Genomic DNA, 113687 nt, shown 5'->3' on the forward strand with positions numbered 1-113687 from the left:
GCTGGTCCGTCGGTCCGGGCCGGTCTTACGTGACAGCGCCCGGCCGAGCGAACGTATCCGCTGCTGCGCCGCTACCAGGTGACGCGGGTTGTCGACCAGTTCGCCGGTCGACAGCACTGCAAGGTGTTTGATCCCGACGTCGACACCGACCACGCTGCCCGGTCGGGCGGGTGCCCGTTCGGTCCGCTCGACCTCGACGGTGAACGACACGTGCCAGCGTCCGCCGTCGCGGCGCACGGTGGCGGACATGATCCGCGCGGTGCCGTTGTCGAGACGGCGAGCGAGCTTGCGGGCGGATTCGTGCAGCTTCAACCGGCCCAGCCGGGGCAGCACCACGTGTATCCGGTCGGGCTCGACCCGGATCGCCCCGGTTGTGAACCGCACGCTGGGTGTGGTGCGGCGGCGGGACTTGAACCGCGGGAACCCGACCGGCCGCCCCGCACGTTTGCCGGTGCGGGAGTCGGTCCAGTTCTTCAGCCCGCGTGCGAGGGCGTCCAGGCCGGTGTTGAACGCCTCCTTGGATACCTCAGCCCACCATGGCGCAACCTCGGGTTTCGCCTGGTTCCACGCCTTGCGCAGACCGGCCAGAGACCAGGGCAGCGACGGCGTCAGCAGCTCGTGCGGCACACCGTAGGAACGCTCGGCGGTCCGCTGGTCCATGACGGCTTTGACCTTGGCGAGCGCCCAGTTGTGAGCGACCCGGGCCGCCCCGGCGTGCGCCAGCACGTCGCGTTCCTGGCCGGGCGTGAGGTCGAGCGCGAACCGGTACGCCTGGATCGTCTTCACGCGGGGTCGCCTTCGGTGGCGGCCTCGACCGCGCGGCGTGCGCGGTTCGTGGCGGCCCGGCGACCGTAGAGCCGAGCGCACAGTGAGGTCAGGATTTCGGTGACGTCGCGGACCAGGTCGTCGTCAACCTCGGCCGGGTCGACCACCAGCAGGCGTCGGCCTTGCGCGGTCAGGGCGGCCTCAACGTACTCGGCGCCGAAGCGGGCGAACCGGTCCCGGTGCTCGACCACGATCGTCGTCACGGCCGGGTCACGCAGCAGGGCAAGGAACTTCTTCCGGTGCCCGTTCAACGCGGAGCCGACCTCGGTCACCACACGGTCCACGCCGAGCTTCTGACCGGTGGCCCACACCGTCACCCGTGCGACCTGCCGATCCAGGTCGGCCATCTGGTCGGCCGACGACACCCGGGCGTACACCACGGTCTGCCCGGCGTCAGCGGTCACGCCGGTGACCGGTTCCCCGACCATGATCAGGCGCCCGATCCGGTAGGTGGGAACGGGCAGCGTTCCGGCCGCGTACTGCCGCCGAGCGGTGATGTACGCGATGCCGGTCGACGCCGCCCATTCCTTCAGGTTCACCTGAGCATTATAGCTGCTTTAAGAGCGCCAAAGATGCACGACATGTCAACAGCTACCAACCCCCGATAGCGGTCCCTGAGGCTCATGCCAGACCCCCGGCGGGGCGCAGCCCGCGGATCGCCAGCCGGGCGGTGGCTGCCTCCACGTGGCGCCGCATGCGCTCGGTCTCCGCGCGCAGGGCGGCGTCGCCGGCGTCGGTCAGCCGGTAGTACTTGCGGGCGCGGCCGTCCACGACCTCCTCGTGGTCGAGCTCGACCAGGCCGTCGTCGGCGAGGCGGTCCAGGGCTCCATACAGCGTGCCGGGGCGCAGCTCGACGCGGCCGCCGGACAGCTCGGCAACCTCGGTGATCAGGCCATAGCCGTGCATGGGCGCCCGGGCCAGCGCGGTCAGGATGAGGAAGGTCGGCTCCCGCAAAGGCATGCGCCCAATATATCGGTCACGAAGGTATCGTCGCAACGATGCGGTGCTGACGTACACATTGTGCGACGAGACGGTTGCTCCCGTGGAACACTGCGATCTTCTGGTGACAACGTGGAGGCAGCAGTGGACACGATGGCCAGCACACACTTGCCGGGGACCGCGGGCGAGCACCTGCTGCAGTCGAGGTTCGGGACCATCGAGCGGGCGGAGCGGTTCTACCAGCAGCAGGTGCTGCCGGAGCTGAACTCCGACATGGTGGCGTTCGTCGCCCGGCAGGAGATGATGTTCGTCGCGACGGCGAGCGCGCTCGGGCACTGCGACTGCACGTTCCGGGCGGGGCCGCCGGGGTTCGTGCAGGTGCTCGGGCCAGGGCGGGTCGCGTGGCCGGAGTACCGCGGCAACGGGGTGATGGCGAGCCTCGGCAACATCGTGGAGAACCCCCATGTCGGGCTCATCTTCGTCGACTTCCTGCGCGACGTGATCGGCCTGCACATCAACGGGCGGGCCACGATCATGCCCGACGCGGAGATGCGTCGGGCGTTCCCCGGCCTGCCCGGCGACACGGTGCCGGGGCGCAGGGCGGAGCGGTGGGTCAACCTGCACGTCGACGAGGCGTACATCCACTGCGCGAAACACATCCCGCGGCTGCGGAAGGTCACCGCCGAGGATCGCGCGTGGGGCACCGACGACACGCGCCGCAAGGGCGGCGACTTCTTCCATGTCGCGGCGGAGCGCGCCGGCGCCCAAAGCGGCGCCTGAGGTCCGCAGACCGCGCCAGCGCGCCCGATCCGCCCGCTCGCCCAGTGGTAAGCGTCAAAGCAGGACAGTCGTAAGGCGTCACAGCAGGACGGTGGCGACGCTCGACGGAGGCAGCGTGACCGTGTCGGTGCCCAGCTCCACCGTCACCGCCGTGTCGAGCGGGTTGCCGGTGACGACGACCCGGCCGCCGCCGGGGTTCTCGAAGGCGACGCTTCGCGCCGACCACGGTCCGCGCAGCTCCAGCCGCCGCGCGCCCGGCCGCACGAAGTGCGCGTAGTGCTTCGTCACCCAGAACTCGGGCTGGACGGTGAAGGTGCCTCCGGCGACGGTGACGAGCGAGTTCTGCGCCCAGCCCCAGGTGCTCAGCCCGCCCTCCGCCAGGACCATGTTCCAGCTCAGGTACGTGCCGACGCCGTTGGACAGGTAGTGGCGGAAGAGCTCGTTGACGTACATCGCGTACTGCCACGTGTTCGTGCCGTCGCCGCACTCGCTCTCCGACTGCGTCAGCGGCAGGTCGGGGAACGCGCGGTGCAGCGCCGCGATGTTGGCGCGGCCGGCCCACTGCATCGACACGCCGCGCACGAACGGGGCGGCCCGCGGGTCGACGAGGCACGCGAACGCGTGGTCGCGCCAGTCCGTCGCGGTCGTGGCGATCGCGTCGTCGTTGATCGTGCCGACCCAGATCTCGGTGTCCACGCCCCGTTCCCTGAACGCCGGCCCGAGATGACCGCCGACGAAGTCGGCCATGGCACGCGCCGTCCACACGCACGACGGGAACTTCTGGTCCGCGCCGGGCTCGTTCTGTACGTGCAGCTCCCCCACCGGCACGCCCTCCCCCGCGTACGCCTCGGTGAAGCGGGCCAGGTAGAGCGCGTACGCGTCGCGGTGCCGCGCGTCGGCGACCAGCGTCCCGTGGTTGTACACGGGCGGCGTCTTCAGCCAGGTCGGCGGGCTCCACGGCGACGCCACGACGCGCAGTCCCGGCACCCGCCGCCGCGCCGACAAGAGGTACGGCAGCAGCGCCGACCGGTCCCGTTCGATGCCGAACGCCCGCATCTCGAAGTCGCCAGGGGTCTCGTTGTGGCTGTACCAGGACGTCGCATAGTCGCTGGCGCCGACCGGCACCCGCGCCACCGTGAACCGCAGCCCGTCGGCCTCGGGCCCGAACAGCAGGTCCAGCACCGTCTCCCGGTCTGCCGCGGACAGCTGCGCCAGCGCGCGGTGCCCGAGCTCGTTGACGCAGCCACCGAAGCCGCGTATGACCTGGTCGGCCGTGCCGTCGAACTCGAGCGCCACTCGTACACCACCTGAAACCGCGGCCGGATCCCGCTGCCACGGCCGGTCGGCGGTGCTCAACACCAGGTCAGTAATGGTCACGCTGCCAATCTATCCACGCCTTAGGATCGGCGGATGAGCAACCCGAGCCTGACGCAGGCCGAAGCCGAGCAAAGGGCCGCGCTGCTGGCCGTCGAGCACTACGCGATCGACATCGATCTCACCGAGCTGCCGACGGGGCCGCGGGTGCGGTGCGTGTCGCAGGTGCGGTTCACGTGCCGCGAGCCGGGTGCCACCACGTTCGTCGACTGCGCCGCCGAGGTCGTCAGCGCGGTGCTCAACGGCGTCCCGCTGCCGCCCGCCGAGAACGGCCGGATCCCGCTCCCGGACCTGGCGGCGACCAACCACCTGCGGGTCGAGACCGTGCAGGCGGAGACCAAGGACGGCGAGGGCGTGCACAAGGCCGTCGACCCCGCCGACGGCGAGGTCTACGTGTGGACGTCGTTCGAGCCCGACGAGGCGCACTACGTGTGGGCGTGCTTCGACCAGCCGGACCTGAAGGCGCCGCACCAGTTCACGGTGCTCGTCCCACCACAGTGGACGGTCGTGAGCAACAGCGGCGACCCGGTCGTCACCACGGCGGGTGCCGCGCGCCGGTGGGAGTTCCCCGCGACGCCGCCGCTGTCGGTGTACAACACGGTCGTCAACGCCGGGCCGTTCCACGAGGTGCGCCGCGAGGTCGACGGGCACGACCTGGGGCTGCTCACCCGCCGGTCCCTCGCCGCCGTGCTCGACCGCGACGCCGACGAGCTGTTCGCGCTGACCCGGCAGGGGCTCGCCTTCTACGGCGAGGTGTTCCGGATGCCGTTCCCGCAGCGCCGATACGACCAGGTCTTCGTCCCCGAGTTCGGTGGCGCGATGGAGAACTACGGCTGCGTCACGTGGTCCGACTCGTACATGTACCGGTCGGCGCCCACGCCGGCGGAGCGGGAGCTGCGCGCGAAGGTCCTGCTGCACGAGATGGCGCACATGTGGTTCGGCAACATCGTCACGATGCGCTGGTGGGACGACCTGTGGCTCAACGAGGCGTTCGCCGAGTTCGCCTGCAACTGGGCGGCGGAGCGGGCGACCGAGTTCACCGACGCGTGGGCCGGCCACCTCGCCGAGGGCAAGCTCCTGGCGTACCTCGCCGACCAGGGCCCGGCGACGCACCCGATCCGCCAGCCGATCCGCGACGTCGCGCAGGCCATGTCCATCTTCGACGCGATCACCTACCCGAAGGGCGCGTCGGTGCTGCACCAGCTGATGCGCTACGTCGGCGAGGCGGACTTCGCCACCGGCATGGCCACCTACTTCGCGCGGTACGCCTGGGGCAACACCACCCTGCAGGACCTCATCGACACGCTCGGCGCGGCGAGCGGCCGGGACCTGAACGCGTGGCGGACCGGCTGGCTGGAGACCGCCGGCACCGACCGGATCACGCTGCGCCGCACCGGCGACGGCTTCTTCCTGGACGCCCAGGGCCCCGACGGTGCGCCGCGCCCGCAGGTCCTGGCGGTCGGCGCGTACCGCGGCGACGGCGGCGAACGGCTGGAGCGGACCGGTCTCGTCCAGGTGGAGATCGCCGGCCCGACGACCCCGGTCGACCTGCCCTCGGACGCCGACCTGTACCTGGTCAACGACGAGGACCTGACCTTCGCCACGACCCGCCCGTCGCCCTTCCCCGCCGCGACGGCGCTGCCGAGCGCCATCTCCCGCGGGGTCGCCGTCGCCACCGTCTGGGACATGCTGCTCACCGGCGAGGCCTCCGCGGCGGAGGCGGTCCGCTGCCTCACCGGTGTGCTGCTCGCCGAGACGTCGGGTTCGGTCGTCGAGCCGTACCTGACGCTCGCCGCCGACGTCGCGGAGCGGTGGTCGCCGGACGCCGACCGTCCAGCGCTCATCGAGGCGGTGGCCGCGACCTGCCGCAAGCTCGCCGAAGACCCCGGCCACGCGCAGGGGGCGCTGCGGACGCTCGCCCGCACCGCCGCCGACCTCGACGAGGTCGCGTGGCTGCGCTCCCGGGCCGGCGACGACGTGGACCTGCGGTGGCGTGCCCTCACCCGGGCCGCCGAGCTGGGCGGCGCCGTCGACGCCGACATCGACGCGCTGCTCGGCGTGGACCCCGACCCCGACGCGTGGGTCCGGGCCACCGGGGTGCGGGCGGCGTCGCCCGACCCGGCGGTGAAGGAGGCCGTCTGGCAGACCGTGGTCGTCGACCGTTCGGTGCCGATCAACGAGGTCAGGCTGGTCATGGCGACCTTCTGGCGGCCGGGGCAGGACGCGACGCTCGCGCCGTTCGCCGACCGGTTCCTGGAGCTCGCGCCGCAGCTGCACCGCGGCGGGATGACCCCGGCGATGGTGTTCGCGAACCGGCTCTTCCCGCTGCACGGCGTCGACGAGACCTACCTGCGCCGCGCCGAGGCGGTCACCGCCGACACGGCACCGGTGGTCGCCAAGTACATGACCGAACGCATCGACGTCGTCCGCCGCATGCTCCGCACCCGCTCCACCTGACGACGGCCCGCCGCGGAGACCGGCGCGTGGGGCGTACAGGGGGATGCAACGTTCCGGTCGGTGGCTGTGCACCTCAATAGTGAGGAGGTGCGATGGCCACCGATGCGGTTGACGAGCGTCAGTTCAGCGAGTACGCGTGGCCTCCGGTACGCGATGTCGGCCTGAGGCGGCTCAGTCCTTGCGCTTGCGGTCCTTACGGTCCTTGCGGCGGACCGTCACGCCTCCCCAGAAGGCGAAGCCGGTAACGACGACGCGGGGCGCGCCGTGGCGGCCGGCGGTGGCGGCGCCGTGGTCGAAGCCGCCCATCACGCCCATGCCGGTGACCTCGACCTCGGCGTCGTCGGGGACGATCACGTCGACGCCGCCCATGACGGCGAACGCGCGGATCTTCAGGTCGCCGTACAGGAACCGGGCGTCGCGCAGGTCGATGGTGCCGCCGCCCCAGAACGCCAGGCAGGTGAAGAGGCGCGGCGGGATCCAGGCGCCCCGGCGGTGGAACCCGCTCATGACCGCGATCGCGCCGCCGCGCTCGGCCACGTCACCGGGGCGCGGCTGGACACCGTCGAGGCTGGCCTTGGCCGATGAGTGGACCGGCAGGTCGGCGAGGGCCGGCTCGAGGTCGGCGTACGTGCGGGAGGCGTACACGGCCCGAAGCCGCTCGTCGAGCTCGTCCAGGTCCAGCCGGCCCTCGGCGGCGCTGGTGCGCAGGACCTCGGCGACCCGCTCCCGGTCGGCGTCGGACGCGCGCAGCTGCCGGTGCTCCACCCGCTCCGGAAGGTCGCTCATGGCGCCAGCCTAGTGGATTTGCCGCCGCCGGTACCGTCGACAGTGGACCGGCCGGAGGGCACCGTGGCGCATGCCGACCTGATGGAGCGCGGGTACCACTTCCGGCAGTGGAAGTCGTGGGCGATCCCCGGCGCCGGCATCACCATGAGCGGCTACTCCCGCTCCAACGACAAGACGTTGTTCCTGCTGCCGGAGCTGAAGGCGGGCGTCGACTGCGGACTCGTCGAGGGCTGGCAGCCCGACACGGTGCTGCTCACCCACACGCACATGGACCACAGCTCGAGGCGCTGAAGACCGACGGCCGGCTCCTCGCCGCGAAGCGCCGCGCGGGCGTCGAGATCGACCACGAGGTGACGACGCCGCTCGTCGCGTTCCTGGGCGACACGCGGCCCGACGTCTTCACCCGCTCGCCATGGCTGCTGGACTACCCGGTCGTCGTCACCGGGTGCACGTTCCTCGGCGACGACCAGCTGGACCGGGCCCGCCGCATCGGCCACGCCGTGTGGAGCGAGCTGCGCCCGATCGTCGAGGCCAACCCGGCGACGACCTTCGTGCTGACCCACTTCAGCCTGCGCCACCCCGACCCGGAGATCGTCGCGTTCTTCGACCGGCAGACCCTGCCCAACGTCGTCGCATCGGCCCACCCGGCGAGCAAGCTGCCGGAGTCGTACCAGTAGGGGCGTGCCCTTCAGCGAGCGCGCGGGAGCGGTGGAAGCTCCCCGAACACCTCGGCCGGCATCCCGTCGGGCCACCGGTCATCGTCGAAGCTCCAGAAGATCCGCCGCCAAGCCTCCGGACTCGCACCGATCAGCTGTCCGGAGGCGGCGTCGAAGACGGCCGCCTGGTCTTCGGCGAAACCGTAGACGACGAATCGAGCCGCTCGACCACTTCTCGCATCCCAGATCCGAAGAGCGCCGTCATCGCCGCCGGTGGCCAGGTGAGTGCCGTCCGGAGACCACGCCACCGAATGTGCCGAACTCGTATGGCCGGACAGCTGGCGGCTTTCGGCACCGGTCGCCGCATCCCACACCCGCACGCTGCTGTCGTCGCTGCCGGTGGCCACATGGGTGCCATCCGGAGACCACACAACCGACCGAACCCAGCCAGTGTGGCCGGAAAGCCGCGGCTCCTCGGCCCCGGTCACCGCATCCCACACCCGCACATGGCTGTCGCGGCCGCCGGTGGCCAGACGGGTGCCGTCCGGAGACCACGCCACCGCACTCACCCAGCTGTCGTGGCCGGAAAACCGCAGCTCCTCAGCACCGGTCACCGCATCCCACACCCGCACACCGCGGTCATCGCCAGCCGAAGCCAGACGCGTGCCATCCGGAGACCACGCAACCGCATTCACCGGGCTGTCGTGGCCGGAAAACCGCAGCTCCTCAGCACCGGTCACCGCATCCCACACCCGCACACTGCAGTCATCGCTGCCGGTAGCCACACGGGTGCCATCCGGAGACCACACCACCGACCGAACCCAATCGGCATGACCGACAAGCCGCAACTCCTCAGCACCGGTCACCGCATCCCACACCCGCACACTTTGGTCGTCGCTGCCGGTGGCAAGACGCGTGTTGTCCGGAGACCACGCCACCGACCTCACCCAATCGGCATGACCGACGAGCCGCAGTTCCTCAGCACCGGTCACCGCATCCCACACCCGCACACCGCGGTCATCGCCGGCCGAAGCCAGACGCGTGCCATCCGGAGACCACGCCACCGCAAGCACCGAGGTGATGTGGCCGGAAAACCGCAGCTCCTCAGCACCACTCACCGCATCCCACACCCGCACACTGCGGTCGCCGCCGCCAGTAGCCAGACGCGTGCCGTCCGGAGACCACGCCACCGCACTCACCCAGCTGTCGTGGCCGGAAAACCGCAGCTCCTCAGCACCACTCACCGCATCCCACACCCGCACACCGCGGTCATCGCTGCCGGTAGCCACACGGGTGCCATCCGGAGACCACACCACCGCATTCACCGGGCTGTCGTGGCCGGAAAACCGCAGCTCCTCAGCACCGGTCACCGCATCCCACACCCGCACACTGCTGTCGTCGCTACCGGTGGCCAGACGGGTGCCATCCGGAGACCACGCCACCGACCTCACCCAATCGGCATGACCGACGAGCCGCAGTTCCTCAGCACCGGTCACCGCATCCCACACCTGCACACTGCGGTCATCGCCAGCCGAAGCCAGGCGCAGGCCGTCCGGAGACCACGCCACCGCATTCACCCAGCTGCCGTGGTCGGAAAACCGCCGCTCCTCAGCACCGCTCACCGCATCCCACACCCGCACACTGCGGTCGCCGCTGCCAGTAGCCAGACGCGTGCCGTCCGGAGACCACGCCACCGCATTCACCCAGCTGTCGTGGCCGGAAAGCCGCAGCTCCTCAGCACCGCTCATCGCATCCCACACGCGCACACTGCGGTCATCGCTGCCGGTAGCCACACGGGTGCCATCCGGAGACCACACCACCGACCGAACCCAATCGGTATGACCGGCAAGCTGAACCTGCTGGATGCCCGTCACCGCATCCCACACCCGCACACTGCGGTCGCCGCTGCCAGTAGCCAGACGCGTGCCGTCCGGAGACCACGCAACCGCATTCACGGAGCCCGTGTGGCCGGTTGCAACTCGCGGCGTTGTGATGCCCGACAGTCGACTTTGTTCGCTGGGCAGCAACGGGGCGAGGAGAAGGTCTTCGATCGGCTCGGGCGGCGGAGTGCACCACAAGAGCGTTGTCCGGTGACGGACTGCCTGCCTGAAGTCGACACCGTCGATGCCACAACGGCGCAGAAGGGTCGCGACGATCAACGTGCGATCGAGCCGGGCCTGGTTCAGGCGGCTGTCGTGCAGTTCGGCGGAGTCGAGGCGAGCATCGGTGAGGTCCGCGCCCGCGAGGTCGGTGTGGTGGATCCGCGCGCGGCGGAGGTCGGCACCGCGAAGGTTGGCACCGGTGAGGCTCAGTGTGTACCCATCGGCGTCGGGGCTGCCGATGGCCCATTCGGCGAGATCCGCACCCGGAAGCTGGACACGTGCCAGAGACTGGTGCGGGTGCCCTGAGTCAGCGGCGTGCAGCGCGTATGCGAAGGCGAGCTCCGACGCCTGCGGCGTGTAGTGGTCCCGGATCGCCGCGAGCCCGGCAACGACGGCAGCGAGGGCGGACGGGGTGGCAGTCGCGAGGCACTGGCCGAGGAAGCCGAGCGTCTCCGGGCTTGGCACAGGCATGGCCACCGGGCCTGGGCCGGCTGCGGGGACTTCGCACAGCACGCGGAAGAGGTGGCGAGCTAGGAAGTACTCGAATAGGGAGCGGTGAGCGAAGGCGAACTCATCGCCGTCGCGGCTGAGGAACGTGGCGGTGCGGAAGTCGGTCTTCCACAGGTCGGGGACGTTGTCGCGGTAGTGGCGGCGGAGGTCCGGGCGCTGGTCGAGCAGGTCGAGCAGCCAGTCGTCCACGTCGGCGGCGGTCCAGGAGTTGCGGCCCGAGCGCCAGATCTCCGCCGCGATCGCCTCCATCAGCAGGTGCTTGTGGTCGGGCAGCAGGGTGTGCTTGCCGCTGTCGCGGGCCAGCCACCGCTCGACCACCTCGCCGTACAGATCGACGGCGCGCACCTCGCGGCCCTGGAGCTTCGCCGTCTCGATGAGCTCGACCTGGTCGGAGATGAGCTTCAGCGTCATCGGGCGGCGGGCCAGATCGGTCAGGTCGTGCACGGTGCCGATGAGGGTCAGGAACGCCTCGACCTTGTCGGGCGGTGCGCTGAGGTTGGCGGCGAGGTAGTCGCGGATCTGCCGCTCGCCGAAGGGCAGCATCAGCAGCGCCAGGTAGTCCTTGCCCTGCGGGCCCTGCCGGCCGTCGCCGGTGAAGAAGTTGACCTCGTCGCGGATCGTGCGGAAGTACTGCGTCCGGCAGGTCAGCAGCATGCGGGTGCTCGTCGTGCCCTCGACGGCGCGCCACAGCTGGCGGATGAACAGCCGCTGGTCGTGCGGCGCGAGGTGCACCAGCGCCTCGTCGAGCCCGTCGAAGATGACGACGGCGTCGCCCTGGGTCAGGCGGCGGCGCACGGTGTCGGCGGAGAGGCGTTCCCGCGGGACGGCGGCGGGGCGGCTCGCCTCCAGCATGCTGTCGAGGATCGCGTCGAGCGTGATCGCCCGGGTCAGGTCGGTGGCGCGGACGTCGCGGAGGTCGAACAGCAGCGGCAGCGGCGCGCCATTGGCGCGCTGGTCGAGCAGTGCCCGCGCGAAGAGCTTCGCCGTCGTGGTCTTGCCCAGGCCGACATCGCCCAGCAGCGCGCACAGCTGCGGGCCGTCCTTCGCCGTTGCCCACTCCAGCAGCCGGTTGACCGCCGCCAGCGCGGGGCCCCTGTCCGGCGCTTCGAGGTGGGACTCCCGGAACGTGGTCTCGCTGACCTCGGCGTCCACCAGCACGGTGCTGTCGTTGCCGCCGCGGCGGTCCGTGAGCCGTTTGGTGTGTTCCGCGAGTTCGCTGGTACCGTCCGGAGCCGGCTTCTCCGACGCCGACAGCTCGGCGTGGAGCGCGTCGACGAGGTTGTCAACGTACTGCTTGCGCTGCTGGTCCCCCCGCAGCCCGGCCCACGGCTGGTCGCGGCGGTAGACGTCGCGGCGCCGCAGCGGCCCGAGCGTAGGGGTCCCGTCGGGCAGGCCGGTGAGCGCGAAGACGACCCGGCGGCCGGGCAGGTCCAGGACGCGCCCCCGCTCGGCCGCGTTCGCCGCATCGGTCAGGTACGACGGGCTGAGCAGCACCACGCGGACGTCGGCCTGCGCGCACAGCCGGTCCCGGGTGTCCCGCACGTCCTCACCGAGACCGACGGAGTCCGGGTCGGCGATCTCCCACCGCCGATCGCCGTCGAGCTGGAGGTGCTGGCCGAGCATGGACACCAGCTGGCGCGTCGATCGGGAGGCGGCCTGGTCCGCGGCGACGCTGACGTACACCCGGGTGCGTCGCGACTCGCCCAGCTCGGTGACCTCGGGCGCGATCGGGTGCGCGATCCCGGTGTCGTCGGCCGCCCTCTCCGTGAACGCCGCGATGCCCTCGTTGATCAGGTCCCCGCCGGCGAACCAGCCGTGGCGACGCTCCGGGGCGCTCTTGCGGGCTTCCAGCTCCAGCCGCAGGTCGACCCCGGACCGCTCCGCCGCGTCGTTGACCCGCTTCCGGAAGTCCTGGAACGCGTCCTGGCCGCGCGCCGGGTCGCCGGGGAACTCCGCGGCGTCCAGGGCCGCGCGCAGCACGAACCGCCCGTTGTCGTCGAGGAGCCGCACGATCGCGCTCAGCCGGGCCGCCTGCAGCTCGGTCAGCGCGGTGCCGGCGCGCAGCGCGTCCACGCGGGCGGTGGCCTCGGCCGGAGGGAGGGCGGTCACAGCGTCGTGAACCCGTTCAGGCCGAGCACCCGGGCACGGATCGCGTCGGCCAGCGCGTTGGCGAAGATCGTTCGTTTGACTCCAGACAGTTCGGCAAAGCTGCCCCGCTCCTGCCCGAAGATCAGTTGCCGCTCGATCCCGCCGAGGTCACGGTGCGAGCTGAGCGGGGGCAATGGGCCCAGGGCCACCGGTAACGAGCCCTTGTCGGCACCCGGCCCGGCGAACCTCGGCAGCTCGTGCTGCCGGATGAACGGCCGCGAGAAATAGGCGCTGGTCAGCAGCAGCAGCCCGAAGTCGGCCTCGCCGAAGCGGTCGACGATGCCTGGGGTGAACTCTTCACCGCAGGTCAGGTGGCTGTCCTCCCACCACTGGACCTCCAGGTCCCGGAAGAGCCCGAGCGCCGGCAGCAACTCCCGCAACAGCAGTTCCTTGAGCCGCCGGTCCTGATGGCACCAACTCAAGACGATGCGCACCGATCGCATCGGCCCTCCTGGAAGGCCCGGATCAAACCCCGGATAGAATCACGCTAGCACATCCGAATTGGCGACAGTGGATCTAGCGAGGTGCCGGCGGCGAGCGAGGAGCTGCGTGCCACCCTCGCCGGCAGCAGCACCCCGTGCCGCACGTACGGGACCGAGATGATGCACGTCTGGACGCAGGTGCCCGGCGACATCATCCGGGGCTGAGCCGGAAACCAGGCCGGCGGCGCCCACACCGGGATGCGGGCGCCGCCGGGCTGGACGGGTCAGTTGTTGAAGATGTCGTACACGTCGGCCGGGGCCTCGACGACGGCGCTGCCGGTGGGCTTGGCCGGCACGGTGGCGGTGTACCCGGTCACCGTCAGCTTGAGCTGGTGCGCCTTCTTGTCGCCGGCGGCGGGGACGTCGATGAGCAGCTCCTTGAGCTGGCCGTCGGCGCCGGTGGTCGCGGTGAACGGCACGGTGGCCGCCTTGTCGCCGAGGGCCTTGACGACGTCCTCGTCGGTCATCGGGGAGTCGTCGCCCTTGGCGAGGTCGAGCGTGCCGGTGAACTTGCCGGCGCCGTCGGACTTCACCGACTGGGCGCTCTTGAGCAGGTCCTTGAGGTCGAGCAGGTCGGTCATGTCGGAGGAGAAGCCCAGGCTCCCGGTGTCCTTGACCTTGGTGCGGTCGACGTGCATCCACGTCTTGCCGTCGAGGTTCTTCATGCCCATGACCGCGGCCAGCTCGCCCATGTTCATCTTCACGTAGGCGTCCGGCTCGACGAGCAGGAACTCCATCGTGAACTTCGCCTCGGCGTCGGTGGACTCCATCTTGACGTAGGCCTGCTTCTTGGGCCCGTCGATCGCGGCCTGCCCGCCGCCGTCGAGCGCGGTGAAGTCGACCGAGTACGCGCCCTTGTCGTACTGCGACAGCGAGGCCAGCAGCGCGTCCTTCGGCTCGGCCGCCTTGGAGGTGGCCGGCGCCGCGCCGGTCGTGCCGCTGTCCGTGCTGCTGCCGCAAGCGCTCGCCCCGACCATGACGGAAGCCGCGACGATCAACGCCGCGGCCCGTTTCCATGCAAGCTTCATTGAATTCTTCCTCAGAGGGGACTTGGAGACGGCAGATCGTACCTGCTGTCAGATCCAGCCGCGGCCCCGTGCGATGCGGACCGCCTCGTGACGGTTGGCGGCGCCGGTCTTGGTGACGGCCGAGGACAGGTAGTTGCGGACGGTCCCCGGCGAAAGGGCCGCGCGGCGGGCGATCTCGTCGACGGGGGCGCCGTCACCGGCCAGCCGCAGCACGTCGGCCTCGCGGGCGGTGAGCGGGCTGTCGCCGGCGCTGATGGCCTCGGCGGCGAGCTGCGGGTCGACGTACCGGCCGCCGGCGTGCACGGCGCGGACCACGGTGGCGAGGACCTCCGCGGCGACGGTCTTGGCGAGGAATCCGCGCACGCCGCCGGTGAGGGCGCGTTTCAGGTGGCCGGGCAGGCCGTGGCTGGTGACGATCATCGTCCGGCAGGCAGGCACCTCGGCGTGCAGGGTGGTGGCGACCGTCACGCCGTCGAGGTCGGGAAGCTGGAGATCCAGGACGGCGACGTCCGGACGCAGGGCGCGGGCGAGGCTGATCGCCTCGGCACCGGTGGCGGCCTGCGCCACGACCTCCATGTCGTCCTCGAGGCTGAGCAGCGCCGCGATCGCGCCCCGGATCAGGTGCTCGTCATCGGCGAGCAGCACCCGGATCACGCGGCCACCGCCGGAGCGTCCGACAGGAGCGGCAACGCGACCAGCAGCTGGAAGCCGTCCGGTGGGGTGCGGGCCGCGGTCACCGTGCCGCCGAGGGCCGTGATCCGCTCCGTGAGCCCGATCAGCCCGCCGCCGAACACGACCTTGCCCGAGGCCGGGACGCCGTTGTTCGTCATCGTGAGCGTGACCGCGTCGGCGCCGGTGCGCAGGGTGACGACGCAGGAGCGGGCCTCGCTGTGGCGCAGGAGGTTGGTGGTGCCCTCGCGGACGACCCACCCGAGCGTGCCCTGCAGCGCCGGCGGGAGGGCGCCGCCGTCGCCGATGACGCGGCACTCGATGCCGGCGGAGGCGAGCAGCGCCCGGGCGCCGGCCAGCTCCACGTCGAGGTCCGCGGCACGGTACCCGCCGACGACGGCGCGCAGCTCGGTGAGCGAGTCCTGGGCGATGCGCCGCACCTCCAGCATCTCCGCCACCGCCTCCTCGCGGCCGCGGCGGGCGAGCTGCGCGGCCAGCTCCGACTTCAACGCCACGACCGACAGCGTCCGGCCGACCACGTCGTGCAGGTCGCGGGCGAATCGCAGGCGCTCCTCGGCGACGGCGAGACCGGCCTGTACGTGCCGGGCGCGGTCCAGCTCACGGACCACGCCCAGCATCCACAGCGACACCCGGTACACACCGATGATGGGGACGAGCAGGCCGCCGAGCGCGATCGCCGCCCCGCCGCCGCTGGTGACGCTGGTGAAGAGACAGCTGCCGACCACGACGGCGAGCACGACCCGGGGCCGGACGGCGGCGCACAGCGCGGTCACGTACGTGACGACGAGCACGATCAGGATGGCGGTGGCGGGACCGTCCGGCCGGCCCGGAGTCGGGTGCGGGTAGGCGAGGAAGCCGAGCGCCATGCCGGCGGCGGTCAGCGCGCCGCCGGCGAGGATCAGGGCGGTCGGGCGGGGCCGCAGCCCCAGGTACGAGCCGATGCCCGCGTGCACGACCAGCAGGCACACGACGGTGTGCACGACGAACCCCGTGACGACGACCCCGAGCGCGGCGCGGCCCACCTCCAGCTGGACCAGGAAGGCGATGAGCACCGGCGACAACGTGAGCTGGCCGTAGAAGGAGCCCCGCACATACCACTCCAGCCGCGTCGCCTGGCTGCGCCGCCGCCACCACCCGATCAAGACCCGAACCCCCTATGCCGACTAGCGTCGCGGAGACCAGCGGAACCAGCGTCGCACGGCCACCCAGCCGAGCAGGGTCCACGCCGCCAGCAGCCCCGCCGGCGCGGCCGCCGCCCCGAGGACGCCGAGGACGCCCGCCCCGGGCCTGCCGAGCCAGCCGAGCCGGACCAGCTCCAGCGTCGGTGACAGTGGCAGCCACCGTAGCGCCTCCGCGACCGGCCCCGGCAGCGCGTCCAGCGGGATCGCGAAGCCGGCGCCGGCGAAGCAGACCAGCAGGACCGGCAGCGTCGTCACCTGCGCCAGCTCGACGGTGCGGGTGAAGGTCGTGCTCACCGCGGCGAGCAGCGCGAACACCACCGTCCCGAGCAGCACCCCGAGGAGCAGCACGGGGGCGTTGACCGGTGCGGGCAGCCCGAAGGCGACCGCGCCGACGGCGACGAAGAGCACCATCTGCCCGAGCGCGACGGCGACCGCGGGGCCGGCGGTCCCGGCGAGGATCTCCAGGTCGGTGAGCACGCCGACCCGCAGCCGCTGGAGCACCAGGTCCTCGCGGCGGGCGACGTAGGTGCTGACCAGCGTGTAGTACAGCACTCCGACGAGGACGAACCCGAGCGCCCCGGTGACGGGCGCCGTGTCGCCGCCGGCATCACCGCCGGCCGCGAGCAGGCCGATGATCATCACCGGCACGAGGACCGAGTTGAACACGGCCATCCGGTTGCGGGCGAGGAGGAGCAGTTCGGACCGGACCAGATGCGTCATGACGCACCCGCGATCGACAGGAACGCCTCGTCCAGCGTCGCGGACCGCGCGTCGAGCCCGGTGAGCGCGATGCCGTGCGTGGCGGCCCAGCCGAGCAGGGTCGTGAGCGCCGTCTGCAGCTGTTGCGTGTGGACGAAGACCCGCCCACCGGTCAGGTCGTAGGCGCCGACCACGTCCGGCAGCGCGTCGAGGGTGAGGCCGGGCGGCAGGTCGAAGGTGATCCGGGCCGGGAACGCGGCGACGACCTCGGCGACGGAGCCGGACGCGACCACGGTCCCGGCGCGCAGGATCGCCACCCGGTCGGCGAGCTCCTGCGCCTCCTGCAGGTAGTGGGTGCTGAGCAGGATCGTGACGCCGTCGGCGAGCAGCCCGCGCAGCAGCCGCCACGTGCCGTGCCGGGACTCGGGGTCCAGGCCCGTGGTGGGCTCGTCGAGGATGAGCAGGTCGGGCCGGCCGACGACGGCGACGGCGAGGTCGAGGCGGCGCCGCTCGCCGCCGGACAGCTGCCGGATCCGCACGTCCGCGCGGTGGGCCAGGCCGACGAGGTCCAGCGTCTCCGCGACGGGCCGGGCCCGCGTGCCGAGCGTGCCGGCCCACATGCGCAGCGCCTCCGCCGGGGTCAGGTCGGGCGGGAAGCCGCCCTCCTGCAGCATCACTCCGGTGCGGGCCCGTACTGCGCGCCGGTCGCGGACCGGGTCACGGCCGAGCACCCGCACCGTGCCCGCGGCCGGCCGGTCGAGGCCCTCGACGAGCTCGAGCGTCGAGGTCTTCCCGGCGCCGTTCGTGCCGAGCAGCGCGAACAGCTCGCCGCGGGCCACGTCGAAGGTCACGCCCCGCACCGCTTCGAACGATCCGTAGCGGCGGCGCAGCTCGTACACCTGGACCGCCGCCGTCATGGGAGGAACCGCATCTCGGGGAACGCCGCGCACGGGCCGTCGAGCAGGGTGCCCCTGCGCCCGGACAGCCGGCGGTCGGCCCAGGCGAGCAGGTAGGCGCGCTGCACCCGCACGGACCGGTCGCCGTCGATCGTGCCCAGCGGCTCGACCAGGTCCTCCGCCGGGATCCCGGCCTGCGGGAGCAGCACCTGGTAGTCGGTGAACGACATGTGCCCGGAGTCGCGCAGCTGCAGCTCCAGCCGCGGCCCGCGCAGCACCGCCCAGAACGCGGCCCACGTCTCGTCGCCGGCGCGGCCGTGCCCCTCCGACCCGACGAGGAGGAACGGCCGGTCCAGGCCCTCGGTCATCACCCGGCCCGACATGGCGCCGTCGAGGTTGCATCCGGCCTTGACGCGACCGTCCTCCAGCATGGTTTCCGCGGCGGTGGTACCGCCCAGCGAGTGCCCGATCATCCCGATGGCGCGCTGGTCCATGGCGTACCAGAGACCGCTCGGCAACGCCCGTTGGGGACGGGCGAGCCAGTCGAGGACGAAACGGGTGTCGGCGACCCGGGCGGCGAGGGCCTTCGCGATGAGCCGGTCCTCCTCGCCGGGTTCACCGGTCGGCGGCGGCACCGCGCTCCTGGCCACGCGCCCGTCGGGGAACTCGACGAGCGGCGAGTCGTGCGTGTGGTCGATGGTGACGACGATGTACCCGTGGCTCGCGAGCTCCTCCGCGACCGCGGTGCTCGCCGTCCGCTCGACGCCGAAGCCGGGCGAGTACAGCACGACGGGCCGCCGCCCCGGCAGCGCGGGCGCGCCGAGCCGGGCGTGCGTGAGGGGCAGCTCGTAGCCGGAGCCGGGCGGGTTGACGAGCGCGGCGAACGCCGGCGACACCCACGGCGCCAGCGGCAGCCGCCGCGCGTCGGGTGCGGGGTACCACAGCTGCACCATCAGCTCGCGGACCCGCTCCGCCGGCACCCACGGGTCGGGGCGGGACCGGTCGGCGAGGTGCAGCGCGACGGTGCCGAGGTGGTGGCGCCCGGTCGGCGCCGGCAGGACCAGCCGCTTCGCGGCCCCGCCGGTCCGCTTCCCCGGCGCGGGCAGGTCCGCGGCGGACGCCGGGGCGGGAACGGCCGCCACGGCGGCGGATGCCGCCGCCATCAGAACGACTCTGCGTCTCATATGGACAGTCTTCGTGGCCTGCCGCGGCGCTCGTAGTGCCGTGGCGCACCGGTTCGGGTGCACGGTGCACGCCCGGCCGATGACAAATGTCAGACGGCAGACCTCCCCGTTCGCTCCCGTTCCGCACCCCCGGCGGGCTCGGATCGGCTCAGGAACCCCCGGCCCGCACCGATCAACGGACCATGTCGGTGAACGCGCTGGACCAGCACGAAGGTGACTACCGCGCCCGCCAGATCAGGCTGGGCACCTGGGTCGCCGTCGCGGTGATCGCCATCGGCGCGGTCCGGGTGCGCCTGGACTGGCAGGGCGGGCCGCTGCTCGTCGCCGCGATCGGGCTCGCGGGCGTCGCGCAGGGCTCGATGGCGTTCCTGCCGTGGCGCCGGCTGGTGGACCGGCCGTGGCTGCCGCACGCGCTGATCGCCTGGTGGCTGGTGAACCTGGCGGTGCTGCTGGGGTTCACCGCGTACGACGTCGCCGCCCTCGCCATCTACCCCGCCGGCGTGACCCTGATCCTGGCCTCCACCGCGGCGCTCGCCTCCGAACAGGCCGTCATCGGCATCGGCACGGTGGCTCTGGTGGGGTACGTGACATTGGTCCTCACCCGCGACCGCCCCGTCGCCGGCACCCTCGCCGCGCTGAGCCTCGCATTGATGGCCGGCGTCATGTGGTTCTGCACGCGGACCGCCAGCAACCGCAGGCGCCTCGACACGGCCCGGCTCAGCGCCGAACGGCGGATCGAGGCGCTGCTGGAGAACTCCTCCGACGCGGTCATCGCCGTGCTGCCCAGCGGCGGCGTCACCTACTGCAGCCCGTCGATGCGCACCGTGCTCGGCTACGAGCAGGGGTTCGTCACCAGCGACCTGCTCATGGACATCACCCACCCCGACTTCCTGCCGGTGGTGATGGAGTGGTGGTTGAGCGTCGCCAACGGCGCTCCCGGCTCCTCCGCGCGGGTCGAGTCGCGGATCCGGCGCGCCGACGGCGCCTGGATCTACGCCGACGTGATCGGCACCAACCGGCTGGACGACCCGTCGCTGGAGGCCGCGGTCATCAGCATCAGGGACATCACCGAACGCAAGGAGCTCGAGGAGGAGCTGACCCGGCAGGCGTTCGCGGACTCGCTGACCGGCATGCCGAACCGGGCCCTGTTCCGTGACCGGCTCGAGCACGCCATCGCCCGCAACCGGCGCGGCGGCGGCCGGATCACGCTGCTGCTGGTCGATCTCGACGACTTCAAGCTCGTCAACGACAGCCTCGGCCACACCGCCGGCGACCAGCTCATCGCGTCGACGGCGCTGCGCCTGCACCAGCAGCTGCGGTCGGCGGACACCCTCGCCCGGCTCGGCGGCGACGAGTTCGCGATCCTCGTCGAGGACATCAACGAGGTCGAGGCGATGGACCTCGGCGAACGGCTCCTCGCCGCGATCCGCCGGCCGCTGCGCCTCGGCAACCGCGAGGTCGTCTGCTCGGCGAGCATCGGCGTCGCGACCGCGAAGGCGAGCGAGGGCGAGGACGGGCCCGACCCGGGTGAGCTGCTGCGCAACGCGGACCTCGCGATGTACGCGGCGAAGGCCGCCGGCCGGGACCGCTATGCGCTGTTCGATCCCGCCATGTACGCCGACATCCTCCGCGAGGCCGACGACCGCGCGGAGCTGGAGCGGGCGCTCGCCGGCGAGGAGTTCATCGTCTACTACCAGCCGATCGTGGACCTGCCGACGAGCCGCCTCATCGGCGTCGAGGCCCTGGTGCGCTGGGAGCACCCGACGCGCGGGCTGGTCGGGCCGAACGCGTTCATCCCGCTCGCCGAGTCGACCGGGCTGATCGTGCCGCTGGGCCGGTGGGTGCTGCGGCAGGCGTGCCAGCAGCTCGCGCAGTGGTGCGTGGAGTTCCCGGAGGCCGCCGGACGGATCCGCATGAACGTGAACCTGTCGGCGCGGCAGTTCCAGTACGAGGGGCTCGTCGAGGAGGTCGGGCAGATCCTCGCCGAGACCGGCGTCGACCCGCACCAGGTGGTCCTGGAGATCACCGAGTCGCTGCTGATGCAGGACACCGACTCGACGATCCAGACCCTCGGCCGGCTCAAGTCGCTGGGTGTACGACTGGCGATCGACGACTTCGGCACGGGCTACTCGTCGCTGTCGTACCTGAAGCGCTTCCCCGTCGACATCCTGAAGATCGACCGGTCGTTCGTCGACGGCATCGACACCGAGCACGGCGACGCGACGCTGGCGGAGGCGGTCGTGCAGCTCGGCCGGGCGCTGCAGCTGCAGACGGTCGCCGAGGGCATCGAGACGCAGGAGCAGTGGTCGACGCTGCAGGAGCTCGGCTGCGAGTTCGGGCAGGGCTACCTGTTCGCGAAGCCGGGCGCCGCCGAGGCGATCTCGTCGATCCTCGGCGGCGGCCGGCAGTGACTCGCTGCCCCACTGCTGCGCGGCGGGTCCCGCCGGGGGATTCTCACCCCGGGCGGGACCCCGATGCGCCGCGAGCGACGCACTCGAGCTCTGTGCGAGTTACGCGGGGATGTTGAACGGGTCCCCGTACACCTTCCAGCTCAGCGGCGGATTGAGGTCGAAGTTGCGGTTGTTGAGGAACACCCGCTGCTCCGTGTCGACCCGGCTGGTGTCGCTGTGCGCCTCTTCGGTCTTCATCGCCGCGACCCGCGCGTCGAGGAAGGCGTTGAGGTAGGTGAACTCGTCGCCGCCCTGTGCGGGGGTCCGGGCCTTGGCCATCGCGGCCCGGCGGATGCCGCCGAAGCTGACGGCGCTGTCGCCGGGGCCGTGCATGACGATCGCGTCGTAGTAGGCGAACTGGCCCAGGGCCCGCAGGCCGTCGGCCTTCGCCTGCTGCACCGAGGGGTTGAAGTAGACGCGGTCGCGCTCGTCGTTCTGCGCGGTCTGGAACGCGGGGTCGGCCGCGGCGGTCTTCCAGTCCCTGGTGAAGTTCGGGTCGAGCCCGGCGTGCGAGGCGGTGCCGTCGACGTTGCGCAGCGCCGGCAGGTACTTGGCCAGGACGTTGCCCGGGACGCGTTGCGTGTAGAGCTCGACCAGCTCCAGCATGTCACCGGTGCCGGAGCAGAAGCCGATGATCCCGGCGGTGTACCCGCGGCCGTCGCCGATGTCCTCGATGTACTTGTACTGGGCCTTCCAGTCCAGCGAGGAGTTCTCCGCGCTGGACACCAGCTGCATGGCGATGTCCTTCTTGCGCGGGTCGGTGAGGTCCTTGCCGGCGCTGGGGCTGCTGCTCGGGGTCTTCGACGGGGTCGGGCTGGTGCTCGGGGTCTTCGACGGGGTCGCCGAAGCACTCGGCTGGGTGCCGGGCGTCGTGCCGTACACCTTGAACTCCCACAGCGAGTAGCCGTAGGTCGTGCCGCGGGCGGTGCCCAGGACGCGGACGTAGCGTCCGGTGCCGTTCAGGCCGGTGAGGTCGTCCGTGGCCCCGTTGCCGGTGGTGGTGCTGAAGATGGTGGTCCAGGCGCCGCCGTCCGGCGAGGTCTGGATCTGGTACGCCTTGGCGTACGCCGCCTCCCAGTTCAGGTTGACGTGCGTGATCGTCTTGGTGGCACCGAGGTCGACGCGGATCCACTGCGGGTCGACGCCCTCCGCGCTGGCCCAGCGGGTGCCCGTGTTGCCGTCGACGGCGTTGCCCGGGCCGAGCGACGACAGCTCGTCGGACGACGACGTGGCCGGCCTGCCCTGCGAGAGCAGGGTCTCCGTGGCCGCCTCCGCGCCGTAGGTCGTCACGGCGACCGTCACCCCGCCGATCAGCGCGACCGCGGCGCCGATGCCGGCCAGCCTGCCGGGAATCTTCACGAGGCCTCCCTCTCGTTTAGATAGGTAACTTACCTGACAGATAATCAGATCCGAATCCTTCGATGTCAAGCCGCCTAAGCCAGACTTCAGACTTCGTTAGGCCATGGATCGTGTAACCCATGGGTTACACTTCCGTCGTGGACGACGTGGCGGAGGCGATCGCGGACCCGGTGCGCCGGGCGATCCTCGAGCTGCTGCACACCGGCGGTCCCGTGCCGGCGGGCCAGGTGGCCTCGGCCGTCGGCGCCCGGTTCGAGATCAGCCGCCCCGCCGTGAGCCGCCACCTGCGCGTGCTGCGCGAGTGCGGCCTGGTCCGCGACACCCTTGAGGGCCGGCGCCGCCTGTATGCCCTGGACCCCACCCGGCTCGGCGAGCTGACCGCCTGGCTCGCCCAGTTCGCGGCGCCGCCGATCTGGCAGCAGCGGATGGACGCGCTGGAGACCGAGGTGTACCGCGCCCGCCGCGACCGCCGCGACCGCCTTCGCACCGCACCCATCATCGGAGAGGAACGCACCGCTTGACAGTCCTCCCCGCCTCAAAGGTCGGGGATTCCCTGGGTCACCCCAGGGGGTTCCTGCTTCACCGACGACTGCCCCGTCCGAGAGGACTCTCGTTGAGGTCTTACACCGCCTCCACAGGCGATCACGGAGAGCCCCTCCGCGAGGATGTTGCGGGCCGCGTTGACGTCGCGGTCGTGGACGGTGCCGCACCGGCAGGTCCACGACCGTACGTGCAGCGGCATCCGTTCAGCGAGCGCACCACAGGTCGAGCACAGTTTGGACGACGGGTACCAGCGGTCCACGGCGACCAGGGTGCGGCCGTGCCATTGGGTCTTGTATTCGAGCATGGTGCGCAACTGCCGCCAGGCCGCGTCGCTGACGGCGCGGGCGAGGCGGTGGTTTTTGACCATGTTGCGCACCGTCAGGTCCTCGATCACGATCGTTTGGTTCTCACGAACGAGCCGAGTACTCAGTTTGTGCAGGTGATCCCTGCGCCGGTCGCTGATCCGGGCGTGGACGCGGGCGACCTTGCACCGGGCCTTGGCCCGGTTCGCGGAGCCCTTCTCCTTGCGGGCCAGGTTGCGTTGGGCTCGGGCGAGCGCGGCCCGGTCCCGGCGCTCATGCTTCGGGTTGGTGACCTTCTCCCCGGTGGACAGGGTGAGCAGGCTGTTGAGCCCGGCGTCGACACCGACCGCACCCGTGGCCGGGACCGGCTCGACCCGGTCGTCGCACAGCAGCGACACGAACCAGCGGCCGGCGGTGTCCTGGGACACGGTCACCGTGGACGGCGAGGCTCCCTCGGGCAGCGGCCGGGACCACACGATGTCCAGGGGCTCAGTCATCTTCGCCAGGGTGAGCCGGCCGTCGCGGTACCGGAACGCGCTGGTCGTGTACTCCGCGGAGCGGCGCGACCGCTTCCTGGACTTGAACGTCGGATACCTGGCACGCTTGGCCCAGAAGTTCGTGAACGCCACCTGCAGGTGGCGCAGTGCCTGCTGCAACGGCACGCAGGAGACCTCGTTGAGGAACGCCAGTTCCCCGGTCTTCTTCCACGCGGTCAGCAGCGCGCTGGTGGCGTGGTAGTCGACCCGTTCCTGGCGCAGTGTCCACGCCTCGGTCCGGGCCTGCAACGCCAGGTTGTAGACCAGTCGGACACACCCGAACGTCCGGGCAAGCTCGGCGGCCTGCCCGGGGGGACGGGTAGAAGCGGTACTTGAACGCCCGCTTCACCGTCCTGGACACGGCTCGCACGATAACAGCCTGGATGGTGAACCTTGCGGTCACACCCGGGCAAACGCCGATCCGCCTTGGCGGCGGATCGGCGTTCCCTGCCCTGCTGGGCAGGAGTTCCGTTTCCTCCCCGGCCCGAAGGCCGGAGTATCCACGGAAGGAATCCGATGACCCCGACCCCCACCGGCCGTTGGACCCCCACCGCCACCGGCGGCGAGCTGGTGATCAGCCGCACCTTCCGCGCGCCCATCGAAGACGTCTGGGCCAGCGTCACCGAGTCCGACCGCACGGCCCGCTGGTTCGGCCCCTGGAAGGGCGACGGGCGTCCGGGCGGCACCGTCCAGTACCAGATGATCCAGGAGGAAGGAGCGCCCTGGTCCGAAGCGCGGATCGAGGCCTGCGAGCCCCCGCGCCGGCTCGTCCTGACCGACTCGGTGGCCCACCTGGAGCTGCGCCTGTCGACCGTGGACGCCGGCACGCTGCTGGAGCTGGTCCACCACATGACCGGACCCGACGGCATCGCCGACTTCGGCGCCGGCTGGGAGTTCTACCTCGACGCCCTCGTGGCCTCCCGCGACGACACCCCCATGCCCGACTTCAACGACTACTACCCGTCCATGAAGCCCTACTTCGAGTCCCTGCTGCGGTGATGCCTCGGCCTTCACCTCCGCCTTCACCTGCACCGCCACCTTCGCCGATCGGGGCAGCGCGGCTTCGGTGCGCCTGATCCGCTCAGGTCGGCGTGCCCGCTGCCGATCGGGTGCTACGGGGCTGGAGCAGGGAGATGGCCGTGAAGCACAGGCTCGTGACGCGCAGCGACTTCGACGGCTTGGTGTGTGCCACGCTGCTGAAGCACCTGGACATGATCGACGAGATCGTCTTCGTGCATCCGAAGGACATGCAGGACGGCAAGGTCAAGATCACCGGGAACGACATCATCACGAATCTGCCGTACGTGCCCGGGGCGCACATGGTGTTCGACCACCACCACTCCGAGACGGTGCGCGTCGGGCCGCAGCCCAACCACATCATCGACGCGTCGGCGCCGTCGGCGGCACGGGTCATCTACAACGAGTTCGGCGGCGCCGACTTCTTCACCGACGTGCCGGCGGACCTCATGGAGGCGGTCGACAAGGCCGACTCCGCGCAGTACACCGTGGAGGAGATCCTCGACCCGACCGGCTGGACCCTGCTGAACTTCCTGATGGACAGCCGCACCGGCCTGGGCCGCTTCCGCGACTTCACCATCTCCAACTTCGAGCTGATGATGAAGCTCATCCACGCCTGCCACCAGCTGGAGAGCGTCGACGAGATCCTGGCGATGAAGGACGTGCGCGAGCGCGCCGACCTCTTCCACGCGCACACGGAGCCCTTCATCGACCAGCTGCGCCGGGTGAGCACCGTCCACGACGACGTCGTCGTGGTGGACCTGCGGGACGAGGACGTCATCTACGCGGGCAACCGCTTCATGGTGTACGCGCTCTACCCCGACACCCGCATCTCGATCCATGCCCTCTGGGGCCGCGACCAGCAGAACACCGTCTTCGCGGTCGGCAAGTCCATCGTGGACCGCACGTCACCGGTCGACATCGGCTCCATCATGCTCGAACACGGCGGCGGCGGCCACGTCGCCGCCGGCACCTGCCAGGTCGACAACGCCACCGCCGAACAGGTCCTCGCCGAACTCATCCAGACCCTGTCCACCCCCCGCGTCGCCGCCTGACCAGCACCACGTCCACACCTGCTCAAAGTGCTCCGGCGTCGGCATACGGCAGTGTCGCGAGGGGCGCTATCTGAAATGGCGAACCGTCGCGCGGGGCGGCGGTCCGAGTGAATTCCGGGACAATTGATGCATGGGGCAGCTGCAATTGTTCAGCAGGACCGAATTGGCTGCCATGCGTGACCGTAGCAGGGCACGAAACCACTCCCCCACCGGCGATCGGTTCCGCCGGGAACATGCCCGGCACCGGGTCTGGGGACTGGCCATGCGGCACGCCGAGAAGCTACGCCGCGCACACGACGACACTCCGCCCGGAACCGCCGCCACCGACCGCCGGAGCGACGCATCGGCCGAACCGGTCACGCCCTGCAGCGCGACCGGAATCCCTGAAGGAACGGCGGCACACGGCTCCGCCGGCACCGACCACGACGCCCCGGCCCACCAGTCGCCCGCCGCCGGTCGAGGCCACCCCACCCACACACCGGCCGCCCACCGACCCGCTGCCGCGCCGCAACGTTCATCCGGCAATTGCCCGCCGCCGCCCGCCAAAAAGATTCCCGCCGGAACCATTCCACGGAAACACTTCTCCGATGCTCGTCGAAAACAACGGGATCCGCATGCTCGAAGCAGTGCAGGACGCCCCGCTGGCTCAGGTAGAGGCATCGCCCCTGCGCGACGGTGGTCGTGCCCCAGCAGTCCTCGACGCGCTGCTCCCACATCAGCGCCTCGGTCGCCGGGTCGAGCCCGACCAGGCGAGAGTACCGCTCCGCCACGACGAGAACATTGGACGCCGCGACCGTCCTCGCGCTCGACCGCATGCACAGCGACCGCGACCACACGATCTCCACGGGCTGGTCCACCGTCAGAAGGCTATCGCCGCGCCGTACATCGGCGGGAACGGCGGTCAGGAGGCGTTGACGTCGCTGGGGCGCATGAGGCGTTCCCAGCCGGCGTCGGCGGATGGGCCGTAGGTGCGCAGGGCGGCGATGGGGTCGGGTTCGGTGGTGCGGCTGGCCGTCGGGAGGGAGACGCAGAACCTGGTGCCGCCGCCAGGGTTGTCCTCGACGGCGATCGAGCCGCCGTGGCGTTCGACGATCCGGCGGCAGATCGCCAGGCCGAGGCCGGTGCCGCCGTAGTCGGCGGGGCGGGCGCGGTAGAAGGACTCGAAGACGCGGGCCTTGTGGCCGTCGGGGATGCCGATGCCGCGGTCGGCGACGACGAGGATGACGCAGTCGGGGTCGGACAGGGCGGTGACCTCGATGTTCGGGGTCTGGCCGGCGGGGGTGTACTTGATGGCGTTGCCGATCAGGTTGTCCACGACCAGGCGCAGCAGGCCCGGGTCGGCCTTGATGTGCGGCAGGTCGCCGATGTGGATGCGTGGCGTGGGCGGGAGGGCGACCGTGGACGCCTTCGCCAGTTGCATGGGCGGGGCGAGGGCGGTGCGGTCGGCGACGACGGACTCGACGACGGCGCGCAGGTCGACGTCGGTGAGGTTGAGGGGCGCGTCGCGGGCGGTGGTGTACGCGAGCAGGTCGTCGATGATCGACCGCATCCGGATCGCGCCCTGGCGGACCCGCTCGACCGCGACCTTCGCCGTGTCGGGGCGGCGCGGGGCGACCTGGGCCGCGTCCGCCGACAGCGCGTCGGCGGCGACGGCGGCGAAGCCGTGCACCGCCGTCAGTGGGCTCTTCAGGTCGTGCGCGACGACCGCGGCGAACTGGGCCAGCTCCGTCTCGTACCGGCGCAGGGCCGTGATGTCGTGCAGCACCGCGACCGCGCCGCGCGGCCCGCCGCCGGAGCGGTCCAGTGGGCGGGCACTGACGCTGACGAGGATCCCGTCGGGGTGGGTGGGGTTGCGGATCACCATCTCGACCCGGTCGACGGAGACGCCCCGCAGCGCCTTCACCATCGGCAGCTCGGCGGCGGGAAACGGGGTCGCGCGGTCCGGCAGGTAGGCGCCGTAGTGCGCCGGCCAGTCCTCGAGCGTGTCGGGGTCGCCGGCGGTGCCGAGCAGCTGGCGGGCCGCGGGGTTGTGCAGCAGCACCCTGCCGTCCGCGCCGACGACGGTGACGCCCTCGCCGAGGCTGGTGAGGATCGCCTGCTGCAGCGCGGCCTGGTCGCGGGCCTCGCGCTCGGCGGCGCGCAGCTCGCGGGTCGCCTCGTGCACCAGGGTCATCGCCTTCGAGCGGCGGGTCGACAGCAGGTACACCAGCAGCGTGACCAGCACGGTCAGCGCCGCGCCGGCGGCCGTCGCGACGAGCGGGCGGTCGGTGTAGGCGCCCGGCAGGTCGCGCGGGTCGGCGGTGACCTCAAGGTGCCACACGCGCTGCGCGATGCCGATGTCCTTCGAGCGGCGCAGGGCGTCGCCGGGCACGGCGAGGCGGTGCACGGTCGCGATGGGCAGGAGGCCGCCGCCGGTCTGGGTCGCGGCCAGGGTCGCGGTGACCCGGCGGTGCAGCACCTCACCGAGCGCCCCGTCGAAGAAGCCCTCGCCGCGCAGGCCGAGCACGACCCAGCCGCGCAGCGCGCCGTCCGCGCCGGTGACCGGGGTGGCGAGGCTGAGCGTGCGGCGCTGGCCGCCCGCGATCAGCGCCGCGTTGGACACCGCCGCGTGCCCGGACAGCCGCGCCTGCCGCATGACGTCGGCGAGGTCCGGGTTGTCGCCGAGGTCGCTGCCGCCGTCGAGCGGGGCGTCTCCGTCGAGCTGCCGCGCGTACACGCCGAAGTAGTGCTCCTGGATCCCCTCCGCGGGCTTGAACGTGAGCCCGGCGGCACCGGCGGCGCGCCACGCGGCCTGCGCCGCGGTCACGCCCGGCCCATCGGCGGGGACGACGAACACGAGCGCGGTGGCGCCGGCGAGCGCCGGGATGCGCGACGTGGCCCGTTCGAACGCCTGCGGGCTCAGCGTGTCGTGCGAGCCGAGCGCGGCCGCCACGTTGTCGATGGTGTCGACGTACCGGCGGACCTCCCCCGCGACCGCCGCCGCCGCGAGATCGGACTGGCGCTGGATCGCCAGCTGTGCCGAGCGCCGCTCCTTGCCGGTGATGACGCTCGAGACGCCGAGCGTGACGAGCGCCCCGAGGACCAGGACCGCGGCGGCGAGCGCCATCGAGCCGTACCACCTCATCGGGGCCGCCGCATCGGCCGCACCACGACCCGCTCGCCGGGGCGTGCCGTCCGCGGCAACACCACCCGGAGCTCGCTGTCGCCGGCGGCCACGCTGCCGCCGTGCTGCTCGGCGATCGCCCGCACCACGGCCGGCCCGAGCCCCACGATGTCGGCCGGCTCGCCGGCGTCGCCGCTGACGGTGACCCACGCGCCGGTGCCGTCGCCGCCGGTGCCGACCCGCAGCTCGGCGCACCCGGCGAAGCATCCGGCGGCATAGTTGAGCAGCGCCACCAGCAGGTGCTCGAGTTGCCTCGGATCCGCCTGTACGACGCAGCTTCCGTCGCCGTCCGCGCACCGCACCGCGGGCTCGCCTGGTCGCACGTGCGCCATGTGCGCCCGCACCACGTGCTCGGCCAGGCGCGCGAGGTCGACGTCCTCGACCACCAGCCCGTACGCGCCGGCGTCGACGGACGCGAGCAGCAGCAGGTCGTCGATGAGGCTGTCGAGGCGGTGGACGCAGGAGTTGAGCATGGTGAGCATGTGCCGCTGCCGCTCGGTGAGCGGCCCGGCCTGCTCCAGCACCTCGGTGTAGCCGCGGATGCCGGTGAGCGGCGTGCGCAGCTCGTGCGACAGCTGCCGCAGGTACTGCGGCTGCACCGCTGCGGTCATCCTCGCGGCCTCCAGACTTGAACCATCCGGAACCACCATAGTTGAGCTGATTTGTCCATATACTCGGATCGGAAGCTTCGCATCGGGGAATGAAAGGTCGGTGCACGTGTCGACGGTGCTCGTGGCCGAGGACGACCTCGCGATCCGGGAACTGCTGACGTTCCTGCTCGACACGTCGGGCCATCAGGTGATCGCCTGCGCCGACGGCGGCACGGCCCTGGACACCGCCCGCCGCGAGCACCCGGACCTGGCGATCCTGGACGTCAGCATGCCCGGCATCAACGGCATCGAGGTCTGCCGCGCCCTGCGCCAGACCGCCGACACCGAGCTGATGCCCGTCCTGATCCTGACCTCCCACGGCCAGTGGCTGGACGTGAGCACCGGCTTCGACGCCGGCGCCGACGACTATCTCGTGAAGCCGTTCGAGCCGAGCGTCCTGCTGGAGCGCATCGAGACCCTGCTCTCCGAGGCCCCTGACTAAGCTCCCCGCATGGGGAAATGGACGGGCCGCGCGGCGGCGTTCGCCGACAGCTACGCCCACCTGTGCGCGTACACGGCACCGGCGCTGCTCTCGGCGGCCGGGCTCGCGCCGGGTGTCAGGCTGCTCGACGTCGGCACGGGCACCGGGACGGTCGCGGCGCTCGCCGTCGCGGGCGGTGCCACGGTGACCGCGGTGGACGCCGAGCCGGGCATGGTCGAGCTCGCCCGCGCGGTCGTGCCCGACGTGCTCCACGCCGGCCTGCCCGACCTGCCGTTGCCGGACGACGCCTTCGACGCGGTGGTCGCGAACTTCGTCGTCAACCACGTCACCGACCCGGCCCGCGCGGTCGCCGAACTGGTGCGCCTGACCGCGCCGGGCGGGCGGGTGGCGGTCACCGTGTGGCCGCACCCGTCGCCGCCGCTGCAACAGCTGTGGAACGACGTGATGGCCGCCGTCGGCCTCACGCCGGCGCCGTCGATCATCCCACCGTCGCTGAACTTCGCCCGGACCCCCGAGGGCGTCACCGGCCTGCTCGGCGGCGCCGGCCTGCGGGACGTCACCTGCGAGACGATCAGCTGGACGCACCACACCGACGTCGACGCCTGGTGGATCGGGCCCGCCAACGGCATGGGCGCCCTCGGCGAGGCGCTCGCCGGCCGGGACCCGGCGACGGTCGCCGCCGCCCGCAACGCGTACGAACGCCTCGCCGCCGGGTTCCTCGACGACGACGGCACCCTCACCCTGCCGACGGCTGCGCTCCTCGCTTCGGGAAGCGCCCCGTCAGTCGCGCGCTGACGCGAACCCGAGCGTCACGGCGGCCGCGCACGCCGCGGCGGACGGCCGGAAAAGGGGTCAGCGGACGGCAGGGCCGTGGGCTATCGTCCGACGCGTTGATCAGACCGGAAGGAACCGCCCGGTGTCCCACACATTCCATGTCGACCTGCGCGGCATCGTCGATCTTCTCAGCCATCACCTGTACGCCAGTCCGCGCGTGTACGTGCGGGAGCTGCTGCAGAACGCGGTCGACGCCGTCACCGCCGCGCGGGCGCAGGACCCCGGGCGGCCCGCGACGATCACCATCGAGACGGGCGACGTCCTGCGCATCGCCGACAGCGGCATCGGGCTGACCGAGGCGCAGGTCCACGAGCTGCTCGCCACCATCGGGCGCAGCTCGAAGCGCGACGAGCTCGGCTTCTCCCGGCACGAGTTCCTCGGGCAGTTCGGCATCGGGCTGCTGTCGTGCTTTCTCGTCGCGGACACGATCGAGGTGCGCACCCGGTGCGGGGACGCGCCGACGGTGGAGTGGCTGGGCTCGTCCGACGGCAGCTACCAGGTGCGCGTCGCCGAAGGGCCGGAGGCGCTGCCGGCGCCGGGCACCGTGGTGACGTTGCGGCCGCGGGCCGGCGCCGAGGAGTGGCTGGAGCCGCGGACGGTGCGGGAGCTGGCGGCGCTGTACGGCTCGATGCTGCCGTTCCCGGTGCTGGTCGACGACGAGCCGGTCACCGTCGCCGCGGCGCCGTGGGAGACCGCCCCCGGCGAGACGCCGCTCGGACGCCGGGCCCGCCTGCTGTCGTACGCGGAGGAGGTCTTCGGTTTCACCCCCTTCGACGTCATCGACCTGGCGGAGCCGCAGGCCGGGCTGCGCGGTGTGGCGTTCGTGCTGCCGATGCCGTCCAACCCGGCGGGACGGGTCGCGCACCGGGTCTACCTCAAGCGGATGCTGCTCGGCGAGGGCATCGAGGGGCTGCTGCCGGAGTGGGCGTTCTTCGTGCGCTGTGTCGTCGACACCGGCGAGCTGCGGCCCACGGCGAGCCGCGAGGCGCTCTACGACGACCCGCTGCTGACCCAGGTCCGCGACCGCCTCGGCGAGCAGCTGCGCCGCTGGATGACCCAGCTCGGCAACGGCGACCAGCTACGGCTGGCCGAGTTCCTGCGCATCCACCACCTGGGGGTGAAGGCGCTCGCCGTCCACGACGACGAGATGCTGCGGCTGGTGGCGCAGTGGTGGCCGTTCGAGACGACGGTCGGGCCGATGACGCTCGCGCAGTTCCACGACAGCTACGGCGTGGTGCGCTATGCGCCGTCGCTGGACGAGTTCCGGCAGATCGCGGCCGTCGCTTCCGCGCAGGGGCTGGCGATCGTCAACGCGGGCTACGTGTACGACGCCGAGCTCGTCGCGCGCCTGCCGCTCGCCGAACGGGCGATGACCGTGGAGCCGCTGACCGCGAGCGACCTCGCCACCCGGCTCGAGGAGCTGGCGCCCGGCGACGAGCTGGCGTTGCGCGGGTTCCTGGTGTCGGCGCAGGCGGCCCTGGACCGCTTCGGCGTCGAGGTGCTCGTGCGGTCGTTCCACCCGGCGGGGCTGCCGGCGCTGTACCTGCTCGACGGCGACACCGCGCTGCGTGAGGATCTGCTCCGGGGCCGGGACGCGGCCGACGACCTGTGGTCCTCGGTCCTCGGCGCGTTCACCGTCTCGGGCGGCACCCGCCGGCCGCAGCTCGTGTTCAACCGCCGCAACCCGCTGATCGAGCAGGCCGCCGCCGTGACCGACCCGGCGCTCGCGGCCCTGGTCGTGGAGGGACTGTACGTGCAGGCACTGCTGCTCGGGCACCAGCCGCTGCGGCCGGTCGACACCGCCGCGCTCAACCAGTCGTTCCTGGGCCTGATCGGCCGCGCGATGGGAGGCCCGCGATGACCACACCGCTGCCCGATCGGCCCGGCCGTGCCCTGGGAGGCCCGCGATGACCATGTCCGCCACCGAGGTGCACCGGCTGTGGCACGAGGCGCAGCACCTGCCGCGCGGCCGGGCGAAGTTCGAGGCGATCGACGCGGTGCTGCGCCACGCCGACGCGGCGGGGCTGGCCCAGGAGGCGTTCAACTTCCGGCTGTCCGCGCTGTCGGAGTTCCACCACGGCGGCGACCCGACGCGGTTGTTCCTGGCGTTCACCCACTGCCTGCGCACCTGGGACGCCGACCCGTCGGTCGGGCACGGGCACGCGGAGCACACGCTGCTGTGGACCTTCAAGTGGATCGCGTGGTCGCTGCCGCAGTTCCCGGAGATCCCGCTCGACCGGACCGCCGCCGTCCTCGACGACATGGAGCAGCGGTACCGCCGGGCCGGGCACAGCCTGCACGCCGTGTACCAGCACCGGTGGCTGGTCGCGCACCACACCGGGGACCCGGCCGCCGACGACTGGTACGCGAAGCTCGTCACCACCGCGCGCGACCGGATGTCCGACTGCGCCGCCTGTGTCCCCTCAGGGCAGGTGCGGCACCTCGTCTCGCGGCACCGCGACGAGGAGGCGATCGAGATCGGCAGCCCGTACTCCCGCGGCGGCTGCACCGAGCAGCCGCACTGGATGCTGTCGGAGCTGCTGCTGCCGTACCTGCGCACCGGCCGGATCGCCGAGGCGACCGACGCGCACCGGGTCGGGTACCCGCCGATGCGCTCCGACCGGCATCACCTGGACAACATCGCCCAGCACGTGTGGTTCTGCGGGCTGTCCGGCAACGAGCCGCGCGGCCTGGAGCTCGTCGACCGGCACCGCGCCTGGCTCGCGCAGCCGCCGTCGCCGTACGCGGCGATGATGTTCGCCGCCTCGGGCGCGCAGGTCCTCGGCCGGCTCGCCGCGGCGGGCCACGGCGACGCCCCGGTCGTGCCGGTGCCCGGCTCCCCCGCGACGACCGTCGCCGAGACCCACGCCGAGCTGGCGGCCATGGCGCGCGAGATCGCCGCCCGGTTCGACGCACGCAACGGCAACGGTCACGTCAGCGGCCTGATCGAGGCGCGGATGGCCGCCGAGCCGCTCGCCGACCGTGCCGACCTGTCCGTCGCCGCCCGGCCGCGGGAGACGATGACCAGGCAGGTCGCCGCGCACATGGACGACGCGCTGGCCGCCCGCGCCGCCGGTGACCCCGCCGCGGCCGGTGAGGCGCTGATCGCCGCCGCCGACGAGCTGGAGCGCACCGGGGGCTGGCAGACCGTGATCGAGACCGTCGAGGAGGCGGTCGCCCTGTTCGATCGGGCGTCGGCCACCGGCCCGGCGCAACTCGGCCGGGCCCGCCTGGCCCGGCTGTACGAGCGGATGGGCCGCCACGACGAGGCCGCCGCGACGGTCGACGGGCTGCTGCGGGAGCCGGCGCTGCCGCCGGGCGCACCCAGCCGCGGCGAGCTGCTCGCGGCCGCGGCCCGCCTCCACGCCGACCGGGACCAGGCGGCGCCGCTGCACCGCGACGCGGCCGAAGCGCTGGTCGCCGAGGGCAATCCCGGCGCCGCGCTGGACACCCTGTTGATCCCGTTGCAGCAGGGTGCCGCCGACGACGCGATGCTGGCGCTGGCGCAGCGACTCGCGGAGCAGGGCGACGCCGACGACCCCGCCTGGCATCCGCGGCTGGCCGTGCTCGACCTCGCCGCGGCCTGGCACTGGCTGTCCGCCGGGCAGCTGGACGCCGCGCTGGGCCACTCGCGCCGGGGCCTGGACCTCGGCGCGACCGGCTGCGTCCTCCCGCTCGCCGGTGCGCTGCTGCGTCTCGGGCAGCCCGACGAGGCGTTGCGGGTCGCTCGCACGACGCACGACGCCGAGGAGGACGACTACGAGGCGGTGCTTGCCCTCGGCGCCGTGCTGCACGCGACGGGGCAGCCGCTGCCCGGCGTGCTGGACGAGTGGGGAGTCGACCCCGAGCAGCTCGACGACCTGCTGCGGAGCCTGGGCGTCGAACGCCACTCCTAGCCGTGGTGACGCGGGTCGTGCTGCCGTACGGCGCTGGCAAGCCCCGCCGCTGGATCGCGCCGCGTCGATGGCGGCCGCCCGCGGCCTCGGACCGCGGGCCGACCGGCACGTTCGTCGTCGCCCGTCGGCTGGCGACGGGCGGCCACGGCCCTGAGGACGTCATGTTCGACGCGTCCGGCGCCGCCGTCACCGGCACCGGCGACGGCCGCCTCCTGCGGCTCGGCCCCGCCGGCTCGCACACGGTCGTCGCCGACACCGGCGGCCGCCCCCTCGGCGTGCAGCCGTGCCCCGACGGCAGCGTCCTGGTCTGCGACCACGACCGGGGGCTGCTACGGGTCGCGGCGGACGGCACGGTCGAAGTGCTCGTCGACACCGTGGACGGCTCGCCGCTGACGTTCGCCAGCAACGTCGTGCAAGGTCGTGACGGCACGATCTGGTTCACCACGTCGACGACCCGCTGGGACCTCGAACACCACCTCGGCGACATGTTCGAGCACACGTCCACCGGCCGCCTGATCCGCCGCGACGTGGACGGCGCCGTCACCACCCTGCTGCGCGACCTGAAGTTCGCCAACGGCCTGGTCCTCGCCCCCGAGGGCTCCCACCTGCTGTTCGCCGAGACCGCCGGTTACCGCATCAGCCGGTACTGGCCCGACGGCCGGGTCGAGCCCTTCGTGGAGAACCTGCCGGGGTTCCCCGACAACATGAGCCTCGGCAGCGACGGCCTGCTGTGGGTCGCCATCGCCGCCCCCGCGACCCGCTGCTCGACCGCCTCCTGCCCCTGCCGGGCTTCCTGCGCCTCCTGGCCTGGAACCTGCCCGCGGCGCTGCGGCCCAAGGCGACCCCGGTCGCGTGGGTCATGGCCTTCACGCTCGACGGCCGCCTCGTCCACGACCTGCGCACCACCGACGGCTCCTACCGCTTCATCACATCCGTCGCCGAACACGCCGGCACCGTCATCGCCGGCAGCCTCACCGCCACCGACGTCGCCGTCCTCGACGTCCCGCCCGCCCGGGTCGTGACAGGGGTCGGCGAGGTGGCCTAGGCTCCGGCCGTGCGGGTGAAGATCCAGGACGAGACGGCGGCGGGCCGTGTGGTCGGGGCGCTGGAGCTGGACGTTGCCGGGCCGGTCAGGTTGCGGGAGCTGATCCGGCTGCGGGTGCGGGAGGAGGTCGCGCGGCACAACGCGCGGCCGGTCGAGCGCTTCCACGGGCTGGTCCGGCCGACGGCCGCCGAGGCGGACCTCAACGGATACCTCATGCCCACGGCCGCCCGCATCGACTGGGAGCGGCAGGCGGACGCGGCGGTGGCCGCCTTCGAGCGGAACGGGTTCTTCGTGCTCGTCGGTGACCGGCAGGTGGAGGACCTCGACGAGGAGATCACGCTCGACGAGGCGTCCCGTGTGGTGTTCATCCGCCTGGTGCAGCTGGTCGGCGGATGACCGCCGCCGACACGCTCGCCGCGCACCGCGACCGGGCCGCGCGGCTGCTCCCGGACGAGGCCGGGATGAACGCCGACGCCGTCGAGCACTTCCACCACCACGTGCTGCCGGGGCTCGACGACGCGCAGGTCCGCTCGGTCATCGTTGTGCTCGCCGAGCTGGCGTCGCACTCCCGCGGCTGGGCGTGGCAGGCGGGCCGCCTCCTCCCCTCGCTCGAGGGCCGCCGGCCGGCGTGGACCGGCAGCGACGTCGAGCTGCTGTTCGACCTCGCCCTCCAGACGCCGGAAGACGGGCCGACGAGGGTGCTGCGGGTCGCCGTCGGGGCCGCCGAAGTGCTGGAGCCGACCGGCCGGGGCATGCTCGCGGATCGGTTCCGGGCGGCACAGAAGCTGGTCGAGCCGTCTACGTCAGCCGCGGCGGGCGAGCGGGCGCAGCTGCTCCGGCGGCTGGTGCTGCTCGCCGACACCGCGGGCGGCGACACGCCCGCCTGGGCGGGGCGGATCCGGGTCGGGGACGGCTGGAGCCGGGCCACGGTCGAGCACCTGCGATCGGCACCGGCCGGCGCGGACGAGCTCGGCCCGCTGCTCGATCACGCACTCGCCCTGGCGTCCGGCCCGCGGCCGACGAAGGCCTGGGCCCGTCGCGCGGCCGAGCTGCTGGACGGCCGGCCCCAGCTGGTCGCCCTGCTGCACGACCTGCTCGAGCTTGCCTACACCTGCCGGCCGGCGCAGGTCGAGCACTGGTACGGGGACCACGACATGCGGGTCAGCATGGACAACGCCGACCTGGTGCGAGGGCTCTTGTGGGCGGCGCAGGTGTCTGGCGAGGCGTGGCTGGTCCCGCTCGTGCTGGCGCTGGAGCCGACGCTGCACGAGCCGAAGCCGCTCAACGCCTGCTACGCGGTGCTGGGCCGGCGCGCCGACGACGCCGCGCTCGCCGCGCTCGTCCGGCTGCAGCGCGCCACCCGGCACCGCGGGCAGCTCAAGCAGATCGCGGCCGCCCTCGACGAGGCCGCCACCGCCGCCGGCGTCAGCCGCTCGGAGCTCACCGAGCTGACCGTCCCCGACTGCGGCCTGGACCGGCGCCGGCAGCGGCGCATCGGCGCGGCGCTGATCGAGATCGACGACCGGGCGCGGGTCCGCGTGACCTGGGACGACGGTGTGAGCAAGGCCGATCCAGAGGTGCGCCGCGCCACCACCGACCTGAAGAAGGCCCTCGCCGACGAGCGGGCCCGCCTTGAGGACCTGCTCGTCGAGGACCGCGACTGGCCCTTTCCGGTGTGGCGGCAGCGGTACGCCGAGCACCCCGTCACGGGCAGCCTCGCCACCCGGCTGCTGTGGACGGTCAGCGACGGCGACCGCCGGTACACCGGCCTGCCGGACACGGACGGTGGCTTCACGCTGCCCGACGGGGAGCCGGGCGCCGCGGCCCGCGTGCGGCTGTGGCACCCGGTGGACGCCGACCCGGAGGAGGTCCGGGCCTGGCGCGCGCACATCCTCGACCACGAGCTGGCGCAGCCGTTCAAGCAGGCGTTCCGGGAGGTGTACCTGCTGACCCCGGCCGAGGAGGAGACCCACGTCTACTCCAATCGGTTCGCGGCGCACATCCTGCGGTACCGGCAGGCCTACGCGCTCATGAAGGAGCGCGGCTGGGGCAGCAACTACCTCGGCGGCTGGAGCGACGGCTACGACGGCGAGGCGAGGCGGGAGTTCCCGGCCGCCGGGCTGACGGCCGTCTTCCACCACCAGCAGGCCACCGACGGCGGCGACCGCGACGCCGTGCAGTTCTGCTCGACCGACCGGGTCCGGTTCGAGCGGGGCCGCGGCCGGGCGCGGCAGGACGTCCCGCTGGCGGGCGTCCCGAGACGGGTCTTCAGCGAGGCGATGCGCGACGTCGACCTGTTCGTCGGGGTGACCTCCATCGCCGCCGACCCGACCTGGGCCGACCGCGGCACCGACGACGCCCGCTTCGGCTACTGGCAGACGGTCGCGTTCGGCGACCTGACCGCCAACGGCCAGGTCCGCCGGCAGGTCCTGGAGCACCTGCTGCCGCGGCTGAAGATCCGCGACCGGGCCAGGATCGACGGCCACTACCTCGTCGTCGACGGCAGCCGCCACACGTACCGCATCCACATCGGCAGCGGCAACATCCTCATGTCCCCGAACGACCGCTACCTGTGCATCGTGCCCGCCGGCGCCGCGAAGACGCCGGGGGTGCGCTTCATCCCCTTCGAGGGCGACGCCATGCTGTCGATCGTGCTGTCCAAGGCCATGCTGCTCGCCGACGACCACAAGATCACCGACCCGGCGATCCTCCGCCAGCTCGGCTAGTACGGCAGCCGCCGTTCGGGATCATGGCCGAAGTTCGAGGCCGAGTCGTCGTGCGTAGTGAGCAGGGCTTTTCCGAAACGGCACCCAAACGACCCACCCGGCGGGGCAGGTGTCAGCGTGTGCCTTCGGGGAGGTGTGATGGCGACACAGGACTCGTTCCACGCGTACGTGTCGGGCCGGCTCGCGGCGCTGTCGCGGCTGGCGTATCTGTTGTGCGGCGACCGGCACGCTGCCGAGGATCTTGTGCAGGTGACGCTCATCAAGGTCGCCCGGCACTGGGAACGGGTGAGCGCCGGCGGTGACCCGGATCCGTACGTGCGGCGCACCATGGTCAGCCAGCACGTGTCGTTGTGGCGCCGGCGACGGCGCCTCGTGCGGCTTACCGAGCGGCCGCCGGAGCGCCCCGTGCCCGACGCTGCGGACACCGTGACCACCGCGCTCGCGGTCCAGGCCGCGCTGGCGAAGCTGGCCCCCGGCAGCGGGCGGTGCTGGTGCTGCGGTACTTCGAGGACCTGACCGAGACGGCCACCGCCGAGGTGATGCGCTGCTCGGTGTCGACGGTGAAGAGCCAGACCCGCGACGCGCTGGCCGCGTTACGCGTCAGCGCGCCCGAGCTGGCCGACCTGGCCCAATCGGCGGAGGTGCCGTCATGACCGTACCGTTGCGTGACACGATGCGTGAGCTGGGCGAACACATGTCGCCTGCGCGGCTGCCCGAGGATCTGTGGCGGCGGGGGAGACGGCAGCGGTACCGGGGCAGGATCGTCGCCGTCGTCGCCGCGGCGCTGCTCTGTGCGGCCGTGGCGATGGCGCCCGGTCTGCATGCCGAGCCCCAGCCGGCCGGGGGCGGCTCGGTCGTCCCCCGCAGCGTCGGGCTTCCGTACTTCTGGCAGGCGACGGTCGGCATGGCGCCGCCGGGCCCGGCCTCGGTGCTGTTCGGCGGCGACAGTCTGGGGTTGACCAGCGACCCGTTCGAGGAGGAGGGCGGCAAGCTCGCCGTGCTCGGCCGTAACGGCGACTACCGCATGCTGCGCTACCCGAGCGACGGAGTGCGCGCCGGGCAGGGCGTGCGACTGTCCCCGGATGGCAGCCTGGTCGCGCACAGCGATCTGACCGGCGGGCCGGCCGGGTGGCTGGTGGTCACCGATCTGCGTACCGGTCGTAGCCGTGGCTACAGCGGCGGCGAGACGACCTGCTGCGCGGACGTCGTGGCCTGGCGGCCGGACAGCGGCGCCGTCCTGGCACTGCAGGCCGCCCGCGACGGCTACCCGATCGACGGCCCGGCGGCGCGGTACGTCCTGGTCGACCTGGCCAGCGGCGCGGTGACTCCGGTCGAAGACCGGCTTCTGTGGGACGGCAACGCCTCGGCATGGGGGGCGGCGTTCGCTCCCGACGGCCGTGGGTTCGTCGCGGCGCGGCCGGCCGCCCACGGCACCGAGCTGCGCGGCTACGACGCCACCGGCCGCCGGCTGTGGGCCCGCGACCTCGGCAGCCGGCGACTGGCGGGCTCGGGCGCCTACACATCGGACAGTTCGACTCTGGCGCTGCTGACCGTCGACGAATGCCCGTTCCAGTGCGACCACGACCAGCGCGACGCCCGACGGTGGCGGGTCTCGTACATCGACGCCGCCACGGGCACCGACCGCGAAGGGCCGGCGGTGCCCGAGGTGACCGGCGCGGCGGTGCGGGCGCTCGGCTGGCACGGCGATGCCCTCGTCGTCGTGCAGTACGAGTCGGAGGACCACGTCACCGCAGCCGAGAGCGAGACGCAGGAGATCCGGCATGTCCGCGTGCTGGCGCTTCGCCCCGGAGCCGTGGACGTGGTGCTGGACCCGCCGGCCGACGTCACCTCCATCGACATCCCGCAGGACCTGGTCCGCAACGGGCAGTTCGACGGTCCGGTGCCGGCACCGGCGATGCTGCCCGCCCGCTGGTCGGTCGTCGCGCAGGGCGCGCTGTGCCTGCTGTGCCTGCTGGCACCGGTGGCGGCAGCCGTCGTCGTCTCCGTGAGGGTATGGGCGGCTCGCCGGCGTCGCGCCGCCGCACGATGACGGCAGAACGCCGGCCACAACGGCGGCGCCGCCACCAGGCCCGAGCCCGCCGAACCCACGACGCACGACGATTCAGCCTCGAACTTCAGCCATAATCCCGAGTGGCGGCTGCCGTACTAGACGAGTGATGCGGGGACGGGGCTGCGGAGATAGGCAAGGGCCTCCATGATCGACGGTGCTGAGCAACGATGACCATGGAGGCCACGTGCACGTCGATCTGGAGACCCTTGCCATCGCACTGTACGTCAAGATCGACGATGAGATGCGCGCCAGTCCCGAGCTGGCCATCCCACGCCCGCCCGGCGGCATCCCTGCGAAACTGACCGACCCGGAACTGCTCACCATGTCGGTCATGCAGGCCCTGCTCGGCTACCGCTCAGAACGCCGCTGGCTGCGTCACCTCGACAAACACCTGCGCCACCTGTTCCCCTACCAACCCACCCAGTCCGGCTACACCCGCCGGCTCCGGGCCGCCCTGCCGCTGGTCAAGCACTTCATCCGCGCCCTGGCCATCGACACCGCCGTCGCGGGATTCACCGCGGGCGCGGTCACCGTGGGGTGAGCGGCGGCACCGCCGCGCAGCCTCCCGGCGCCGGGCCGCCGTATCAGGTCGCCGCGACAGCCGCTATCCGGGACCGGTCGCTGAACCGTCACGGTCCGCGACGAAGGTGTGTGTCAGAGTGCGGGCGAGCAATTGACCGGCTTCGTCCGCGGTTCTGCGTCCGACCAGCACTTCCTCGTTGGCCGCGCGGCCGAGCCCATGGATCATCGCGTACATCCACTCGGGCGTGAGATCGGTGTGGAGCTCGCCCCGCTCGGCGGCCTTGGTCAGCCACATGAGCAGCGGCTCATCGGCGGCGGGGTGGCGCAGCGGCGCGTCGGTGACGCTGCCGGAACGGTTGTCCAGGAACCGGTAGCGTTCTCCGACCCGGATGATCCCCGGGCCGAGCCGGCCGAAGACTTCGGTCGCCGTGGCGTCCGGCGTGATCGCGGTCGTGACGACGGCCCGTTCCTCCTCCACGACGAGGTCGATGAGCGCCCGGATGAGGTGTTCACGCGTCGGAAAGTGCCGATAGACGGTGATCCGCGCCACGCCGGACTCCGCGGCGATCTGCCGCATACTCGCCTCCGGGTCGGCCGCGAGTATCCGAATCGCCGCGGCGATCACCGCATCCCGGTTGCGCCGGGCGTCCTGCCGCAGTGCCTGTTCGGTCGCATCGAGATGACTGGCGTCGCCCACGAGTAAATGATACAACGTGTCACAACTGATACAGCATGTTTCATTTGGAGGGCGCGTGGGCGCGATCGAAGCAACGGGCATCAACCGCACCCGCCCGTCGAGGCGGAAGCAAAGGATGACCCTCGTCGCGGTGGCTTTGGGCGTGGTGATGGTCAGCCTGGACGGAACCGTCGTCCACATCGCCAACCCGACGATCGCCCGCAGCCTCGGCTCGTCGATGACCGGTCTGCAGTGGGTGACCAACGGCTACCTTCTCGCCCTAGCGGTGACGTTGATCGTCGGCGGCAAGCTCGGCGACAGGTTCGGCCGGCGCAGGATCTTCGTGATCGGCGTCGCCGGTTTCGCGCTCGCGTCCCTCGGGTGCGCTCTGTCCCCGTCGACCGCGGCACTGATCGCCTTCCGCGTGCTGCAGGGACTCGCCGGAGCGATGCTGGTACCGAACACCCTCGCGATCCTGAAGTCGACGTTCCCAGCGTCGGAGTTGCACCGTGCCATCGGGATGTGGGGTGCCGCGTCGGCGTTCGCCGCCGCCGCTGGACCGATCATCGGCGGACTGCTGGTGGAGTACCTGTCCTGGCCGGCGATCTTCGTGTTGAACGTCCCGATCGGGTTGGCCGCCGCCGCGTCGGCGCTGCGGTGGGCCGGCGAGAGTCGCGCCCCGGGCCGTGCCGACCGGTTCGACATCGTCGGCGCCGGTGTGCTGGCCGGGGCGATGTTCGTCCTGGTATGGTCGTTGACCGGCGCAACCGGCCGCGAATGGTGGTACTGGGCCGCGGGCGTGCTCGCGGCGCTGGTCCTCCTCGCCGGGTTCGTGATCCGGCAGCGACGGTTCCCCGCGCCGATTCTCCCGCTGTCGCTGTTTCGTTCCCGGGCGTTGTCGGTGGGTGTCGTCCTGCTCGTGACCGGAAACATTGCGTTGTACGGAGTGCTGTTCTCCATCGGTCTGTACATGCAGAACGTGAACGGCTGCACGCCGCTGGAGACCGGCGTTCGCCTGCTGCCGCTGATGGGGATGTTCATGGTCGGCTCGCCGCTGGGCGGACGCTTGACCGGGCGGCTGGGTTCGCGTTGGCCGCTCGCCCTCGGAATGGCGCTGCTCGCGGCGAGCTTCGTCGGGCTGGTCGGCCTGGCCGCGGGCTCCCCCTACGGCCGGCAGTGGCCGTGGCTGGTCCTGCTGGGCCTCGGCATGGGAATGGTCGTGGTCGCCGGGACCGAGGCCGTCGTCGGAACGGCTCCCGTACAGCACGGCGGAGTCGCCGGGGGCCTGCAGACCACCGCGAATCAACTCGGCGGCGTGCTCGGCACAACGGTGTTCGGGACGGTGATCGCGACGATCGTCGCGCGGACGCTGCCGGCAGAACTGCGCACCGCCGGCGTCCCCGACGCGATCGCGGAACAGGTCGCCATCCACAAAGGCCTGGCCGAACAGGGAATCGCTCCGCTCGGCGCACGGCTGAACCTCACCGGGCAGTTCGACGACGTGGCCGCGGCGGCCATCACTCGTGCGACGGAACGCGCCTTCATGTCCGGCCTGCACACCGTCATGTGGATCGGCGCCGGCATCGCGCTCCTCAGCGTGCTACTGGCGCTGCTGATCCCGGCCCGCAACGCTCCGCCGCATGCGTCCGGTCGCTAGACGAGTGATGCGGGGACGGGGCTGCGGAGATAGGCAAGGGCCTCCATGATCGACGGTGCTGAGCAACGATGACCATGGAGGCCACGTGCACGTCGATCTGGAGACCCTTGCCATCGCACTGTACGTCAAGATCGACGATGAGATGCGCGCCAGTCCCGAGCTGGCCATCCCACGCCCGCCCGGCGGCATCCCTGCGAAACTGACCGACCCGGAACTGCTCACCATGTCGGTCATGCAGGCCCTGCTCGGCTACCGCTCAGAACGCCGCTGGCTGCGTCACCTCGACAAACACCTGCGCCACCTGTTCCCCTACCAACCCACCCAGTCCGGCTACAACCGCCGGCTCCGGGCCGCCCTGCCGCTGGTCAAGCACTTCATCCGCGCCTGGCCATCGACACCGACTTCTGGTTCGACAACCACTGGATCCTCGACTCCACCCCGGTCGAGTGCGGCCGGTCCCGCCCGACCGTGCAACGCTCCAACGCCGCCGGCTGGGCAGTCTACGGCTACTGCGCCTCCCACAGCCGATTCTTCTGGGGACTGCGGCTCTACTTGATCTGCACCCCGACCGGCATGCCGATCCTCTGGGCACTGGCCGATGCCAAGCTCGGCGAACGCGAGGTGGTCGAGGCGATGCTCGACCGCGAACCGCAGCTGCTCGCCGACCGTCCCGGTCTACTGCTGATCACCGACAAGGGCTTCGCCTCCAAACGGTTCGAGACCGACCTGGCCGAACGCGGGGCCACGCTGCTGCGCCCGGCACGCAAGAAGGAACAGCCCCGGGCAGGGCAGGCACTGCTCAAGGCGGTCCGGCAGCTGATCGAGTCGGTCAACGACACACTCAAAGGCCAGCTCGATCTGGAAATGCACGGCGGGCGTACCTTCGCTGGCATCGCTGTCCGGGTCGCGCAACGTCTGCTGGCCATGACGGCCGCAATCTGGCACAACCACAAGACGGGACAACCGGTGACTCGCAGCTTGATCGCCTTTGATCACTGATGGGCAGATAGCTCCCCGCATCACTCGTCTAGGACTCCGGGGTCAGCAGGACGATCGGGATCTCCCGGTCCGTCTTCTGGGCGTACTCGTCGTACAGCGGGAAGATGCGCGCCATCTGCGCCCACAGGGACGGGCGCTCGGCCGGGGACGCGACGCGGGCGCGGGCGGTGAACCGGCGGGTGCCGACCTGCACGCCGACGCTCGGGTCCGCCTGGAGGTTCTTGAACCACGCCGGGTCCTCGTCGGCGCCGCCCTTGGAGGCGACGACGACGAAGTCGTCCCCCGACGTGCCGTAGATCAGGCAGTTGCGGCGCGCCTCGCCGGTGCGGCGGCCGGTCGTGGCGAGCACGAGGGTCAGCACACCGTTGTTCTCGTGCCCCTCGGTGCCGCCGGAGGCCAGGTACTTCCGGGTGTGCTCGGCGACCCAGTCCCACTTCGAGTCGGTGGCACGGTCGAGGTCTGCGGCGACGGCCATGTCGGCGGTCCTTTCTGATGCGGACGATACCCGTTGTTCCTACCCCAGGGACGGAGCCGGCAACACGTTCTCGACATCGGAAAGGACCGCCGTGGCACGTCAGCTCAGGGTCCAGGTCACGGTGTCGGTGACCGGGGTGCCGTTGACGGTGGCGGTGACCTGGACGGTGTTGGTGCCCGCGCGCAGGGTGACGCCGGTCCACTTGAAGATGTGGTCGGTGCTGCCGCGGGCGCCCAGGGAGACGCCGTTGAGGGTGGCGGTGACCGAGGCCGCGTTCGAGTACACCTTCAGCTCGGTCGCGGCGGTGGTGCGCTGGGTCCAGCGGCGGCTGGTGATGTACAGCGTGGGCGCGGACGACCAGTTCGCCTTGTAGAAGTAGAAGGCGTCCTTGCGGGTGACCCGGTCGCGGGTGACCAGACCCTTGTCGTTGATGCCGGGCTGGCCGCCCTCGTTGCGCGCGTCGGCGGCGAAGTCGAACATATTCCACACGTACGTGCCCCACACGAACGGGCGGGCGTCGAGCTGCTTCCAGGATGCTTCGTGCAGCAGGGCCTGGTACTCCTCGGGGTGGTACTGGCCGCCGGGGCTGGGGGCGGCGGGGTTGAGGGCGTGCTGGGTGGTGTTGGCGCCCGCGCCGTACTCCGACAGGGCGATGCGGCGGGACGGGTTCGCGGCGTGCAGGTTGTCCAGGTTCCCGCCGAGGTCGTTGTAGCCGCCGTTGTACCAGCCGAAGTACTTGTTGTAGCCGCTGGCCTCGGCGTGGTTGTTGACGGCGCCGGTGTCGCTGACGCAGCAGCTGGCGTAGACGGAGACGCGGTCGGGGTCCTCGGTGTCCACGAGGCCGGCGAGGCTGTCCAGCAGGGCGTTGGTGGCGGCGTTGTCGACGCGCTGCTCGTTGCCGATGCCCCAGAAGACGATCGACGGGTGGTTGTAGTTCTGCCGGATCAGCTCGGTCATCTGCTGGCGGGCGTTCGCGGTGAAGGCGGCGGAGTTGGTGGTGTCGTTGACGAGCGGGATCTCCGCCCAGACGACGAGGCCGCGTTCGTCGGCGAGGTTGTAGTCCTTCTGGTCGTGCTGGTAGTGCGCCATCCGGATGGTGGTCGCGCCGATCTCGCGGATCAGGTCGAAGTCCTGGGTGTGCTGGGTGTCGTCGACGGCCCAGCCGACGCCGGCGCGGTCCTGGTGCAGGTTCACGCCGTGCAGGTCGTACGGGTGACCGTTGAGGGTGAAGCCGGTGTTGGGGTCGACGCCGAAGGTGCGCAGGCCGAGGGGCTCGGTGACCACGTCGGTGACCTCGCCCGACGAGGTGCGGATCTCGACGTTCGCCTTGTACATGTAGGGGTCGGCGAGCCCGTCCCACCGGTGGGGGTTGGCGATGGTGACGGTCTGCACGACGTCCACGCCGGCGTTCGCGGCCACCGTACGAGCAGGCAGCGACTGGTCCGCGACGACGGTGCCGGACGCGTCGGTGATGACCGTGCGGACGACGACCGAGCGGCTGGACGTGTTGTTGTTGAACAGCTTGGTCGTCACGTCGACGGTCGCCGACGCCGCGGTGACGGACCGCTGACGCAGGTAGACGCCGGGCCCGGCGGAGTCGAGCATCCGCACGGCCAGCGGATCGACGACCTGCAGGCTGACGTTGCGGTAGATGCCGCCGTAGAACGTGAAGTCCGCGGACAGCGGCGGGATGTCGGCGTTGCCGGCGTTGTTCACCTTCACGGCGATGACGTTGTCCTGCCCCACCGTGAACGCCGACGTGGCGCCGAAGCGGAAGCGGGCGTAACCGCCGGAGTGCTTGCCGAGGTAGGTGCCGTTGACCCACACCTCCGCGACCTGGTTCGCGCCGGCGAACTGCAGGAACAGCATCTTGCCGGCGAAGGACGCCGGGACGGTGTAGTGCCGCCGGTACCAGCCGACGCCGCGGTAGTAGTTGTTGCCGCCGTCAGCGCCGTCAGCGGCGTTCCAGGTGTGCGGGACGTTGAGCTGCTGCCACCCGCTGTCGTTGAAGGCGGGGGCCTCGGCGCCGGCGACGTCACCCTTGGTGAAGCGCCAGCCGGAGTTGAGATCGACCCGCTGCCGGAGCGCGGGCGGGGTGTACGTGGCAGCGGACGCGTGGGGCGCCGCGACCACGTTGGCGGCCACGACCATGACGGCGGTGGCGAGCAGAGCAACGAGCCGGGGGACGATCCTGGGCATTGTTCACTCCCGAACGGGACGTATGGCGGTACGCGCCGCCCCGGGGCGGGGCAGGCGGTGAGGTGCCGTGTCTACAACCGCAGCAGGCGTGCGGTGTTGTCGATGAGCAGGTCGCGCCAGGTGGCGCCGAGCGGGTCGCCGAGCAACGGCAGGAGCGCGTCGACGAGTGAGGCGGGGGTGGAGCGACCGGCCGCCGCGGCGGCCAGCGCGGTCGCCTGCGGGTCTTCGACCGGTTGACGGGTCGCGACGTACACCATCCACGCCGCGACGGCGAGCGCCGTCCACTGTGGAGTGTGTCCCGCGGTGAGACGGTCGCGGGCGGTGCCGAGCAGGCGGATCGGCAGCTTCAGCGAGCCGTCGGCGGCGACCTGGACGGTGCGATGGCCGAGCGCGGGGTCGGCGAACCGGCGCAGGATCGACTCCTGGTAGCCGCGCAGGTCGAAGCCGTCCGGAAGGGTCAGGGTCGGCGCGGCGTCCTCGGTCATGAGCCGCCATGCCGCGTCGGCGAGCCCGGGGTCGGTCATCGCCGACGCGATCGTCTCGTGGCCGGCCAGCGCGCCGGTGTACGCGAGCAGCGAGTGGGTCGCGTTGAGCAGCCGCAGCTTCGCCGCCTCGTACGGGGCGACGTCGGTGGTGAAGGTGGCGTCCCACGCCGGACGGCCGGCGGCGAACGTGTCCTCGATGACCCATTGGCTGAACGGCTCCGCGACGACCGCACCTTCGTCACGGACACCGAGGATCCGGCGTACATCGGCGAGATCGGCGGCAGAGGTCGCGGGGACGATGCGGTCCACCACGCACGACGGGAACGCGACCGAGGAGCCGATCCACTCGGTGAGCCGGTCACCGGCCGGCAGGGTGGCGGCGTGGGCGAGGACGATCCGGCGCAGGGTGGCGCCGTTGGCGGGCAGGTTGTCGCACGGCAGCACGCTGAGCGGCCCGGCATCGGCGCGGCGGCGCAGCTCCAGGCCGGCGACGAGCCACTCGACCGCGTTGCCGGGCCGGTAGCCCTTCTCGGTCACGGTGAGGGTCACCAGCCGCACGGCCGGATCGGCGATCCTGTTCACCAGTTCGGACGCCAGGCCGATCTCGCGCAACGCACCGATGATCCGCGGCGGGCCGGCGCCGACGCCCCGCTCGAGGACGGTGTACAGGCAGTCCTGCGGCGCGAGCTGGTCCCGGACGGTCGCGGAGCGCTGGGTGAAGCCGGCGATCCCCCAGGTCGGGTCGGCGGCCAGGGTGGTGTCGGTGTAGACGGCCTGGTGCGCCCGGTGGAACGCGCCGACGCCGACGTGCACGATGCCGACCCGCACGTCCGCCGGGTCATACGGCAACGCCGGCAGCGACCGCAGCGCGGCCATGGACAGGCGGGTCACCAACTGTGCATCGTCCCGTCTTCGAGGCGGTTCACCGGCAGCGACGCCGGCTTGTACGGGTACCGCGCGGCGAGCTCCTCGTCGATGTCGACGCCCAGCCCCGGCTCCTCGGACGGGTGCAGGTAGCCGCCGTCGAAGTGGTACCCGTGCGGGAACACCTCGTCCGTCGCCGTCGTGTGCCGCATGTACTCCTGCAGCCCGAAGTTCGGGATGGCGACGTCGACGTGCAGGGCGGCCGCCATGCAGACCGGCGACAGGTCAGTGGCGCCGTGCGAGCCGGACCGCACGTGGTGCAGCGCGGCCAGGTCGAAGATGCGCCGCAGGTGGGTGATGCCGCCGGCGTGCACGACGGTCGCGCGGACGTAGTCGATGAGCTGCTCGCGGATGAGCTGCTCGCAGTCCCAGACCGTGTTGAACACCTCGCCGACGGCGAGCGGGGTGGTGGTGTGCTGGCGGATGAGCCGGAAGCCGTCCTGCAGCTCGGCGGGGACGGGGTCCTCGATCCAGGTCAGGTCGTAAGGCTCCAGGCTCTTGCCGAGCCGGGCGGCCTCGATCGGGGTGAGCCGGTGGTGCACGTCGTGCAGCAGCCTGACGCCGGGGCCGAACTCGTCGCGGACCCGGGCGAACACCGACGGCACGTGGTTGAGGTACTTCGCCGTGGACCACACGTTCTCGGTCGGCAGGGCGGCGTCGGCGGGCTCGTAGTACATCTTGTCGCCGGAGACGCCGTAGGTGCTGGCGAGCCCGGGGACGCCGGTCTGCACCCGGATGGCGCGGTAGCCGAGGTCCAGGTACCGGGCGACCTCCACCAGCACGTCGTCCACCGTCGAGCCGTTGGCGTGGCCGTAGACGGTGACGCCCTCGCGGGAGCGGCCGCCGATCAGCTTGTACACCGGCAGCCCCGCGATCTTGCCGAGGATGTCCCACAGGGCGGTGTCGACGGCCGCGATCGCGCTCATCGTGACGGGGCCGCGCCGCCAGTACGCGCCCTTGTACAGGTACTGCCAGGTGTCCTCGATGCGGGTCGGGTCGCGGCCGATGAGCTGCGGCACCACGTGGTCGGTGAGGTAGCTGGCGACGGCGAGCTCGCGGCCGTTGAGGGTGGCGTCGCCGACGCCGGTGACGCCCTCGTCGGTGACGATCTTCAGCGTGACGAAGTTGCGGTCGGGGCAGGTGACGATGACCCGGGCCTCGCTGATCCTCATGTGACCTCTTCCTCCTTGACCCGGGCGACGAGCTGGGTCGGGTTCACCAGGCGCAGCGCCAGGACGAGCAGCACCAGCATCGTGCCGGTGTAGATGACGGCCATCGCGTCCACGGACTGCTGCGCGCGGATGCCGGCGGCGGACATCGAGTTGTAGAGCGCGACGACGAGCGTGGTCGAGTCGGGTCCGGCGGTCAGGAACGTCAGCTCGAACATGCCGACGGTTCGGACCAGCACCAGGATCGATGCGGCGAGGATGCCGGGCACGAGCAGCGGCGCGAGGATCCGCACGAACACCTGCCTGGTGCCGGCGCCGCACATGCGGGCGGCACGTTCGATGGCGGGGTCGATCTGCTCGATGAACGGGGTCATGGTGAGGATGACGAACGGCACCGACGGCACCAGGTTCGCCAGCACCACCCCGGTCATGTGCCCGGCGAACCCGTACTTGTAGAGCACGGTCGCCAGGGGGATGCCGTAGGTGATGGGCGGCATCAGGATCGGCAGCAGGAACAGCAGGTAGAGGGCGCGCCGGCCGGGGAACGCGCGGCGGGCCAGGACGTAGGAGGCGGGCACACCGACGAGGACGGAGATGCCGACGACGAGCGCGGACACCTCCAGGGTGGTGACGAGGACGGGGAGCAGCCCGAAGTCGCGCCACGCCTCGCCGTACCACTGGCCGGTGAACCCGGAGGGCAGCCACGTGTCGAACCACTGCCGGCCGAACGAGCTGACGACGACGGAGCCGACGAGGCCGATCAGGTTGACGAAGAAGAACGCGACGACGCCCCAGACGAGCCAGGCGGCAGGACGCGCGGTGATTCTCATCCTTTGCCTCCCGTGGATCCGGTGTACAGCAGCGACCGCCAGCCGAGGACCGCGGCGATGACGGCGAGCTCGACGAGGCCCATGACGACCGCGATCGCGGACGCCTTCGGGTAGTCGTACTGCTCGTAGCCGGCGTGCCAGGCGGCGATGGAGATGACGCGGGTGTCGCCGGCGGGGTCGCCGACGAGGACCGCCGACGGGAACACGCTGAACGCGAGCACGAACGTGAGGCAGAACGTGGTGGCGAGGCCCGGCGCGAGCAGCGGCAGGGTGATCCGCCGGAAGCGCTGCGCCCAGCCGGCGCCGAGGGTCGCGGCGGCCTTCTCCAGGGTCGGGTCGATGCCCGACAGGTACGACAGCACCAGCAGGAACGCGAACGGGAAGCCGGTGATGACGAGGGAGAAGAACACGCCCCAGTAGTTGTGGATGAGCCGGATCGGGTCGTCGATGACCCCGGCGGCCATCAGGGTGCGGTTGAACCAGCCGGTGGGGCCGAGGAAGTTCAGCAGCCCCTGCGCGGTGAGGACCGTGCCGAGGGTGATCGGCACGACGAGGACCGTGGTGAGCAGCCGCTTGCCGCGGAACCTCCCCCGCATCCGGTAGGCGATCGGCACCGACGCGCCGACGTTGAGCAGCGCGACCGGCAGCGACAGCCACAGCGTCGTGGTGAGGGTGCCGCGCTCGTACGCGTCGGCGAAGAACGACCGGTAGGCCTCGAACGGGCCGCCCTGTTCGGGTTGGAACGACAGCCCGATGCCGTAGAAGAACGGGTAGATGAACAGCGTCACCACGAACAGCAGCGCCGGGCCGAGCAGCAGCAGCTGCCGGTCGACGCCGCGCTCGGCGAGCCGGTGCCGCAGCGCGACCCTGGTCATCAGCTCACCTCGCCGGCGGGGAAGACCAGCAGCGACGACGGGTCCACCGCGAGACGGATCTTGTCGCCGGGTGCCGGGCGGTCGGCGGTGCGCAGGTGCAGGCGCTGCCCCGCGTCGGTGACGACCTCCACGGCGAGCTCGCGGCCCTGGTACTCCACCACCTCGACCGTGGCCGGGAAGCCCTCGTCCGCGATGCGCAGCGACTCCGGTCGTACACCGGCGACAACCGCATCATCGACGGCCAGGTCGCCGACGGCGGTGCCGTGCAACGTCAGCCCGCCTCCCCCGACCGTGACCGCCTTGGACGAAGCCGCGACGACCTTCATTGGCAGCAGGTTGCGGAAGCCCATGAAGTCGGCGACGTGCCGGTTCGCGGGCCGCGTGTGCAGCTGCTCCGGGGTGCCGACCTGCTGGACGCGCCCGTTGCGGAGCACGACCAGGCGGTCGGCCATCGACAGCGCCTCCTCCTGGTCGTGCGTCACGTAGACGGTGGTGAGGCCGAGCGCCTGGTGCAGCCGGCGGATCTCGGTGCGCATCTCCAGCCGCAGCTTCGCGTCCAGATTGGACAGTGGCTCGTCCATCAGGACCAGCGACGGCTCCAGCACGACCGCGCGGGCGATCGCGACCCGCTGCTGCTGCCCGCCGGACAGCTGCCCGGGCAGCTTCCGCGTCTGCTGCTCCAGGTGCACCAGGGCGATCGCCTCGTCGGTGCGGCGGCGGATCTCCGCGCTGGGCAGGCGGCGCATCTGGAGCCCGAACGCGATGTTCTTCGCCACGGTCAGGTGCGGGAACAGGGCGTAGTTCTGGAAGACCATGCCGAAGCCGCGCTTCTCCGGCAGCAGCGTGTCGAGGCGGGTGTCGTCCTGCCAGATGCGGCCGGCCGTGAGCGGCAGCAGGCCGGCGAGGCAGTTGAGCGCGGTCGACTTGCCGCAGCCGGACGGGCCGAGCAGGGCGATGAACTCGCCCCGCTCGATCGTCAGGTTGAGGTCGACGAGCGCGTCCTGGCCGCCGAAGCGCCGGGTCACGCCCTCGAGCCGCAGCTGCCGGAAGCCTGTCACTTCTTCACCTTCGCCCCGCCCACCTCGCGGTCCCACTTGTCGAACGCGGCGACGAGCGCCTTCGCGTCGAGCGGGACCTCCAGGGGGTTGCCGGAGATGAGCTGGTCGTACTCGGGGCGGCCGAAGTCGGTGATCGCCTTCTGGCTGTCGGCGGGCGCCATCGACAGCGGCACGTCCTTGACCGCCGGTCCGGGGTAGAAGTAGCCCTTGTCGTAGGCCTTCGCCTGCTGCTTCGGGCTGAGCATGTCCTGCAACAGCAGCAGGATCGCGGCCTGCTTGTCCGCGGAGACGCCCTTCGGCACGACGGCGTAGTGCGCGTCGGTGACCCAGTGGAAGCCGTTCAGCGAGCCGATCTTCGCCTCCTTCGGCACCTGGCCGAGGACGCGCGGGTTGATGTCCCAGCCGGTCGTCGTCGCGATGATCTTCGCCGAGCCGTTCGCGAGCGACTTCATCGTCTCGCTGGTCGAGCTCGGGTACAGCTCGACGTACTTGTTGAGCTCGGTGAGGTACGCCCAGGTCTTCTCCCAGCCGTTGACCGGGTCCTTCGGGTCCTTGTCACCGAGCAGGTACGGCAGGCCCATGAGGAACGTGCGGCCGGGCCCGGAGTTCGCGGGCCGGGCGTACTGGACGGCGCCCGGGTTGGCCTTCGCGTACGCGAGGAGCTCGTCGGCGCTCTTCGGCGGGTTCGGCACCTTGTCCGGCAGGTACTCGATGAGCGGGCCCGACGGGTAGTAGGTGACCGTGACGCCGAAGTCCCCGGCGAGCTTCTGCATCGCGGCGGCGCCGGGAAGGTAGCTGTTCATGTTGGACAGGCGCTGCGCGTACGCGGGGAGCAACGGCTGCCAGAGTCCCTGGTCCACGCCGGCGGCGAGGCCGTCGACACCGGTGAGCACGAGGTCGATGTCGACCCGTCCGGCGTTCTGCTGCGCCTTGACCTTCGGCGCGAGCTCCGGCGCGGTCGCCTTGGAGTAGGTGACCTTGCTGATCGTGTCGCCGTGCGCGGACACGAAGTCGTCGATCATGCCCTGGGTGAGCTGCAGGTTGCCGGCGACGTCGAGGATGTTGAGCGTCACCGGGGACGCGGGCTTGAGCGGCAGGTCGCCGCTGGACGCGGCGGACGGGGTGTTCTTCGTCGGCGCGCCGCAGCCGGCGACGAGCGTGAGGGTGAGCAGCGCGGCGAAATGTCTGCGGGTCAGGGACATAGCGGGATTCCCTTCTGGTGCACGCTTCGGGGGTGTCGTGCGTCGTTGCTCAGGTGGTGCTGGCCGCGGGAGGGCGGCCCGTCGAGTGACGGACCATGAGCTGTGAGGGGAGCTCGCGGCGGGCGAGGGCCGCGCGGTCGGGGTCTTCGAGCAGCTGGAGCAGCATGTCGACGCCGGCGCGGCCGATCGGCTCCTGCGGTTGGGCGACGGTGGTCAGCGACGGGCTGACCATCTGGGACAGCACGATGTCGTCGAAGCCCATGACGCTGATCGCCTCGGGCACCTTCACACCGCGGGTGGCGAACCAGTTCAGCAGGCCGAGCGCCACCAGGTCGTTGTAGGCGATGACGGCGGTGACGCCGGCCGCCAGGACCAGATCCGCCGCCGCGACACCGCCGGCGAACTGCGGCACGAAGTTGCCGACCTCGACGAGCTCGATGCCGCCGGCCGCGGTCACCGCCCGCAGCGCCTTCGCCCGCTCCCGGTTGGACCACGACGCCCGCGGTCCGGCGACGTAGGCGATCCGCCGGTGGCCGAGGGCGGCGAGGTGCGCGACGGCCTGCCGGATGCCGTCGACGTTGTCGATGGTGATCGCCGGGATCTGGCCGACCCGGCGGTTGAGCATGACGATCGGCGTCTCACCGGCGACCGAGCGCAGGTCCTCCTCGGTCATGCGCGGCGAGCAGAGCACGATGCCGTCGACCTGCTTGCTCAGCGCCCTGACCAGGCCGGCCTCGGCGGCCGGGTCCTCGTCGGTGTCGGCGAGGAAGACCGAGAAGTCCGACTCGCGGGCGCGGCTCTGCACGCCCTTGACGACACCCGGGAAGAACGGGTTGGTGAGGTCGGGCACGATCAGCCCGATGTTGCCGGTGCGGCCGGTGATCAGGCCGCGGGCCGCGCGGTTGGGCTGGTATCCCAGCTCGGCGGCCGCCCGCTCGACCCGGGACCTGGTCTCGGCCTGGACGAGCGCGGGTGTGGTCAGGGCCCGGCTCACCGTCGACGGCGACACGCCGGCCACGCGGGCCACGTCCTTGATCGTCACCGGCATCGAGCACGCTCCCTGGGTCTCGTGATGACGGCAAGCATGAAATCGTTTGTAGGTCGATGTCAAGAGATTCGCCGCGCTCGCTCTTGACTCGGCGATTCCGCACGCACACAGTGATGAGAACGTTTGTGGGATCGACCTGTGAGGAGTCAACACGGTGCCGCAGCTCCACCTCGACCCCGACCGGGCCCTGCCACCGGACCCCACGACCAGGGAGCTCGCCCGCACCGTCTACGCCGCGACCCGGTCGCTGCCGCTGGTATGCATGCACGGCCACGTCGACGCCGCGCTCCTGGCCGACGACACCCCGTTCGGTGACCCGGCCTCGCTGCTGATCACCCCGGACCACTACGTGACCCGGTTGGTGCATGCGGCGGGTGTACCGCTGGAGGCGCTGGGCGTGGGGCCTTCGGCCTCGACCGACCCGCGGGCGATCTGGCGGACGTTCTGCGCCAACTGGCGGCTCTTCCGGGGCACCCCGTCGCGGTACTGGCTGACCCACGAACTCGTCGAGGTCTTCGGCGTCTCCATCGTCCCGTCCGCGGCCACCGCCGACGCGCTCTACGACGCCCTGTCGTCGCGCCTCGCTTCAGCGGAGTTCCGCCCGCGGGCCCTGTTCGCACGGTTCGGCATCGAGGTGCTCGCCACCACCGACTCGCCGCTGGACGACCTCGACGCCCACGCCCGGCTGGCCGCGTCCGGGTGGGACGGCCGGGTCATCCCCACCTTCCGCCCCGACGCCCTCGTCCACCTCGACCGTCCATCATGGACCGCCGACGTCGCCGCGCTCGCCAAACGCGCCGACGTCCCCACCGACGACTACGACGGCTACCTGGCGGCGCTGCGCGCCCGGCGGCAGGCCTTCATCGCCGCGGGCGCCCTCGCCACCGACCACGGCCACGAGTCCGCCGACACCACCCCGCTCGCGCCGGCCGACGCCCGCCGCATCTACGCCGCCGCCCTCGCCGGCCGGGTCACCCCGTCGGAGGCCCGCGCGTTCGCCGGCCACATGCTGCACCAGATGGCCGCCATGTCCTGCGAGGACGGCCTCGTCATGCAGCTGCACCCCGGCGTCCTGCGGGACCACAGCACCGCGGCGTTCGAGCTGTACGGCCCAGACCGTGGCTTCGACATCCCGGTGGCCGCCGAGTTCACCCGCTCGCTGCGCCCGCTGCTGCAGTCCTTCGGCCGCCACCCCGCCCTGCGCCTGATCCTGTTCACCGTCGACGAGACCGTCTACAGCCGCGAGCTGGCCCCCCTCGCCGGCGTCTACCCCGCCGTCCGCCTGGGCGCCCCCTGGTGGTTCCTCGACAGCCCCGAGGGCCTGCGCCGCTTCCGCGCCTCGGTCACGGAGACGGCGGGCTTCTACAACACCGCCGGCTTCGTCGACGACACCCGCGCGTTCGCCTCGATCCCGGCCCGCCACGACCTGGCCCGCCGCATCGACGCCGGCTACCTGGCCTCGCTGGTCGCCCAGCACCACCTGGACCTCGACGAGGCCATCGAGACCGCGGTCGACCTCGCCTACACCATCCCGAAGGAGGTCTACACCCGTCCCGCGACGGGGGCCACGTCAGGGTGACGCATCCACAGCGGCCGCCACGACCATCCGGCCGGCACCGCGCCGGCGGCAGGCCATGTGCACGGCACGCGTCAACCGGGACACCATGAGTCGCGAATGCACAGGCCGCCACGCCCGGGCACGTGCCGCGGCCGTCCTCACGCGCTGCGGCATACTCGTCGGCATGCGGGCATCGGTGGAGGCGTTCGCCGGGCTGCTCGACCGGTCGGTGCGGGAGATCGCCGGCCTGGCGGCGGACGGCCGGACCTTCGACCTCGGCCGGATCGGCCGCATCGCCGACATGTGGCACGGCACCGGCATGGATCTGGTGAGCGCGGCGTGTGCGCTGCGCCCGTTGCGGGCCGGGCGCGCCACCGTGGGCCTGCGGTCGATGGCAGCGCTCGCGGCCTCCCGGCGGGCGTTGATGGTCGAGCTGGACCCGGCGCTCGACGGTCTGCTGCCCGCGGCGGTGCCGGCGGACGTCGTGCACCGCGACTTCCAGGCGCGGGTCTGCCCGGGGATTGTTCCCGTCACCGCGCAGCGGGTCGCCGAGCTCGCCGCCGACTACGACCTGGCGGACGCGACCGTGCGTTCGCTCGCCGTGCAGCCGGAGCGCACCGGGCTGGAAGCCGTGGTGACGCTGACGGCCCCGCGACGGTTCGCCGTCGGCGACGGCCGGCGGCCCTGGCCCGCGGCGCGGCTGCGGTTCTTCTGCGAGGGGGTCACCGACCTGCGGTTCGACGCCGAGGACCGGGGCGGCGCGGCGGTCACCTGCGCCGGGGACGGCGTCACGCTGTCGATCGGGCGGGGCGGGGTCCTGCGGGCCACGTCCGCGTCGATGTGGCCGGACGACCCGATGTGGCACGAGTCCGCCGCGGGCCGGGCCGCCGACGCCGTCACGCCGCGCGGGCGGCCGAGCCGCGAGCGGGGCGTGCCGACGTGGTCGCTGGGCCCGGCGCCGCGCGCCGCCGCGCTCGCGCTGGCCGACGTGATGATCCGGATCCGGACCGTCGACTACTACCCGGACCGCGCCGGCACCGTCCCCGTCCGCGAGCTGTGCCACGCCGCGGCGGACGCCGGCAGCGCCGTCCTCGCGGCCGCCGCGGCCCCGGCGGGCCGCCGCCGTGACGCCTTCACCGCGCTCGTCCGGCGGTGGCAGGTCCCGGACGGCGCCCCACCCGAGGCTGTTCCGGCCGGGCCGGCCGTCCTGCGGTACGCCCGCTACACCGAGCCGCACGAGCATCACGACATCCAGCGGGAGGGCTCGGCCGTACTCGCCGCCGCCGTGCCGGCCGCGGACCCGGCGGCGCCGTGGCGCCTGACCAGCGAGCAGCTCGCCGGCGCGACCCGCTTCCAGCTCACGTCGCAGGCCTTCGCCGGCGTCCACGACCTGCGCCGCGACGCGGACACCGTCACGGCCGGCGACGCCCTGCTCGCCGCCCGGCAGCGCTGAGCGCCTGCGCAAGCCCGCCGACCCCGACGGCGTCCAGCAGCCCCGGCACCGGGCGACGTCAGTCCATCATCAGCCACAGGGCGGCCACGGCCAGGACGCCGAGGGTGAGTGCCGTCAGGGTCAGGGTCAGCACGACGCGGCGCCTCGTCCACCAGGAGACGGAGAGCACGACCATCGGGGCGATGAGGACGTAGCAGAACGTCGTCCAGTCCACGACGCGCAACGCGTAGGACTGTTCGGGGGTCGGGTCGACATCCGATTCGGAGCCGACCTGGCCCGCGGCGTAGAGCCAGAACACGGGGCTGAGCAGCCATAGCAGCATCAGCGCGAGCAGCAGTGTGGACAGGGGTGCCCGGCGCCAGGTGAACGGCGCCGGGTCGGGCCGGGCGATCATGCGGTCAAGGTAGTGGCGGCGATCAAGTGCGCCGCCGGACCGGATCAGCGGCGACTGGGTGGCGGCGCGGTGGCCGGGACGCGGAGGCGGTTCCACCACTGGGACAGGCCGACGGCGAGCAGGACCAGCAGGGCGCCGGTGAGGGCGAACCACGACGTCAGCTCGGTCTTCCTGCGCTGCAGGGTGACCTGGCTGGGCAGGTCGCGGAGCACGTCGCCGAGGGATTCGGCGTCCTCGGCCTTGAAGTACTTGCCGCCGGTGGTCTCGGCGACCTTCGTGAGGGTGCCCTCGTCCATGTCCTGGAAGCGGCCGCGCCCGCCGAACTGTCCGCCTGGGCCGGGGCCGCCGCGGAACTGGCCGCCGCTGCTGATCTGGTCGCTGGAGCAGACCATCGGGGAGGGGACGGCGGTGCCGAAGCCGATCGTGTAGACGCGCAGGCGGCGGGCCTCGGCGGCGGCAGCGGCGGTCATGGGGTCGACGCCGTCGGTGTTGCGGCCGTCGGTGAGCACGACGATGGTGTCGGGCTCGTACTCGCCGGACGTGACGCCGTCGTCGGGGACCTCGACACCGGTCGGCGGGACGTCGGGGTTGATCTCGGCGATCGCGTCGATGGAGGTGAGGATGGCCAGGCCGATCGCGGTGCCGCGGGCGGTGCGCAGGCCGTCGATGGCGTCCAGGAGCTGCTTGGTGTCGGTGGTCGGCGGGACGATCAGCCCGGCGATGCCGGAGAACGCGACCAGGCCGATCTTCTGGTTGCCGTCGTGGTCCTTGATGAACTGCCGGGCCGCCTTCTGCGCGGCCGTCAACCGGTTGGGTGCCACGTCGGTGGAGCACATCGAGCCGGACACGTCCATCGCCAGGATGATCGTCGCGGCGCTGTCCGGCACGACGACGGATGCTTCCGGACGGGCGGCCGCGGTGCCGGTGACGATCAGACCGAGAGCGAAGATCCACAACGGGATCCGGCGTTTCCATGATGTACGACCAGGCAGCGCCGCCCTGATCAGCACCACGCTCGGCAGCCGGACGGCGGCCCGGCGGCGACGGCGGCGGGTCCACCAGCGGACGGCGAGGAGCAGCGGAAACGCCAGCAGCGCGACGAGGGCCCACGGCCAGTGCAGCGACATCAGAGGATCCGTCCGAACCAGGTGGTCATCAGTACTCCCCCGATGGTGAGCAGCAGCACGGCGAGCGCCGCGGCGGCGCCGGTCAGCTCGACCGGCTTCGTCTGCACGGTGAGCCGGAGGTCCAGCGACTCGTACACGTCGTGGAGCGCATCGGCGTTCTCGGCGCGGTGATAGTTGCCGGTGGTGGTCTTCGCGACCTCGGTGAGCAGCTCCTCGTCCAGTGACGTCGCGACCTGGAAGCCGTCGACCTCGACGGTCGTGCCGCCGACGGTGCCGACCCCCACGGTCTCGATGTGGACGCCTGCGGTGGCGGCGAGCTGGGCGGCGGCGACGGCGTCGGGTCCGCCGGTGTTCTCGCCGTCGGAGAGCAGCACGATGGTGGCGTTGCCCCAGTACCCGAGGTCCGGCGCGGGCCGGCCCTCCTCGGGGAGCGCGGCGGGCTTGCCGGCGATGACGGTGAGGGAGGCGAGGATCGCCTGGCCGAGGGAGGTGCCGCCGTTGACCCGGAGGCGTTTGATGGCGGCGGTCGTCGCGGCCCGGTCCTCGGACGGCTGCTGCGTGGTGAGCGCGCCCTCGTCGAACGCGACGACGCCGATGCTGACGCTGTCGGGCTGCGCGTCGGCGAACTCGATCGCGGCGGCCTGGGCGGCGGCGAGCCGGGTGGGTGCGACGTCGTCGGCGCCCATGCTGTTGGACACGTCGAACGCGAGGATCACGGTCCCGGCGGCGCGCGCCACCGGCAGGTCGGCCTGGGGCCGGGCCACGGACAGCAGCAGCAGGGTCAGCGCGACGAGGAAGAGCACGGGCGGCAGGTGCCGGCGCAACCCGTCCTTCTTCGCCGTGGCGAGCCCGGCGGTCCGCAGGGCAAGCGCACGTCGGCGCTGCAGCCACCAGTACGCCGCGAAGGCCGCGACCGCGACGACAGCGCCGACAACCAGCAGCAACGGGTTCTGAAAGCTCATGCCGCGCTCCACCCTGCACCCATGACTCGCGGGTCCTCGCTCCGCTGCGGCTCGCTCATGCTCTACGCCTCTTCGACCAGCGGACCATCTCGACGAGGGCGAGGAGCGGGTCCTGGTCGGTGGTGACGAGGTGCGGGGTGACGCGGGCCCGGCGCATGGCCGCCGCGACCGCCGCCTCGCGGCCGTCGACCTCCTCGCGGAGCCGCTGCTGGAACAGCGGGTCGCTGGTGTCGACCAGGACCTGCTCGCCGGTCTCGGCGTCCTCGACGAGGACCAGGCCCAGGTCGGGCAGGTCCAGCTCCATCGGGTCGACGACCCGGATCGCGACGACCTCGTGCCGGTGGGTGAGGCGCGACAGCGACGACTCCCAGTTCACGGCCTCGCCGTCGATGAAGTCGGAGATGACGAACACCAGGGACCTGCGACGGGCCTGCGAGGCGGCGAGCCGCAGCATCCCGTCGACGTCGGTGGCGGAACCCCCGGGCAGCGCCGCGGACTCGGTCACGGCCCGGGAGATCTCGTGGGCGATCCGCAGCACGTGGTTGCGGCCGGTGCGCGGCGGCACGACCCTTTGCAGGCCGTTGTCGTAGAGGACCGCGCCGATCCGGTTGCCGCCCTGGGTGAAGAGCCGCGCGAGGCAGACCGCCAGCTCGGTGAGCAGGCCGTCCTTGCCACCCGAGGTGCCGAAGCGCATCGAGGCCGACAGGTCGAGGACCAGCCAGGCGGTGAGCTCGCGGTCCTCGGTGTACTGGCGCACGTAGGGCTCGTCGAGGCGCGCCGTGACGTTCCAGTCGATGTGGCGGACGTCGTCCTCGTGCGTGTACTCGCGCAGGTCGGCGAAGTCGATGCCCGTCCCGCGGAAGACCGTGCGGTAGGCGCCCTGCAGCTGCCCGTCGAGTCTCCGGATCACCTGCCACTCCAGGCGGCGCAGCAGGCGGTCGGGTGCGGAAGCCACGGGTCAGCGGCTTCCGCTGCGCACCGGCGCCGGCACCGGCAGCGCCGCCAGGACCCGGGTGAGGATCGTGTCGGCAGTGACGTCGTCGGACAGCGCCTCGTAGGACAGCACGAGCCGGTGCCGGAACACGTCGAGGGCGAGCTCGGTCAGGTCGCGCGGGATGACGTAGTCGCGGCCGCGGATGAACGCGAGGGCACGCGCGGCGAGGACCAGGTTGATCGAGGCACGCGGGCTGGCGCCGAAGCTGATGTACCGCGCGAGGTCGCCCTGCCCGACCTCCTCGGGCCGGCGGGTCGCGTTGGCGAGGCGGACGGAGTACTCGATGAGCGCCGGGTCGACGTAGACCTGCTCGACCTCGCCCTGCATCTCGATCAGGCGGGTCGGGTCGACGATCGCCTGCAGCAGCGGCGCCGGGGAGATGGCCCGCTCGACGATGACGAACTCCTCCGTCGGGCTCGGGTAGCCGACGACGACCTTCATCATGAACCGGTCGACCTGCGCCTCGGGCAGCGGATACGTGCCCTCGGACTCGATCGGGTTCTGGGTGGCCATGACCAGGAACGGCCGCGGGATGTGGTGCGTCTCCCGCCCGATCGTCACCTGCTGCTCCTGCATGACCTCCAGCAGCGCACTCTGCACCTTCGCCGGCGCCCGGTTGATCTCGTCGGCGAGCAGCAGGTTGGTGAAGACGGGGCCGAGCGACACCTGGAACTCGCCGCTGATCTGGTGGTAGACGCGGGTGCCGACGATGTCGGCGGGCACCAGGTCGGGGGTGAACTGGACACGGTGGAACTGCCCGCCGATCGCCGCGGCCAGGGCCTTCACGGCGAGGGTCTTGGCCAGGCCGGGGACGCCCTCGACAAGGATGTGCCCGCGCGACAGCAGGGCGACCATGAGCCGCTCCAGGAGCGCGTCCTGCCCGACGATGGTCTTCTTGACCTCGTACAGGACGTGCTCGACGGCGCTGGTGATGCCGCTTTCGGATGGTGTGTCCACGTATCGTCCTTACGTCTGCGAGCGGGTGCTTACTGCTGTGGTGCCTGGTCTCCGCCGCCCGCGCCCAGGGCGGCGCCGATCGGCACGGCGAAGCCGACACCGACGAACGTGCCGGCGGAGGTCGGGTTGGCGAGGGCCACGACGATCGCGATCGTCTCGCCCTTGGCGTTGAGGAGCGGGCCGCCGGAGCTGCCGGGGTTCACGGCGGCGTCGAACTGGATGAGGCCGGTGAGCTTGGTGCCGTCGGGGTTGGTCGCGGTGCGTTGCAGGCCGGACACGACGCCGGCGGTGGCGCTGCTGGTGAGCCCGAGCTGGTTGCCGACGGCGATGACGGTGTTGCCGACGGCGAGCCGGTCGGAGTTGCCGATGACGGCCGGGACGAGCACGTCCGGCAGCCCTTCGGGGGCGAGCGCGGCGATGTCGAGGGCCGGGTCGGACTGGGCGACCTTCGCCGCGGTCTTCGTGCCGTCGGCGAAGATGACCTGGATGCCGCCGGCGCCCTTGACGACGTGGAACGCGGTCAGGATGATCCCCTGCGCGCTGGCGACGACGCCGGTGCCGGTCGCGGCGACGGTCTCGCCGTTCATGGCCTGGATGGTGACGACCGACGGCGCGACGGCCGCGTAGACCTGCGCGATGGTCGGCGGCCCGGACGCCGACAGCGATGGCGACGCCGACGGGCGCGGCTTCGCCGTCCCGGCCCCGCCGCCACCGGCCTGGAACGCGATGTAGGCGGTCATCGCCAGGACGAGGAAGGCGGCGGCGCCCAGAAGCACGCGCCGCCGCACCGATGGCGAAAATCCGGGCAGTCGCCGCGGCGGGCCGTCGCCGCCCTGGGCGAGGACATCGCCCTGGGCAGGGGCGTCGAACTGGACCTCCAGGTCGCGTGGTGCCTCCTCGCGGCGCATGCGACCAACGTAACGGTGTTTCCTGGGAGCCAGGTAAGAACTTTCTGCCAAATCAAATTCTCATCCGGCAACCACCGGATCCTGATGTCCTTTCCGGCGGGTGCCGTTCGTTCCATGGTTGAGTTCCCTTCAGGAAGGAGCGGTCCGATGCCGCAGTACCTCGCACTGACCTATACCGCCGACGTCGACTGGTGGGCGCCGGAGCAGGCGGCCGAGCTCGCCGAATACCGGCAGTTCGCGGTCGACCACGCCGGCAGTCTCCGCGCGAGCGCCGTCCTCCACCCGACCGCGACGGCCACCGTGGTCCGGGTCGAGGGCGCCCGCGGCGGGAAGGTCGTCACGACCGACGGCCCGTACGCGGAGACGAAGGAGGCCCTGACCGGCTACTACCTGATCGAGGCCGCCGACCTGGACGAGGCCGTCGCGATCGCCGCGCAGATCCCGGCGGCGTGGGGCGGCGCCGTCGAGGTCCGGCCGGTCATCGCCGCCAGGTAGCCGGCGTGCCCTCCTTGCACGACGCCGTCGCCGACACCGTCCGGCTGGAAGGGGCGCGGATCCTCGCGACCCTCATCCGGACCGTCGGCGACGTCCAGATCGCCGAGGACGCCGTGCAGGAGGCGGCCCTCGCGGCGCTCGGGGCGTGGCCGGTGACCGGCGTGCCGCCGCAGCCCCGCGCGTGGCTCACCGTCACCGCCCGCCGCAAGGCCATCGACATCCTGCGCCGCGAGCAGGCCCGCCGCGGCAAGGAGGAGGAAGGCACCCGGATGATCGAGCTGGCCCGCGCCGACCTGCCGCCCGACGAGGTCGTGCACGACGACCTGCTCCGGCTCATCTTCACCTGCTGCCACCCGACGCTCTCACCGCCGACGCAGGTCGCCCTCGCGCTGCGGACGCTGTGCGGGCTGTCGCCCGCGCAGATCGCCGGGGTGCTGCTTAGTACAGAGGCGGCGACGGAGAAACGGCTCACCCGCGCCCGGCAGAAGATCGCCGCCGCGCACATCCCCTACCGGGTGCCGGCGCCGGACGAGCTGCCGGCGCGGCTGCCCGCGGTGTGCGGCGTGATCCACAGCCTGTACACGTCGGGTCACGCCGCCTACGACGTCGACGCCTGCCGCGAGGCGGTCCGCCTCGCCGAGCTCCTGCACGCCCTGCTCCCCGGCCAGCCCGCGCCCGCCGCCGTCCTCGCGCTGCTGCTGCTCACCGAGGCCCGCCGGCCCGCCCGCCTCGACGCCGCCGGCGCCGTGGTCACCCTCGACTGCCAGGACCGCACGCTGTGGGACGCGGCGGCCATCGCCCGCGGGATCGCGCTGCTCAACGCGTCCCTGGAGGCGTCGCGGCGGCTGGCCGACCCGTATCAGCTGCAGGCCGCGATCGCCGCGGAGCACGCCCGCGCCGCCTCCTACGAAGGCACCGACTGGCCGGAGATCGTGCGCCTGTACGACCTGCTCATGTCGGTCGCCCCGAACCCTGCGGCGGGGCTGGCCCGGGCCGTCGCCGCGGCGGAGGCGTCGGGGCCGCCGGCCGGCCTCGCCCTGCTCGCGGACCTGCCGCCGGACCCGCGCTGGCATGCGGTGCGCGCCGACCTGCTCGCCCGGGCCGGGCGCCACGCGGAGGCCGTCGAGGCGCTCACCTCGTCGCTCGCCGGCACCGTCACGGACGTGGAGCGCCGCCACCGCGAGCAACGCCTCGCCGAACTGCGCAGGATGGCCTGACATGTCCGACATCTTCGCGGCGGCGCTGCGCAGGTACCCCGGCGACGGCATCGGCCGGATGCTGGGTTCGCCGGCGCTGCGGACCGGTGGGCGCTGTTACGCGTTCGCCGCCGGCGACGACCTGATCGTGAAGCTGCCGGCGGCCCGGGTCGCGGAGCTCGTCGCGGCCGGGACCGGCCGGCCGTGCTCGCCGCGCCCGGGCCGGCCGATGCGCGAGTGGGTCCGCGTCCCGCTCGACCTGTCCGACGTCCTGTCCTACGTCGTCGAGGCCCGGACGTTCGTCGCCGGGCCGTCACCGGACTGACCGGCGGGCTGATCACCGGCCTGATCGGCGGACTGCTCGGCGATGGCCCGCAGCATCGGCAGGTTCTTGCTGATGATGCCCGAGACGCCGAGCTCGCGGGCCCGGGCCAGGTCGCTCTCGGTGTCGACCGACCACACCATGACAAGGTCGCAGTGCCGGTGCAGCTCCTCGACGACCTGCGGGGTGAGCAGGCTGAGCCGGATGGACAGCCCGGCGACCCGCTGCCGCCGCACCAGCAGCCGCGCCTTGGCCAGCTCGCGCCTGCTGCCCGCCGAGTAGATCCGCCGCACGTGCGGCTGGTCCTCGAACGCGTCCAGCATCCGCCACTGCCGCGAGCACACCGCCACCGGCGCCCCGGGCGCGGCCTCCCGCAGCACGGCCGCGGTCAGCGGCGCCACCCCGAGGAACGGGCCCTTCAGGTCCAGCATCAGCCGCGGGTCCCCCGCCGCCGTCGCAAGCACCTCGGCCAGCAGCGGCACCGGCGTGTCGCGCCGGCGCACCACGTCCCGCCACGGCTCCCACAGCAGCTGCGGGCCGAGCGCCTTGGCGTGCCGCATCTCCAGGGCACCGCGGTACAGCCGGACGTCCGCCTCGACGAGGTCGACCCCGGCGTCGAGCGCGTCCCGCAGCTCCGCCAGGTTGTTGCCCGCCCGGTGCGCACACAGCAGCATCCCCGTCACCGCGCCACGATAACGTGCCTGGCGGGCGGCCCGGCAAAGCCCGGCCGCCCGGGCGGCGAACGCTCAGTAGCCGATGGCGGTGGCGGCGACGTCGCGCATCGCGGTGGCGGTCGCGGCGGCGGCGGCGTACAGGTTGGCGAGCGGCCGGGGCGACTCGCGGAACAGGATGCCGTAGAGGGTGGCGGCGTCCAGGTAGACGGCGGTGTCGTTGGGGTGCTTGCCGCCGGCGACGATCAGGAACGACGCGCCAGGCCCGCGAAGGTCCGGCCGGCGGGCGCGGTGCCGCGGTCCCAGACCGTCCAGCCACACCGTCCTGCGGTGCAGCTTCATGCGGCCCCCGACATGACCGGCGCCCGCCGGCCGCTGATGACGATGCACGCCCACCTCCGGCACGCAGTGCCGCACCGGCGCCGGCACACCGGCAGCGCAATTCGATGCCGGTAGGGTCGGCCGGGTGTTTGACGCGTTCTTCCGGCGTGCGACGGGCGGCCCGCCGGACCCGGTGCTGACCGGGCTGGCCCGCGACGGGTTGCCCGGCACGGTCCCGGCCCTGCCCGACCCGAAGCACCTGGTGCTCGTGTGGCTTTGGCGGCGTCTGTACGAGGCGGCGCCGCGCCGGCTCCTGTTCGCGTGGCCGCACGGGTCGCCGCTGGAACCGGTCGCCGAGGACGTCGGGCGGTGGCTCGACGCGCTCGACCTGGCCGGCGAGGTCAGCGTCCACGTGGTGATGGGCGGCGCCGGCGAGGCCGACCGGCGGTGGCGCCTGCACCCGCACCGGCCCGCGGTGGTGATCGGGGCCGCCGACGCGCTCGCCAGCAAGGCCCTCAACCGCGGCTACAGCCTGTTCCCGGGGATGTGGCCGGTCGACTTCGCCCTCGTCACCAACGGCGCGCACTGGATCGTCGCCGAGCCGCACCGGTCCCCCACCGCGACCGCCACCCTGCTCCGGCTGCTGTCCTTCGCCGCTCCGGGCGGGCCGTGGCCGACGGCCGAGCCGCTGTCGCTCACCTGCGTGTCGCCGGCGCCGGTCGCCGCGCCGCCCACGCTGGGGCGGGACGATCTCCTCGCGCTGTTCGACACGGCGGAAGACGTCGACGTGACGCCGTACCTCTCCGAGACGGGCGACTTCGACGTGCAGGTCGCGTGGGCGCGGTGGACCCCGGCCGACGTCTCGGGACGGCCCGCGCCGGAGGCCCGGCCGCCGGAGCAGCGGTGGCGGACCTCGGTGCCGTCCCGCACAGTCCGGGCCTTCGCCGGCCGGGCCGCCGTGTGGTGGTTCGACCACGCCGACGGCCGCTGGGCTCAGGTGACGGCGGACTCGCCGCTGCGGCCCGGGGAGACGGTCCTCGTGGCCGCCGCCGACGGTGGCCTCGGCCCGTCCCCGGGCGTGCCGGTGGACCCGGCGCCCGACGTCGACCCGGTCCCGCGGCCGGTCGGGCCGGGCATCAGTCTGGGCACCGGGCCGGGCACCGGGTGGCTGTCGCTCGACCAGCACAGCGCCGACGTCCGCGACCAGGTCCGGGCGTTGCTGAGTGCCCTCGGCCCGGTGCTGCCGCCGGGCGCGGCGCACGCCGCCGTCACCGCCGGCTACGCGCACGACCTCGGCAAGGCGCATCCGACCTGGCAGGACGCGCTGTGCTGGCTCGCCGGCGACCCGGAGCCGGCGTGGATCACGGCGGGCCGGCCGTGGGCGAAGTCGGGGATCGACGCGCCGCTGCGGTTCCGCGACGACGTCGCCTACCGGCACGAGTTCGGGTCGCTGCTGCTGCTCGACGGGCCGATGCGCGGGCTGCTCGACGGTGTCGACGACCCTGACCTCGTCCGCTACCTGGTCCTGGCCCACCACGGCAACCTCCGCATGCGGGTGCCGCTGCCCGGGGACGTCGGCGCCGGCATGACCGTCGCCGTGCCGGCGCTGCTCGGGCAGCCCGCCGGGGTCCTGACGGGCGGCCCGACGGCCGGGTGGCCGGCGACGGCGGCCGGGCTGCGCGACCGGCACGGGCCGTTCCTCCTCGCATACCTGGAGATGCTGGTCCGGGTCGCGGACTGGCGGGCGAGCGCCGGGCTGCCGCACGCGTCGTGACGGGGCTTGACGGCGGGTGCCAGGCTCTGGGCATGCCTTCGAAGCCGGCGCCCGCGGCCGGGGCGGCGGCGCGCCGGCGCTGGTGGCAGTGGCGCACCGTCCGTGTCCTGGCGATGCTCGTCGCCGTCGTGCTGTACTACGGGCTGCTGCCCATCGTCGGCAGCGTGGTCTGGGTCCGCTCGTCCGCCGACGGTCACCTGTACACCGAGCAGACGGTGCCGGTCGCGCCGGTCGCGCTGGTGTTCGGCGCGCAGGTGTACGCCGACGGGACGCCCTCGCCGTTCCTGGCGGCGCGGCTGGAGCTCGCCCGCCGCCTGTTCGAGGCCGGGAAGGTCAAGGTGCTGCTCGTCTCCGGCGACAACATGCACCACGACTACGACGAGCCCACCGCGATGCGGGCCTGGCTACTGGAGCATGGCGTGCCCGACCGGAAGATCGTCCGCGACTACGCCGGCTTCGACACCTACGACACGTGCGCCCGCGCGAAGCGTGTCTTCGGCGTCACCCAGGTGACCGTGGTGACGCAGTCGTTCCACCTGCCCCGCGCGGTCATGCTGTGCCGCCGGCTCGGCCTGGACGCCGCCGGGGTCGGCGACGACAGCGTCAGCAGGTTCACCTCCGTGTGGCGCGCCAACGCCCGCCGCGAGTACCCGGCCTGCGTCAAGGTCGTCTACGACGTGGCGTCCGGCCGCGACCCCGTCTACCTCGGCCAGCACGAGACCGGCGTGGAGGACGCGCTGCGCGCGAACTGACTCCGTTTCGTTCTCAACCTCCACCGTGCCCGCACCCGTCGGACGGGGTGAAGGCGCCCACCCCGCCGGACGGGGGGTGCGCAGGGAGGAGCCCGGATGCGCAGTGACAGCGAGGCCGACTACACGACGTACGTGTCGGCGCGGCTGACAGCGCTCCATCGCGCCGCATATCTCCTGTGCGGCGGCGACCAGGACCGTGCCGACGACATCGTGCAGGTCACCATCACGAAGCTGTACCGGCACTGGCGGCGGGCCAGCGGCGCCGACAACCTCGACGCGTACGTGCACCGGATGCTGGTGCGCACCTACGTCGACGAGAAGCGGCGGCTGTGGTCACGGGTGCGCCTGCTGCCGGGCCCCGACGAGGAGCTCGCCGGCGCCGACCGGCCGTACGACGCCGCCGACGACCGGGACGTGCTCATCGCCGCGCTGCGCGGGCTGCCGCCGCGGCAACGCGCCGTGATCGTGCTGCGGTTCCTGCTCGACCGGCCGGTCGAGGAGGTCGCCGAGGCGCTCGGCTGCTCCACCGGCACCGTCAAGAGCCAGTCCTCCAGGGGCCTCGCCGTGCTGCGGGCCGCGCTGACACCCGCGCCTTCTCCGGCCGACACGATGGGAACACTGTGATGACCACAGAAGAGGAGCTCCGCGACCTGCTGCTGGCGGTCGAGGTGCCGCCGACGACCGCCGACATCGGGCTGGCCATCGCCACCGGCCGCCGCCAGGCCGCCCGGCGCGGCGCGATCCTGGCCGGCGCGGCGGCCGCCCTGGTCGTCGCCGGCGGCACCGCATACGCGCTCGGTGCCACGGCACCGGACACGCACCGCGACACGCCCACCGCGCAGGGGCCGCAGGACCCACCGTTCGCGGCGTGCACGCTCGACACGATCCAGGTCCCGGGCGCTCCCGGGACGCCGGTGGTCGATCCTTCGGGCCGTCACGTCGTCGGTTCCGTCGGAGGGATCGCCTCCCGGATCACCGACGGGCAGGCCGTGCCCTACCCCGGCGCCTTCGGCGAGGTGGTGGCGGTCAACGTCGACGGGCTGATCGCCGGCTACGACGACACCGTCGGCTCGAGCCAGCAGCTGGCGTGGACCTACCACGACGGCGCGAAGACGATGCTGCCGAAGCTCGCCGGGTACCCGTACACGACGCCGACCGCCGTGAACGCCCGCGGTGACGTCGTCGGGTACGCGTCGGGCGAGTCCGGCGACGACAACGTCCCGGTCCTGTGGCCGGCGGACCGCCCCGGCACCGTCGTCGCGCTGTCCATGCCGCCCGGGTTCGGCGAGCCGGGCACCGGCGGCTCCCACGCCTCGGGCGTGTCCGACGACGGCACCGTCGTCGGCGTGGTCCGCGGGGTGGCGGTCCGCTGGCTCCACGACGGCAGTGCGAGGCTGCTGCCGCTGCCGCCCGGCTACGAGGGTGCCCAGGTCGTGGCGGTGCGCGGCACCTTCGCCTACGGCTGGGCGGCGGTCACCGGCGGCAACCGGGTCGTGCCCGTCCGCTGGTTCCTCCCGTCGTCATCGGACGACCCCGCGTTCGTGATGGCGGGCGCCCCGTTCGACATCGTCGACGGCACCCCGACCGGCTGGTCCATCACTGGCGGCGGCGACCTGCGCGAACCGGTCAGGATCGCCCCCGACGGGACCGTCAAGCGGCTGCCGCTGCCGCCGGGCGTGCGGCCGCTGCCCGCCGGCCGGGGCGCCGGCGCACGCTCGATCAGCGACGACGGCAGGACCGTCACCGGCGCGACCGGGGACCGCCGGCTGCTGATCTGGCACTGCGACAGCCCGTCCTGAGCCTTGGGAGCTCCGCTGCCGGGCCGCTTCGTCGGCGGCCCGGCCTCAGGGGCGCTTCTTCGGCGGCCCGGCTTCAGGAGCGCTTCGTCGGCCGCCCGGCCTCAGAGGCGCTTCGTCGGCCGCCCGGCCTCAGGGGCGCTTCGTCAGGTCCTTGCCCTCGATGCCGAGCAGGGTGGCGGTCGTCGGGCAGTCCAGCGACGGGCACTCGCGCGGGTGGGCGAGGAACGTCGCGTGGTCGATCGGCACCACCGTGACGGCGAGGGGCCTGAACGGCCCGCGGGACCAGTAGCGCTCGGTGCTGGCGGCCCGCCGCAGGGCGAGATCCAGCGCCGGGCTGAACTGCGTGAAGTCATGGCAGACGAGGACCGGGCCATAGCCCGGCCAGTCGAGGCGCACCGCGAATCCGTCGCCCTGCGCCGGGCGCCGCAGCAGTGCGCGGATGAGATCGGTGAGGTCTTTGCGAGGCATCGGCGAACCACCCTTCCAAGAGCCAACGACCGACCAACGTAGACGTTATTCGTACACGTGTACGAACGCCAGCGTTGCGGGTGGTCTTTGTCAGGAGGGTTCGGTGACCTTCTCCACCCGCGGTGCGGGGGCGGCCGTGAAATGGTGGCTGAGCCGGCGGTACGGGCGGCTGCGCAACGCGATCAGGCTGGCGGCCAGGCCGACGAACCCCGTCAGGACGAACACGAGCGCCAGGCCGCGGTCGGCTCCGGTGCCGAACCAGTCGCCGATCAGGCGGGCGCCCGCGCCGTCGGTCATCAGCGGGATGAACACGAACTGCGCGATCGGCGCGATCAGGAACGCGGTCAGCGGCGACGCCGCCTGCTCGACGCTCTGGGCGAAGCCGAACACGCGCCCCTGCCGCTCGTACGGGACCACCTTCTGCAGGATCGTCTGCTCGGCGGCCTCCGCGTACGGGACGAGCAGCATGTACACGAGCATCCCCGCGCCGAGCAGGACGACGGACGACCGGGCCGGGAACAGCACGGTGACGGTCCACAGCACGACGTTGACCAGCAGCAGCAGGCGGACCGGGCGGCTGCCGAGGCCGGTCCGGGCGACGCACAGGCCGCCGACGATGAGCCCGGCGCTCAGCGCGCCCCACAGCAGGCCCCACGTCCGCACGTCGACGAGCGACAGCCCGTACGCGTCCATGAGGGCCATGTAGACGCCGCCGAGGAAGTTGTTGAACGTCGAGAACAGGATGAGCGCGGTCAGGCCGGGCACCTCGCCGACGACGCGCATGGTGCCCTTGAGGTCGACGCTGCGCTTCGGCTCCTCGCCGTCCTCGGCGGTCGCCGCCGCCGGGACCACGCGGAGGAACGACAGGTGCACGACCGCGGCGGCCAGGACGGCCAGGGCCATGACGAGGACCCAGAACATGCCGCCGACCGCCACCAGGAAGCCGCTGATCACCGACGTCACCAGGAACGACACCCCGGACGTCGTGCCGACGAGCCCGTTGGCCCGGTCGCGGTCGCCCTCCTCGATGAGCGCCGTCACCATCGTCGGCAGCGCGATCGTGCGGATGTTGCCGGCGATGACACCGAACATGAGCAGCACGATCATCACCCACAGCGGCACGCTCGCCGGGTCCTTGAACTCCTCCCGCGGCACCGTCTGGTAGACGCCGAACGCGGCCGCGTACAGCAGGAACGACGCGACCGCGGACACCTGCATCATCGTCGTCTTGCTGTGGTGGTCGACGAGGCTGCCGAACCAGATCCCCGTCAGGGCCGTCATGACCAGGAAGATGCCGGACACGAGCCCGGTCGCGAACACCGACCGCGTCTCCAGGTACACGTAGAACGTGATCGCGAACCACACCGTGAAGTTGACCACCGACACGAGCAGCGTGTTGACCAGCAGCTGGTAGAAGGTTCTGCGGTCTCCCTGAATGGCGGCCATGCAGAAGATCGTAGGACCTCACCGGGACTTCAGGTCCAGTACAGATCACCTACGATGCGCCGGCGCGGGTCACCATGTGGGTGCCCTACGACGAGCAGCGCCTGCGACGCACGATCGCGGTCGTGATGCGCCCGCAGGTGCGGTTGATGCGCGTCATGGGCGGCATCGCCGGGCGGAGGCCGTCCTTCCGGTTGATGATCACGGATCGTCGATGGGCCGCAGCAACCCGGTCAGCAGGGGCGGCCGTAGTCGTACGGGAGGGCCTGCAGCCGCTCGACGGGGATGTCGCCGAGGATCAGGTACTTCTCGACGCCGTCCGGGACGATGTCGTCGGGGTCCATGAGGGCGAAGTACGGGTCGACGCCGCCGGTGGCCGCCATGTACGGGCGCGGGTCCTCGGCGTACGTGACGAGCGCGCCCGCCTTGTCGGTCAGTATCAGGCCGTACTCCTGCATGGCGCGGGCGATGGTGCGGGCGGCCGGGCTGCGCACCACGCTGATGTCGAACGCCGGGTCGAGGCGGAACCGCTGGCCCTCGCACGGGATGTCGGCGCCCTCGGTGTTGCCGTCGTTGCGGGTCGCCGGCCACGAGTCGCAGTCCTTTCGGGTGCGAACGGTGGCGATGTTGACGGCGTGGTCGATCCTGCCCCGGCGCAGCTCGTCGATGCGGATCGTGAACGCGCCCATCGGCAGGCCTGTCGCGGTCGCGCCGAGCGGGTTGGTGAAGATGCCGGGGTTACGGGAGTAGTGCTCGATCTTCCCGCCCCAGCACGCCGACCAGTGCCCGGCGGCGTCCTGCCCGGCGCGCCAGAAGTCCCAGTACGTGTCCGTCGACGGCTGGTAGATCGTCACCGCGGCGTCGGAACCCTTCGACGCGATCAGGTCCGCGGGGGTCGGCACCGCCGCGAGGCTGTCGGCGATGACCGGCGCGAGGTGTGGCAGGTTCAGGCAGTCGGAGAACGTCCACCGCTGCGTCGGGGTGTCCCTGCCGACCGTGAAGATCGGCGTGGAGTACTCGTCGGTGTTCACCGCCCACGAGCCGTAGTTGTTCACCTTGTCGAGGCGGATGTTCTCCACGACCGCGGCGGAGTTGGCGGCGAGCGGCACGTACCGGGGCAGTTTCGTGTTCCACGGGCCCTGCTTGGAGAACCCGTTCGCCGGCCGGCCGTGCTGCCCACCGGCGCGCTGTGGCGCCGCCTCCGCTGCCTGGGCCGCTTGGGCCGCCTGGGCCATGAACACCGTTGCCAGCACCGCCAGGATCCGTGGGAACATGCCGCGCAGCGTAGGGCGGCGACCACCGACGGTGTTGGTTCGCCGCCATGGTACGACCCGGACCTGGGCCGGCACGGTGAAACTTCCACTCACAGCCGGGTGCGCAGCCATCTGAACGCGCCCAGGCCGAGGTGGAGCTTCGCCGCCGTGATGTTCTCGAGGCCGGGAAGCGGCTCCGCCAGTCCCCCGGCGAGCAGGAATCCGGCGTGCGCGGCCAGGATCGCCGTGACATCGTCCGGCCGGATCGCCGTGACGGTCTCCGGCGCGTCCTCCGGCAGGAACGGCTCTGGGTCGAGGCCGTCGGCGGCCACGCTCGACAGGAACGTCACCAGGTCGATGACGGGTGAGCCGCGGCGGGCGTGCGGCCAGTCGACGAACACCACCCGGTCGCCGGTCAGCAGGATGTTGTGCGGGTAGAGGTCGCCGTGCACGAGCGACTCGCCGCGCGCCGCGCCGAGGCCCTGGCGCTCCAGTCCGGCGAGGCGCCGCAGGTCTGCGGCGGCCTCCGGCTCGTACCGGCGCAATCGGGAAACTCGGGAAGGGTCGGCTGCGAGGTCGGACCACCCGCCGAGCCGCGGATGGTCGGCGGGCAGCGGGACCGGTGCCGGGGTGGCGGTCCGCGCCAGGTCACCGATCGCGCCGACGACCCGGTGGATGTCCAGCCGCGTCCACGGCCGCCCGGGCGACCGGCCGTCGACGTCGTCGAAGGCGAGCACGCACCAGTGGCCGTCGTCGTGCACGCCACGCAGCCGCGGCGCGGGTACGGCCGGCGGCAGGGCCGCGCCGATCCTCGCCTCGGTCCGGTACGCGTCGACCTCGTGCGGCCAGGCGTCGGCGTCGATCCCCTTGACGAACCGGCGGTGCCCGTCCGCACGGGTCACCCGCACCGCGAATCCGGGCGAGAAGCCGTCCGCGCACGCGTCGACGCGGCCTCCGCCTCCCACCAGCGCTTCGACCGCCCTTTTCACGGCCTCCGGCAGTTCGGTCCACTGTGGACGCATCGAGCTTCCCCCTTGCGGTTGTGTGCGGATCGCACGTAATATCTGTGCGATGCGCACGGATATGGTTGCGGGTGGCGGGCCGGCACTGTTCCGGCTGGTCCGGTTCTGGTCGCGGCGGTGGGCGGCCGGCATCACCCACGACGAGGGCGGCGACGTGGCGCACATCCTGGTCCTGGAGGCGATCTCCGCCGCGGGCCGGCCCGCACAGATCGGCGCGGTGGCGGTCGAGCTCGGCCTGGACCGCTCCAACGCGAGCCGGATGCTGGCCGCGACCGTCGCCGCCGGCCTGGTCACGAAGACCGTGTCGCCCCGGGACGCCCGGCGGACGTGGCTCGACCTGACCCCTGCCGGCGAGGACCTGCTCGCGGGCGCCAGGGCGTGGCAGGAGCAGACGTTCGCGCGGATGGTCGCCGACTGGCCACCGGCGGACGCTCGCCGGTTCGCAGCCTATCTGGTCCGCCTGGCTTCGTCGTCTTCGTCCGCACCGCCCGCGTCGTCCCCTCCGTCGGGCCGTCCTTCAGGAGAGTCATGACCATCGTGCTCAACCACACCATCGTCCCGGTCGCCGACCGCCACCGCGCCGCGCAGCTGCTCGCCGGCCTCCTCGGCGTCGAGGCCGGCCCGCCCGTCGGCCCCTTCGCGCCGGTACGCGTGAACGCCGACCTCACCCTCGACTTCGACGACCGGTCCGGCGCCCGCCCGGGCCACTACGCGTTCCTCGTCGACGACGCCGTCTTCGACGCCGCGCTCGCGTTCGCCGAACGGACCGGCCTCGAGTGGAGCTCCGCCCCGCACGTCATCGACCACCAGATCAACCATCTGTCCGGCGGCCGCGGCGTCTACGTCCTCGACCCAGACGGCATCGCCTACGAACTCTTCACCGCCGTGCCCTGACCTCCACCGTCACCGCGCCTGCCCCTCCGTCACCGCTCCTGCCGTCTCCGGGGCACGGGACCTGGCGCTGCGGCTCGGCACCGCCCTGCCCCTCCTTCGCCCGCTCCTGCCCCTGCGGCGACTACTGCCCGTGCCTTTTCGGGGACTCCTCCGCTGCAGCGGGTCCTGCCTCTGCAGCGGGTCCTGCCGATGCCCCTGTGGCGACTGTTGGCCGTGCCCCGGCACCGCGGCTAGCTGACGGGCGCCGGCGTTCTACGGAAGTACGCGTTCGACGCCGGCAACGCCAGTAACAACCCCGCAGCGGCAACCCCGGCCACCGAAGCCCCGGCGAGGACGACCGTCAGCGGCCCGTACCAGCCGGGCATCGCCACCTCCATCGCCGCCGCGATCTCATCCGACGCCGCCCCACGGTCCACCAGCCGCGGCGACGTCACCGACCCTCCCCCGAGCAGCCCAGGACTCAGGCAGCCCGCCCCGGCCACGCAGATCGCCCAGGCGACGACCCGCGCCCAGTTCCGCGGCCGCCCGAGCAACAACGCCGGCACCGCACACACCACCGCGATCACCACCGCGGCGAGCACTCCGGCGATCGCCGCCCCGGTCGCCTCGTCCCCACCGCGCATCCCGCCGTACGCCGAGATGTACGCCCGCCGCACGTCATCCAGCAACACCACCCCCAGCAGCCCACTGACCACCGTCAGCACCGCGACCCCGAGCAACGACCACCGCGCGGCGTCCACCGTCCCAGGCCTGCGCACTGCGACTCCCACTGTCATGCAACCCTTCCGCTCAACACCCCGGGCACCCTCGACCCGAAGTACCACCACCCCGCCAGTCGCAATGCTGACATCCCAACGCCACACTGCCCCCAAACTCCCCCAGCCCGGCCCGACACCCGACGCCACCGCGCCCGGCGCCACACCTCCGCGCCGCGCCTGCGGCCGGTGCCGACAACCATGCCGGGGGCGGTCATTGCGCGACGGTGACGAGACCCGTTTCGTACGCGACGATGACCAGCTGCGCCCGGTCCCGCACCTCAAGCTTGGCCAGTAACCGGCTCACGTGCGTCTTGACGGTGGCGAGGCTCAGACTGAGCTGCCCGGCGATCTCCACATTGGACAGTCCCCGCGCGATCAGCGTCAGCACCTCCCGCTCCCGTCCGGTGATCCCGTCCAGCCGCCTGTGCACCGGCGGCACGGTGGCCGGCCGCTGCGCGAACTCCCCGATCAGCCGTCGCGTCACCGACGGCGCGATCAGCCCGTCCCCCGCCGCCACGACCCTGATGGCGTTCAGCAGTTCCCCCGGCGGCGTGTCCTTGAGCAGGAACCCGCTCGCTCCAGCCCGCAGCGCCCCGTACACGTACTCGTCGAGGTCGAACGTCGTGAGGATCAGGACCCGCGTCTCAGCGGTCACCGGGTCGGCACAGATCCGCCGGGTCGCCTCGATCCCGTCCATCAACGGCATCCGCACGTCCATCAGCACCACATCCGGCCGATGCTTCCCTGCCAGCGCCACCGCCTCCACCCCGTTGCCCGCCTCGCCGACCGTCGTGCAGTCGCCGCTCAGGTCGACCAGGACCCGGAAGCTCCCCCGCAGCAACGCCTGGTCATCCGCGATCAACACCCGGATCACGCCACCACCTCCACCGACAAGCCCATGCACCTGACCCGCCTCCACGCTCTCATGCACGCCCATGCCCCCGCCCTCGCGGAACCCGCCACCGCTCCAGCCCGCCCAAGCCCCACCGCCGGCAACCCCGGCCACGCCACCCCAACCCGCCCAAGCCCCACCGCCGGCAACCCCAGCCACGCCACCCCAACCCGCCCAAGCCCCACCGCCGGCAACCCCAGCCACGCCACCCCAACCCGCCCAAGCCCCACCGCCGGCAAACTCAGCCGCAGCACCCCAACGAGCCTGGGCGCCACCGCCGGCAATCCCAGCCGCAGCACCCCAACCGGCCCAGGTGCCACCGCCGACATTCCCAGCCGCACCAGCCCGAGCCCCGCCGCCGCCCGACCCTGTCGCGCCACCATCCCAATCCGCCCAAGCGTCGCTGCCGGAAGGGCAGGACCGACTCGCGCCGCCTCGCCGGCCCGCCCAGGTTCCGTCGCCGGCCGTGCGGGCCGCGCCGGCTCGCCAGCACGTGCGGAGCATCGCGGCCGGGTCATGCCGGCACCTCGACCGGTGTGTACGGCAACCTTGCCGCGACGACGAACCCGCCGCCCTCCCTCGGCGCGGCGGTGAACTCGCCGCCGTGAGCGCCCACTCGCTCACGCATGCCGATCAGTCCATGGCCGGTGCTGTGTGTGCGGATCGGGCGCCGGCCGTCGTCCGTGACCTCCACGTGGACGTCCGCAGGGCCGATCGTGACCGTCACCCGGCAGCGGGCCGGTGCCGCGTGCTTCACCGTGTTCGTCAGGGATTCCTGGACGATCCGGTACACCGCGAGGCCCACCGACTCGGGCACCGCCTCCTGCGGTGCCGTCCCGGTGACCTCCAGGCACGCCTCGACGTCTCCGAACGACGCCTGCTCGGCCAACGCGGGCAGCTCCGCCAGGCCGGGCGCCGGCGCATACGGCGTGTCGTCGCGCAGCATGCCCAGGACGCGGCGCATCTCCAGGAGCGCGCCCCGGCCGGTCGCCTCGATGACCCGCAGCGCGTCGCGGGCCTCCTGCGGGCTCGCCTCGGCGACGTGGTTGCCGACGGCGGCCTTGACCACGATCAGGCTCATCGTGTGGGCGACGATGTCGTGCAGCTCGCGGGCGATCCGCAGCCGCTCCTCCGCGACGGCCTGCCGGGTCACCTGCTCACTCTGCCGCGCCGCGTGCGCCCGCCGCTCCCGCAACGTCCAGCCGATGAGCCAGCCGGGCATGGTCATGACCGCCCCGTACACGACGGCGAAGCTGCTCGACCAGAGGGTGCCGCCGGTCGTGGCGAGCGCTGCGTCAACCGCGGCGAGGCAGCCGGCCGCCACCGGCAGCGACCATCGTGGCGGGGTCGCGACGGCGAGGGTGTAGAAGGCCAGCGCGAGCGAGAAGGATGGCGCGGCGGCCGCGAAGTTGGGGATGACGCCGGTCGCAAGCGCGGCCGCGGTGGCGAGGCTGACCGTGACGGCGACGCCGACCGGGAAGCGGCGGCGGGCGGCGAGCGGCAGGCCGATGACGAGACCGGTCAGCACCGACACCCATGCCGGCTCGGCGACGCCCGGTCCCTCGGGCGACTCGAGCGCCGCATAGGCACACAGTGCGGCACCCACCACCACGGCGAGGACCGCGTCGACCACGTAGAGGTCGACGGGCCGCAGGCGGCGGGTCAGCAGGAGTTCGCTCACGAGGTCGACGGTAGTGGCAGGTGAGGCGGGGCGCGTCATGCTCAGGTCTGCCTCGCGCGGTCATACTTAAGAACTACGGATCGGGCTCCACCCCCCGCGTCTCCGACTCAAGTACGACCCAATCGAACGACCTGAGTCGGACGCGGCGAGGCCCCGGCCGCGGGCAGGCTCGTGGGCATGACACCGACAGTGCTTCTCGACGACGTGCGGGCCGTGTACGGCTCCGGCACACGGCAGGTGACGGCCCTCGCGGGTGTGACGGTGGGGTTCGACCGGGGGACGTTCACGGCCGTGATGGGGCCGTCCGGGTCGGGCAAGTCGACGCTGCTGCACTGCGCCGCGGGCCTGGACCGCCCGGCGTCAGGCTCGGTCACCGTCGACGGCACCCGCCTCGACGACCTGGACGAGGACGCGCTGACGCGCCTGCGCCGCGATCGGATCGGGTTCGTGTTCCAGGCGTTCAACCTGGTGTCGACGTTGACCGCCGCGCAGAACGTGGCGCTGCCGCAACGTCTCGCGGGCCGCCGACCGGCAAGCAATGACGTCGCGGCCGCGCTCACCGCCGTCGGGCTGGCGGACCGTGCCAGGCATCGGCCGAGCGAGCTGTCCGGTGGTGAGCAGCAACGCGTCGCGCTCGCCCGAGCGCTGATCAGCCGGCCGGCGGTCGTGTTCGCCGACGAGCCGACCGGCGCCCTCGACAGCGCCACGTCCCGGCAGGTCCTCGGGCTGCTGCGGGCCCTCGTCGACGAGCACGGGCAGACGGTCGTGATGGTGACGCACGACCCGGTCGCCGCGGCGTGGGCGGACCGGGTGGTCATCCTCGCCGACGGGCGGATCGTCGACGAGCTGGGCGGCAGCGGCGAGCGGGGCGGGATCACGGCCGAGACGGTCGCCGCACGGACGGCCGCCGTCGAAGCCGGCGCCGTGGGGCCGGCATGCTGACCCGGCGGCGAGCGGCACGTCCTGTCAGCGGTGACGGGTGGCGTACGGCGGTGACGCGGACCGTCCGGCGGTTCGCGGGCGCGTTCGTCGCTGTCGCCGTGGGCATCGTCCTGGTCACCGCGGCGACACTGCTGTTCGCGTCGGGACGGCCGCAGGTCCCCGACCGCCTCGCGGCGACCGGCGTGGTCGTCCGCAGCATGGACGCCAGCGCACCCGCCGACTCGTTCCCGCCGGCGGTGCCGTGGTCCTCGGACGCGGCCACGGCGCTCGCTGGGCGTCTCGCCGCGATCCCGGGTGTCGCGGCCGCCGTCCCCGACCGCACGTTCTACATGCAGGCGATCGTCGACGGCCGTCCGTACGCGGCCGACGGGCGGCGGCAGGACGCCCGCGAAGGGCACGGCTGGGCCAGCGCCCAGCTCGGCGGGCTGCGCCTGACGGCGGGCACCGCGCCCCGCGGTCCCGGCGAGGTGGTCGTCGACCGGGCGCTGGGGCTGCCGCCCGGTGACCGGGTCACGTTGCTGACCGCTGCGGGGCCCACGTCGTACACGGTGAGCGGCACCGTCGACTCGCCCGGCTTCCACGTCACCGACGAGGTCGCCGCGGCGCTCGCGCCGGGCGTCGACACGATCGGCGTGATGCTGCGCCCTGGCGCGGACCGCATGGCCGTCGCCGCGGCGGCCCGTGCGGTCAGCGGCGCCGGCGCCCGGGTCCTGACCGGTGACGACCGGGGTGTGCTGGAGCCGCGTGACGACGCGCGCATGCGGTGGATCGGGATGCAGGTGCTGACCGCGGTGGCGGCGCTGTCCGGGTTCGTGACGGTGTTCGTGGTCGCGTCGACGTTCGCGTTCGCGGTGGCGCAGCGGCGACGGGAGTTCGGGCTGCTGCGCGCCGTCGGTGCCACGCCCCGCCAGATCCGGCGGACGGTGCAGGGCGAAGCGCTCGCCGTCGGCGCCGCCGGCTCTGTCGTCGGCATGCTCGTCGGTACCGCCGCCGCAACGCCACTGGGATGGGCGCTCGTCGACGCGGGGTTCGAGCCGGCGACGTTCCGGGTGCGGTTGGTGGCGTGGCCGTTCGTCGTGGCGCTCACGGCCGGGCCGGTCGTCGCGCTGGCCGGGGCGTGGTCGGCGGCGCGACGGGCGGCCCGGGTGCGTCCTCTCGAGGCGCTGCGGGAGGCGGCGGTCGAGCAGCGGCCGATGGGGTGGGCGCGCTGGGTCACCGGGCTGTTGCTGGTCGCCGCCGGTGCCGCGCTCGGTGTGGGGACGGCGACGTCGGGCAGCGCGCAGCATTCGGCGACGTTCGCGCTGTACAGCATGATGGCCCTCGTCAGCGGCGTCACTGTCCTCGCGCCCGCGGTCGTCGGTCCGGTGGTGCGGCTGCTGCGCTCGCCGCTGCCGTCGCGGGGCGGCGCGATCGGCATGCTGGTCCGTGGCAGTGCGCTGACCGCGGCGCGGCGCACGGCCTCGACAGCGGCGCCGGTGCTGCTGACGGTCTCGTTCGCGGTGCTGGTGTCGGGCATGGTCCGCACGTCGACCGGCGCGTATGCGGCGGGGCGGTCCGCGCGGGTCGACGCCGGCTGGGTGGTCGCGCCGGACCGGGCGCCTGGCCTGTCGGACGCGACCGTCGCGGCGGTGCCCGGTGCGGCGATCCTGCCGACGACGGTGTTCGTCCCGCCTGCCGAGGGCGGTGACGGGCGGGCGTTGCGGACCGCGTTCGGGGTGGATCCTGCGGCGTTCGCCGCGGTGAACCGGCGTCTCGAGGTGGTGAGCGGCTCGCTGGCGGAGTTGCGCGGCGACGACACGGTGGTGCTGACGGTGTCCGCTGCCGCGTCGGCCTCGGCGACCGGGTCCGGTGCGATCGCTGGAACGGGCTCGGCCGGCGCATCCGGTGCTGCGGGGCCGTCCGTTGGCGCGGTGCCGTCCGTTGGCGCGGGGCCGTCTGGTGGCGCGGTGCCGTCTGGTGGGGTGCCGTCCGATGGCGCGGTGCCGTCCGTTGGCGCGGTGCCGTCCGGTGGCGCGGTGCCGTCTGGTGGGGTGCCGTCCGTGGGGGTGCCGTCGACATCGGGCGGCATTGGATCATCCGGTAGCACAGGGACGTCAGGTGACGCGGGACCGTCAGGTGGCACGGCGACATCAGCGAGCGCGAGATCGCCCGGAAGCACGGTGACATCAGGAAGCGCGGGGCCGTCCGGACGTGCGGGGCCGACGGGTGGTGCGGGGGCGGCAAGTGGCGGCGCCGGGCAGCGTGGGGTTCCGGGGGTGTATCCGGTGATGTTCGCCGACGGGACGGTGGTGACACTGCGGGTGGTTGCGGTGATCACCGATGCGTCCGTTCCCGGGGACATGGTCCTGCCGCGGGCGGTTGTGCGGGCGCATGACCCGTCGGCGTTGACGTCGGCGGTGTTCGTGCGGGACCGGGTCGAGGTGCCGGCGGGGTCCGGTGCGTTGGTCATCGACGTAGGCACGTGGGCGGCGGAGCAGGACAGCGCCGAGGACCGGCTCGTCTGGATGTTCACGGTGTTGCTGATCGCGGTGTCCGCCGGGTACGGGGCCATCGCCGTCGCCAACACGCTGCTCATGGCGGCGGCTGGGCGGGCGGCGGACGTGCGGGCGGTGCGGTTGGCGGGGGCGACGCGGCGGCAGGTGCTGCGGCTCGTGACGGCGGAGTCGGCGCTCGTGGTGCTGATCGGGGCGGTGCTGGGTGGCGCGGTCGCGCTCGGTGCGCTGCTGAGCATCAGGGCGGGGCTGGCCGAGCAGGTGGGTGCGCCGGTGGAGCTGGTCGTGCCGTGGACGGTGGTGGGCGGGGTCGTCGGGCTGTGCCTGCTGCTGGCGGTCGCGGCGAGCGCGGTGCCGACCTTACGCACGCTGCGGAGCGGGCCGGTGCAGGAACCGCTGTAGCGCCAGCAGAACGGTCACGCCGGCCGGCGTCGCAGCGAGAGGTCCGCGCCCGGCGCAGGGAGGGCTTGGGTGTCGGGCTGTGCCCGCGGATCGGCGGTCGCGGAGAGCGCGGTGCCGGCCTGACGCACCCTGCGGAGCGGGCAGGGGCGGGAATCCGTTGCGGTGCCGGTCGAACGGTGACGGCTGACTAGCGATGCGGGTTTGCGAGGTCCCCGGCATCGGGATCAAGCGTCGTGCAGCGGCGATGGTGTGGCATCTACCGGGTGTTCGGCGGGCTGAGTGTCGAGCAAGGTGAGGGAGGGTGCGACGGGTGATGGTCGTGGGGGAATCGGCGAGTGGTCCGGTCAGGCGACGTCCATGACCTTGGTGGTGGCGGTGGCGAGACCTTCCGGGCTGAGGACCTCGACCTGGTCGGCGAGGAACACCTCGACCTGGCCGAGCCGGTCGCGGACCTCGACGAGGGGGACGCCGCGGTCGATGCCCAGGGTGAAGCGTTCGGCGGTGGTGGGCATGCGGCAGGTGAGCCTGCTGCCGCGGCCCATCACCACGATGCGGCGGGCGGGGCGTTCGCGGACGATCGAGGCGGCGCCGCGGCGGGAGGTGACGAGGCCTTCCTCGCGCAGGATGGCAATGGCACGGCGGACGGTGGTGAGGCTGACGTCGTACCGGTCGCAGAGCTCGCGTTCGGTGGGCAGCGGCTGCCCGGCGGGACGGGTGTCGTGGGTGATCTCGTCGCGGAGGAGGTCGGCGATCTGGTGGTACATGGCCGGGACCTGTCGCTGCACATTCACGGTGTCCACTCTATCATCATGTAGCCATAAGGCCATGCCTCGGAGGCGGATAGACTTCCGCGCCGTGACTGCATCCGCCGCACCGATCGACGTGGCCGTCTCGCTCATGCATGAAGGGCGGTTCGTCGAGGCCGAGGAAGTGATGGTGCGTGAGCTGCGGGCGGTCACCGTCCGGCACGGGCACGGCAGTGCCGCGTGGGCGGCGGCGCAGTGCGACCTGGGCAACATCCTGCTCAACTGCGACCAGCCGGACCGGGCCATCGCCTGCTACCGGGAGGCGATCGCGGTGCCCGCGGTGGACCGCAAGGATCACCTCACGTACCGGATGAACCTCGGCCTCGCGCTGCGCATGACCGGCAGGCTCGAGGACGCCGAGGCCGAGCTGCGCCGTGGGGCGGAGGGGCGGCAGGCGTTCTACGGGCGGGACCACGCCGGGTACGCGTTCGGCCTCGAGCCGCTGGCGGACGTGCTGCTGCAGCGCGGCAACGTCCGGCAGGCGCGGGACGTGATCGAGGAGACGGTGCGCAACCTGTGGAGCAACGGGCACGATCAGGTCGCGTCGGCGCTCGCGCTCCGCGCGGAGATCGTGCACGCCGGTGGGACCGGCGAGCCGCTGTTCCCGGGGCTGGACCAGCTGCCCGACGGGGTCGTCGAGGCGATGGCGTCGGCCGTGCTGCTGCGGCAGGGGCTCGCCGAGCCGGCCGCGCACCGGGCCGTCATCACCGTGCTCGCCGCCGCCGTGGAGGCCCGGCTCGGCCCGGACCATCCCGTGACGCTCAACGTCCTCACCACGCTCGCGAACACCGGCCGTGACCTGGGCGACCAGGCCGGGCGGGTCGACGCGATCCGCCGGGTCCTCGCGTCCCACGACCGGCAGGGGCACGCCGCGGACGCCCTCACGGCGGAGCTCGGTCTCGCCCTCGCGTACGGCGATGCCGGTGACCGGGACGGTGCGCTGCGCACGTACGAGGCGGCGCACCGGCGGGCGCTGCGGATCGACCGGCCGGAGCTGACCAGTCTGGCGCTGCGCAACTGGGGGCTGGCGCTGAGCGACGCGGGCCGGACGGAGGAGGCGGAGCGGTGCCTCACCGACGCGGTGGCCCAGGCGCAGCGTGGCGCGGACTTCGAGATCCTCGGCCGGGCCGGCGTCGCCCTCGGGATCTTCCTGCAGCATCAGGAGCGGCTGGCGCAGGCCCGGACCGCGCTGGAGCACGGGCTCGCCGCGCTGCCGGACGCGCATCCTGACGCGATCGCCGGCCGGAGCCACCTCGGCGCGGTCCTGCAGGGCCGGACCTGCGGGTGCGGGGACGTGACGGGGGCGGTCGAGGAGGCGTTCCGCGAGTTCGTGCTGCGCCGGTTGCCGCAGGACCTGCTGGAGCGGTTCGACGCGAAGATCGTCGACGGCGACTTCAAGATCGAGGTGCACCTGCGCCGGGAGCCGACCGAGGAGGAACTGCAGCGGCTCAACGGCGTGGTGCAGTCGGCGCTCGCGGAGTTCCGGCACCGCGTCCAGGAGCAGGGGTAGGGCCTGACGCGGTGTCCCCGGCCGGTCGCTCAGGTCCTGGGAGGCCAGCAGGAGCCTGCCGGACAGCGGTGCACGCCGAACGGGGGCGGGCGTCAGGCGCCATACAGCCAGCGGCCGGACCGCGGCGCCCGCCGTACGGGAGCGGCAGCCAGGCGCCGTACCCGCCGGACCGTCGCGGACCGGACAGCGGCGCTCGCCGAACGGTGCAGGCGTCATGCGTCGGACCGTCACCGGCGGAAGCCGGGCGGAAGCCGAGCGGCAGCCGGGCGGAAGCCGAGCGGCAGCCGGGCGGAAGCCGAACGGGAGCGGGCGGGAGCCGAGCGGGAGCGGGCGGGAGCGGGCGGAAGCCGAGCGGGAGCCGGGCGGCAGGTGCCGTGCAACCGAAACCAGGGGTGGGGCGCACCTAGGGCTAGGGAGGTGCGATGCCGAGCGGAGAGAGCGACGAGCAGCGCCAGTTCCGGGAGTACTTCACGGCCCGGCGGGATGCGGTGCGCAGGACGGCGTACCTGCTGTGCGGGGACTGGCACTGGGCTGATGACCTGACGCAGACGGCGTTCATGCGGCTGGCGGTGAGCTGGCGCAAGGTACGCGACCGGGAGGCGCTCGACGGGTTCGTGCGGACGTGTCTGGTACGCGCGTACCTGGCGGACGTGCGGCGGGTCTGGCGGCGGCGGGAGCGGAGCGTCGCGGAACCGCCGGACGTGGCGGGGGCGGCCGGCGCGGCGGAAGGCAGCCCGCGGCGGATCGCGTTCGCGGCCGCGCTGCGGCAGTTGCCACCGCGGCAGCGGGCCGTGCTGGTGTGCCGGTACTACCAGGACCTCGACGTCGCCGCGACCGCGGCGGTGCTCGGGTGCGCACAGGGGACGGTGAAGAGCCAGGCCGCGCGCGGGCTGGCGAAGCTGCGGGAGCTGCTCGAGGCCGACGGTGAGCTCGCGTTGACGGAGGGGCTGCGATGAACCAGATCCGGGAACGGTTCGACGAGGCGGCCGGTGCAGCGCCGCCGAGCAGGCTGTCCGCCGACACGGTCTACATGCGGGCGTTCCAGCGGCGACGCCGGCGGGCGGCGGGGTGGACGGCCGCCGCGGCGGCCGCGGCGGTGGCCGCGATCGCCGCCGCGACGACGCTGGCGCCGTCCGGGGGGCAGCCCGCGGACCCGCCGGCGCAGACCGCCGACGGGTGGCCGGCCGGCACCCGCGACGGGTCCATCGTGTCGATCGCCGCCGCCGACGCCGAGCACCTGTACGCGAAGGTCAACGCGTGCGGTCAAGGGGCGCAGCGGCAGTGCACGGTGAACCTGGTGGGCTCCGACGACGGCGGCCGGACGTGGACGGTGCGGTCGGCGGACTTCGCCGGCGACGTGTCCGCACCGTCGCCGGGGGTGCTGGCGCAGACCGTCGAGCAGCAGAACACCGACCCGACGGGCCCGCAGCTGCTGCACATCCCGCTGGTGAGCCGGGACGGCGGCCGGAACTGGCAGGTCGTGGAGACGGTCGCCGGGCAGGTGCCGAAGGTGCCGGCGGGCGGCTGGATCATCTGCGCGCCGCCGACGAGGCCCGCCGACCTGTGCACGATGCTCGCCGTCGACCCTGTCACCGCCCGCGCGACGCTGCTGGCGAACCCGCCGGACATCGACGTCCACGACAGCGTCGCCGTGCCGTCGGCGGGCGGGTTGTGGGTCAGCGGCTGGGAGCGCGGCGGCGAGCACCGGCCCGCGGTGTCCGTCAGCCACGACAGCGGCGGCACGTGGACGACGCACGTGTTCGGCCGCGGCGAGGCCGACGTCCCGGTGCCCGACATGTTCCAGTACCCGGTCGTGGCGAGCGTCGACGGCGTCACCGGGTACACGATCATCCCCCTGCCCGATCCGGCGGACACGACCGGCATGGGCCCGACATCGGCGGCGACGGCGGGGATCAAGACGCTCGTCTACCGCACCGGCGACGGCGGGCGCAGCTGGCAGCGCGTCCATCCCGCACAGTCGTTGCCGCGGGTGTACTACCAGGAGGGCGCCGCCTATGTGGCGGCGAACGGCGCCCACGTCGTGATCACCGAGCAGGACCCGCCGCAGCGGTGGTACGCCAGCACCGACGGCGGTCAGACCTACCACCCGGCGAAGCAGCCGGGCCTCGGCACCGCGCTGCTGCACACCGCCTACAAGCGGGTCCTCGCCGCCGGCCCGGGCGCCTACCTGGCGTTCGACGCCGAGGCGCTGTACCGCTCCAGCGACGGCCTCCAGTGGACCAGGACGGTGATCAAGGTGACGACCTGAACGGTGCCGACCTGAGGGACAATGAGGGCCGTGCGGATCGAGGACGTGACCCCGGAGACGCTGCGGCCGGTGCGCCGCTCGATGCTGGTGCAGCGCTGGCACGACCTCGCGTTCCTGCACTGGGCGGTGCTGCCGGAGACCGTCGCGCCGTTCCTGCCCGCGGGCACGGTCCCCGACACGCTCGACGGGGTGTCGTACGTGGGGCTCATCGGCTTCCGGATGGTGCGGCTCGGCCTGTTCAGCGGGCCGGGCCTGCCCTACCTCGGCACGTTCTGCGAGACGAACGTGCGCCTGTACAGCGTCGACGGGGCCGGCCGGCGCGCCGCGGTGTTCCTGTCGCTGGACGCGGCGCGCCTGCTGCCGGTGCTGACCGCTCAGGTGTCGCTGCGGCTGCCGTACAAGTGGGCGGGGATGCGCCTGGTGAAGGACGGCGACGTCGTGCGGTACACCAGCCGCCGCCGCTGGCCGGGTCCCCGCCCCTGCGGTGAACGCCATGGCGGTGCGGGTCGGCGCGCCGATCGCCGAGCCGACGCCCCTGGAACACTTCGTCACGGCCCGCTGGGGGCTGCACACCCGCGCGTTCGGCCGCACGCTGCACCTGCCGAACGAGCACCCCCGGTGGCCGCTGTACCGCGCGGACCTGCTCGACCTCGACGACACCCTGGTGACCGCGGCGGGCCTGCCGGCGCCGGTCGGCCCGCCGGTGAGCGTGCTCTACTCCCCCGGCGTCCCGGTCCGCTTCGGCACCCCGAACGTGGTGGACGTCAGAACGTGACGACGATGCCGATGCTCACCCGCGGGCGGCGCAGCAGCCGGTTGAACCAGTTGCCGATCCGTGAGGAGATGTAGCGGCGGCCGATCGCCCGGCGGATGCGGGCGACCCCGTCCGGGTCCTCGACGAGGCGGGCGGTCCCCTCGAACGACGGCGCGCCCTCCGGCACCCGGCCGCGGATGTCGCTGGGCGCGACCACGACCCGGCCGCTGTTGCGCAGCCGCTTCACCTTCCCCGACCCGGGCTCGGTGAGGATCAGCACCTCGTCGCCGTCGACGACGTGCCACACGGCGGTGGAGACGGGCGTGCCGTCCTTGCGGAACGTGGTGAGGGCGACCTGCTTGCGCCTGCCCAGGATGTCCGTGCGGCTGCTCATGACCCAACGGTAGGCCGCAGCCACGGCTCCACCCGCAGCAGGTCGAACCCGACGGCGTCGAGCTGCTCGTACAGGCGCGGGGTGAGCATCATGAGCTCGACGGTGAACACGTCGTCACCGCCGACGGCCCAGATGCCGCTGGCCGGGTCGGCCATCAGCGGGTCGAGGCCGGCGCTGACCTGCTCCCGCAGCTGCTCCTGCCGGGCGATGCTGGGCCGGCCGGGCGCCGCGACCACGCACAGGTTGCCGTCGAACAGCTTCCGCAGCCGCTGCTCCTCACCCGCGGCGTCTCCGGCGACGACCTCGACGACCATCACCTCGGTCGGCTGCGGGCCGGCCGTCGCCCCGGTCGGCGGCCCGTCCGGGTAGGCGACCCGCAGCGGCCGGAACCGGTCGGGGTGCTGCTCGTAGACGTACCGGTGCATCGCGATGCCGTCGGCGCCGCCGCCGGGCTTCCAGCCGCCCTTCGGCGCCCCGCACGGCACGGTGTCGTCGAGCGTCACCGGCGGCGCCGCGGCCGGTGGCCCCTGCTCGGTCACGTGCAGCTGACCGCCGCGCCAGGTGCCGCGGAGGCGGGCCTGGCCGGCGGTGACGCCACGCACGACGCTCGCACCGGTGAGCTTCGCCGGGTCGACGCCGGTGACGTCGACGCCGAGCGCGCACGACAGCGGCTCGTCACCGGTCCGGCCGATCGCGGGGACCGGGGCGGGCGCGCAGAGCCGGGCCGGTTTCCCCGGCGCGACCAGCACCTGCCCGCTGGCCTCGACGAGGTCGCCGTCGTCGACGACGAGCGCCCTGGGGTCGGCGGCGGCCCTCGTCGGCGGCGGGGCCTGCTCGCCGGGCGCGGCGGGTGGCCGGTTCGCCACCAGTACCGCGGCGACCAACGCCACCAGGGTGCCGGCACCGGCCGCGGCAACCACCGCCCACTGGCGGCGTCCATCCATGCTCATGCTGCTGAGACGCTCCCGCGGCCGATCCGGTTCCGTGCGCGGCGGCGGAGCCGGGAAGCGGGAGCACGTCGCGATGACGCACGCCCAGCAGCCGGGTCCAGCACGACGACGATACCGCGCCGCGGCACCGGGTCAGGGGTCGGCGGGCAAGAGGGCGGCGGGCCAACAGGACGGGTCAAGGAGGCGGGTCAAGGAGGCAGCGGGCCAGCGGGGGCAGAGAGCAGGCGCGTCAGGGGCCAGCGGGTCAAGGAGCCGAGGGGGTCAGGGCGGCTTCCGTCAGGACGAGCGACATGGCGGTCTCGGCGGCGCCGATCGCTGGGCCGTGGGAGCCGAGGGCGGCGGGGACGACCGGGGGCAGCGCGCCGCGGCGCCAGGACATCACGCCCTGGGCGACGGCGGCGTGCAGGGCCGGGGCGGCGACGTCGAGGAGGTCCACGCCGAGGCCGCCGAGGGTGACGACGGCGGGGTCGACGGCGTTGATCAGGGCGCCGATGCCCCGCCCGAGGGCCGCGGCGACGGTTCGGCAGGCGGTGGCCGCGGACGGGTCGCCGGAGCGGGCGGCGGCGATGGTCCGCTCGGCGAAGGCCCGCGGGTCGGCCGGTGCGCGGCGGCCCAGGTGGCGGGCCATGGCGCGGCCGTCTACCTCGAGGTCCCAGCAGCCGCGGGCGCCGCACGGGCAGCGGCGGGACGGGTCACCGAACGGCAGGTGGCCGAACTCGCCACCCGCGCCGGCGGCGCCGAGCACCGGGCGGCCGTCGACGATGAGGACGCCGCCGACGCCGACCTCGACCGTCAGGTGCAGGGCGACGCCGATGCCTTGAGCGGCGCCGCGCAGCGCCTCGGCGACACCGGCGAGGGACGCGTCGTTGCCGACCGCGAGCGGCAGGCCCGCCGGACCGCCCGGCGCGAAGCCCGCCCCACCGCCCAGTACAGAAGCCGCCCCACCGCCCAGCGCGGAAACCGCCCCACTGCCCGGCTCGGAAACCGCCCCACTGCCCGGCGCGGAAGCCGCCCCGCCGCCGGACGCAGAAGCCCCGCTGCCCGAAGCGGCGACGGAGGGGCGCAGGCCGGCCAGGGGGCGGAGGTCGACGCCGCGCCAGCGGAGGTTCGTCGCCTCGACGAGGGTGTGGCCGTGGACGGTGCCGGGGATCGCCACCCCGACCGCGCGCAGGCGGTGCTGGGGAAGGGCGGCGAGCGCTTGGCGTACCAGCGGAAGGACTGCGTCGGCGGGCTGGCCGAGGTGCCGGTGGACGGGCGCGGCGGCGAGCGCCCCGCCGATCGCCGCGGTCGTCACCGTCCAGGTCGCGTGGGTGATGTCGACGACGGCGACCAGCGGCCCGTCGGGGTGCGGGACCAGCGTCGCCGTCGGACGGCCGCGGCCACCGGAATGCGGGGCGGGTGCCTCCGCGAGCAGCCGCGCCGCCCGCAGCCGGCCCATGATGCCGGCCGCCGCGCCGCTGCTCAGCCCCAGCCGCGCCGCCGCCTCGGCCCGCGTGATCCCCGGCGAGCGGTGCGCGCACCGCAGCATCGCGAGCGCCCCCTGCGCCCGCAGCGTCTCCGCGCGATGGTCCATGGGTGCCGATCCTGCCCGTCGTACAATATGCTCGTGCGACGAGTTTAAAGGAGGCGCCATGTCGGTGCTCGGCGTGCTCGCCGGGATCCTCACCACGGGATGCTGGCTGCCACAGCTCGCCCGGTCGTGGCGGACCAGGTCGGTCGGTGACATCTCGTGGTTCTACCTGCTGGCCCTCGCCTCCGGGGTCGCGCTGTGGGTGGCGTACGGCGCATCCCAGGGCGACCTTCCGATCGTCCTCACCAACGCGGCGACGGGCGCGGCACTGCTCACCCTTTCCGTCATGAAGCTCCGGTACCGGCAGGAGGACACCGCATGAAGGCTGTGCTGCTCGACATGGACGGCACGCTCGTCGACTCCGACGGCGCCGTCGAGCGCGCCTGGCACCGGTGGGCGGCCGAACACGCCGTCCCGATCGAGGTCCTCGCCCCGATCCTGCACGGCAACCCGGCCGCGACGACGATCCGCGTCGTGCGCCCCGACCTCGACGACACCGCCGTCGCCGCCGCCGCGCAGCGCAACCTGGAACTGCAGTACGACGACCTCGCCGACGTCACCGCCACCCCCGGCGCCGCGCGGCTGCTGCGAACCCTGGACGAGCTCGGCGTGCCCTGGGCCGTGGTCACCAGCGCCGACCGGCGGCTCGCCACCGTCCGCCTGCACGCCGCGGGACTACCCGTCCGCCACCTCGTCACCGTCGAGGACACGCCCCGCGGCAAGCCGGACCCGGCACCGTACCTGGCCGGCGCGGCCCTGCTCGGCGCCGACCCGCGGGACTGCCTCGTCGTGGAGGACTCCCAGCCGGGGATCGACGCCGGCCGGGCCGCCGGCATGCGGGTCGCGGCGCTCCGCGGCCTGCCGGGTGACCTGCGCATCCGCGACCTGGACGAGCTCGCGGACACGGTCACGGCCGGAACAGCACCTTGATCGTGCCGTCCTTCTTCGCCTGGAACTTCTCGTACGCCACGGGCGCGGCGTGCAGCGGCACCCGGTGCGTCGCGAACGTCTCCACACCCAGCGGGTCGCCGTCGCCGGTCAGCAGCGGCAGGATCTGCGGCACCCAGCGCTTCACGTTCGCCTGACCCATCCGCAGCTGGACCTGCTTGTCGAAGAGCACCAGCATCGGCATCGGGTCCGCGGTACCGCCGTACACGCCGGACAGTGAGACCGTCCCGCCGCGGCGCACCGCGTCGATCGCGAGGTGCAGCGCCGCGAGCCGGTCCACGCCGGTCTTCTCGATGAGCTTCTGCGCGGCCACGTCCGGCAGGAACCCGACGATCGTCTGCGCCAGCTTCCCCACCGGCGACCCGTGCGCCTCCATGCCGACCGCGTCGACGACCGAGTCGGCACCGCGGCCGCCGGTCAAGTCCCGGATCGCGTCGGCGACGTCGTCGACCTGCGTCAGGTCGATCACCTCCACACCGTTCGCACGGGCCCGCTCCAGCCGCTCCGGGACCAGGTCCACGCCGATGACCCGCAGCCCGCGGTGCATCGCGATCCGCGTCGCCATATCGCCGATCGGCCCCAGCCCCAGCACGGCGAGCGTGCCGTTCTCCGGGACGGCCGCGTACTCGACCGCCTGCCACGCCGTCGGCAGCACGTCCGACAGGTACACGAACCGGTCGTCGGCCGGCCCCTCCGGCACCTTGATCGGCCCGAACTGCGCCTGCGGCACCCGCAGGTACTCCGCCTGAGCGCCCGGCACCTGCCCGTACAACTTGGTGTAACCGAACAGCGCCGCGCCCTTGCCCTGCGAGCGCACCTGTGTGGTCTCGCACTGCGTCATGAGCCCCTGCGCGCACATGAGGCAGTGCCCGCACGCGATGTTGAACGGGATCACGACCCGGTCACCCTGCCGCAGATGCGAGATGTCGGCGCCGACCTCCTCGACGACACCCATCGGCTCGTGCCCGAGGATGTCGCCCTCACTCATGAACGGCCCGAGCACCTCGTACAGGTGCAGGTCCGAGCCACAGAGCCCGGAGGACGTGATCCGGATGACGATGTCGTTCGGCTCCTGGATCACCGGGTCCGGGACCGTTTCCACCCGAACGTCCCGCTTGCCGTGCCACACCACTGCCTTCACAAGATCCTCCTGCCGTCGCGCTGCTCCACCCGTCGCGGTTCGTCTTCCGGCTACCCGCCCGCGCCCCTCGGAAACGGATACGGCCGCCCGGCGGCGTGCGCAGCCCCGACGACGTCCCTGGACAGACCCGCCGCCGACCCCCGCGCGCCCGGCGCCGGAAACCGGGTTCTGGCAAATCTTGACGGAACGTTGATCAACCAGTATGAATGCATCGAGAGCGCTCTCCCGTCCTCACCGCCACGAACGGGAGACCACCCATGTCCCGATCACGCACGGTCCGAATGCTCGCCGGTGCGAGCGCAGCCCTACTGGGCAGCGCCTTCGTCGCGCTCGCCCAGGCACCACCGGCACACGCCGCCGACCTCAACCTGACCCAATACGTCAACCCGCTGATCGGCACCGACGACAGCAACTCCCCCAACCCTGTCGGCGGCGGCGCCGGCGGCAGCACGTTCCCCGGCGCCACCGTGCCGTTCGGCATGACGCAGTTCAGCCCCGACACCCCGACCGCGTCCCCGTCCGGATACCGCGACAAGGACCGCACCATCGAGGAGTTCAGCCTCACCCACTTCAACGGCGCCGGCTGCCCCAACAACGAGGACCTCGGAATCCTGCCGGTCACCGGCGCCCTCGGCTCCTCCCCCGGCACCGCCTGGACCAGCTACGCCTCCACGTACACGAAAACCAACGAGAGCGCGTCCGCCGGCTACTACAAGAACCGCCTCGACAAGTACGGCGTCGACGCCGAACTGTCCGCCACCACCCGCACCGGCGCGCTCCGCCTCAACTACCCCAACACCACCACCGCACGACTGCTCATCAACACCAGCCGGTCCGCCACCGGCAACCGCAGCGGCACCGTGAACATCTCCGGCAGCAACGTCACCGGCAGCGTCACCGCCGGCGGGTTCTGCGGATCCAGCAAGACCTACCAGATCTACTACTCGATCCGCTTCGACCGGGCCCCGTCCTCCGTCGGCACCTGGAACGGCGGCACGATCAGCAACGGATCCACCAGCACCAGCGGCGTCAACACCGGAGCGATCATCACCTGGGACACCAGCAGCAACCCGACCGTCAACGCCACCATCGCGCTGTCGTTCGTGAGCGTCGCCAACGCCACCGCCAACCTCAACGCCGAGACCGGCGCGTTCGACACCGTCCGCGCGAACGCCAACGCCGCCTGGAACACCGCCCTCAACCGCGTCCAGGCCACCGGCGGCACCGCCACCGAACTGCAGAAGTTCTACACCGCGCTCTACCACGTGATGGTCAACCCCAACATCGCCAGCGACGTCAACGGCCAGTACCGCGGCTTCGACAACGCCGTGCACACCGCCAGCCACCCCGTCTACCAGAACTACTCCGGCTGGGACATCTACCGCTCATGGGCGGCGCTCATCGCGTTCATCGCCCCCGACGTCGCCAGCGACATCATGAAATCCATGGTCCTCGACGGCCAGCAGGGCGGCCTGCTGCCCAAGTGGTCGCAGCAGACCAACGAGGACTTCGTCATGACCGGCGACCCCGGCCCCATCATCGTCTCCAGCGCCTACGCGTTCGGCGCCCGCACCTTCGACACCGCCGCCGCGCTGCAACTGATGAAGAACGCCATCGCCGGCGGCACCATGCAGGGCTCCCCCATCCGCGGCCGCCAGTCGGAGTACGCGTCGAAGACCTACATCCCCGGCGCGCCCTCGGACTCCATGGAGTACTCGGCCTCGGACTTCGCCGTCGCCCAGTTCGCCCGCTCGCTCGGCGACACCACCACCTACAACTCGGCGATGACCCGCGCCCAGTACTGGCGCAACACCTTCAACACCGAATCCGGCTACATCCACCCGCGCAACAGCGACGGCACCTGGCCGTGGCCGCTCAACCCCGCACAGGAGAGCCCCTTCACCGAGGGCAACGCCGCCCAGTACACCTGGATGGTCCCCTACAACCTCGGCGGGGTCATCAACCTCATGGGCGGACCCACCACCGCCGTGCAGCGCCTCGACCACCACTTCACCGAACTCAACGGCGGCCTCTCCCGGCCGTACTTCTACATCGGCAACGAACCCGAGCACAACGTGCCCTGGACGTACAACTTCGCGCAGCGGCCCGGCAAGACCGCCGGCGCCGTCCGCCGCGTCATGACCGAATCCTTCACCACCGGCGCCGGCGGCCTGCCCGGCAACGACGACCTCGGCGCCACCTCCGCCTGGTACGTCTGGTCCGCGATGGGCATGTACCCGGTCACCCCGGGCGCCGACACGCTCGCCATCCACGGCCCCACGTTCCCGTCGCTGCTCATCCAGCGCTCCGCCGGCAACATCCAGATCAACGGCGGCAGCTCCTCGAACTCGTTCGTGCAGAGCCTCACGCTCAACGGCTCCGCCGTGTCCAACAACTACCTGCGCTACCCCGACCTCGCCGCCGGCGGCACCCTGCAGTACACGATGGGCGGCAGCGAATCCAGCTGGGGCACCGGCGCCGGCAACGTCCCGCCGTCCTTCACCGACGGCGCCACCCAACCGCCGACCCCGGCCAACCTCGGCACCAACCTCGCCCTGAACAAGACCGCCACCGGCTCCGCCGCCTGCGCCACCGCCGAATCCGCGGCCAAGGCCGTCGACGGCAGCCTGCAGAACAACAGCAAGTTCTGCACCAGCACCGCCCCGCGCTTCCTGCAGGTCGACCTCGGCTCCAACCAGACCGTCAGCACCTTCGTGCTCAAGCACGCGGGCCTCGGTGGCGAGTCGACCGGCTGGAACACCGGCGCGTTCACCATCTCCACCTCCACCGACGGCGCCACCTGGACCCAGGCCGTGTCCGTCACCGGCAACCGCTCCAGCCGCACCCTGCACCAGGTCACCGCGCGGACCGCCCGGTACGTGAAGGTCGACATCGGCACGCCCGCTAACGACGGCAACGCCGCGGCCCGCATCTACGAGTTCGAGGTGTACGGCGGCGGCACCCCCGCCGGCAACCTCGCCCTGGGCCGACCGGCCACCGCCGACTCGTCCTGCGGCACCACCGAAGGCCCCGAAAAGGCGGTCAACGGCAGCGTCTCCGGCGGCAACTCCGACAAGTGGTGCTCGCTCGGCGCGACCAAGTTCCTCCAGGTCGACCTCGGCAGCACCGTCCACATCGGATCGCTGGTCGTCCGCCACGCCGGCGCCGGCGGCGAGGACGCGGCCTGGAACACCCGCGACTACGACCTGCTGACCTCCACCGACGGCTCCACCTGGACCACCGCCGCGCAGGTCCGCGGCAACACCGCCAACGTCACCACCACCACGACCAACGTCAACGCCCGCTACATCCGGCTGAACGTCATCACGCCTACCCAGAACACCAACACCGCCGCCCGCATCTACGAGTTCGAGGCCTACAGCTGACCCTGTGAACACAGCGCGGACCCGGGCCAGGAACACGGCCCGGGTCCGCGTCGTTCGTGCGCCGCCGATCCGTTGTGGGTGCCGGGCCTCACGGTCCGTAAGTCGCCCTAGGAAGCTAGTTCACCGTCCTAGCCAGGGAAAACGTCCGCCGGGACGGCTGCGAGGTGCGAAGATCGGCGTGGCCCCGACCGCGGAGGAGCACCGGCGTGAGCAAGCCGTCACGGACCGACGACGAGCCGCAGCGGCTCGCCGCGCTCGCCGAGACCGGGATCCTCGACACCCGGGCGGAGGCCGACTTCGACGACATCGCCGCGCTCGCCGCCGACATCTGTGACACGCCGATCGCGATGGTGTCGATGGTCGACGCCGACCGGCAGTGGTTCAAGGCACGCGTCGGGTGGGACCTCGAGGAGGGCGCCCGCGACGACTCCTTCTGCACCCACGTCGTGCGCGACCGCCAGCTGCTGGAGATCGACGACACGGTCACCGACCCGCGCTTCGCCGGCAACACGGCCAACGCCGAGCACGGCGTGCGCTTCTACGCGGGCGCCCCGATGCTGCTGCAGGACGGCCACGCCGCCGGCACCGTGTGCGTCATGGACCGGCGGCCCAGGCAGCTGACCCTGCAGCAGCGCCGGGCCCTGCGATCCCTGGCGCGGCACGCGGCCGCGCATCTGGAGCTGCGGCGGTACGCGCGGACCATCGGCGACACCGCGGACCGGCTCCGCGAGCTGGACCGGCTCAAGGACTCCTTCCTGGCCAGCGTCAGCCACGAGCTGCGCACCCCGCTGTCGTCGGTGCGCGGCTACATCGAGGTGCTGCTCGACGAGGACGAGGCGACCAACGACCCGGAGACCGTGCGCCGCTTCCTGGCCGTCATGCAGCGCAACGCCGACCGCCTGCTGCGCCTCATCGACGACCTCCTGCTGGTCGCCCGCCTGCACGAGACAGGGCTTCGGCTGGACCTGGTGGAGATCGACCTGGCCGAGCTCGCCTACCAGGCGAGCCTCACCTCCCGCCCGATCGCCGAGCACAAGCGGCTCACGCTCACCGCCCGCACCGACCACCCGGTGCCGGCCGCCGCCGACCCCGAACGCCTCGCCCAGGCGCTCAACCACCTGCTCTTCAACGCCATCAAGTTCACTCCCCCGGGCGGGCACGTCACCATCGCCACGACCGCCGAGCCACAGCCGACGCTGACGATCGCGGACACCGGCGTCGGCGTGCCCGCCGAGGACCTGCCGCACGTCTTCGACCGCTTCCACCGCAGCAGCACCGCCGACCACCTCGCCGCCCAGGGCGCGGGCCTCGGCCTCACCATCGTGAAGGCCATCATCGAGGCCCACCACGGCGACATCACCGTCGCCAGCAGCCCCGGCCACGGCACCACGGTCCAGCTGACCCTGCCCGCCACGGCCCCGCCACCGCGCGACGGCGCATCCTGAGCCCGCCCGGCCGGCGCAGCCCCGCCCCCCACCGCGGGACTGGTCAGCGCGAGCCCGCGTGCTGCGGATCCGCCGGCGCCGGTGCGCCGAGCTCGGCGGTGGTGCCGGCAGGTGCCCGGCGGACCCGTCGCGCCACCGCGCGGACGGCGATCACGAACGCCAGCCCCGCGGCGACGGCGAGCTTGACCACGCCGTTGCCCCACAGCAGGCCCTTCACGCCGGCCCACACCAGCAGCGGCCACGGCCGGTCGTCGTGCTGCCCCCACAGGACCACCGCCAGCAGCACCGTCGTCACCGCCGCCGCGCCCCCGACCAGCAGCACCGTGCCGGCCCCCCGCCAGATCCTGGCGCATACATCCGAGCCTATGCCCGGCCCGTCCCGCATTCATCGAGCCCGGGGTGGATTCCCGCCTCCACCCCAGGGTGTAGCCCGGGCGGTACCCGAGGCCGAGCCGGCCCGGCGGCACGGACGAGGCCTACGCCGGTGGCGTGAGGTCGCCGACGGCGTCGGCGTAGTAGGTGCTGCCGAGGTGGAACGCGACCTGCCGCAGCGTCCACGCACCGCCCTCGGCCCGGTCGAGCCGCTCGTCGTCGAGGGCCCGCAGCCGCAGCGCCCAGATCATGCCGAGGCGGTGGAGTCTGCTGTACGCCTCATCGAAGTCCTCCTCGGTGAACGGCGCCAGATCCGCGGGCGTGGTCACGGCCGAGGCGTGCCAGTGGTCGGGCGGTGGCGGCGCACCGGCGAGGCGGGCCTCCAGCTCGGCGAGGTGGTCGACGAGGTGGTCACCGAGGCGGCGGATGGCCTTGTGCGGCGTGTACACCCGGTCGCCGGCGGGAATCGGCCGCCCGTCCCACGCGGGCCAGGTCCGGGCCAGCCGCACGGCGTGCGCCACGGCCTCCTCGATGACGTGGGCGGGGTCGCGGTCGTCAACCTCGGGAACATCGTCGCTCATGCCCGCGAAGGTAGCGCCGGCACCGTTCGGCCCCCGCCGAACGAACCGGGCATCGGGACGGGCGGCGGGGTGTGACGTCGCGTACAGCCGCTCAGCTCCGACCCCCGAATCCCGATGCGCAGGAGTCACCGCACACCGAACCCACCGGGGGACCGACGATGAGCACCACCACCGACCGCCGCGTTCCCGCCGCGAGGCGCACCGGCGCGGGACCGGGCACACCGGTACCGTCGCCGCAACCGCGGACAGGCCGGTGGTGGGCGCTCGTCGTGCTCGCCATGGCGCAGCTCATGGTCGTCCTCGACGCCACGATCGTGAACATCGCGCTGCCCACCGCGCAGCGGGACCTCGGCTTCTCCGACGGCGGCCGGCAGTGGGTCGTCACCGGCTACGCGCTCGCGTTCGGCAGCCTCCTGCTGCTCGGCGGGCGGCTGTCGGACCTGTTCGGCCGCAAGCGGATGTTCCTCGTCGGCCTGGCCGGCTTCGCCCTGGCGTCCGCGCTCGGCGGCGCCGCGCAGGGCCTCACCATGCTCATCGTGGCCCGCGCGCTGCAGGGCGCGTTCGGCGCCGCGCTCGCCCCGGCCGCGCTGTCGCTGCTGTCGATCACGTTCCCCGACCCGAAGGAGCGCGGCAAGGCGTTCGGCATCTACGGCGCGATCTCCGGCGCCGGCGGTGCCGTCGGCCTCCTCCTCGGCGGCGTCCTCACCGAGTACGCGTCGTGGCGCTGGTGCCTCTACGTCAACCTCGTCATCGCCGCGCTCGCCGTCGCCGGCGGGCTGCTCAAGCTGCGCGACGAGCCCGCCCGGTCCCGCGGGCGCATCGACGTCCCCGGTGCGGTGACGGCCGTCGTCGGGCTGGTGTCGCTGGTGTACGGCCTGGCGAACGCCGAGTCCGACGGCTGGGGCGACGCGATGACCCTCGGCCCGGTCACCGTCGGTGTGCTGGTGCTCGTCGCGTTCGTCGCCATCGAGCGGCGGGTCGCGCACCCGCTCCTGCCGCTGCGGGTCGTGCTGGACCGCAACCGGGGCGGCTCCTACGCCGCGGTCGGCATCGCCGGCGCCGGCATGTTCGGCATCTTCCTCTTCCTCACCTACTACCTGACGAGCGTCCTGGGCTTCACCCCGATCCAGACCGGCTGCGCGTTCCTGCCGATGCTGGCCGCCATCATGCTGTCGGCGACCACCGCCGGCTCGATCCTCACCCCCCGGGTCGGCCCGCGCCCGCTCGTGCCGCTCGGCGCCCTCACCGCCGGCGCCGGCATGCTGCTGATGACCCGGCTCGACCTGCACTCCACGTACGCCGCCGGGGTGCTGCCCGGCCTGCTCGTCATCGGCCTCGGCATGGGCCTCATCTTCGCCCCGACGCAGAACGCCGCCACCTCCGGCGTCGCCGGTGATGCCGGCGTCGCCTCCGCGATGATCAACACGACGCAGCAGATCGGCGGGTCCATCGGCACCGCGCTGCTCAGCTCGTTCGCGGCGAGCACGGCCGGCGACTTCATGGCGGGCAAGACGCCGACGCCGCAGCTGGCCGCGCAGGCCGCCATCGAGAGCTACCACACGGTGTTCTGGTGGTCCGCCGGGTTCTTCCTCCTGTGCGCGCTCGTGTCGGCCGTCCTGTTCCGCACCGGCCCACTCGACGTGGACCCCGACGCGCCCCGCGCCATGGCCCACTGACGTGCGAGAGGCCGCCCCTGCCGGGGCGGCCTCTCACCGTCCGGGTCCGGCCGGCCTCAGCGTGGGGACGCGCCGCCGTCGAGGTCCACCGTGGAGCCGGTGACGAACCCCGCCTCCGTCGAGGCGAGATAGACGGCGGCCGCGGCGACCTCGGCGGCGGTGCCGCCCCGGCCGACCGGCAGCGCCGCCACGGTCGCCGCCCGCCGCTCCGGGGTGCTGAACGTGGCGTGGAAGTCGGTGTCGCCGATGTAGCCGGGCGCGAGGGCGTTGACGGTGATGCGGTCCGGCGCGAGCTCCTTCGCCAGGCCTTTCGTCAGGCCGATGACGCCGGCCTTCGCGGCGGCGTACGCGACCGCGCCGGGACCACCCCCGTTGTGCGCCGCGAGGGACGCCATGGTGACGATCCGGCCCGCCCCGGACGCCCGCAGCGCCGGCAGCGCGGCCCGCACGGTGCGGAACGTGGCGGTGAGGTTGACGTCGGTGACCCGCGCGAAGTGCTCGTCGCTCATGTCGGCGACCGCGACCCGGCCGACCAGGTGCCCGGCGTTGCAGACGAGGATGTCCAGCCCGCCGAGGTGCCGCGCCGCCGCGCCGACGAACCGGTCGACCTGCGCGGTGTCGGTCACGTCGCCCGGCACCGCCAGGGCCCGCCGGCCCAGCGCCGCGATCCGCTCGACGACCGCGGCGGCCCGGTCCGCGGACCGCCCGTGGTGCACCACGACGTCCGCGCCGTGCTCCGCGAGCGCCACCGCGATCGCCGCGCCGATCCCGTGCCCAGCACCGGTGACCAGGGCGCGCCGCCCCGTGAGGTCGAACATGCTGCCGCCTTCCGGTCGTGATTGGACGGCACCTTCTACGGTGCCGTGCATGGCAGAGACAATCTTCGCCCTCTTCGGGTTCACCTTGCTGTTCGAGCCGCCCGCGGTCGCCGGAGTCGTCGGGGTGGGACTCACGCTGGCGTTCCGGCGACGGCTCGGCGGGGCCTTCTGGCCGGCGCTGCTCGGGTTCCTCGTGCTCGTGGCGCGGAAGATGGTCGAGGTGTACGTCGACGTGGCGGAGCTGCGGGACGACTGGATCAGGCTGGAGTTCGCGCTGGACGCCGTCTGGTCGGGGCTGCTCACCGCCGCCCTCTTCATCGCGGTCACCCGCCGCCGCGACATCACGGCACCGCCGGAGCCGTCGAGCTGACCCCACACGGGAACCGGCCGACCCTGCCGGGATTCCGCACGGGTATGGACATCGCAAGGAGGTCCGGCCCGACGCGGGTGGCGACACCGGCCGGCGCGCCGCCGCTGAGGCTGAGGTCGGCGACGACGCCGGGCCGCAGACCGCAACTGTGGCGCGTGCGTGCTGCGCCGCTGTGGCGGGCGCATGCGGCTGCGCTGGGCGGCGCGCTGCCGCTGAACCCTACCGCCGGGGTATGACAAGAATGCCCGGTCATCGCGGCGGGGCGGCCAGCAGACGGGCCGCCTCCGGCGTCGGGGCGAAGTCCGCCGGGGTGTGGCCGGCGTGGTCGGTGGCGGCGGGGTCGGCGCCGGCGGCGAGGAGCGCCCGGATCAGGGTCGGCGAGGCGCCGCGGCGGGCCGCGAAGTGCAGCGGCGTGCGGCGCAGGCGGTCGCGGGCGCCGGCGTCGAGGCCGGCGGCCAGGAGCCGGTCCAGGACCCGCAGCCGCGCGTCGGCGGGGAACAGCCACGGCAGCAGGTGGACGAGGGTCCGGCCGTGCGCGTCCAGCAGCCTCGGGTCCAGGCCCTCGTCCAGGAGCGCCTCGACCGCGGTCGCCTCGCCGTGCATGACGTACTCCAGCAGCTGCGACCGCAGCTTCAGCAGCGGCGTCGGCAGCCAGCCGCCGCCGGTCCGCCAGCCGCGGGCGGCGACCGCGCAGCCCGGCTCGACCCGGCCCGCCAGGGCCTGCAGGGCCAGCTCGCGGGTCAGCTCCTCCGGCGGGTGCGGCACGTGCAGCGCGCCGTCGCGGACGGCGACCTCGTGCCACGCGTCGCCGCAGCGGAGCTCCACCGGCCCGGGCAGCCGCGGGGCGGCCGGCATCGTCGGCGTGCCGCGGGCGGGGAACAGCGCGGCGCCGACGAGGGGGTGCAGCTGCGCCGGGTCGAGCTCGCCGCCGCGCAGGTGGTCGAGGACGCCCGGCCAGTGGTGGGCGGCGCGGGGCAGCGCGGGCACGCCAGCCGGCGGGCCGTTGTGGGTGGGCACGACCCGCACGCGGGGCCGGGGCGCGTCGAGGCGGTCGAGCAGCATCCCGTGGAACGACGGCATCGGCACCAGGACGACGTCGCCGCCCGTGGTCTCCGCCAGGTGCCGGGCCCGTTCGGCGAGCATCGTGAGCCCGGGCCGGAAGTGCCGCAGCAGGTGCTCGGGCGCGTCGACGTCGAAGCCGGCCTCGTCCCACGCCTCGGCCGTCCGCCCCTTCGCGAGCAGTTGCACGACGCGTTCGGTGCGGCCCTCGTGGTCGTCGCGGCCGAGCTCCGCCGCGGGCACCGGCGTGCCGGTGGCGGTGAAGAACGGCAGCCGGGTGCGGCCGCCGCAGCGGGCCAGCAGGTCGGTGGTGTGCCGGTCGTCCCAGCGTTCCCGGTTGAGGTGCAGGCCGTGCTGCACGTACCCGGCGACGACCGCCTCGGCGCGCAGCCGCAGCCGCTGGGGCTGGTCCGCCACGTTCGGGCCGTGCACGGTGAGGCCGGCGCCGCCCTCGTACAGCGCGAGCGGCGTCACCGCACGGGCACCGTTGAGCGGCTCGGGATTGGTCGGCAGGTGCCAGCGCAGCAGGTCCGGCACCAGGTGCGCGAGGTCGTCGGCGAGCCGGCCGGCGACGTCCGCGCCGAAGCTGCCGGCGACGGCCGCGAGGTCGAACTCGACGGCAACGTTCGCCACCGCGCACGCCCCGCGCCAGTCACCGGCGAGGCGAAGCCGCGTGGCCGCTTCGATCATGTCCGCCGGCACCCCGTAGCGCCGCACAGGCAACCCCCGTTCACGTCGGTGACGTCCCCCGGTCACCGGCCGGACAGCTTAGTGCGCGGCGTGTTCGCGTTTCGTACAGTGCCCAGTGTGAAGGGCTCAGTGAAGGACGGAGCGGGACTCCCGGCCGGGGTCGAGGTGTACGCACTGACCGCCGACGGCACGGCACTGCTGACGTCCCGGACCGGCCGCGGAGACCTGCTCGACCCGGCCGAGCTGCTGCCGTTCATCGACAGCGGGCAGCACGCCCGGTATCTGATCGGTGACGCGCTGACGTCGCCGGAGCGGCCCAGCAACGCGACCTACAAGCTGGGCCTGATGCGGGGGCACAGCGCGTTCACGCCGCACGCGCACGGCGGGGAGCACTTCGTGCTGAGCCTCGGCTACGCGGCGTGCGGGCTCTACGACGACGAGCGGCAGGAGGCGGTGACGGTACGGCTGACGCCGGGCGTCATGCTCCGCATCCCGGCGCTGCTGCCGCACTCGTTCATCAACCGGGGCGACGGCCGGCTGCTGATCCTCGCCGCCAACACCGGCTTCGGCATCGACCACGACGACTACGCGATCACCGCCGAGGAGGCGGAGCGCCGCGCCGCCGCGGAGCCGCCGCAGCACGGCGACTTGGACTATCCGGCCCTCGCCAAGGCGCTGCGCGCCGTCGGGGAGGCGCCGTCACCGGGTGGGATGACCTTGCGGGAGCGGGCGGCCCGGGCTGCCCGCCGTCTCGCCGTGCGTCTGGAGGGATCGGCATGATCTGCCCGCACTGCACCACCAACCTGAAGCGCACCGAACGCACCGGCAAGACATGCGGCAAGTGCCGGAAGTCGTTCGTGTTCGACCCGAAGGACAACCCGCTCGCGCTGCACGACGTGAAGGTGCGCCGGCTCACCGGGAAGCTCAGCGAGGACAACAACTGGTACACGGTCACGCAGGTCTGGTACGCGGCCGCCCGCAAGACCAACAAGGCCGCCAACGACGGCACCGCCGGCTGCGGCGTGGTCGTGCCGCTGCTGATCGGCACCGTCCTGCTCGCCATCGGCGTGTTCGGTGAGGTGCTGCCGCTCGCGATCATCGGCGGAGCGCTCCTGGCCATCGGTATCGTCATCATCGTGCTGCGGCTGGCCGGCGTCCTCAAACGCGAGGTCGCCGTGAAGATGCCCCTGGAACAGTTCCGCAAGGAGATCCTCGGCGGCTGGAGCCGGGTGTACGGCAAGCCACCCGGCGGGATCATCGACGAGGCGTACGTGAAGCCGGGCCCGCCGCCGCAGCAGCCGGCGTTCGCGATCCTGTGCCCGGACCCGTCCGTGCTCGCCTGCCTGCGCGTCAACGAGGTCGAGCGCTACTTCAACGCCGCGCTCGCCGCGGACGTGGCCGCGCTGCCGCCGTCGGTCCCGGTCGCGGTGCTGCACGACGCGAGCCTCGACGGTGAGGTGTTCCTCGCGACCGCCCGGCACGAGCTGCGCGGACGGCGGGTCGTCGACCTGGGGCTGCGCCCCCGGACCGTCCTCGCGGCGAAGGACCCGTTCAAGCTGCGCACGAAGGCCCGGCAGCCGGAGCGGGTCGCCTGGCTGAAGGCGCAGACGGATCTCACGCCGAAGGAGCTGGAATGGCTCGGCGAGGGCTGGTCGTCGCCGCTCGCGGCGCTGCGCCCGGCGCAGCTGCTGGCCCGCGTCAAGAAGGTCGCCGAGCACCTGCGCACCGCCGACCGCCCCGACCGCGACGAGCAGGCCGCGATGGCGGTCGGCTTCATGACCTGGCCGGGCGAGTGACATGGCCGGGCGAGTGAGCGCGCTCGATCGCGCCGTCGCGTCCGCCGTGGTGCGGGCCGGGGCGCCGGGGCGGATCCGGTTCACCCGCCGGCAGCTGTACTACGAGGTGTGCCGGGGCCTGCTGCCGCTGCACCGGCTGCCGCGCCGGTTCCGGTTCACGCTGCCGGCACCCGTCGGCTACGAGCGGTTCCTCGCGGCGCTGGACCGGCACGGCCCCGTCCCGGGTCTCCTCGACGATCCCGCGGCGCGGGTCGCGGCGCCCGGCGACGACGTGCCCGACCTGTACGACTACGGACTCCCCCGGCTCCTCGTCTGCCAGGACGCGGCGATCGCCGGGATGCTGCTCGCCAACGAGCTGCACATGGAGTCGGCGTGCCCGGTGTTCGCGGAGCGGGACCTGCCGCTCGACCCGCGCCTGACCGCCGCGCTGCGGCGCACCGGCGACGCGACCGTCTTCGTGCTGCACGACGCGGGCGCCGCCGGGTACGCGACCGTCGAAGCCGTCCGCGAGTGGGCGGGTGAGCTGCGCGTACACCCGCTGGGGCTGCGACCGGTGCACGCGGCGGCGCTCCATCTGACCGCCGCCGCGCGGACGGCGGCGTCCCCCGGGATGGCCGCGCCGGCGGGGCTGGAGCCGTGGGAGGTGCGCCGGCTGCGGGCCGGGCACACGGTCGAGGTCGCCGCCGTCAACCCGGCCCGCCTGCTGCGCACCGTGCACCGCCTGGTCCGCGGACAGTCCCGGACCCGCCGCAGATCCGCCCGCCTCCGGCAGCTGCAGGCCGCGGGCTTCATGACCTGGCCCGCCGCATGACAGGAGAGCTGTGAGCCACTACCGGGAGATCCAGTTCACCGACGAGCTGCTCAGCGACCGCAGCGTCCATCGCCGCTTCGCCGACGGCCGGGAGGAGTGGCGCCGCCGCGCCGGCGACCACCACGTGCAGTGGCAGGACAACTCCGGCCGCAGCGGCATCGACGAGATCCTCGGCAACCGCATCATCAAGCGCACCTACAGCACCGGTCAGGTCGTGTACGGCCGTGACCAGGGCTACGGCCGCACCGCCTGGGGCGACGGCACGCTGACGGTGAACCGCACGACGTTCGGCGGCCGCACCGGGGCGATCCTCGCCGCGGTCGGCGCCGGCGCGCTGCTGGGCGCGGTCGTCGCGCCGCCGCTGATGCTGTCGCCGGTCGAGGAGGAGGAGCTGCGCCGCCAGGCCCAGCAACAGCAGCAGCAGTCCTCCAGCGACGGCGGCGGCGATGACGGGGGCGACTCCGGCAGCTGGTCCGACGACAACGACGGCGACAGCGGCTCCGACGACGACTTCGGCTGAGCCGCAGGAAGCTGAGAGCAGGAAGCTGAGCCGCAGGAACAGGAATGGACAGGAGGACCCGTGGCACGCATCGCAGCGACGCTCGGTGACCCGCGGGCGCTGACCGGCCTCGGCGCCCGGCAGGTCGCCTCGGCGGGCCCGGCCGCGCTCGGCATCGTCGACGGCGAGCCGGGGTTCGCGGACGGGCCGTTCGCCGCCGGAGACCTGCACGCCGTCGGCGAGGTCGTCCTGCACAACCGCGCCGAACTGCTCGGCGCGCTCGCCAAGGCCGGCGACCCCGCACCGCCGGACGCACCCGACGGTGCGCTGCTGCTGCGGCTGTACGCCCGGCTCGGCGCCGCCGGCGTCCGCGCCGCGGACGGCATGTTCGTCCTGGTCATCGCCGACGGGACCGACCTCGTCGTCGTCCGCGACCACGTCGGGGCGCGGACGGTGTTCCACACGCGGGCCGGCGGCACCGTGGCCGTCTCGACGTCGCTACGGGCGCTGCGGCACTGGCCGGACCTCGGCACCGGGCTCAACCTCGCCGCCGTGCGGTCGTTCCTCACGTTCGCGTACCTGCCCGGCGACGAGACGCTGCTGCGCGGCGTCCACGAGGTGCTCCCCGGACGGATCGTGCGGCTGCGCGGCGGAGCCGGCCACGAGGGCACCGTCCGTGAGGAGGTGTTCTGGGAGGCGACCGAGGCGGTCGACGAGGCGACCACCGCCGACGGGCACGCCGCGACGCTGCGGGCGCTGCTGGAGCGGGCGACGAGCCTGCGCCTGCCGCAGGCCGAGCCCGCCGCGGTCCTGCTGTCCGGCGGCGTCGACAGCAGCCTCGTCACCGCGCTCGCGGCGAAGCTGCACGACCAGGAGGTCCGCACCTACAGCATCAGCTTCGGTCACGATCTGCCGAACGAGCTGGCGTACTCGGGGCTCGTCGCCGCCCACTGCAACACCCGTCACCAGATCCTCAGCGTCTCCGGCGAGGCGGTCGCCGCGCGGCTCGCGGACACGGTCGCGCTGCTGGACAGCCCCGTCGGCGACCCGCTGACCGTGCCCAACCTGATGCTCGCCGAGGCGGTCGCCGGCGACGGGATGCGGGTCGTGCTCAACGGCGAGGGCGGCGACCCGGTCTTCGGCGGCCCGAAGAACCTGCCGATGCTGCTGTACGAGTTGCACCGCGACGACCCGTCGCCGGACGCGCGGTCGCTGGCGTACCTGCGCTCCTACCGCAAGTGCTACGGCGACCTTCCGGCGCTGCTGACCGCGGACACACTGCGCGCGCTGGACGGCGAGCCGGGGCCGGAGCGCTTCGTCGCGCCCTACCTGTCGCCCGGCACGATGCGCTCCCACCTGAACCGGCTGCTGCACTGCAACCTGCGGACCAAGGGCGCCCACCACATCCTCACGAAGGTCGAGCGGCTCACCGCCGCGCGCGGGCTGCAGGGGCGCGCGCCGCTGTTCGACCGCCAGGTGATCGACCACGCGTTCACCGTCCCGCCGCGGTTGAAGCTCGCCGGTACCGACGAGAAATGGATCCTGAAGGAGGCGGTGCGGGACCTGCTGCCGGCGACCATCATCGACCGCCCCAAGAGCGGCATGCGGGTGCCGGTCCAGCAGTGGCTGAGCGGGCCGCTGAAGGAGCTCGCCGACGACGTGCTGCTCGGCAGCCGCACCAGCGGCCTGTTCGACCCCGTCACGATCCGCGCCTGGCTGCGCGGCGAGGGTGCGCTGCTGCCCCGCCAGGGCGGCAAGGTGTGGCTGGTGCTGACCCTCGAACTGTGGCTGCGCGCCTACGACGTGGTGTGAGCCTGCCCGGCCTTCCCGCCGGCGTGCGTACGATGTCGTGTGAACTTCGTTGACCTGACCGACCCTCGGACCGGCCACATCCGCACGCGCCTGGACTGTGCCGGCCCCGCCGAGGTCTCGGCGGCCGTCGCGTCCGCCCGCGCCGCCCTGCCCGCCTGGGCCGGGCTGACCGCGAAGGAACGGTCGCACCGGCTCCTCGCGCTCGTCGCGCTCATCGAGCAGCACCTCGACGCGTACGTCGCGGCGGAGATCGCCGGCACCGGCAAGTCCGCCGCGGACGCCAGGTCGGAGGTGCTGAACTCCGCCGACGTGCTGCGCTTCTACGCCGGTGCGGTCCGCGCCGACCTCACCCCCGCCGCCGGGCACCGCCTCCCCGGCCGGGAGAGCTGGGTGCGGTGGGAGCCGCTCGGGGTGGTGGCGGCGATCGTACCGTGGAACTATCCGCTGCTCATGGCGGCGTGGCGGCTCGGGCCGGCGCTCGCCGCGGGCAACACCGTGGTGCTGAAGCCGGCCGAGACGACCCCCGACAGCGCGGTGCTGCTGGCCTCGCACGCGGCCGCGACGCTCGGCGCGGGCGTGCTGGTCGCGCTGCCCGGCGACCGCGACACCGGGCGGCTGCTCGTCGGCGCCGACGTCGACGCGGTCGCCTTCACCGGCAGCCAGGCCGGCGGGCTCGACGTCGTCGCCCGGGCCGGGCTGCGCCGGGTCAGCCTGGAGCTCGGCGGCAACTGCGCCGCGATCGTCCTGCCCGACGCGCCCTCGTACACGTACGACGAGCTGGTCGGGGCGTGCACGTACAACGCCGGGCAGAGCTGCGCCGCCCCGGCCCGCGTCATCACGCTGCGCTCCCACCTGGACGAGACCGTCGACCGGCTCGCCGCCGCGATGCTCGCCCGCCGCGCCGGCCCCGACTTCGGGCCGCTGAACAACGCCTCCCAGCTGGCCCGCTTCGACGCGATCGTCTCCTCCTCGGCGGCCGGGGTGCGCCACCGCGGCTCCCTGGCGGTCGGCGCTGCGGAGGCCGACGGGTTCTGGCGGGCCGGCCTGATCCTCGCCGACCTGCCGCCGGACGACCCGGCCGTCACGTCGGAGATGTTCGGGCCGGCGCTGACCGTACAGGCGGCCGACGACCTCGACGGTGTGGTCGCCCTCGCCAACTCCGTGCCGCAGGCGCTCGCCGCCAGCGTGTGGGGCACCGACGTCGGGCCGTCGCTGCGGGTCGCCGGCCTGCTGGACTGCGGCGAGGTGTGGGTGAACTGTCACCTGGAGCAGACCGCGGAGCTCCCCCACGGCGGCCGGCGCGGCTCCGGCCACGGCACCGACCTGAGCGTCCTGGCGCTCACGGAGTACCAGCGCCCGAAGACCGTCACCGTGCGGCTATGAACACATACTCCAGGCCGGGCCGGTCGGGTGCGTCGCGCACGTCCAGGGTGGTGAACCCGTTGTCTTCGAGGGACGTCATGATCTCCTGCCGGTCACGGAAGCGGAGCGTGGAGTCGGAGTGCACCGTCGCTGCTCCTTCTCCGCCTTGGAAGGTGTACGTGTAGCGGAACGACACGAACGGCGGCCGGACGTCCGTCACCTCGCGCCGCTGCTCCACCACGCCGACCCCGGGCACGTCACGCCGGTGCGGCCCGGGGTCCCGCGCCCAGTCCTCCCAGGCGCGGCGCTCCGGGCGCCTGGTCTCGAACACCAGCAGGCCGCCGGGCTTGAGGGCCTTGTGGATGCCGCGCAGGGTCGCGGCCCAGTCCCGGTCGTCGAGGAACACCTGGGCCACGTTGCCGGTCATCGTGGCCAGGTCCGCGCTGTCCATCGCCGGTGGGAGCGTCGTCGCGTCGCCCAGGATCCAGGTGACCTCGTCGGTCTTCGTCCTTGCCACGTCCAGCGACGCTTCCGCCGGGTCGACCGCCGTCACCCGCTTGCCCCGCGCCGCCAGCAGGAGCGGGAGGGTGCCCGTGCCGCAGCCGACATCGAGGACATGAACGGCCCGGAACTCCTCGACGATGCCCAGATACAGGTCGAGATCGGAGCGGTCGCCGTCGAACGTGTCGTAGATCGCGGCGAGTCGCGGGTGGGTGAAGATGGCGTCGGGCACCTCCGCACTGTGGCACGATTCCGTGCGTGACCGGCAGACCCCCATCGGCGCAGCAGCTCAGCGACCTGGTCCGGCTGCGCCGCGTCCGCGACCGCATCGACCGTGACTACGCGCAGCCGCTCGACGTGGAGGCCCTCGCCCGCGGCGTCCACATGTCGGCGGGCCATCTCAGCCGCGCGTTCCGCCAGGCGTACGGCGAGTCACCGTACAGCTACCTGATGACCCGCCGGATCGAACGCGCGATGTCGATGCTGCGCCGCGGCGACCTCAGCGTCACCGAGGTGTGCTTCGCCGTCGGGTGCTCGTCGCTGGGCACGTTCAGCACCCGGTTCACCGAGCTGGTCGGGATGCCGCCGAGCGCCTACCGGGCCCGCGCCGCCTCCGCCACCGAGGGCATGTCCCCGTGCGTCGCCAAGCAGGCGACCCGCCCGGTCCGGAACCCTGCCAGGCCTCCGGCCGGCCCGGCCACTCCTGCGGCCGGGCATCTGGTCAGGAATCAAGAAGCAGCCGCCGGCGGTTCTCCCATAGCGTGACCGGTATGGACATCGTCATTCACTCATCGTTCCTGCCGCACACCGACCCGGACGCGTCCCTGGTCTTCTACCGCGACGTCCTCGGCTTCGAGGTCCGCGGCGACACCGGCTACGAGGGCATGCGCTGGATCACCGTCGGCCCCGCCGGCCAGCCCGGCACGTCGCTCGTCCTGCAGCCCGTCGCCGTCCCCGGCAGCGGCGTCACCGACGACGAGCGCCGCACCATCACCGAGATGATGGCGAAGGGCACGTACTCCGGCGTCAACCTCGCCACCGACGACCTCGACACCATGTTCGAACGCCTCCAGAAGCACGACGCCGACATCGTCCAGGAGCCGACCGACCAGCACTGGGGCGTCCGCGACTGCGCGGTCCGCGACCCCGCCGGCAACCTCATCCGCATCCAGCAGCTGAACCAGGCCGGCCCCGCCTGACCCCTGCTATTCTGTTGCGGCACACGCCAGGTAATCGCATCACTACGCGGCCGAAGATCAATTAGGTGGCATGCGTTACGGTGCTTAGTGAAGCGGTCGGCGCCGCTCCGGTAGCGCCATCCGCCGACGCCCGCCAACGCCTTGACGTGCCGCCAGCCAGCCAGCCCGGACCCGTGACCGCCGACGACGTGCCGCCGCCCCTACGTCCCACAGCGCGCAACGTCTGGACTTGTCGCGGGAGGGCGGGGTGGTCGGCGGCGTTGCCAGACCTCGGCGTCGGTGGTCCAGCACACTGGCTACCGCTCGAAGCAGTCAGCCGCCTCCACCTGACTTGGCACGCGCCGGGGCGGGGCGCGGTCCGGCGTGACGCGGGTCAGCGGCGCTGCCAGACTTCGGCGTCGGTGGTCCGGCACACAGTGACCACCGCCCGAAGCCGTTCAGCCGCCGCCGGCGGGGGCAAAGGCAGACCGAAGCCGTTCAGCCGCCGCCGTCGGGAGCGAAGGCAGAGTGGTCAGCGGCGCTGCCAGACCTCGGCGTCGGTGGTCCAGCGCAGGGTGGTCACGGCCTGGAGGATCAGGCCGCCGGCGGTGGCGGGGGTGAGGTACAGCTCGTCGGCGAGGGCTCGGATGATGTGCAGGCCGCGGCCGTGCTCGTCGAGGACCGTGAAGTCCATGGCGGCGAGCTCGCTCGCGGTCATCTCCGTCGCGAGGACGAGGCGGCCGGGGTCGATGACGGAGCCGTCGTTCACGACGTGGATCACGCAGCGGACGTCGGTGACGTCGATGCTGATCTCGTAGTCATCGATGTCACGGGCGTGCTCGATGACGTTGGCGCAGGCCTCGGTGAGGATCAGGCCGATGTCGTCGCGGCAGGAGGGCTCGACGCCGAGGGTCTGCAGCGCCTGGTCGAGCAGGCGGCGGGCCATGGGCACCGTCGCGGCGTCCCGCGGGAGATGCAGTGCGAGCCGCAACGCGATCGACACCTGGTCGTCGCCTCCTCTCGAGTGGTCGTTCCCAGCGACCGTACCCTCAGCACCACCGATATCATGTTTGTCCTACGGCAAGAATCCCCACCCGGTGCGGGTGAGGATGGGTCGCGTGGATCTGGGAACGGGTCGGCAATGCGGCGAACACAGTGGTTGCTGGCCCTCGCGGCCGGGTACGTCGACGGCATCTGCCTGCTGTTTCTCGGCGGCGTGTTCGGCGGCGTCGTGGTCGGCAACCTGGTCGTCCTGGGCGTGGCGGGGGTGCAGCGTCTGCCGGAGACGGCGCTGCGGGCGGCGCTGTCCGTGGCCGTGTACGGCGGGACCACACTGCTCGCCCGGCGGGTCGCCCCGAGCCGCTGTCTCGTCGGCGCGCTGCTCGCGCTCTGCACCCTCTGCGGCGGCTGGATGGTCGCCGCGCACGACCCGCGCGGCCTCACCCAGCTGCCGTTGCTCGCCCTCGCCGCCATCGCGGCGGCCCTGCAGCACGCCGCGACCCGCGAGCCGGCGGACAGCCCGGTGACGACCGTCCAGCAGCTGCTGCCGCTCGGCTGCATCCCGGTCGGGGCCGTGAGCGCCGGGCTGCTGCTGGACCACGTGCCGTGGATCGGCCCGCTGCCGGCCGTGCTGCTGGTCGCCATCGCCCTCGTCGTGGGATCGCTGCGGCCCCGGACGGTGGCCGCCCCACCCACCCGGCACCGCGAGCCCGCCAGGCTCTGACCTGCCACCCCACCCACCCGGCACCGCAAGCCCGCCAGGTCCACCGCCACGCATCGCGAGCGAGCCCGCCAGGCTGTGACCGGCCGCGCCGTCTGCCGCGCATCGCGAGCCCGCGAGGTCGGGACCGGCCGTACAGTTGCGGCATGGGCATGGTGCACACGGTCGGGCTGGTCCTGCATCCACGCCGCGACTCGAAGCCGGCGATCGACGCCATCATCGACTGGGCGAAGACCCGCGAGGCGACGGTCCTCGGGCTGCCCGACGAGGTCGACCGCATCGACTGCACCGCCGTCGCGGTCGACGCCGACGAGCTCGTCAGCCGCGCGTCGCTGGTGGTGAGCCTCGGCGGCGACGGCACGATGCTGCGCAGCATGCGGCTGCTGTCCGGCAA

Annotated in this window: 106 protein-coding genes and 3 pseudogenes (1 of these 109 running past the window's edge); 55 read left to right on the forward strand and 54 right to left on the reverse strand. The window is 72.8% G+C overall.

Annotation, left to right across the window (positions count from 1 at the left end; all coding sequences use genetic code 11):
* The 3 genes from tnpB to ACFY3L_RS14125 all read right to left on the reverse strand — a co-directional run.
* A partial coding sequence (gene tnpB / locus ACFY3L_RS14115) for an IS607 family element RNA-guided endonuclease TnpB (protein WP_389322667.1) occupies positions 1–786 on the reverse strand: 786 nt, incomplete at its 3' end.
* Positions 783–1364: an IS607 family transposase gene (locus tag ACFY3L_RS14120; protein WP_389322669.1), complete on the reverse strand. Its 582-nt coding sequence runs from the start codon at positions 1362–1364 to the stop codon at positions 783–785. The genes ACFY3L_RS14120 and tnpB, both read right to left, overlap by 4 nt.
* A gap of 82 nt (positions 1365–1446) precedes the next feature.
* Positions 1447–1785: a PadR family transcriptional regulator gene (locus ACFY3L_RS14125; RefSeq protein ID WP_389322671.1), complete on the reverse strand. Its 339-nt coding sequence runs from the start codon at positions 1783–1785 to the stop codon at positions 1447–1449.
* Between the two features lie 111 nt (positions 1786–1896).
* Here ACFY3L_RS14125 and ACFY3L_RS14130 point away from each other — a divergent pair, with 111 nt between their 5' ends.
* Positions 1897–2544, forward strand: coding sequence for a pyridoxamine 5'-phosphate oxidase family protein (locus ACFY3L_RS14130; protein WP_389322673.1), 648 nt, complete (start codon positions 1897–1899; stop codon positions 2542–2544).
* Positions 2545–2622: 78 nt separating this feature from the next.
* On the opposite strand, the gene ACFY3L_RS14135 is transcribed toward ACFY3L_RS14130, so the two are convergent.
* A complete protein-coding gene (locus tag ACFY3L_RS14135; RefSeq protein WP_389322675.1) occupies positions 2623–3921 on the reverse strand; it encodes a glycoside hydrolase family 30 beta sandwich domain-containing protein in 1299 nt (432 codons plus the stop codon).
* Positions 3922–3954: 33 nt separating this feature from the next.
* On the opposite strand from ACFY3L_RS14135, the gene pepN reads away from it, so the two are divergent.
* On the forward strand, positions 3955–6375 hold the full coding sequence (pepN, locus tag ACFY3L_RS14140; RefSeq protein WP_389322677.1) for an aminopeptidase N: 2421 nt from the start codon (positions 3955–3957) through the stop codon (positions 6373–6375).
* Positions 6376–6546: 171 nt separating this feature from the next.
* On the opposite strand, the gene ACFY3L_RS14145 is transcribed toward pepN, so the two are convergent.
* Positions 6547–7161, reverse strand: a complete 615-nt coding sequence (locus tag ACFY3L_RS14145; protein ID WP_389322679.1) for a DUF1707 domain-containing protein — start codon at positions 7159–7161, stop codon at positions 6547–6549.
* 63 nt (positions 7162–7224) lie between these two features.
* Between ACFY3L_RS14145 and ACFY3L_RS14150 the strand changes: the two genes are divergently transcribed.
* Both ACFY3L_RS14150 and ACFY3L_RS14155 read left to right on the forward strand, forming a co-directional pair.
* Entirely contained in the window at positions 7225–7452 is a 228-nt protein-coding gene (locus tag ACFY3L_RS14150; protein ID WP_389322681.1) for a hypothetical protein, read from the forward strand.
* A 59-nt stretch (positions 7453–7511) separates the two neighbouring features.
* Positions 7512–7838 carry a hypothetical protein gene (locus tag ACFY3L_RS14155; RefSeq protein ID WP_389322683.1) on the forward strand — a complete coding sequence of 109 codons (327 nt, stop codon included), beginning with the start codon at positions 7512–7514 and terminating at the stop codon, positions 7836–7838.
* Positions 7839–7849: 11 nt separating this feature from the next.
* Here ACFY3L_RS14155 and ACFY3L_RS14160 read toward each other — a convergent pair whose 3' ends face one another.
* Complete coding sequence (locus ACFY3L_RS14160) at positions 7850–12538, reverse strand: pentapeptide repeat-containing protein (RefSeq protein WP_389322685.1); 4689 nt, start codon at positions 12536–12538, stop codon at positions 7850–7852.
* Positions 12535–13020 carry a hypothetical protein gene (locus tag ACFY3L_RS14165; protein ID WP_389322687.1) on the reverse strand — a complete coding sequence of 162 codons (486 nt, stop codon included), beginning with the start codon at positions 13018–13020 and terminating at the stop codon, positions 12535–12537. The genes ACFY3L_RS14160 and ACFY3L_RS14165 overlap by 4 nt, the downstream gene beginning before the upstream one ends.
* Before the next feature lie 81 nt (positions 13021–13101).
* On the opposite strand from ACFY3L_RS14165, the gene ACFY3L_RS14170 reads away from it, so the two are divergent.
* A complete protein-coding gene (locus ACFY3L_RS14170; protein WP_389322689.1) occupies positions 13102–13224 on the forward strand; it encodes a hypothetical protein in 123 nt (40 codons plus the stop codon).
* A 59-nt stretch (positions 13225–13283) separates the two neighbouring features.
* Here ACFY3L_RS14170 and ACFY3L_RS14175 read toward each other — a convergent pair whose 3' ends face one another.
* The 6 genes from ACFY3L_RS14175 to ACFY3L_RS14200 are packed head-to-tail and all read right to left on the reverse strand — an operon-like array spanning position 13284 to position 18716.
* Entirely contained in the window at positions 13284–14087 is an 804-nt protein-coding gene (locus ACFY3L_RS14175) for a hypothetical protein (RefSeq protein ID WP_389322691.1), read from the reverse strand.
* Between the two features lie 48 nt (positions 14088–14135).
* Positions 14136–14741 (reverse strand): DNA-binding response regulator, encoded by a 606-nt coding sequence (locus ACFY3L_RS14180; protein ID WP_389322693.1) that lies wholly within the window; start codon positions 14739–14741, stop codon positions 14136–14138.
* Positions 14738–15919 carry a sensor histidine kinase gene (locus ACFY3L_RS14185; protein WP_389322695.1) on the reverse strand — a complete coding sequence of 394 codons (1182 nt, stop codon included), beginning with the start codon at positions 15917–15919 and terminating at the stop codon, positions 14738–14740. The genes ACFY3L_RS14180 and ACFY3L_RS14185 overlap by 4 nt, the downstream gene beginning before the upstream one ends.
* A 21-nt stretch (positions 15920–15940) precedes the next feature.
* Positions 15941–16678: an ABC transporter permease gene (locus ACFY3L_RS14190; protein WP_389322697.1), complete on the reverse strand. Its 738-nt coding sequence runs from the start codon at positions 16676–16678 to the stop codon at positions 15941–15943.
* Positions 16675–17574 (reverse strand): ABC transporter ATP-binding protein, encoded by a 900-nt coding sequence (locus ACFY3L_RS14195; protein WP_389322699.1) that lies wholly within the window; start codon positions 17572–17574, stop codon positions 16675–16677. Before ACFY3L_RS14195 ends, ACFY3L_RS14190 begins: the two co-directional genes overlap by 4 nt.
* Complete coding sequence (locus tag ACFY3L_RS14200; protein WP_389322701.1) at positions 17571–18716, reverse strand: alpha/beta hydrolase family protein; 1146 nt, start codon at positions 18714–18716, stop codon at positions 17571–17573. The genes ACFY3L_RS14195 and ACFY3L_RS14200 overlap by 4 nt, the downstream gene beginning before the upstream one ends.
* 203 nt (positions 18717–18919) lie before the next feature.
* Here ACFY3L_RS14200 and ACFY3L_RS14205 point away from each other — a divergent pair, with 203 nt between their 5' ends.
* On the forward strand, positions 18920–21148 hold the full coding sequence (locus ACFY3L_RS14205) for a putative bifunctional diguanylate cyclase/phosphodiesterase (protein WP_389322703.1): 2229 nt from the start codon (positions 18920–18922) through the stop codon (positions 21146–21148).
* A gap of 99 nt (positions 21149–21247) precedes the next feature.
* On the opposite strand, the gene ACFY3L_RS14210 is transcribed toward ACFY3L_RS14205, so the two are convergent.
* A complete protein-coding gene (locus ACFY3L_RS14210) occupies positions 21248–22546 on the reverse strand; it encodes a chitosanase (RefSeq protein ID WP_389322705.1) in 1299 nt (432 codons plus the stop codon).
* 137 nt (positions 22547–22683) lie between these two features.
* On the opposite strand from ACFY3L_RS14210, the gene ACFY3L_RS14215 reads away from it, so the two are divergent.
* The gene (locus tag ACFY3L_RS14215) at positions 22684–23067 is read left to right on the forward strand and encodes an ArsR/SmtB family transcription factor (RefSeq protein WP_389322707.1); all 384 of its coding nucleotides are present in this window, start codon (positions 22684–22686) and stop codon (positions 23065–23067) included.
* 14 nt (positions 23068–23081) lie between these two features.
* Here the strand turns inward: ACFY3L_RS14215 and ACFY3L_RS14220 are convergent.
* Positions 23082–24227, reverse strand: a pseudogene (locus ACFY3L_RS14220) (RNA-guided endonuclease InsQ/TnpB family protein); the annotation flags it as partial.
* Between the two features lie 216 nt (positions 24228–24443).
* On the opposite strand from ACFY3L_RS14220, the gene ACFY3L_RS14225 reads away from it, so the two are divergent.
* Positions 24444–24926 carry an SRPBCC family protein gene (locus tag ACFY3L_RS14225; protein WP_389322709.1) on the forward strand — a complete coding sequence of 161 codons (483 nt, stop codon included), beginning with the start codon at positions 24444–24446 and terminating at the stop codon, positions 24924–24926.
* Between the two features lie 140 nt (positions 24927–25066).
* Positions 25067–25999 carry an exopolyphosphatase gene (locus ACFY3L_RS14230; RefSeq protein ID WP_389322711.1) on the forward strand — a complete coding sequence of 311 codons (933 nt, stop codon included), beginning with the start codon at positions 25067–25069 and terminating at the stop codon, positions 25997–25999.
* Positions 26000–26355: 356 nt separating this feature from the next.
* Here ACFY3L_RS14230 and ACFY3L_RS14235 read toward each other — a convergent pair whose 3' ends face one another.
* Genes ACFY3L_RS14235 through ACFY3L_RS14245 form a run of 3 tightly spaced genes read right to left on the reverse strand, consistent with a single transcriptional unit; the run spans position 26356 to position 29773 of the window.
* Positions 26356–26856, reverse strand: a complete 501-nt coding sequence (locus tag ACFY3L_RS14235; RefSeq protein WP_389322713.1) for a hypothetical protein — start codon at positions 26854–26856, stop codon at positions 26356–26358.
* A 44-nt stretch (positions 26857–26900) separates the two neighbouring features.
* Complete coding sequence (locus ACFY3L_RS14240) at positions 26901–29123, reverse strand: ATP-binding protein (protein ID WP_389322715.1); 2223 nt, start codon at positions 29121–29123, stop codon at positions 26901–26903.
* Positions 29120–29773 carry a sensor histidine kinase gene (locus ACFY3L_RS14245; RefSeq protein ID WP_389322717.1) on the reverse strand — a complete coding sequence of 218 codons (654 nt, stop codon included), beginning with the start codon at positions 29771–29773 and terminating at the stop codon, positions 29120–29122. Before ACFY3L_RS14245 ends, ACFY3L_RS14240 begins: the two co-directional genes overlap by 4 nt.
* 106 nt (positions 29774–29879) lie before the next feature.
* Between ACFY3L_RS14245 and ACFY3L_RS14250 the strand changes: the two genes are divergently transcribed.
* The 11 genes from ACFY3L_RS14250 (at position 29880) to ACFY3L_RS14300 (ending at position 41367) form a co-directional block, all read left to right on the forward strand.
* Entirely contained in the window at positions 29880–30254 is a 375-nt protein-coding gene (locus ACFY3L_RS14250; protein ID WP_389322719.1) for a response regulator transcription factor, read from the forward strand.
* Between the two features lie 9 nt (positions 30255–30263).
* On the forward strand, positions 30264–31049 hold the full coding sequence (locus tag ACFY3L_RS14255) for a class I SAM-dependent methyltransferase (protein ID WP_389322721.1): 786 nt from the start codon (positions 30264–30266) through the stop codon (positions 31047–31049).
* 121 nt (positions 31050–31170) lie between these two features.
* Positions 31171–32949: an HSP90 family protein gene (locus tag ACFY3L_RS14260; RefSeq protein ID WP_389322723.1), complete on the forward strand. Its 1779-nt coding sequence runs from the start codon at positions 31171–31173 to the stop codon at positions 32947–32949.
* Positions 32950–32995: 46 nt separating this feature from the next.
* On the forward strand, positions 32996–34984 hold the full coding sequence (locus tag ACFY3L_RS14265) for a hypothetical protein (protein WP_389322725.1): 1989 nt from the start codon (positions 32996–32998) through the stop codon (positions 34982–34984).
* Positions 34985–34986: 2 nt separating this feature from the next.
* Positions 34987–36006, forward strand: a complete 1020-nt coding sequence (locus ACFY3L_RS14270; protein ID WP_389322727.1) for an SMP-30/gluconolactonase/LRE family protein — start codon at positions 34987–34989, stop codon at positions 36004–36006.
* Between the two features lie 32 nt (positions 36007–36038).
* A complete protein-coding gene (locus tag ACFY3L_RS14275; protein WP_389322729.1) occupies positions 36039–36425 on the forward strand; it encodes a hypothetical protein in 387 nt (128 codons plus the stop codon).
* Complete coding sequence (locus tag ACFY3L_RS14280; protein ID WP_389322731.1) at positions 36422–38755, forward strand: DUF4132 domain-containing protein; 2334 nt, start codon at positions 36422–36424, stop codon at positions 38753–38755. The genes ACFY3L_RS14275 and ACFY3L_RS14280 overlap by 4 nt, the downstream gene beginning before the upstream one ends.
* Before the next feature lie 138 nt (positions 38756–38893).
* Positions 38894–39271, forward strand: coding sequence for a sigma factor (locus ACFY3L_RS14285; protein ID WP_389322733.1), 378 nt, complete (start codon positions 38894–38896; stop codon positions 39269–39271).
* A complete protein-coding gene (locus ACFY3L_RS14290; protein WP_389322735.1) occupies positions 39241–39408 on the forward strand; it encodes a sigma factor-like helix-turn-helix DNA-binding protein in 168 nt (55 codons plus the stop codon). The genes ACFY3L_RS14285 and ACFY3L_RS14290 overlap by 31 nt, the downstream gene beginning before the upstream one ends.
* Positions 39405–40805 carry a hypothetical protein gene (locus ACFY3L_RS14295; protein ID WP_389322737.1) on the forward strand — a complete coding sequence of 467 codons (1401 nt, stop codon included), beginning with the start codon at positions 39405–39407 and terminating at the stop codon, positions 40803–40805. The genes ACFY3L_RS14290 and ACFY3L_RS14295 overlap by 4 nt, the downstream gene beginning before the upstream one ends.
* Before the next feature lie 205 nt (positions 40806–41010).
* Complete coding sequence (locus tag ACFY3L_RS14300) at positions 41011–41367, forward strand: hypothetical protein (protein WP_389322739.1); 357 nt, start codon at positions 41011–41013, stop codon at positions 41365–41367.
* A 63-nt stretch (positions 41368–41430) separates the two neighbouring features.
* Here ACFY3L_RS14300 and ACFY3L_RS14305 read toward each other — a convergent pair whose 3' ends face one another.
* The gene (locus ACFY3L_RS14305) at positions 41431–42045 is read right to left on the reverse strand and encodes a TetR/AcrR family transcriptional regulator (RefSeq protein ID WP_389322741.1); all 615 of its coding nucleotides are present in this window, start codon (positions 42043–42045) and stop codon (positions 41431–41433) included.
* 115 nt (positions 42046–42160) lie between these two features.
* Here ACFY3L_RS14305 and ACFY3L_RS14310 point away from each other — a divergent pair, with 115 nt between their 5' ends.
* Both ACFY3L_RS14310 and ACFY3L_RS14315 read left to right on the forward strand, forming a co-directional pair.
* Positions 42161–43681: an MFS transporter gene (locus ACFY3L_RS14310; protein ID WP_389322743.1), complete on the forward strand. Its 1521-nt coding sequence runs from the start codon at positions 42161–42163 to the stop codon at positions 43679–43681.
* Between the two features lie 85 nt (positions 43682–43766).
* A pseudogene (locus tag ACFY3L_RS14315) lies at positions 43767–44680 on the forward strand (IS982 family transposase).
* Positions 44681–44708: 28 nt separating this feature from the next.
* Here ACFY3L_RS14315 and ACFY3L_RS14320 read toward each other — a convergent pair.
* From ACFY3L_RS14320 to ACFY3L_RS14360, 9 genes are all read right to left on the reverse strand, one after another.
* Positions 44709–45155, reverse strand: a complete 447-nt coding sequence (locus tag ACFY3L_RS14320) for a nitroreductase family deazaflavin-dependent oxidoreductase (protein WP_389322745.1) — start codon at positions 45153–45155, stop codon at positions 44709–44711.
* A gap of 99 nt (positions 45156–45254) precedes the next feature.
* Positions 45255–47354: a glycoside hydrolase family 2 TIM barrel-domain containing protein gene (locus ACFY3L_RS14325; RefSeq protein WP_389322747.1), complete on the reverse strand. Its 2100-nt coding sequence runs from the start codon at positions 47352–47354 to the stop codon at positions 45255–45257.
* Between the two features lie 71 nt (positions 47355–47425).
* Positions 47426–48730 (reverse strand): mannitol dehydrogenase family protein, encoded by a 1305-nt coding sequence (locus tag ACFY3L_RS14330; RefSeq protein WP_389324543.1) that lies wholly within the window; start codon positions 48728–48730, stop codon positions 47426–47428.
* Positions 48727–49935, reverse strand: a complete 1209-nt coding sequence (gene manD / locus ACFY3L_RS14335; protein ID WP_389322749.1) for a D-mannonate dehydratase ManD — start codon at positions 49933–49935, stop codon at positions 48727–48729. The genes ACFY3L_RS14330 and manD overlap by 4 nt, the downstream gene beginning before the upstream one ends.
* Positions 49932–50762: an ABC transporter permease gene (locus ACFY3L_RS14340; RefSeq protein WP_389322751.1), complete on the reverse strand. Its 831-nt coding sequence runs from the start codon at positions 50760–50762 to the stop codon at positions 49932–49934. The genes manD and ACFY3L_RS14340 overlap by 4 nt, the downstream gene beginning before the upstream one ends.
* Positions 50759–51637: an ABC transporter permease gene (locus tag ACFY3L_RS14345; RefSeq protein WP_389322753.1), complete on the reverse strand. Its 879-nt coding sequence runs from the start codon at positions 51635–51637 to the stop codon at positions 50759–50761. The genes ACFY3L_RS14340 and ACFY3L_RS14345 overlap by 4 nt, the downstream gene beginning before the upstream one ends.
* On the reverse strand, positions 51637–52695 hold the full coding sequence (locus tag ACFY3L_RS14350) for an ABC transporter ATP-binding protein (protein WP_389322755.1): 1059 nt from the start codon (positions 52693–52695) through the stop codon (positions 51637–51639). The genes ACFY3L_RS14345 and ACFY3L_RS14350 overlap by 1 nt, the downstream gene beginning before the upstream one ends.
* The gene (locus tag ACFY3L_RS14355; RefSeq protein ID WP_389322757.1) at positions 52692–53897 is read right to left on the reverse strand and encodes an extracellular solute-binding protein; all 1206 of its coding nucleotides are present in this window, start codon (positions 53895–53897) and stop codon (positions 52692–52694) included. Before ACFY3L_RS14355 ends, ACFY3L_RS14350 begins: the two co-directional genes overlap by 4 nt.
* Positions 53898–53946: 49 nt before the next feature.
* The gene (locus ACFY3L_RS14360; protein WP_389322758.1) at positions 53947–54945 is read right to left on the reverse strand and encodes a LacI family DNA-binding transcriptional regulator; all 999 of its coding nucleotides are present in this window, start codon (positions 54943–54945) and stop codon (positions 53947–53949) included.
* A 154-nt stretch (positions 54946–55099) separates the two neighbouring features.
* On the opposite strand from ACFY3L_RS14360, the gene uxaC reads away from it, so the two are divergent.
* Both uxaC and ACFY3L_RS14370 read left to right on the forward strand, forming a co-directional pair.
* Complete coding sequence (gene uxaC, locus ACFY3L_RS14365) at positions 55100–56524, forward strand: glucuronate isomerase (protein ID WP_389322760.1); 1425 nt, start codon at positions 55100–55102, stop codon at positions 56522–56524.
* Between the two features lie 163 nt (positions 56525–56687).
* Positions 56688–57956, forward strand: a complete 1269-nt coding sequence (locus ACFY3L_RS14370) for a hypothetical protein (RefSeq protein ID WP_389322762.1) — start codon at positions 56688–56690, stop codon at positions 57954–57956.
* Between the two features lie 58 nt (positions 57957–58014).
* Here ACFY3L_RS14370 and ACFY3L_RS14375 read toward each other — a convergent pair whose 3' ends face one another.
* From ACFY3L_RS14375 to ACFY3L_RS14400, 6 genes are read right to left on the reverse strand one after another with little or no spacing between them, the layout of a single operon-like run.
* Positions 58015–58350, reverse strand: a complete 336-nt coding sequence (locus tag ACFY3L_RS14375; protein ID WP_389322764.1) for a hypothetical protein — start codon at positions 58348–58350, stop codon at positions 58015–58017.
* Between the two features lie 44 nt (positions 58351–58394).
* Positions 58395–59477: a VWA domain-containing protein gene (locus ACFY3L_RS14380; RefSeq protein WP_389322766.1), complete on the reverse strand. Its 1083-nt coding sequence runs from the start codon at positions 59475–59477 to the stop codon at positions 58395–58397.
* On the reverse strand, positions 59477–60439 hold the full coding sequence (locus ACFY3L_RS14385) for a VWA domain-containing protein (RefSeq protein ID WP_389322768.1): 963 nt from the start codon (positions 60437–60439) through the stop codon (positions 59477–59479). Before ACFY3L_RS14385 ends, ACFY3L_RS14380 begins: the two co-directional genes overlap by 1 nt.
* 55 nt (positions 60440–60494) lie before the next feature.
* The gene (locus ACFY3L_RS14390) at positions 60495–61394 is read right to left on the reverse strand and encodes a DUF58 domain-containing protein (RefSeq protein ID WP_389322770.1); all 900 of its coding nucleotides are present in this window, start codon (positions 61392–61394) and stop codon (positions 60495–60497) included.
* 3 nt (positions 61395–61397) lie between these two features.
* Positions 61398–62390, reverse strand: a complete 993-nt coding sequence (locus tag ACFY3L_RS14395) for an AAA family ATPase (protein ID WP_389322772.1) — start codon at positions 62388–62390, stop codon at positions 61398–61400.
* A gap of 29 nt (positions 62391–62419) precedes the next feature.
* On the reverse strand, positions 62420–63298 hold the full coding sequence (locus ACFY3L_RS14400; RefSeq protein ID WP_389322774.1) for a S1C family serine protease: 879 nt from the start codon (positions 63296–63298) through the stop codon (positions 62420–62422).
* A gap of 147 nt (positions 63299–63445) precedes the next feature.
* Between ACFY3L_RS14400 and ACFY3L_RS14405 the strand changes: the two genes are divergently transcribed.
* From ACFY3L_RS14405 to ACFY3L_RS14415, 3 genes are read left to right on the forward strand one after another with little or no spacing between them, the layout of a single operon-like run.
* Complete coding sequence (locus ACFY3L_RS14405) at positions 63446–63793, forward strand: YciI family protein (RefSeq protein ID WP_389322775.1); 348 nt, start codon at positions 63446–63448, stop codon at positions 63791–63793.
* A gap of 5 nt (positions 63794–63798) precedes the next feature.
* Complete coding sequence (locus tag ACFY3L_RS14410) at positions 63799–65010, forward strand: RNA polymerase sigma factor (protein WP_389322777.1); 1212 nt, start codon at positions 63799–63801, stop codon at positions 65008–65010.
* Position 65011: 1 nt separating this feature from the next.
* A complete protein-coding gene (locus ACFY3L_RS14415; protein WP_389322779.1) occupies positions 65012–65314 on the forward strand; it encodes a hypothetical protein in 303 nt (100 codons plus the stop codon).
* On the opposite strand, the gene ACFY3L_RS14420 is transcribed toward ACFY3L_RS14415, so the two are convergent.
* Positions 65266–65985, reverse strand: a complete 720-nt coding sequence (locus ACFY3L_RS14420; RefSeq protein ID WP_389324546.1) for a glycerophosphodiester phosphodiesterase — start codon at positions 65983–65985, stop codon at positions 65266–65268. The genes ACFY3L_RS14415 and ACFY3L_RS14420 overlap by 49 nt on opposite strands.
* A 72-nt stretch (positions 65986–66057) precedes the next feature.
* Entirely contained in the window at positions 66058–66324 is a 267-nt protein-coding gene (locus ACFY3L_RS14425; protein ID WP_389322781.1) for a hypothetical protein, read from the reverse strand.
* Between the two features lie 124 nt (positions 66325–66448).
* Between ACFY3L_RS14425 and ACFY3L_RS14430 the strand changes: the two genes are divergently transcribed.
* The 4 genes from ACFY3L_RS14430 (at position 66449) to ACFY3L_RS14445 (ending at position 70628) form a co-directional block, all read left to right on the forward strand.
* Positions 66449–68077 carry a hypothetical protein gene (locus ACFY3L_RS14430; protein ID WP_389322783.1) on the forward strand — a complete coding sequence of 543 codons (1629 nt, stop codon included), beginning with the start codon at positions 66449–66451 and terminating at the stop codon, positions 68075–68077.
* A gap of 32 nt (positions 68078–68109) precedes the next feature.
* A complete protein-coding gene (locus ACFY3L_RS14435; protein ID WP_389322784.1) occupies positions 68110–68829 on the forward strand; it encodes a vancomycin high temperature exclusion protein in 720 nt (239 codons plus the stop codon).
* A 96-nt stretch (positions 68830–68925) separates the two neighbouring features.
* The gene (locus ACFY3L_RS14440) at positions 68926–69453 is read left to right on the forward strand and encodes a SigE family RNA polymerase sigma factor (RefSeq protein WP_389322786.1); all 528 of its coding nucleotides are present in this window, start codon (positions 68926–68928) and stop codon (positions 69451–69453) included.
* Positions 69453–70628 carry a hypothetical protein gene (locus ACFY3L_RS14445; protein WP_389322788.1) on the forward strand — a complete coding sequence of 392 codons (1176 nt, stop codon included), beginning with the start codon at positions 69453–69455 and terminating at the stop codon, positions 70626–70628. Before ACFY3L_RS14440 ends, ACFY3L_RS14445 begins: the two co-directional genes overlap by 1 nt.
* 129 nt (positions 70629–70757) lie before the next feature.
* On the opposite strand, the gene ACFY3L_RS14450 is transcribed toward ACFY3L_RS14445, so the two are convergent.
* The 4 genes from ACFY3L_RS14450 to ACFY3L_RS14465 form a co-directional block, all read right to left on the reverse strand.
* Positions 70758–71096 carry a hypothetical protein gene (locus ACFY3L_RS14450; RefSeq protein WP_389322790.1) on the reverse strand — a complete coding sequence of 113 codons (339 nt, stop codon included), beginning with the start codon at positions 71094–71096 and terminating at the stop codon, positions 70758–70760.
* Positions 71097–71186: 90 nt separating this feature from the next.
* Positions 71187–72542, reverse strand: a complete 1356-nt coding sequence (locus tag ACFY3L_RS14455) for an MFS transporter (RefSeq protein ID WP_389322792.1) — start codon at positions 72540–72542, stop codon at positions 71187–71189.
* Between the two features lie 230 nt (positions 72543–72772).
* A complete protein-coding gene (locus tag ACFY3L_RS14460; RefSeq protein ID WP_389322794.1) occupies positions 72773–73813 on the reverse strand; it encodes a hypothetical protein in 1041 nt (346 codons plus the stop codon).
* Positions 73814–73902: 89 nt separating this feature from the next.
* The gene (locus ACFY3L_RS14465) at positions 73903–74814 is read right to left on the reverse strand and encodes a phosphotransferase family protein (protein WP_389322796.1); all 912 of its coding nucleotides are present in this window, start codon (positions 74812–74814) and stop codon (positions 73903–73905) included.
* A 49-nt stretch (positions 74815–74863) separates the two neighbouring features.
* Between ACFY3L_RS14465 and ACFY3L_RS14470 the strand changes: the two genes are divergently transcribed.
* Positions 74864–75346: a MarR family winged helix-turn-helix transcriptional regulator gene (locus ACFY3L_RS14470; protein WP_389322798.1), complete on the forward strand. Its 483-nt coding sequence runs from the start codon at positions 74864–74866 to the stop codon at positions 75344–75346.
* Complete coding sequence (locus tag ACFY3L_RS14475) at positions 75343–75708, forward strand: VOC family protein (protein WP_389322800.1); 366 nt, start codon at positions 75343–75345, stop codon at positions 75706–75708. Before ACFY3L_RS14470 ends, ACFY3L_RS14475 begins: the two co-directional genes overlap by 4 nt.
* Before the next feature lie 230 nt (positions 75709–75938).
* Here the strand turns inward: ACFY3L_RS14475 and ACFY3L_RS14480 are convergent, their stop codons facing one another.
* The 3 genes from ACFY3L_RS14480 to ACFY3L_RS14490 form a co-directional block, all read right to left on the reverse strand.
* Complete coding sequence (locus ACFY3L_RS14480; protein ID WP_389322802.1) at positions 75939–76466, reverse strand: hypothetical protein; 528 nt, start codon at positions 76464–76466, stop codon at positions 75939–75941.
* Between the two features lie 211 nt (positions 76467–76677).
* A complete protein-coding gene (locus tag ACFY3L_RS14485) occupies positions 76678–77340 on the reverse strand; it encodes a response regulator (RefSeq protein ID WP_389322804.1) in 663 nt (220 codons plus the stop codon).
* A gap of 532 nt (positions 77341–77872) precedes the next feature.
* Positions 77873–79039, reverse strand: coding sequence for a sensor histidine kinase (locus tag ACFY3L_RS14490; RefSeq protein WP_389322806.1), 1167 nt, complete (start codon positions 79037–79039; stop codon positions 77873–77875).
* 177 nt (positions 79040–79216) lie between these two features.
* On the opposite strand from ACFY3L_RS14490, the gene ACFY3L_RS14495 reads away from it, so the two are divergent.
* Both ACFY3L_RS14495 and ACFY3L_RS14500 read left to right on the forward strand, forming a co-directional pair.
* Positions 79217–79981, forward strand: coding sequence for an ABC transporter ATP-binding protein (locus ACFY3L_RS14495; RefSeq protein WP_389322808.1), 765 nt, complete (start codon positions 79217–79219; stop codon positions 79979–79981).
* Between the two features lie 50 nt (positions 79982–80031).
* Complete coding sequence (locus ACFY3L_RS14500) at positions 80032–82875, forward strand: FtsX-like permease family protein (protein WP_389322810.1); 2844 nt, start codon at positions 80032–80034, stop codon at positions 82873–82875.
* Positions 82876–83219: 344 nt separating this feature from the next.
* Here the strand turns inward: ACFY3L_RS14500 and ACFY3L_RS14505 are convergent, their stop codons facing one another.
* The gene (locus ACFY3L_RS14505) at positions 83220–83666 is read right to left on the reverse strand and encodes a GntR family transcriptional regulator (protein ID WP_389322811.1); all 447 of its coding nucleotides are present in this window, start codon (positions 83664–83666) and stop codon (positions 83220–83222) included.
* Between the two features lie 64 nt (positions 83667–83730).
* Between ACFY3L_RS14505 and ACFY3L_RS14510 the strand changes: the two genes are divergently transcribed.
* The 4 genes and pseudogenes from ACFY3L_RS14510 to ACFY3L_RS14525 all read left to right on the forward strand — a co-directional run bounded on the left by ACFY3L_RS14510 (position 83731) and on the right by ACFY3L_RS14525 (position 88235).
* Entirely contained in the window at positions 83731–85191 is a 1461-nt protein-coding gene (locus tag ACFY3L_RS14510) for a tetratricopeptide repeat protein (protein WP_389322812.1), read from the forward strand.
* Between the two features lie 422 nt (positions 85192–85613).
* Positions 85614–86147 (forward strand): SigE family RNA polymerase sigma factor, encoded by a 534-nt coding sequence (locus tag ACFY3L_RS14515; protein ID WP_389322813.1) that lies wholly within the window; start codon positions 85614–85616, stop codon positions 86145–86147.
* Entirely contained in the window at positions 86144–87460 is a 1317-nt protein-coding gene (locus ACFY3L_RS14520; RefSeq protein WP_389322815.1) for a hypothetical protein, read from the forward strand. The genes ACFY3L_RS14515 and ACFY3L_RS14520 overlap by 4 nt, the downstream gene beginning before the upstream one ends.
* A gap of 21 nt (positions 87461–87481) precedes the next feature.
* Positions 87482–88235 (forward strand): annotated as a pseudogene (locus ACFY3L_RS14525) (YqjF family protein).
* Here the strand turns inward: ACFY3L_RS14525 and ACFY3L_RS14530 are convergent.
* The 3 genes from ACFY3L_RS14530 to ACFY3L_RS14540 all read right to left on the reverse strand — a co-directional run bounded on the left by ACFY3L_RS14530 (position 88225) and on the right by ACFY3L_RS14540 (position 91131).
* Positions 88225–88608 (reverse strand): PPOX class F420-dependent oxidoreductase, encoded by a 384-nt coding sequence (locus ACFY3L_RS14530; protein ID WP_389322817.1) that lies wholly within the window; start codon positions 88606–88608, stop codon positions 88225–88227. The pseudogene ACFY3L_RS14525 and the gene ACFY3L_RS14530 sit on opposite strands and share 11 nt — an antisense overlap.
* Positions 88605–89558 carry a hypothetical protein gene (locus ACFY3L_RS14535; protein WP_389322818.1) on the reverse strand — a complete coding sequence of 318 codons (954 nt, stop codon included), beginning with the start codon at positions 89556–89558 and terminating at the stop codon, positions 88605–88607. Before ACFY3L_RS14535 ends, ACFY3L_RS14530 begins: the two co-directional genes overlap by 4 nt.
* A gap of 244 nt (positions 89559–89802) precedes the next feature.
* Positions 89803–91131, reverse strand: coding sequence for an ROK family protein (locus tag ACFY3L_RS14540; RefSeq protein ID WP_389322820.1), 1329 nt, complete (start codon positions 91129–91131; stop codon positions 89803–89805).
* A 58-nt stretch (positions 91132–91189) separates the two neighbouring features.
* Between ACFY3L_RS14540 and ACFY3L_RS14545 the strand changes: the two genes are divergently transcribed.
* Positions 91190–91450: a SemiSWEET family sugar transporter gene (locus ACFY3L_RS14545; protein WP_389322822.1), complete on the forward strand. Its 261-nt coding sequence runs from the start codon at positions 91190–91192 to the stop codon at positions 91448–91450.
* On the forward strand, positions 91447–92058 hold the full coding sequence (locus ACFY3L_RS14550; protein ID WP_389322823.1) for an HAD-IA family hydrolase: 612 nt from the start codon (positions 91447–91449) through the stop codon (positions 92056–92058). The genes ACFY3L_RS14545 and ACFY3L_RS14550 overlap by 4 nt, the downstream gene beginning before the upstream one ends.
* On the opposite strand, the gene ACFY3L_RS14555 is transcribed toward ACFY3L_RS14550, so the two are convergent.
* Positions 92036–93217 carry a zinc-dependent alcohol dehydrogenase gene (locus ACFY3L_RS14555; protein WP_389322825.1) on the reverse strand — a complete coding sequence of 394 codons (1182 nt, stop codon included), beginning with the start codon at positions 93215–93217 and terminating at the stop codon, positions 92036–92038. The genes ACFY3L_RS14550 and ACFY3L_RS14555 overlap by 23 nt on opposite strands.
* A 257-nt stretch (positions 93218–93474) precedes the next feature.
* On the opposite strand from ACFY3L_RS14555, the gene ACFY3L_RS14560 reads away from it, so the two are divergent.
* A complete protein-coding gene (locus ACFY3L_RS14560) occupies positions 93475–96603 on the forward strand; it encodes a GH92 family glycosyl hydrolase (RefSeq protein ID WP_389322827.1) in 3129 nt (1042 codons plus the stop codon).
* A 206-nt stretch (positions 96604–96809) separates the two neighbouring features.
* Positions 96810–98048, forward strand: a complete 1239-nt coding sequence (locus ACFY3L_RS14565; protein ID WP_389322829.1) for an ATP-binding protein — start codon at positions 96810–96812, stop codon at positions 98046–98048.
* Positions 98049–98091: 43 nt separating this feature from the next.
* On the opposite strand, the gene ACFY3L_RS14570 is transcribed toward ACFY3L_RS14565, so the two are convergent.
* Both ACFY3L_RS14570 and ACFY3L_RS14575 read right to left on the reverse strand, forming a co-directional pair.
* Positions 98092–98370 (reverse strand): hypothetical protein, encoded by a 279-nt coding sequence (locus ACFY3L_RS14570; protein WP_389322831.1) that lies wholly within the window; start codon positions 98368–98370, stop codon positions 98092–98094.
* A 154-nt stretch (positions 98371–98524) separates the two neighbouring features.
* Positions 98525–99001 (reverse strand): hypothetical protein, encoded by a 477-nt coding sequence (locus tag ACFY3L_RS14575; RefSeq protein WP_389322833.1) that lies wholly within the window; start codon positions 98999–99001, stop codon positions 98525–98527.
* Positions 99002–99159: 158 nt separating this feature from the next.
* Here ACFY3L_RS14575 and ACFY3L_RS14580 point away from each other — a divergent pair, with 158 nt between their 5' ends.
* The gene (locus tag ACFY3L_RS14580) at positions 99160–100677 is read left to right on the forward strand and encodes a DHA2 family efflux MFS transporter permease subunit (RefSeq protein WP_389322835.1); all 1518 of its coding nucleotides are present in this window, start codon (positions 99160–99162) and stop codon (positions 100675–100677) included.
* Between the two features lie 56 nt (positions 100678–100733).
* Here the strand turns inward: ACFY3L_RS14580 and ACFY3L_RS14585 are convergent, their stop codons facing one another.
* Positions 100734–101495 carry an SDR family NAD(P)-dependent oxidoreductase gene (locus tag ACFY3L_RS14585; RefSeq protein ID WP_389322837.1) on the reverse strand — a complete coding sequence of 254 codons (762 nt, stop codon included), beginning with the start codon at positions 101493–101495 and terminating at the stop codon, positions 100734–100736.
* A gap of 49 nt (positions 101496–101544) precedes the next feature.
* Here ACFY3L_RS14585 and ACFY3L_RS14590 point away from each other — a divergent pair, with 49 nt between their 5' ends.
* Entirely contained in the window at positions 101545–101865 is a 321-nt protein-coding gene (locus ACFY3L_RS14590) for a hypothetical protein (RefSeq protein WP_389322839.1), read from the forward strand.
* Between the two features lie 249 nt (positions 101866–102114).
* Here the strand turns inward: ACFY3L_RS14590 and ACFY3L_RS14595 are convergent, their stop codons facing one another.
* Complete coding sequence (locus ACFY3L_RS14595) at positions 102115–103614, reverse strand: ankyrin repeat domain-containing protein (protein ID WP_389322841.1); 1500 nt, start codon at positions 103612–103614, stop codon at positions 102115–102117.
* Between the two features lie 117 nt (positions 103615–103731).
* Between ACFY3L_RS14595 and ACFY3L_RS14600 the strand changes: the two genes are divergently transcribed.
* Genes ACFY3L_RS14600 through ACFY3L_RS14625 form a run of 6 tightly spaced genes read left to right on the forward strand, consistent with a single transcriptional unit; the run spans position 103732 to position 109915 of the window.
* Entirely contained in the window at positions 103732–104394 is a 663-nt protein-coding gene (locus ACFY3L_RS14600) for a cupin domain-containing protein (RefSeq protein ID WP_389322843.1), read from the forward strand.
* On the forward strand, positions 104391–105410 hold the full coding sequence (locus ACFY3L_RS14605) for a hypothetical protein (protein ID WP_389322845.1): 1020 nt from the start codon (positions 104391–104393) through the stop codon (positions 105408–105410). The genes ACFY3L_RS14600 and ACFY3L_RS14605 overlap by 4 nt, the downstream gene beginning before the upstream one ends.
* 13 nt (positions 105411–105423) lie before the next feature.
* Complete coding sequence (locus ACFY3L_RS14610) at positions 105424–106221, forward strand: hypothetical protein (RefSeq protein ID WP_389322847.1); 798 nt, start codon at positions 105424–105426, stop codon at positions 106219–106221.
* 10 nt (positions 106222–106231) lie between these two features.
* Positions 106232–106741, forward strand: a complete 510-nt coding sequence (locus ACFY3L_RS14615; protein ID WP_389322849.1) for a hypothetical protein — start codon at positions 106232–106234, stop codon at positions 106739–106741.
* A gap of 60 nt (positions 106742–106801) precedes the next feature.
* Positions 106802–108532 (forward strand): asparagine synthetase B family protein, encoded by a 1731-nt coding sequence (locus ACFY3L_RS14620; protein WP_389322851.1) that lies wholly within the window; start codon positions 106802–106804, stop codon positions 108530–108532.
* A gap of 39 nt (positions 108533–108571) precedes the next feature.
* A complete protein-coding gene (locus ACFY3L_RS14625) occupies positions 108572–109915 on the forward strand; it encodes an aldehyde dehydrogenase family protein (RefSeq protein ID WP_389322853.1) in 1344 nt (447 codons plus the stop codon).
* On the opposite strand, the gene ACFY3L_RS14630 is transcribed toward ACFY3L_RS14625, so the two are convergent.
* Positions 109899–110627, reverse strand: coding sequence for a class I SAM-dependent methyltransferase (locus ACFY3L_RS14630; protein ID WP_389322855.1), 729 nt, complete (start codon positions 110625–110627; stop codon positions 109899–109901). The two genes, ACFY3L_RS14625 and ACFY3L_RS14630, sit on opposite strands and share 17 nt — an antisense overlap.
* Positions 110628–110653: 26 nt before the next feature.
* On the opposite strand from ACFY3L_RS14630, the gene ACFY3L_RS14635 reads away from it, so the two are divergent.
* Both ACFY3L_RS14635 and ACFY3L_RS14640 read left to right on the forward strand, forming a co-directional pair.
* Positions 110654–111160: a helix-turn-helix transcriptional regulator gene (locus ACFY3L_RS14635; protein ID WP_389322857.1), complete on the forward strand. Its 507-nt coding sequence runs from the start codon at positions 110654–110656 to the stop codon at positions 111158–111160.
* Positions 111161–111165: 5 nt separating this feature from the next.
* Entirely contained in the window at positions 111166–111594 is a 429-nt protein-coding gene (locus ACFY3L_RS14640) for a VOC family protein (protein ID WP_389322859.1), read from the forward strand.
* A gap of 511 nt (positions 111595–112105) precedes the next feature.
* On the opposite strand, the gene ACFY3L_RS14645 is transcribed toward ACFY3L_RS14640, so the two are convergent.
* A complete protein-coding gene (locus ACFY3L_RS14645; RefSeq protein WP_389322861.1) occupies positions 112106–112576 on the reverse strand; it encodes an ATP-binding protein in 471 nt (156 codons plus the stop codon).
* Between the two features lie 138 nt (positions 112577–112714).
* Here ACFY3L_RS14645 and ACFY3L_RS14650 point away from each other — a divergent pair, with 138 nt between their 5' ends.
* Both ACFY3L_RS14650 and ACFY3L_RS14655 read left to right on the forward strand, forming a co-directional pair.
* Positions 112715–113296, forward strand: coding sequence for a DUF1275 family protein (locus ACFY3L_RS14650; RefSeq protein WP_389322863.1), 582 nt, complete (start codon positions 112715–112717; stop codon positions 113294–113296).
* A gap of 143 nt (positions 113297–113439) precedes the next feature.
* On the forward strand, positions 113440–113687 hold the beginning of the coding sequence (locus tag ACFY3L_RS14655) for an NAD(+)/NADH kinase (RefSeq protein ID WP_389322865.1). It continues 622 nt past the right edge of the window; the window shows 248 of its 870 coding nt (coding positions 1–248); the start codon lies at positions 113440–113442; its stop codon lies beyond the right edge, outside the window.

The organism is Dactylosporangium sp. NPDC000521, assembly GCF_042898305.1.
In the GTDB taxonomy this organism is placed as follows: Bacteria; Actinomycetota; Actinomycetes; order Mycobacteriales; family Micromonosporaceae; genus Dactylosporangium.

Excerpts from the sequence above, each read along its gene's own strand:
- ACFY3L_RS14195 (WP_389322699.1), bottom strand. The coding sequence starts at position 17,574 with ATGACGGCGGCGGTCCAGGTGTACGAGCTGCGCCGCCGCTACGGATCG.
- manD (WP_389322749.1), bottom strand. The coding sequence starts at position 49,935 with ATGAGGATCAGCGAGGCCCGGGTCATCGTCACCTGCCCCGACCGCAAC.
- ACFY3L_RS14460 (WP_389322794.1), bottom strand. The coding sequence starts at position 73,813 with ATGTTCCCACGGATCCTGGCGGTGCTGGCAACGGTGTTCATGGCCCAG.
- ACFY3L_RS14520 (WP_389322815.1), top strand. The coding sequence starts at position 86,144 with ATGAACCAGATCCGGGAACGGTTCGACGAGGCGGCCGGTGCAGCGCCG.
- ACFY3L_RS14550 (WP_389322823.1), top strand. The coding sequence starts at position 91,447 with ATGAAGGCTGTGCTGCTCGACATGGACGGCACGCTCGTCGACTCCGAC.
- ACFY3L_RS14650 (WP_389322863.1), top strand. The coding sequence starts at position 112,715 with ATGCGGCGAACACAGTGGTTGCTGGCCCTCGCGGCCGGGTACGTCGAC.
- ACFY3L_RS14595 (WP_389322841.1), bottom strand. The coding sequence starts at position 103,614 with ATGATCGAAGCGGCCACGCGGCTTCGCCTCGCCGGTGACTGGCGCGGG.
- ACFY3L_RS14475 (WP_389322800.1), top strand. The coding sequence starts at position 75,343 with ATGACCATCGTGCTCAACCACACCATCGTCCCGGTCGCCGACCGCCAC.
- ACFY3L_RS14325 (WP_389322747.1), bottom strand. The coding sequence starts at position 47,354 with ATGCCCAGGATCGTCCCCCGGCTCGTTGCTCTGCTCGCCACCGCCGTC.
- ACFY3L_RS14605 (WP_389322845.1), top strand. The coding sequence starts at position 104,391 with ATGATCTGCCCGCACTGCACCACCAACCTGAAGCGCACCGAACGCACC.
- ACFY3L_RS14310 (WP_389322743.1), top strand. The coding sequence starts at position 42,161 with ATGACCCTCGTCGCGGTGGCTTTGGGCGTGGTGATGGTCAGCCTGGAC.
- ACFY3L_RS14640 (WP_389322859.1), top strand. The coding sequence starts at position 111,166 with ATGGACATCGTCATTCACTCATCGTTCCTGCCGCACACCGACCCGGAC.
- ACFY3L_RS14125 (WP_389322671.1), bottom strand. The coding sequence starts at position 1,785 with ATGCCTTTGCGGGAGCCGACCTTCCTCATCCTGACCGCGCTGGCCCGG.
- ACFY3L_RS14545 (WP_389322822.1), top strand. The coding sequence starts at position 91,190 with ATGTCGGTGCTCGGCGTGCTCGCCGGGATCCTCACCACGGGATGCTGG.
- ACFY3L_RS14435 (WP_389322784.1), top strand. The coding sequence starts at position 68,110 with ATGCCTTCGAAGCCGGCGCCCGCGGCCGGGGCGGCGGCGCGCCGGCGC.
- ACFY3L_RS14560 (WP_389322827.1), top strand. The coding sequence starts at position 93,475 with ATGTCCCGATCACGCACGGTCCGAATGCTCGCCGGTGCGAGCGCAGCC.
- ACFY3L_RS14370 (WP_389322762.1), top strand. The coding sequence starts at position 56,688 with ATGCGGGCATCGGTGGAGGCGTTCGCCGGGCTGCTCGACCGGTCGGTG.
- ACFY3L_RS14240 (WP_389322715.1), bottom strand. The coding sequence starts at position 29,123 with ATGAGGTGGTACGGCTCGATGGCGCTCGCCGCCGCGGTCCTGGTCCTC.
- ACFY3L_RS14515 (WP_389322813.1), top strand. The coding sequence starts at position 85,614 with ATGCCGAGCGGAGAGAGCGACGAGCAGCGCCAGTTCCGGGAGTACTTC.
- ACFY3L_RS14255 (WP_389322721.1), top strand. The coding sequence starts at position 30,264 with ATGGGGAAATGGACGGGCCGCGCGGCGGCGTTCGCCGACAGCTACGCC.
- ACFY3L_RS14425 (WP_389322781.1), bottom strand. The coding sequence starts at position 66,324 with ATGAAGCTGCACCGCAGGACGGTGTGGCTGGACGGTCTGGGACCGCGG.
- ACFY3L_RS14190 (WP_389322697.1), bottom strand. The coding sequence starts at position 16,678 with ATGACGCATCTGGTCCGGTCCGAACTGCTCCTCCTCGCCCGCAACCGG.
- ACFY3L_RS14540 (WP_389322820.1), bottom strand. The coding sequence starts at position 91,131 with ATGGACCATCGCGCGGAGACGCTGCGGGCGCAGGGGGCGCTCGCGATG.
- ACFY3L_RS14280 (WP_389322731.1), top strand. The coding sequence starts at position 36,422 with ATGACCGCCGCCGACACGCTCGCCGCGCACCGCGACCGGGCCGCGCGG.
- ACFY3L_RS14415 (WP_389322779.1), top strand. The coding sequence starts at position 65,012 with ATGTCCGACATCTTCGCGGCGGCGCTGCGCAGGTACCCCGGCGACGGC.
- ACFY3L_RS14495 (WP_389322808.1), top strand. The coding sequence starts at position 79,217 with ATGACACCGACAGTGCTTCTCGACGACGTGCGGGCCGTGTACGGCTCC.
- ACFY3L_RS14470 (WP_389322798.1), top strand. The coding sequence starts at position 74,864 with ATGCGCACGGATATGGTTGCGGGTGGCGGGCCGGCACTGTTCCGGCTG.
- ACFY3L_RS14295 (WP_389322737.1), top strand. The coding sequence starts at position 39,405 with ATGACCGTACCGTTGCGTGACACGATGCGTGAGCTGGGCGAACACATG.
- ACFY3L_RS14380 (WP_389322766.1), bottom strand. The coding sequence starts at position 59,477 with ATGTCGCTGCACTGGCCGTGGGCCCTCGTCGCGCTGCTGGCGTTTCCG.
- ACFY3L_RS14165 (WP_389322687.1), bottom strand. The coding sequence starts at position 13,020 with ATGCGATCGGTGCGCATCGTCTTGAGTTGGTGCCATCAGGACCGGCGG.
- ACFY3L_RS14450 (WP_389322790.1), bottom strand. The coding sequence starts at position 71,096 with ATGCCTCGCAAAGACCTCACCGATCTCATCCGCGCACTGCTGCGGCGC.
- ACFY3L_RS14200 (WP_389322701.1), bottom strand. The coding sequence starts at position 18,716 with ATGGCGGCGGCATCCGCCGCCGTGGCGGCCGTTCCCGCCCCGGCGTCC.
- ACFY3L_RS14575 (WP_389322833.1), bottom strand. The coding sequence starts at position 99,001 with ATGAGCGACGATGTTCCCGAGGTTGACGACCGCGACCCCGCCCACGTC.
- ACFY3L_RS14175 (WP_389322691.1), bottom strand. The coding sequence starts at position 14,087 with ATGAAGCTTGCATGGAAACGGGCCGCGGCGTTGATCGTCGCGGCTTCC.
- ACFY3L_RS14245 (WP_389322717.1), bottom strand. The coding sequence starts at position 29,773 with ATGACCGCAGCGGTGCAGCCGCAGTACCTGCGGCAGCTGTCGCACGAG.
- ACFY3L_RS14405 (WP_389322775.1), top strand. The coding sequence starts at position 63,446 with ATGCCGCAGTACCTCGCACTGACCTATACCGCCGACGTCGACTGGTGG.
- ACFY3L_RS14225 (WP_389322709.1), top strand. The coding sequence starts at position 24,444 with ATGACCCCGACCCCCACCGGCCGTTGGACCCCCACCGCCACCGGCGGC.
- ACFY3L_RS14205 (WP_389322703.1), top strand. The coding sequence starts at position 18,920 with ATGTCGGTGAACGCGCTGGACCAGCACGAAGGTGACTACCGCGCCCGC.
- ACFY3L_RS14345 (WP_389322753.1), bottom strand. The coding sequence starts at position 51,637 with ATGACCAGGGTCGCGCTGCGGCACCGGCTCGCCGAGCGCGGCGTCGAC.
- ACFY3L_RS14320 (WP_389322745.1), bottom strand. The coding sequence starts at position 45,155 with ATGGCCGTCGCCGCAGACCTCGACCGTGCCACCGACTCGAAGTGGGAC.
- ACFY3L_RS14535 (WP_389322818.1), bottom strand. The coding sequence starts at position 89,558 with ATGAGCATGGATGGACGCCGCCAGTGGGCGGTGGTTGCCGCGGCCGGT.
- pepN (WP_389322677.1), top strand. The coding sequence starts at position 3,955 with ATGAGCAACCCGAGCCTGACGCAGGCCGAAGCCGAGCAAAGGGCCGCG.
- ACFY3L_RS14360 (WP_389322758.1), bottom strand. The coding sequence starts at position 54,945 with ATGCCGGTGACGATCAAGGACGTGGCCCGCGTGGCCGGCGTGTCGCCG.
- ACFY3L_RS14340 (WP_389322751.1), bottom strand. The coding sequence starts at position 50,762 with ATGAGAATCACCGCGCGTCCTGCCGCCTGGCTCGTCTGGGGCGTCGTC.
- ACFY3L_RS14580 (WP_389322835.1), top strand. The coding sequence starts at position 99,160 with ATGAGCACCACCACCGACCGCCGCGTTCCCGCCGCGAGGCGCACCGGC.
- ACFY3L_RS14465 (WP_389322796.1), bottom strand. The coding sequence starts at position 74,814 with ATGCGTCCACAGTGGACCGAACTGCCGGAGGCCGTGAAAAGGGCGGTC.
- ACFY3L_RS14530 (WP_389322817.1), bottom strand. The coding sequence starts at position 88,608 with ATGAGCAGCCGCACGGACATCCTGGGCAGGCGCAAGCAGGTCGCCCTC.
- ACFY3L_RS14445 (WP_389322788.1), top strand. The coding sequence starts at position 69,453 with ATGACCACAGAAGAGGAGCTCCGCGACCTGCTGCTGGCGGTCGAGGTG.
- ACFY3L_RS14590 (WP_389322839.1), top strand. The coding sequence starts at position 101,545 with ATGGCAGAGACAATCTTCGCCCTCTTCGGGTTCACCTTGCTGTTCGAG.
- ACFY3L_RS14385 (WP_389322768.1), bottom strand. The coding sequence starts at position 60,439 with ATGAGCTTTCAGAACCCGTTGCTGCTGGTTGTCGGCGCTGTCGTCGCG.
- ACFY3L_RS14145 (WP_389322679.1), bottom strand. The coding sequence starts at position 7,161 with ATGAGCGACCTTCCGGAGCGGGTGGAGCACCGGCAGCTGCGCGCGTCC.
- ACFY3L_RS14420 (WP_389324546.1), bottom strand. The coding sequence starts at position 65,985 with ATGCTGCTGTGTGCGCACCGGGCGGGCAACAACCTGGCGGAGCTGCGG.
- ACFY3L_RS14355 (WP_389322757.1), bottom strand. The coding sequence starts at position 53,897 with ATGTCCCTGACCCGCAGACATTTCGCCGCGCTGCTCACCCTCACGCTC.
- ACFY3L_RS14285 (WP_389322733.1), top strand. The coding sequence starts at position 38,894 with ATGGCGACACAGGACTCGTTCCACGCGTACGTGTCGGGCCGGCTCGCG.
- ACFY3L_RS14375 (WP_389322764.1), bottom strand. The coding sequence starts at position 58,350 with ATGATCGCCCGGCCCGACCCGGCGCCGTTCACCTGGCGCCGGGCACCC.
- ACFY3L_RS14400 (WP_389322774.1), bottom strand. The coding sequence starts at position 63,298 with ATGCGCCGCGAGGAGGCACCACGCGACCTGGAGGTCCAGTTCGACGCC.
- ACFY3L_RS14265 (WP_389322725.1), top strand. The coding sequence starts at position 32,996 with ATGACCATGTCCGCCACCGAGGTGCACCGGCTGTGGCACGAGGCGCAG.
- ACFY3L_RS14455 (WP_389322792.1), bottom strand. The coding sequence starts at position 72,542 with ATGGCCGCCATTCAGGGAGACCGCAGAACCTTCTACCAGCTGCTGGTC.
- ACFY3L_RS14440 (WP_389322786.1), top strand. The coding sequence starts at position 68,926 with ATGCGCAGTGACAGCGAGGCCGACTACACGACGTACGTGTCGGCGCGG.
- ACFY3L_RS14585 (WP_389322837.1), bottom strand. The coding sequence starts at position 101,495 with ATGTTCGACCTCACGGGGCGGCGCGCCCTGGTCACCGGTGCTGGGCAC.